The 81,488-nt window shown below is 59.9% G+C and carries 81 protein-coding genes, 4 tRNA genes and 2 pseudogenes (1 of these 87 only partly in view); 32 read left to right on the forward strand and 55 right to left on the reverse strand.

Features of this window, described 5'->3' with window-relative positions; genetic code table 11:
- The 10 genes from ACP7D9_RS23635 to ACP7D9_RS23680 form a co-directional block, all read right to left on the reverse strand.
- Positions 1 to 1,743 carry the 5' portion of a SurA N-terminal domain-containing protein gene (locus tag ACP7D9_RS23635; protein WP_426159766.1) on the reverse strand. It extends 129 nt beyond the left edge of the window, so 1,743 of the gene's 1,872 nt are visible here — the first part of the coding sequence; the start codon lies at positions 1,741 to 1,743; its stop codon lies off the left edge, out of view.
- 227 nt (positions 1,744 to 1,970) lie between these two features.
- On the reverse strand, positions 1,971 to 2,243 hold the full coding sequence (locus ACP7D9_RS23640) for an HU family DNA-binding protein (RefSeq protein WP_003183171.1): 273 nt from the start codon (positions 2,241 to 2,243) through the stop codon (positions 1,971 to 1,973).
- Positions 2,244 to 2,392: 149 nt separating this feature from the next.
- Complete coding sequence (lon, locus tag ACP7D9_RS23645; protein WP_426159767.1) at positions 2,393 to 4,789, reverse strand: endopeptidase La; 2,397 nt, start codon at positions 4,787 to 4,789, stop codon at positions 2,393 to 2,395.
- Positions 4,790 to 4,952: 163 nt separating this feature from the next.
- Positions 4,953 to 6,236 carry an ATP-dependent Clp protease ATP-binding subunit ClpX gene (gene clpX, locus ACP7D9_RS23650; protein ID WP_016775335.1) on the reverse strand — a complete coding sequence of 428 codons (1,284 nt, stop codon included), beginning with the start codon at positions 6,234 to 6,236 and terminating at the stop codon, positions 4,953 to 4,955.
- 112 nt (positions 6,237 to 6,348) lie between these two features.
- Positions 6,349 to 6,984, reverse strand: a complete 636-nt coding sequence (clpP, locus tag ACP7D9_RS23655) for an ATP-dependent Clp endopeptidase proteolytic subunit ClpP (protein WP_016775336.1) — start codon at positions 6,982 to 6,984, stop codon at positions 6,349 to 6,351.
- 92 nt (positions 6,985 to 7,076) lie between these two features.
- Positions 7,077 to 8,387, reverse strand: coding sequence for a trigger factor (tig, locus tag ACP7D9_RS23660; protein ID WP_016775337.1), 1,311 nt, complete (start codon positions 8,385 to 8,387; stop codon positions 7,077 to 7,079).
- A 400-nt stretch (positions 8,388 to 8,787) separates the two neighbouring features.
- A tRNA-His gene (locus tag ACP7D9_RS23665) sits at positions 8,788 to 8,863 on the reverse strand.
- A 77-nt stretch (positions 8,864 to 8,940) separates the two neighbouring features.
- Positions 8,941 to 9,025: transfer RNA gene (locus ACP7D9_RS23670), tRNA-Leu, on the reverse strand.
- 57 nt (positions 9,026 to 9,082) lie between these two features.
- A tRNA-His gene (locus ACP7D9_RS23675) sits at positions 9,083 to 9,158 on the reverse strand.
- A 32-nt stretch (positions 9,159 to 9,190) separates the two neighbouring features.
- A tRNA-Arg gene (locus ACP7D9_RS23680) sits at positions 9,191 to 9,267 on the reverse strand.
- Positions 9,268 to 9,542: 275 nt separating this feature from the next.
- On the opposite strand from ACP7D9_RS23680, the gene folD reads away from it, so the two are divergent.
- Positions 9,543 to 10,397 carry a bifunctional methylenetetrahydrofolate dehydrogenase/methenyltetrahydrofolate cyclohydrolase FolD gene (gene folD / locus ACP7D9_RS23685; RefSeq protein WP_101159166.1) on the forward strand — a complete coding sequence of 285 codons (855 nt, stop codon included), beginning with the start codon at positions 9,543 to 9,545 and terminating at the stop codon, positions 10,395 to 10,397.
- A 230-nt stretch (positions 10,398 to 10,627) separates the two neighbouring features.
- A complete protein-coding gene (gene pbpG / locus ACP7D9_RS23690; RefSeq protein WP_426159768.1) occupies positions 10,628 to 11,566 on the forward strand; it encodes a D-alanyl-D-alanine endopeptidase in 939 nt (312 codons plus the stop codon).
- A 54-nt stretch (positions 11,567 to 11,620) separates the two neighbouring features.
- Here the strand turns inward: pbpG and ACP7D9_RS23695 are convergent, their stop codons facing one another.
- The 3 genes from ACP7D9_RS23695 to ACP7D9_RS23705 form a co-directional block, all read right to left on the reverse strand.
- Positions 11,621 to 11,827 carry a hypothetical protein gene (locus tag ACP7D9_RS23695; protein WP_101159168.1) on the reverse strand — a complete coding sequence of 69 codons (207 nt, stop codon included), beginning with the start codon at positions 11,825 to 11,827 and terminating at the stop codon, positions 11,621 to 11,623.
- Positions 11,828 to 11,839: 12 nt separating this feature from the next.
- Positions 11,840 to 12,046, reverse strand: a complete 207-nt coding sequence (locus ACP7D9_RS23700) for a DUF6021 family protein (protein WP_101159169.1) — start codon at positions 12,044 to 12,046, stop codon at positions 11,840 to 11,842.
- Positions 12,047 to 12,136: 90 nt separating this feature from the next.
- A complete protein-coding gene (locus ACP7D9_RS23705; protein WP_101159170.1) occupies positions 12,137 to 12,808 on the reverse strand; it encodes a hypothetical protein in 672 nt (223 codons plus the stop codon).
- 234 nt (positions 12,809 to 13,042) lie between these two features.
- On the opposite strand from ACP7D9_RS23705, the gene ACP7D9_RS23710 reads away from it, so the two are divergent.
- Positions 13,043 to 13,210, forward strand: a complete 168-nt coding sequence (locus tag ACP7D9_RS23710) for a hypothetical protein (protein ID WP_426159769.1) — start codon at positions 13,043 to 13,045, stop codon at positions 13,208 to 13,210.
- Between the two features lie 118 nt (positions 13,211 to 13,328).
- Here ACP7D9_RS23710 and ACP7D9_RS23715 read toward each other — a convergent pair whose 3' ends face one another.
- Positions 13,329 to 14,078 carry a TerC family protein gene (locus ACP7D9_RS23715; RefSeq protein WP_426159770.1) on the reverse strand — a complete coding sequence of 250 codons (750 nt, stop codon included), beginning with the start codon at positions 14,076 to 14,078 and terminating at the stop codon, positions 13,329 to 13,331.
- A 29-nt stretch (positions 14,079 to 14,107) separates the two neighbouring features.
- Positions 14,108 to 14,350 carry a hypothetical protein gene (locus ACP7D9_RS23720; RefSeq protein ID WP_426159771.1) on the reverse strand — a complete coding sequence of 81 codons (243 nt, stop codon included), beginning with the start codon at positions 14,348 to 14,350 and terminating at the stop codon, positions 14,108 to 14,110.
- 133 nt (positions 14,351 to 14,483) lie between these two features.
- On the opposite strand from ACP7D9_RS23720, the gene nhaR reads away from it, so the two are divergent.
- A complete protein-coding gene (nhaR, locus tag ACP7D9_RS23725) occupies positions 14,484 to 15,383 on the forward strand; it encodes a transcriptional activator NhaR (RefSeq protein ID WP_042609159.1) in 900 nt (299 codons plus the stop codon).
- Here nhaR and ACP7D9_RS23730 read toward each other — a convergent pair.
- Positions 15,378 to 16,535, reverse strand: coding sequence for an MFS transporter (locus tag ACP7D9_RS23730; RefSeq protein ID WP_101159172.1), 1,158 nt, complete (start codon positions 16,533 to 16,535; stop codon positions 15,378 to 15,380). The two genes, nhaR and ACP7D9_RS23730, sit on opposite strands and share 6 nt — an antisense overlap.
- A gap of 306 nt (positions 16,536 to 16,841) precedes the next feature.
- Between ACP7D9_RS23730 and sstT the strand changes: the two genes are divergently transcribed.
- Positions 16,842 to 18,071 (forward strand): serine/threonine transporter SstT, encoded by a 1,230-nt coding sequence (gene sstT / locus ACP7D9_RS23735; protein ID WP_426159772.1) that lies wholly within the window; start codon positions 16,842 to 16,844, stop codon positions 18,069 to 18,071.
- Positions 18,072 to 18,269: 198 nt separating this feature from the next.
- Here the strand turns inward: sstT and ACP7D9_RS23740 are convergent, their stop codons facing one another.
- Entirely contained in the window at positions 18,270 to 18,779 is a 510-nt protein-coding gene (locus ACP7D9_RS23740; RefSeq protein ID WP_101159174.1) for a DUF1993 domain-containing protein, read from the reverse strand.
- Between the two features lie 125 nt (positions 18,780 to 18,904).
- Here ACP7D9_RS23740 and ACP7D9_RS23745 point away from each other — a divergent pair, with 125 nt between their 5' ends.
- On the forward strand, positions 18,905 to 19,549 hold the full coding sequence (locus ACP7D9_RS23745) for a YceH family protein (RefSeq protein ID WP_426159773.1): 645 nt from the start codon (positions 18,905 to 18,907) through the stop codon (positions 19,547 to 19,549).
- 136 nt (positions 19,550 to 19,685) lie between these two features.
- Here the strand turns inward: ACP7D9_RS23745 and ACP7D9_RS23750 are convergent, their stop codons facing one another.
- Both ACP7D9_RS23750 and ACP7D9_RS23755 read right to left on the reverse strand, forming a co-directional pair.
- Positions 19,686 to 20,204 (reverse strand): cupin domain-containing protein, encoded by a 519-nt coding sequence (locus ACP7D9_RS23750; RefSeq protein ID WP_313002054.1) that lies wholly within the window; start codon positions 20,202 to 20,204, stop codon positions 19,686 to 19,688.
- A gap of 133 nt (positions 20,205 to 20,337) precedes the next feature.
- Positions 20,338 to 21,156 carry a shikimate 5-dehydrogenase gene (locus ACP7D9_RS23755; protein WP_426159774.1) on the reverse strand — a complete coding sequence of 273 codons (819 nt, stop codon included), beginning with the start codon at positions 21,154 to 21,156 and terminating at the stop codon, positions 20,338 to 20,340.
- A gap of 243 nt (positions 21,157 to 21,399) precedes the next feature.
- Between ACP7D9_RS23755 and ACP7D9_RS23760 the strand changes: the two genes are divergently transcribed.
- The 3 genes from ACP7D9_RS23760 (at position 21,400) to ACP7D9_RS23770 (ending at position 22,491) form a co-directional block, all read left to right on the forward strand.
- A complete protein-coding gene (locus tag ACP7D9_RS23760) occupies positions 21,400 to 21,780 on the forward strand; it encodes a hypothetical protein (protein ID WP_024013471.1) in 381 nt (126 codons plus the stop codon).
- Between the two features lie 230 nt (positions 21,781 to 22,010).
- Positions 22,011 to 22,205, forward strand: coding sequence for a hypothetical protein (locus ACP7D9_RS23765; protein WP_101159178.1), 195 nt, complete (start codon positions 22,011 to 22,013; stop codon positions 22,203 to 22,205).
- A 103-nt stretch (positions 22,206 to 22,308) separates the two neighbouring features.
- On the forward strand, positions 22,309 to 22,491 hold the full coding sequence (locus ACP7D9_RS23770; RefSeq protein ID WP_101159179.1) for a hypothetical protein: 183 nt from the start codon (positions 22,309 to 22,311) through the stop codon (positions 22,489 to 22,491).
- Here ACP7D9_RS23770 and ACP7D9_RS23775 read toward each other — a convergent pair.
- On the reverse strand, positions 22,488 to 23,549 hold the full coding sequence (locus tag ACP7D9_RS23775) for an AI-2E family transporter (protein WP_426159775.1): 1,062 nt from the start codon (positions 23,547 to 23,549) through the stop codon (positions 22,488 to 22,490). The two genes, ACP7D9_RS23770 and ACP7D9_RS23775, sit on opposite strands and share 4 nt — an antisense overlap.
- A 156-nt stretch (positions 23,550 to 23,705) precedes the next feature.
- Here ACP7D9_RS23775 and yegQ point away from each other — a divergent pair, with 156 nt between their 5' ends.
- Complete coding sequence (yegQ, locus tag ACP7D9_RS23780; RefSeq protein WP_101159181.1) at positions 23,706 to 25,040, forward strand: tRNA 5-hydroxyuridine modification protein YegQ; 1,335 nt, start codon at positions 23,706 to 23,708, stop codon at positions 25,038 to 25,040.
- Between the two features lie 76 nt (positions 25,041 to 25,116).
- Here yegQ and ACP7D9_RS23785 read toward each other — a convergent pair whose 3' ends face one another.
- Entirely contained in the window at positions 25,117 to 25,998 is an 882-nt protein-coding gene (locus ACP7D9_RS23785; RefSeq protein WP_426159776.1) for a LysR family transcriptional regulator, read from the reverse strand.
- Positions 25,999 to 26,099: 101 nt separating this feature from the next.
- Here ACP7D9_RS23785 and ACP7D9_RS23790 point away from each other — a divergent pair, with 101 nt between their 5' ends.
- Complete coding sequence (locus ACP7D9_RS23790; RefSeq protein WP_426159777.1) at positions 26,100 to 27,002, forward strand: DMT family transporter; 903 nt, start codon at positions 26,100 to 26,102, stop codon at positions 27,000 to 27,002.
- Between the two features lie 119 nt (positions 27,003 to 27,121).
- Here the strand turns inward: ACP7D9_RS23790 and ACP7D9_RS23795 are convergent, their stop codons facing one another.
- Entirely contained in the window at positions 27,122 to 27,355 is a 234-nt protein-coding gene (locus ACP7D9_RS23795; RefSeq protein ID WP_101159184.1) for a hypothetical protein, read from the reverse strand.
- Positions 27,356 to 27,446: 91 nt separating this feature from the next.
- Positions 27,447 to 28,160 (reverse strand): FadR/GntR family transcriptional regulator, encoded by a 714-nt coding sequence (locus ACP7D9_RS23800; RefSeq protein WP_101159185.1) that lies wholly within the window; start codon positions 28,158 to 28,160, stop codon positions 27,447 to 27,449.
- 356 nt (positions 28,161 to 28,516) lie between these two features.
- On the opposite strand from ACP7D9_RS23800, the gene ACP7D9_RS23805 reads away from it, so the two are divergent.
- Both ACP7D9_RS23805 and gudD read left to right on the forward strand, forming a co-directional pair.
- Positions 28,517 to 29,863 (forward strand): MFS transporter, encoded by a 1,347-nt coding sequence (locus ACP7D9_RS23805; RefSeq protein ID WP_426159778.1) that lies wholly within the window; start codon positions 28,517 to 28,519, stop codon positions 29,861 to 29,863.
- 25 nt (positions 29,864 to 29,888) lie between these two features.
- The gene (gene gudD / locus ACP7D9_RS23810) at positions 29,889 to 31,232 is read left to right on the forward strand and encodes a glucarate dehydratase (protein WP_101159187.1); all 1,344 of its coding nucleotides are present in this window, start codon (positions 29,889 to 29,891) and stop codon (positions 31,230 to 31,232) included.
- Positions 31,233 to 31,336: 104 nt separating this feature from the next.
- Here the strand turns inward: gudD and ACP7D9_RS23815 are convergent, their stop codons facing one another.
- A complete protein-coding gene (locus ACP7D9_RS23815) occupies positions 31,337 to 32,224 on the reverse strand; it encodes a LysR family transcriptional regulator (protein ID WP_426159779.1) in 888 nt (295 codons plus the stop codon).
- Positions 32,225 to 32,384: 160 nt separating this feature from the next.
- Here ACP7D9_RS23815 and ampC point away from each other — a divergent pair, with 160 nt between their 5' ends.
- Entirely contained in the window at positions 32,385 to 33,551 is a 1,167-nt protein-coding gene (gene ampC / locus ACP7D9_RS23820) for a class C beta-lactamase (RefSeq protein WP_426159780.1), read from the forward strand.
- A gap of 86 nt (positions 33,552 to 33,637) precedes the next feature.
- Here ampC and ACP7D9_RS23825 read toward each other — a convergent pair whose 3' ends face one another.
- Positions 33,638 to 34,207: a DUF4174 domain-containing protein gene (locus tag ACP7D9_RS23825; RefSeq protein WP_313001997.1), complete on the reverse strand. Its 570-nt coding sequence runs from the start codon at positions 34,205 to 34,207 to the stop codon at positions 33,638 to 33,640.
- A 194-nt stretch (positions 34,208 to 34,401) separates the two neighbouring features.
- On the opposite strand from ACP7D9_RS23825, the gene ACP7D9_RS23830 reads away from it, so the two are divergent.
- On the forward strand, positions 34,402 to 34,545 hold the full coding sequence (locus ACP7D9_RS23830; RefSeq protein WP_256589834.1) for a hypothetical protein: 144 nt from the start codon (positions 34,402 to 34,404) through the stop codon (positions 34,543 to 34,545).
- Positions 34,546 to 34,579: 34 nt separating this feature from the next.
- On the opposite strand, the gene ACP7D9_RS23835 is transcribed toward ACP7D9_RS23830, so the two are convergent.
- The 3 genes from ACP7D9_RS23835 to ACP7D9_RS23845 form a co-directional block, all read right to left on the reverse strand.
- A complete protein-coding gene (locus tag ACP7D9_RS23835; protein WP_426159781.1) occupies positions 34,580 to 34,906 on the reverse strand; it encodes a hypothetical protein in 327 nt (108 codons plus the stop codon).
- Between the two features lie 7 nt (positions 34,907 to 34,913).
- Positions 34,914 to 35,699, reverse strand: coding sequence for a sulfite exporter TauE/SafE family protein (locus ACP7D9_RS23840; protein WP_426159782.1), 786 nt, complete (start codon positions 35,697 to 35,699; stop codon positions 34,914 to 34,916).
- A 151-nt stretch (positions 35,700 to 35,850) separates the two neighbouring features.
- A complete protein-coding gene (locus ACP7D9_RS23845; RefSeq protein ID WP_101159193.1) occupies positions 35,851 to 36,600 on the reverse strand; it encodes a hypothetical protein in 750 nt (249 codons plus the stop codon).
- 339 nt (positions 36,601 to 36,939) lie between these two features.
- Between ACP7D9_RS23845 and ACP7D9_RS23850 the strand changes: the two genes are divergently transcribed.
- The 3 genes from ACP7D9_RS23850 to ACP7D9_RS23860 all read left to right on the forward strand — a co-directional run bounded on the left by ACP7D9_RS23850 (position 36,940) and on the right by ACP7D9_RS23860 (position 39,551).
- Positions 36,940 to 38,088 carry an aldose epimerase family protein gene (locus ACP7D9_RS23850; protein WP_426159783.1) on the forward strand — a complete coding sequence of 383 codons (1,149 nt, stop codon included), beginning with the start codon at positions 36,940 to 36,942 and terminating at the stop codon, positions 38,086 to 38,088.
- A gap of 146 nt (positions 38,089 to 38,234) precedes the next feature.
- A complete protein-coding gene (locus tag ACP7D9_RS23855; RefSeq protein ID WP_397480021.1) occupies positions 38,235 to 39,056 on the forward strand; it encodes an aldo/keto reductase in 822 nt (273 codons plus the stop codon).
- A 24-nt stretch (positions 39,057 to 39,080) separates the two neighbouring features.
- Positions 39,081 to 39,551 carry a DUF1810 domain-containing protein gene (locus tag ACP7D9_RS23860; RefSeq protein WP_426159784.1) on the forward strand — a complete coding sequence of 157 codons (471 nt, stop codon included), beginning with the start codon at positions 39,081 to 39,083 and terminating at the stop codon, positions 39,549 to 39,551.
- Here the strand turns inward: ACP7D9_RS23860 and ACP7D9_RS23865 are convergent.
- Positions 39,516 to 41,876 carry a DNA polymerase II gene (locus ACP7D9_RS23865; protein WP_426159785.1) on the reverse strand — a complete coding sequence of 787 codons (2,361 nt, stop codon included), beginning with the start codon at positions 41,874 to 41,876 and terminating at the stop codon, positions 39,516 to 39,518. The genes ACP7D9_RS23860 and ACP7D9_RS23865 overlap by 36 nt on opposite strands.
- A gap of 198 nt (positions 41,877 to 42,074) precedes the next feature.
- On the opposite strand from ACP7D9_RS23865, the gene ACP7D9_RS23870 reads away from it, so the two are divergent.
- Positions 42,075 to 42,515 carry a CBS domain-containing protein gene (locus ACP7D9_RS23870; RefSeq protein ID WP_016775372.1) on the forward strand — a complete coding sequence of 147 codons (441 nt, stop codon included), beginning with the start codon at positions 42,075 to 42,077 and terminating at the stop codon, positions 42,513 to 42,515.
- A gap of 132 nt (positions 42,516 to 42,647) precedes the next feature.
- Here ACP7D9_RS23870 and ACP7D9_RS23875 read toward each other — a convergent pair whose 3' ends face one another.
- Entirely contained in the window at positions 42,648 to 43,271 is a 624-nt protein-coding gene (locus ACP7D9_RS23875; RefSeq protein WP_426159786.1) for a glutathione S-transferase N-terminal domain-containing protein, read from the reverse strand.
- A gap of 290 nt (positions 43,272 to 43,561) precedes the next feature.
- Between ACP7D9_RS23875 and ACP7D9_RS23880 the strand changes: the two genes are divergently transcribed.
- From ACP7D9_RS23880 to ACP7D9_RS23895, 4 genes are all read left to right on the forward strand, one after another.
- Positions 43,562 to 44,083 (forward strand): DUF3455 domain-containing protein, encoded by a 522-nt coding sequence (locus ACP7D9_RS23880; RefSeq protein WP_101159199.1) that lies wholly within the window; start codon positions 43,562 to 43,564, stop codon positions 44,081 to 44,083.
- Between the two features lie 155 nt (positions 44,084 to 44,238).
- Positions 44,239 to 44,766, forward strand: a complete 528-nt coding sequence (locus ACP7D9_RS23885; protein ID WP_313001962.1) for a sigma-70 family RNA polymerase sigma factor — start codon at positions 44,239 to 44,241, stop codon at positions 44,764 to 44,766.
- On the forward strand, positions 44,763 to 45,455 hold the full coding sequence (locus ACP7D9_RS23890; protein WP_426159787.1) for an anti-sigma factor: 693 nt from the start codon (positions 44,763 to 44,765) through the stop codon (positions 45,453 to 45,455). The genes ACP7D9_RS23885 and ACP7D9_RS23890 overlap by 4 nt, the downstream gene beginning before the upstream one ends.
- Before the next feature lie 144 nt (positions 45,456 to 45,599).
- A complete protein-coding gene (locus tag ACP7D9_RS23895) occupies positions 45,600 to 46,001 on the forward strand; it encodes a hypothetical protein (protein WP_426159788.1) in 402 nt (133 codons plus the stop codon).
- Positions 46,002 to 46,071: 70 nt separating this feature from the next.
- On the opposite strand, the gene ACP7D9_RS23900 is transcribed toward ACP7D9_RS23895, so the two are convergent.
- Positions 46,072 to 47,154, reverse strand: coding sequence for a DUF1615 domain-containing protein (locus ACP7D9_RS23900; protein WP_426159789.1), 1,083 nt, complete (start codon positions 47,152 to 47,154; stop codon positions 46,072 to 46,074).
- A gap of 271 nt (positions 47,155 to 47,425) precedes the next feature.
- Here ACP7D9_RS23900 and ACP7D9_RS23905 point away from each other — a divergent pair, with 271 nt between their 5' ends.
- Positions 47,426 to 49,630, forward strand: a complete 2,205-nt coding sequence (locus ACP7D9_RS23905; RefSeq protein WP_426159790.1) for a TonB-dependent receptor — start codon at positions 47,426 to 47,428, stop codon at positions 49,628 to 49,630.
- Between the two features lie 229 nt (positions 49,631 to 49,859).
- On the opposite strand, the gene hemB is transcribed toward ACP7D9_RS23905, so the two are convergent.
- Positions 49,860 to 50,834, reverse strand: a complete 975-nt coding sequence (gene hemB, locus ACP7D9_RS23910; RefSeq protein ID WP_042609118.1) for a porphobilinogen synthase — start codon at positions 50,832 to 50,834, stop codon at positions 49,860 to 49,862.
- Positions 50,835 to 51,074: 240 nt separating this feature from the next.
- Positions 51,075 to 51,773 carry a glutathione binding-like protein gene (locus ACP7D9_RS23915; RefSeq protein WP_426159791.1) on the reverse strand — a complete coding sequence of 233 codons (699 nt, stop codon included), beginning with the start codon at positions 51,771 to 51,773 and terminating at the stop codon, positions 51,075 to 51,077.
- A 283-nt stretch (positions 51,774 to 52,056) separates the two neighbouring features.
- Here ACP7D9_RS23915 and ACP7D9_RS23920 point away from each other — a divergent pair, with 283 nt between their 5' ends.
- A complete protein-coding gene (locus tag ACP7D9_RS23920; protein WP_313001937.1) occupies positions 52,057 to 52,731 on the forward strand; it encodes a histidine phosphatase family protein in 675 nt (224 codons plus the stop codon).
- Positions 52,732 to 52,775: 44 nt separating this feature from the next.
- On the opposite strand, the gene mnmH is transcribed toward ACP7D9_RS23920, so the two are convergent.
- From mnmH to ACP7D9_RS23970, 10 genes are all read right to left on the reverse strand, one after another.
- A complete protein-coding gene (gene mnmH, locus ACP7D9_RS23925) occupies positions 52,776 to 53,879 on the reverse strand; it encodes a tRNA 2-selenouridine(34) synthase MnmH (RefSeq protein ID WP_426159792.1) in 1,104 nt (367 codons plus the stop codon).
- On the reverse strand, positions 53,879 to 54,913 hold the full coding sequence (selD, locus tag ACP7D9_RS23930; protein ID WP_122747043.1) for a selenide, water dikinase SelD: 1,035 nt from the start codon (positions 54,911 to 54,913) through the stop codon (positions 53,879 to 53,881). The genes mnmH and selD overlap by 1 nt, the downstream gene beginning before the upstream one ends.
- Positions 54,914 to 55,085: 172 nt before the next feature.
- A complete protein-coding gene (locus ACP7D9_RS23935) occupies positions 55,086 to 56,225 on the reverse strand; it encodes a hypothetical protein (RefSeq protein WP_426159793.1) in 1,140 nt (379 codons plus the stop codon).
- A 201-nt stretch (positions 56,226 to 56,426) separates the two neighbouring features.
- Positions 56,427 to 57,542 (reverse strand): hypothetical protein, encoded by a 1,116-nt coding sequence (locus ACP7D9_RS23940; RefSeq protein ID WP_426159794.1) that lies wholly within the window; start codon positions 57,540 to 57,542, stop codon positions 56,427 to 56,429.
- Positions 57,532 to 61,116, reverse strand: a complete 3,585-nt coding sequence (locus ACP7D9_RS23945) for a toxin VasX (RefSeq protein ID WP_426159795.1) — start codon at positions 61,114 to 61,116, stop codon at positions 57,532 to 57,534. Before ACP7D9_RS23945 ends, ACP7D9_RS23940 begins: the two co-directional genes overlap by 11 nt.
- The gene (locus ACP7D9_RS23950) at positions 61,113 to 61,979 is read right to left on the reverse strand and encodes a DUF4123 domain-containing protein (protein ID WP_426159796.1); all 867 of its coding nucleotides are present in this window, start codon (positions 61,977 to 61,979) and stop codon (positions 61,113 to 61,115) included. The genes ACP7D9_RS23945 and ACP7D9_RS23950 overlap by 4 nt, the downstream gene beginning before the upstream one ends.
- Positions 61,976 to 63,979: a type VI secretion system tip protein TssI/VgrG gene (gene tssI / locus ACP7D9_RS23955; protein ID WP_426159797.1), complete on the reverse strand. Its 2,004-nt coding sequence runs from the start codon at positions 63,977 to 63,979 to the stop codon at positions 61,976 to 61,978. The genes ACP7D9_RS23950 and tssI overlap by 4 nt, the downstream gene beginning before the upstream one ends.
- 203 nt (positions 63,980 to 64,182) lie before the next feature.
- Complete coding sequence (locus ACP7D9_RS23960) at positions 64,183 to 65,139, reverse strand: quinone oxidoreductase family protein (protein ID WP_426159798.1); 957 nt, start codon at positions 65,137 to 65,139, stop codon at positions 64,183 to 64,185.
- 31 nt (positions 65,140 to 65,170) lie between these two features.
- Positions 65,171 to 65,344: a DUF1427 family protein gene (locus ACP7D9_RS23965; RefSeq protein WP_073471384.1), complete on the reverse strand. Its 174-nt coding sequence runs from the start codon at positions 65,342 to 65,344 to the stop codon at positions 65,171 to 65,173.
- 220 nt (positions 65,345 to 65,564) lie between these two features.
- A complete protein-coding gene (locus ACP7D9_RS23970) occupies positions 65,565 to 66,338 on the reverse strand; it encodes an AraC family transcriptional regulator (protein ID WP_426159799.1) in 774 nt (257 codons plus the stop codon).
- Positions 66,339 to 66,484: 146 nt separating this feature from the next.
- Between ACP7D9_RS23970 and ACP7D9_RS23975 the strand changes: the two genes are divergently transcribed.
- The gene (locus tag ACP7D9_RS23975) at positions 66,485 to 66,712 is read left to right on the forward strand and encodes a DUF6555 family protein (RefSeq protein ID WP_426159800.1); all 228 of its coding nucleotides are present in this window, start codon (positions 66,485 to 66,487) and stop codon (positions 66,710 to 66,712) included.
- Positions 66,713 to 66,761: 49 nt separating this feature from the next.
- Positions 66,762 to 67,034 (forward strand): hypothetical protein, encoded by a 273-nt coding sequence (locus ACP7D9_RS23980; RefSeq protein WP_313006096.1) that lies wholly within the window; start codon positions 66,762 to 66,764, stop codon positions 67,032 to 67,034.
- Positions 67,035 to 67,056: 22 nt separating this feature from the next.
- Here the strand turns inward: ACP7D9_RS23980 and ACP7D9_RS23985 are convergent, their stop codons facing one another.
- From ACP7D9_RS23985 to ACP7D9_RS23995, 3 genes are all read right to left on the reverse strand, one after another.
- Positions 67,057 to 67,224 carry a metallothionein gene (locus tag ACP7D9_RS23985; RefSeq protein WP_101159004.1) on the reverse strand — a complete coding sequence of 56 codons (168 nt, stop codon included), beginning with the start codon at positions 67,222 to 67,224 and terminating at the stop codon, positions 67,057 to 67,059.
- Positions 67,225 to 67,424: 200 nt separating this feature from the next.
- Positions 67,425 to 67,877, reverse strand: coding sequence for a DMT family transporter (locus ACP7D9_RS23990; RefSeq protein ID WP_101159005.1), 453 nt, complete (start codon positions 67,875 to 67,877; stop codon positions 67,425 to 67,427).
- Between the two features lie 3 nt (positions 67,878 to 67,880).
- Entirely contained in the window at positions 67,881 to 68,366 is a 486-nt protein-coding gene (locus ACP7D9_RS23995) for a DMT family transporter (protein ID WP_122508353.1), read from the reverse strand.
- Between the two features lie 113 nt (positions 68,367 to 68,479).
- Between ACP7D9_RS23995 and ACP7D9_RS24000 the strand changes: the two genes are divergently transcribed.
- On the forward strand, positions 68,480 to 69,415 hold the full coding sequence (locus ACP7D9_RS24000) for a LysR family transcriptional regulator (RefSeq protein WP_101159007.1): 936 nt from the start codon (positions 68,480 to 68,482) through the stop codon (positions 69,413 to 69,415).
- A 125-nt stretch (positions 69,416 to 69,540) separates the two neighbouring features.
- On the opposite strand, the gene ACP7D9_RS24005 is transcribed toward ACP7D9_RS24000, so the two are convergent.
- The 3 genes and pseudogenes from ACP7D9_RS24005 to ACP7D9_RS24015 form a co-directional block, all read right to left on the reverse strand.
- Positions 69,541 to 70,362, reverse strand: a complete 822-nt coding sequence (locus ACP7D9_RS24005; protein ID WP_371918382.1) for a methyl-accepting chemotaxis protein — start codon at positions 70,360 to 70,362, stop codon at positions 69,541 to 69,543.
- 36 nt (positions 70,363 to 70,398) lie between these two features.
- A pseudogene (locus ACP7D9_RS24010) lies at positions 70,399 to 71,223 on the reverse strand (cache domain-containing protein); the annotation flags it as partial.
- Positions 71,224 to 71,488: 265 nt separating this feature from the next.
- Entirely contained in the window at positions 71,489 to 72,805 is a 1,317-nt protein-coding gene (locus tag ACP7D9_RS24015; protein WP_101159009.1) for a Na+/H+ antiporter family protein, read from the reverse strand.
- 1,558 nt (positions 72,806 to 74,363) lie between these two features.
- Here ACP7D9_RS24015 and ACP7D9_RS24020 point away from each other — a divergent pair.
- Both ACP7D9_RS24020 and ACP7D9_RS24025 read left to right on the forward strand, forming a co-directional pair.
- Positions 74,364 to 74,510, forward strand: a pseudogene (locus tag ACP7D9_RS24020) (HAMP domain-containing protein); the annotation flags it as partial.
- A 102-nt stretch (positions 74,511 to 74,612) separates the two neighbouring features.
- Positions 74,613 to 75,368, forward strand: coding sequence for a methyl-accepting chemotaxis protein (locus ACP7D9_RS24025; protein WP_371699990.1), 756 nt, complete (start codon positions 74,613 to 74,615; stop codon positions 75,366 to 75,368).
- Between the two features lie 132 nt (positions 75,369 to 75,500).
- Here the strand turns inward: ACP7D9_RS24025 and ACP7D9_RS24030 are convergent, their stop codons facing one another.
- Genes ACP7D9_RS24030 through ACP7D9_RS24045 form a run of 4 tightly spaced genes read right to left on the reverse strand, consistent with a single transcriptional unit; the run spans position 75,501 to position 78,102 of the window.
- Positions 75,501 to 76,814 carry a sensor histidine kinase gene (locus ACP7D9_RS24030; RefSeq protein WP_101159011.1) on the reverse strand — a complete coding sequence of 438 codons (1,314 nt, stop codon included), beginning with the start codon at positions 76,812 to 76,814 and terminating at the stop codon, positions 75,501 to 75,503.
- The gene (locus ACP7D9_RS24035; protein ID WP_016775412.1) at positions 76,811 to 77,479 is read right to left on the reverse strand and encodes a response regulator transcription factor; all 669 of its coding nucleotides are present in this window, start codon (positions 77,477 to 77,479) and stop codon (positions 76,811 to 76,813) included. The genes ACP7D9_RS24030 and ACP7D9_RS24035 overlap by 4 nt, the downstream gene beginning before the upstream one ends.
- 3 nt (positions 77,480 to 77,482) lie before the next feature.
- The gene (locus ACP7D9_RS24040; RefSeq protein WP_101159012.1) at positions 77,483 to 77,794 is read right to left on the reverse strand and encodes a PepSY domain-containing protein; all 312 of its coding nucleotides are present in this window, start codon (positions 77,792 to 77,794) and stop codon (positions 77,483 to 77,485) included.
- A complete protein-coding gene (locus ACP7D9_RS24045; protein ID WP_313006076.1) occupies positions 77,794 to 78,102 on the reverse strand; it encodes a PepSY domain-containing protein in 309 nt (102 codons plus the stop codon). The genes ACP7D9_RS24040 and ACP7D9_RS24045 overlap by 1 nt, the downstream gene beginning before the upstream one ends.
- 280 nt (positions 78,103 to 78,382) lie before the next feature.
- Between ACP7D9_RS24045 and ACP7D9_RS24050 the strand changes: the two genes are divergently transcribed.
- Together ACP7D9_RS24050 and ACP7D9_RS24055 are read left to right on the forward strand one after the other, a co-directional pair.
- A complete protein-coding gene (locus ACP7D9_RS24050) occupies positions 78,383 to 79,462 on the forward strand; it encodes a patatin-like phospholipase family protein (protein WP_313006073.1) in 1,080 nt (359 codons plus the stop codon).
- Positions 79,463 to 79,730: 268 nt separating this feature from the next.
- Positions 79,731 to 80,909, forward strand: a complete 1,179-nt coding sequence (locus tag ACP7D9_RS24055; protein ID WP_426159801.1) for a tyrosine-type recombinase/integrase — start codon at positions 79,731 to 79,733, stop codon at positions 80,907 to 80,909.
- Here the strand turns inward: ACP7D9_RS24055 and ACP7D9_RS24060 are convergent.
- A complete protein-coding gene (locus ACP7D9_RS24060) occupies positions 80,906 to 81,250 on the reverse strand; it encodes a LexA family protein (RefSeq protein WP_426159802.1) in 345 nt (114 codons plus the stop codon). The genes ACP7D9_RS24055 and ACP7D9_RS24060 overlap by 4 nt on opposite strands.
- 79 nt (positions 81,251 to 81,329) lie before the next feature.
- Positions 81,330 to 81,488, reverse strand: a 159-nt coding sequence (locus tag ACP7D9_RS24065; protein ID WP_426159805.1) for a cell wall hydrolase, incomplete at its 5' end; no start/stop codon positions are given.

Genomic DNA, 81,488 nt, shown 5'->3' on the forward strand with positions numbered 1-81,488 from the left:
ATTGACGCCATTCAGACGCACAATCATCAGACTGCCATCCGGCAACGTAACGCTGGAGAACGTCGGCTTGTCCTTGGCAGCCGGCTTCGGCATACGGAACAACGCCTGCAGCACAGCCGGATCAACACCTTCCTGAGCACGCGTGGCCGCTTCGGTGATCTTCCAGTTCTGGCCGTCAATCGCTTTGTCCAGCGGCGCCTTGCCATCGCGCAGATCAGCGATCAGCTTCTCGGCACGGGTCTTGGCCTCGGCACTGGCGTGCTCCTTGGTCAACTGAGCACGGATCGCCGCGCTCACGCTTTCCAGCGGCAGTTGCGCAGGCTTGAGATGCTCCTTGGCGCGCAACACGATCACGGTTTCCGGGTCCAGTTCGATGGCGGTGCTGTTGGCACCTTCATCAATCACTTCCGGGCTGAACGCGGCAGTGACCACCGCACGGTTGGCCGCGACACCTTCACCACCTTCACGGCCGAACGGCTTGGAGGTGTGCACAGTCAGTTTCAGATCCGCTGCTGGCTGCGCCAGGTCAGAGGCTTCGAACGCCGAGTCTTCCAGTTGCTTGGTCGCCTCAACGAAACGCTGCTCGACCTGAGCCGCCTTCAATTCGCGGGTAAGCTTGTCTTTCAGACTAGCCAGGGTCGGCACCTCAGGTGCTTCCACGCCCAACAGTTTGATCAGGTGATAACCAAAATCGGTACGAATCGGCTCAGACACCTGGTCTTTCGACAGCGCGTACAGCGCCTTTTCGAAGGCCGGATCGTAAACGCCAGGACCTGCGTAACCAAGGTCACCGCCATTGTTGGCCGAACCCGGATCCTGTGAAAACTCTTTGGCCAACACCTCGAATTTTTCACCCTTGGCCAGACGCGCCTGGACTTCGTCGATCTTCGCCTTGGCCTGCGCTTCGGTAGTCTTGTCGTTCACTTCGATGAGGATGTGCGCGGCACGACGCTGTTCCGACAGGTTGGCGATCTCTTTCTGGTACGCCGCCTCAAGATCTTCATCCTTGACCGCAACCTGATCAAAGAACGACGACTTCTTCAGCTCAACGTAATCGATGATCACCTGATCTGGCGTCATGAATTCCTTGGCGTGTTCGTCGTAGTAAGCCTTGACCTCGTCATCGGTCAGCTTGACCGCAGCCGGGTCAGCCTTGACGTTGAGCGTGGCGAAATCGCGGGTCTGTTTTTCCAGACGGGCGAATGCCAGGACTTCGGCGTCGGTGACAAAACCGCTGCCGGCAACACCAGCGCGCAGCTGGCCGATCAGCATTTCCTGAGCCAGCATCTGGCGGAACTGCATACGGCTGTAACCCAGCTGGCGGATCACCTGATCGAAACGCTCGGAGCTGAACTTGCCGTCGACCTGAAATTCAGGCGTCTGCAGGATCACCTGATCCAGCGCGGCTTCGGAGAATGAGAACTTCGCCTGTTCGGCGCCTTGCAGCAGCAACTTGCGGTCGATCAGGCCTTTGAGAGCCGATTCGCGCAGCATTTTTTCGTCGAGCAAGGAAGCATCGAAGTCCTTGCCCAGCTGTTGCATCAGCTGACGGCGTTGCATATCAACGGCCTGGCTCAGCTCGTTCTGGCTGATTTCGTCACCGTTGACCTTGGCCGCCTCGTTCTTGTGAGTCGTGGCCTGGAAAATGGCATCGAAACCGGTCAGAGCCATCAGTGCAACGATGACCCCGATAATGGTCTTGGCAATCCAGCCTTGTGAATTGTCCCTGATATTCTGCAGCATGCGTCCCCCAGAAACGGTTGAACTTCAATTTATGCAACCGTGGAGCGTGGGTAGAATCCGGATAGAAGAAAGGCGCATCCGAGGATGCGCCTTCTCGTAACTGGCGGAGCGGACAGGGCTCGAACCCTCGATCCCGGCGTTACAGATGCCTGTTCCAGCCACCTGCTCTACCGCTCCGCTGCCAAGTCAGGCTTGACCCCGACCCGGATGGGTAAAAACCTGAAAACTCAGTTAACAGCTTCTTTCAGTGCTTTACCGGCTTTGAAACCTGGCTTCTTGGCAGCCGGGATTTCCAGAGTCTTGCCGGTTTGCGGGTTGCGGCCGGTACGAGCCGGACGGTCAGTCACGGAGAAAGTACCGAAACCAACCAGAACAACGGAGTCGCCAGCCTTCAGAGCGCCAGTGACGGATTCGATAACAGCGTCCAGCGCACGGCCAGCAGCAGCTTTCGGGATATCAGCGGATGCAGCGATAGCATCAATCAGTTCCGACTTGTTCACTCTAAGTCCCCTTATATCTATTTTGAGATGTTTCTAAGTTTTTTGGTGAAAGCAAAAACGAATGCTGAATGGCCTACAGACACTTAAGAGCCGCTTTATAACAAGGGCTCTAAAATGCTGTCAAGGAAAGCCCCCCAAGCTAAAACGTATTAATGCGTGCTAATTCTTTCCTTGGCATCAGACTCGCGTTTTTCGTCCTTGGCAACTATCTCCGGAGCCACATCCGGCAAGGGCTCCGGCGCGTATTGCAGCGCAATTTGCAGGACCTCGTCAATCCATTTAACCGGTTTGATCTGCAGATCCTGCTTGATATTGTCAGGAATCTCCTTCAGATCGCGGACGTTTTCTTCCGGAATAATCACAATCTTGATTCCACCGCGATGCGCCGCCAGCAGTTTTTCTTTTAAACCGCCGATTGCCAGAACCTGACCACGCAAGGTGATTTCACCGGTCATGGCGACATCGGCACGCACCGGAATGCCGGTCAAAGCCGAGACCAACGCTGTACACATGCCCACGCCAGCACTTGGGCCATCTTTCGGTGTGGCACCTTCCGGCATGTGAATGTGGGTGTCGCGCTTCTCGTGGAAGTCCAGCGGAATGCCCAGGCTCTTGGCGCGGCTGCGTACCACAGTTTGTGCAGCAGTGATCGATTCGACCATCACATCACCGAGCGAACCGGTCTTGATCAATTGCCCTTTGCCCGGAATCACCGCGGCTTCAATCGTCAGCAATTCGCCACCGACCTGAGTCCACGCCAGGCCAGTCACCTGCCCCACCTGATCCTGCTGCTCAGCCAGCCCGTAGCGGAACTTGCGCACGCCGAGGAAATGCTCAAGCAGATCAGCTGTCACTTTCACCGAGAAACGTTTTTCCAGTGCATGCTCCTTGACGGCCTTGCGGCAGACCTTGGCAATCTGTCGCTCAAGACCACGCACGCCCGCTTCCCGGGTGTAGTAACGGATGATGTCGCGGATCGCTTCCTCATCAAATTCCAGCTCGCCCTTCTTCAGACCATTGGCAGCGATCTGTTTTGGCGACAGGTACTTCACGGCGATGTTGATCTTCTCGTCTTCGGTATAGCCCGGCAGACGGATGACTTCCATCCGATCCAGCAGTGCCGGTGGTATGTTCATCGAGTTCGAGGTGCACAGAAACATCACATCGGACAGGTCGTAATCGACTTCCAGGTAGTGATCGTTGAAATTGTGGTTTTGCTCCGGGTCGAGCACTTCCAGCAACGCCGATGCCGGGTCGCCACGCATGTCGCTGCCCATCTTGTCGATTTCATCGAGCAGGAACAGCGGGTTGCGGACACCCACTTTCGTCATCTTTTGAATCAATCTTCCCGGCATCGAACCAATGTAAGTCCGACGGTGACCACGAATTTCTGCTTCATCACGCACGCCGCCCAGGGCCATCCGTACAAATTTTCGGTTGGTGGCGTGAGCAATCGATTCTGCCAGCGAGGTTTTACCTACACCTGGCGGACCGACGAGGCACAACACCGGGCCACGGATCTTCTTCACGCGCTTCTGCACAGCGAGGTATTCAAGGATGCGTTCCTTGACCTCCTCGAGGCCGTAGTGATCAGCGTCGAGAATGTCTTCTGCACGGGCCAGGTCGAGGCGTACTTTGCTCTGCGCCTTCCACGGCACCTGGACCAGCCAGTCGATGTAGGAGCGCACCACGGTGGCTTCAGCCGACATCGGCGACATCTGCTTGAGCTTGTTCAGCTCGGCAGTGGCCTTGGCCATTGCATCTTTAGGCAGGCCGGCAGCATCAATGCGCTTCTTCAGCTCTTCGATTTCGTTGTGGCCTTCGTCGCCATCGCCGAGCTCTTTCTGAATGGCCTTCATCTGCTCATTCAGGTAGTACTCGCGCTGACTGCGCTCCATTTGCTTCTTGACCCGACCACGAATGCGTTTCTCAACCTGCAACAGGTCGATCTCGGCATCCAGCAGCGCCAGCACGTGCTCGACACGCGCCGACAGATCGATGATTTCGAGGATTTCCTGCTTCTGCTCGATTTTCAGCGCCATGTGCGCAGCCATGGTATCGACCAGACGACCCGGCTCATCGATGCTGTTGAGTGACGACAGGACTTCAGCCGGGACCTTTTTGCCCAGCTGGACGTATTGTTCGAACTGCGACAGCAGAGTGCGCACGAAGACTTCCGACTCGCGCTCAGCGGCGTCGACTTCTTCAATCAGAGAGACTTCAGCGCGGCAGTGGCCATCGACTTCGCTGAAGCGTTCGACGGTGCCACGCTGCTCACCCTCGACCAGAACCTTGACGGTGCCATCAGGCAGTTTCAGCAGCTGCAGAACCGTGGCAATCGTACCTACGCGATAGAGAGCGTCTTCACCAGGATCATCGTCAGCCGGGTTTCTCTGGGCCAGCAGAAGAATCTGCTTGTCACCCGTCATCGCTGCCTCAAGGGCTTCGATGGATTTCTCGCGCCCCACGAACAGCGGGATAACCATGTGCGGATAAACCACAACATCACGCAATGGCAGGAGAGGCAATTCGATGGTTGTCTTCATGATTTCGCCTCTACGGCGGCCGTATGGCCGTAATCAGATGGAATTAAGCTTGAAACCAAGATGGGGGCTGCCTTGAAAAAAAACAAGCGTAAAGCGGATGTAAAAAACGACATAAAAAAAAAGAGGCCCGAAGGCCCCTTCTTTGTTGCGGCGCTGCGAACGCTTACGCGTCCGGAGCTGCCTTGGCCGTCGGCTCACTGTTTTCGTAGATATACAGTGGCTTGGACTTGCCCTCGATCACGCTTTCATCGATCACGACTTTGCTCACCTCGGACTGCGAGGGGATTTCATACATCGTGTCGAGCAGCACACCTTCGAGAATCGAGCGCAGGCCACGGGCACCGGTTTTACGTTCCAGGGCTCGCTTGGCGACCGACTTCAACGCGTCGGAACGGAATTCCAGATCCACGCCTTCCATCTCGAACAGCTTGGCATACTGTTTGGTCAGAGCATTTTTCGGCTCGGTGAGGATTTGCATCAGCGCAGCCTCGTCGAGTTCGTCCAGTGTCGCCAGAACCGGCAGACGGCCGACGAACTCCGGGATCAGACCGAACTTGACCAGATCGTCAGGCTCGACTTCACGCAGGGATTCACCGACTTTCTTGCCTTCTTCCTTGCTGCGCACTTCAGCGTTGAAGCCGATGCCGCCTTTGGTGGAACGGTTCTGAATGACCTTTTCCAGGCCGGAGAACGCGCCACCGCAGATGAACAGGATGTTACGGGTGTCGACCTGCAGGAATTCCTGCTGCGGGTGCTTACGGCCACCTTGCGGCGGTACCGAAGCGACCGTGCCTTCGATCAACTTGAGCAAGGCCTGTTGCACGCCTTCACCGGAAACATCGCGGGTGATCGACGGGTTGTCGGACTTGCGGGAGATCTTGTCGATTTCGTCGATGTAGACAATGCCCATCTGGGCTTTCTCTACGTCGTAATCGCACTTCTGCAGCAGCTTCTGAATGATGTTCTCGACGTCTTCACCTACATAACCCGCCTCGGTAAGGGTGGTTGCGTCGGCGATGGTGAAAGGAACGTTCAGCAAGCGGGCCAGTGTTTCGGCCAGCAGGGTTTTACCGGAACCTGTCGGGCCGATCAGCAGAATGTTGCTCTTGCCGAGTTCGACGTCGTCAGCCTTCTTGTCACGCTGGTTCAGGCGCTTGTAGTGGTTGTACACCGCTACGGCCAGAACCTTTTTTGCACGCTCCTGACCAATGACGTACTGGTCAAGGATGCCGCTGATTTCTTTAGGCGAAGGCAATTTATGCGCGCTGCTTTCGGCCTGTGCTTCCTGCACCTCCTCGCGGATGATGTCATTGCACAGGTCGACGCACTCGTCGCAGATAAAGACCGAGGGGCCGGCAATCAATTTGCGCACTTCATGCTGGCTTTTGCCACAGAAGGAGCAATAGAGCAGCTTGCCGTTGTCCTCGCCGTTGCGGGTGTCAGTCATTCGTTCGATCCAAATCCGATAGGCTTGCAACACAAGATGAAGGCTATTGCGGGCTTTTTCAAGCCCGCCGCTGATCGGACATGCCGATCAGGCCTGTTTTGCGATGCTTATATTAAGCTGGACGCTGGTTGATCACTTCGTCGATCAGGCCGTATTCCTTCGCAGCTTCGGCACTCATGAAATTGTCGCGATTGGTGTCGCGCTCGATTTCTTCGAGAGTACGGCCGCTGTGCTTGGCCATCAGCATGTTCAGTCGCTCGCGGATGAAGAGGATTTCCTTGGCGTGGATTTCGATATCCGACGCCTGACCCTGGAAACCACCCAGTGGCTGGTGAATCATCACGCGCGAGTTTGGCAGGCAGAAACGCTTGCCCGGCGCACCTGCGGTGAGCAGGAATGCGCCCATGCTGCAGGCCTGACCGATGCAAGTGGTCGATACGTTCGGCTTGATGAACTGCATGGTGTCGTAGATCGACATGCCTGCAGTCACCGAACCGCCCGGCGAGTTGATGTACAGATGGATGTCCTTGTCCGGGTTTTCCGCTTCAAGGAACAGCAGTTGCGCACAGATCAGGTTGGCCATGTAGTCCTCTACCGGGCCCACCAGAAAGATCACTCGCTCCTTGAGCAGGCGCGAGTAGATGTCGTAGGCGCGTTCGCCACGAGCGGACTGCTCGACAACCATCGGGACCAGGCCGCCGGCGGCCTGGATATCAGAGTTCTGCTGAATATAAGAATTACGGAACATGCTCTGCAGTCGCTCCCAAATAGTTATGTCTTGAATACGCATAAGCCAGCTCGAGAGCTGGCTTATGGTGTGCACTTCTAACGCAAAATCAATCAGTCGGCTGCTGGAGCTTCTACCGGCTTGACTGCTTCTTCGTAGGAGACCGATTTGTCGGTCACACTAGCTTTCTGCAGAACAGTATCCACAACTTGTTCTTCCAGCACAACCGAACGCACTTCGTTCAGTTGCTGCTCGTTTTTGTAGTACCACGAGACGACCTGCTCTGGCTCCTGGTAAGCGGAAGCCATTTCCTGAATCATTTCGCGAACGCGAGCTTCATCAGGCTTGAGATCGAACTGCTTGACCACTTCAGCAACGATCAGGCCCAGCACAACGCGGCGTTTGGCTTGCTCTTCGAACAGCTCGGCCGGCAGTTGGTCTGGTTTGATGTTGCCGCCGAACTGCTGAACAGCCTGCACGCGCAGACGGTCAACTTCATTGGACAGCAGAGCCTTTGGCACTTCGATCGGGTTGGTGGCCAGCAGACCGTCCATGACCTGATTCTTGACCTTGGATTTGATCGCCTGACGCAGTTCACGCTCCATGTTCTTGCGAACTTCGGTGCGGAAACCGTCGATGCCGCTTTCCTTGATGCCGAATTGAGCGAAGAACTCTTCGTTCAGCTCAGGCAGCTTAGGCTCGGACACAGTGTTGACGGTCACGGTGAACTCGGCAGTTTTGCCAGCCAGGTCCAGGTTCTGATAGTCCTCAGGGAAGGTCAGATTCAGAACGCGTTCTTCGCCAGCTTTAGCGCCAACCAGGCCTTCTTCGAAGCCAGGGATCATGCGGCCGGAACCCAGTACCAGCTGAGTGCCCTTGGCGGAGCCGCCAGCGAACACTTCGCCGTCGACCTTGCCAACGAAATCGATGTTCAGTTGATCTTCGTTCTGGGCGGCACGGTCGGCCACTTCGAAACGAGTATTCTGCTTGCGCAGAATGTCGAGCATCTTGTCCAGGTCAGCGTCAGCCACTTCAGCGCTCAGGCGCTCAACGGTGATACCTTCGAAGCCGGCAACGGTGAATTCCGGGAACACTTCGAATACAGCTACGTATTCCAGATCCTTGCCCGCTTCGAGCGACTTAGGCTCGATCGAAGGCGAACCGGCAGGGTTGAGCTTCTGCTCAACCACGGCTTCGTAGAACGAAGACTGGATGACGTCGCCTACCGCTTCCTGACGAGCATCAGCACCGAAACGGCGCTTGATTTCGCTCATTGGCACTTTGCCTGGACGGAAGCCAGCAATTTTGGCCTTTTGGGCAGTCTGCTGCAGACGCTTGTTGACCTGAGTCTCGATGCGCTCTGCCGGCACGGTGACGCTCATGCGGCGCTCGAGAGCAGTAGTATTTTCAACAGAAACTTGCATGGATATTCCTCGTTGCACAGACGTTAGCCGGCCGTTTCCGACCCCAGAATCAAGGGCATGCATTCTAGTGGGTCAAACTCAAGAAGTCACCCTACTGGAAACGGGTAAAAAAACAGCAGGCAATTTATAGGGAGCGCTGCACGAATGCCGTGCACTCCACAGGCGAATACAATTGATCAGGCCAGGGCTCTGCATCGATGCTTCTATATATAGAAGCAACTATCAGATACGCCCCGGCAGCCGTTTCAGCCAAACCGGAGCGACGAGCAGTTCAGCGCCATCCGATCCTTTAAAAGCGATGAAGTGCCCTGCCCCGCGACTCGGAATCGACTCTGGCCGGATTTCGAACCGCTAAAACAAAAAAGGCGCCAGACTGTTAAATCTGGCGCCTTTCGAAATATGGGGTGGACGATGGGGATCGAACCCACGACAACGGGAGTCACAATCCCGTGCTCTACCAACTGAGCTACGCCCACCATATTGCGTAACAAAAAAGCCAAATAACTTCTTTGTCGAAACCTCATCAGGCCCGAGGCACAGATGAAGCTTTATTTGGTGCGGATGAAGAGACTCGAACTCTTACGCCTCGCGGCGCTGGAACCTAAATCCAGTGTGTCTACCAATTCCACCACATCCGCGGATGAAGCTTTTAAAGCAAAGGCGCCAGACCGTTAAATCTGGCGCCTTTCGAAATATGGGGTGGACGATGGGGATCGAACCCACGACAACGGGAGTCACAATCCCGTGCTCTACCAACTGAGCTACGCCCACCATATCGCGTTACTTGTGCCAAAGCTGCCTAATGGCGCACCCGGCAGGACTCGAACCTGCGACCATCCGCTTAGAAGGCGGATGCTCTATCCAGCTGAGCTACGGGCGCCTTATTAATCTGTACTCTTAAAGGACTACAAACTAAGTGCTTTCCAGCGTCACAGAACCTTGATTCCGCTTCGCCTTCTTAACCAGTGCTAGGCTGTGCCCGACAAGTGCGACGAATAGTATAGAGGGCTCCAAAGGTCGTCAAATCCTTTTTGAAAAAAATTCATTTAATTAAAGGAGTTAGAGGAATTTGCTGACCAAGCGCCTTTGCCCTCACCGCTCGACATGCGAGAATGCGTTCTCATTTTTTCCCCTCTCGATGGTTAATCACGCGCAATGACTGCACAACTAATCGACGGCAAATCGATCGCCGCCAGCCTGCGCCAGCAGATCGCCCAACGAGTTGCCGAGCGTCGCCAGCAAGGCCTGCGCACCCCCGGCCTCGCGGTGATCCTGGTCGGCAGCGATCCTGCCTCTCAGGTTTATGTCTCGCACAAGCGTAAAGACTGTGAAGAGGTTGGCTTCCTCTCTCAAGCCTACGATCTGCCCTGCGACACGACTCAGGACGCCCTGACCGATCTGATCGATCGCCTTAATGACGACCCGGCCATCGATGGCGTTTTGCTGCAACTGCCTCTGCCAGAACATCTCGACGCGTCCAAACTGCTGGAACGGATCCGTCCGGACAAGGATGTTGATGGCTTCCATCCGTACAACGTCGGCCGCCTGGCCCAGCGTATCCCGCTACTGCGCCCCTGTACCCCGAAAGGCATCATGACCCTGCTGGAAAGCACCGGGGCTGATCTCTACGGTATGGACGCTGTCGTTGTCGGCGCTTCAAACATCGTCGGTCGCCCCATGGCCATGGAATTGCTGCTGGCCGGCTGTACCGTCACCGTGACCCACCGCTTCACCAAGGATCTGGCCGGCCACGTCGGCCGCGCCGACCTGGTGGTCGTCGCCGCTGGCAAACCAGGCCTGGTCAAGGGCGAATGGATCAAGGAAGGCGCGATCGTGATCGACGTCGGCATCAACCGTCAGGACGACGGCAAACTGGTCGGTGACGTTGTATACGAAACTGCCCTGCCCCGCGCTGGCTGGATCACTCCAGTGCCTGGCGGCGTGGGTCCGATGACCCGCGCCTGCTTGCTGGAAAACACCCTGTATGCGGCAGAAACCCTGCACGTCTGACCGGTCTTTTCCGCTGCAGCAGAACCCCGCCTCGTGCGGGGTTTTTCATGCCTGAGAACAAACTCGAACCGTTCGCCGGAAACCGCTCTTTTTACAGGCATTTTCACGAGATTTTCGGGTCTTTAAAACAACCATCGACAGTTCTTCAGCCATACTCCTAAAATGCGCCGGCTTTAAGAAATAACCCGTTACAAACTAACGGTATATCCAACCTTTCAGAGTTCGCCCGCGTGAAAATTCGTCTCTCGATTCTGAGCCTGTTTTTTGCTGTTACAGGCACATTCATCACGCCAACGATCAACGCTGCGGAAACCACCGCTGCCCCACGCGACGCTTCGACATTGAAGATCGCTTCCGGCAGCGCCCTGCTCATGGATATTCAGACCAACAAAGTCATTTATTCCAGCAACCCTGACGTGATCGTACCGATCGCCTCTGTCAGCAAGCTGATGACTGGCCTGGTGGTGGTGGAAGCTCGACAGAACATGGACGAATGGATCGATGTCGATATCAGGAACACCCCGGAAATGAAGGGTGTGTTCTCCCGGGTCAAACTCAAGAGCGAACTGCCGCGCCGCGATATGCTGCTGATCGCCTTGATGTCTTCGGAAAATCGCGCTGCCGCGAGCCTCGCCCACCATTATCCGGGTGGCTATGCCGCGTTTATCGCGGCGATGAACGCCAAGGCCAAGGCTCTGGGAATGACCAGCACTCACTTCGTCGAGCCGACCGGCCTGTCGGAGCGCAACGTTTCCACCGCCCGCGACCTGAGCAAATTGCTGGTGGCGGCGCACAAGCAGCCGCTACTTGTGCAACTGACCACCACCAAGGAAAAGACCGTGGCCTTCCGCAAGCCCAACTACACCTTGGGCTTTCGCAACACCGACCATTTGGTCAACAAGGCCGACTGGGACATAAAGATCACCAAGACCGGCTTCACCAATCCGGCCGGCCATTGCCTGGTTCTGGTGACGAAAATGGGCAACCGTCCGGTCGCCCTGGTGATTCTCGATGCGTTTGGCAAGTACACGCATTTTGCCGATGCCAGCCGTATCCGCAGCTGGGTCGAGACCGGGCGCAGCGCCGCTGTTCCTGCGGTGGCACAGCAATATAAAGCCGACAAGAATCTCAAAAGCCGTCAGAGCGGCGTAGTCGAAGCGGCGAAGTAGATCCAGCGGCAATGGAAAAGCCCCGAACGTTCGGGGCTTTTTTTCGTCTGCGCATCAGTCGTTGGGCAGCGGCATCTTGTCGTCATCGGGAATGCCATCGCCCGAGCTCGGCTCTGGCGAAACGTCCGGCGTCAGCACGTTTGGTCGCGCCAGCGGGTCGCGCATCGGACTGTCCGGATCCAGCACAGGATCGACCTCCGGCTCCGGCGTGGTCGGCACGCTGTCGGGTTTTTGGTCATCGAAGCTTGAATCGGTACTCATACGCACCTCACATCAAGGTTTCAGATCGGCCATCGGATCGTAGGGCTTGGCCGGTTTCTTCGGATCTTCACCGGGCTCGACATCCAGCGGAGCCTTTGCCGGGCCGACGGGATCGACTTGCGGATCGTCAAGATCCGGCGAATCCGGATCGAATCCCAGATCATCGCCCGAAGAGTGTTCGGATGAATGCGGGCCTTTCGGGGTTGAGGAATCTGCCATGTTGCCTCCTTGATACGCCCGCAACGCACGGGCACTGATCTTCAGAGGCTCGCCGGGCGCAGTCGTGCCCGGCAGATGACGAACGGAGCTCTACTGCGCCGCAAGCGCCTTTCGCGCCTGCGCCGCAGCGTTTTCTTCACCGGCCTGCGCCAGTTCATCGGCGGCTTTCAACCAACGGGCACGGTCGACGGATGCGGGAATCTGCGACGGTTTCTGAAGCAGAATCGCCCAGCCACCGGACTTCTCGAGCGCCGACTCAAAGCTGCCGAAATCCATCAATTGCCGACGATTCATGCCGGCACGCAGCAGGACCTTCTGTTTATTGCGGTCGTAGCCGGACAGGATTGCGTACCGCGGCTCGGCCCAGAATGCCGAACCTTCGCTGAAGCGCACCATGACCGGATAACCCGCAGCCACTTGGGTCAACAAGGCGGGCAGCCTGGCGTCCAACGGATAGACGACCAGGCCGTATTCGCGAGCGAGGTTCTGCATATTCTGCTGCAGTTTGTCCTCGGCACCCGGTAAGTGCAGCGGTTTTTGCAGCAGGCCCGGGGTAATGACGATGCCTTGTTGCGACAGCAAACTGGCCAGCACCTGCGGCCCACTCTGGTTCGCTTCGCCACGATAGAAAGTGCCGCTGAGTTCGACCCGTTCCGGCAAGCGTTTGACTTCCGGCGCCACATTGCCCGCACATCCGCCCAGCGCCGCCACGCAAACGGCGACCAACAGTGCACCGCGCACTCGAGAAAATACCTGCACCATCGTCACTCTCTTCCAGACGCCGGTCATCGTGTTCCGGCAACGCTCGCGATCATAGAGCCGCACCCGCCCCAGGTATAGCCTTAAACGGCAGACGCTGCGATTGCATAGAGCGAACTGATTGGTTGCTAACGACCTTTGGTCAATAGCTTGAAACACCCCATTGACTAGACTGTCACTGAAAGAGAGCGAATTGCGAAAAGCGGGCGCCCGATGCAGGGCGAAGAGGAGGCACCAATGAGCCTGACCATGACCATTGTGATGTTGATAGCCGGCTGGCTGGCCGTGGCGACGGCCATGTTGTGGGGCGTGCTGCGGATTTCACGGCGGCACCATCATCCGGTACAGACGCCGCCAGTCGATAAGACAGACAAGAACTCAGTGCGGCACGTTGCTGCGCACTGAAGATCAGCGAGATTTACCCTCACACCAGCGCCGGGCAGCGCTCTCGGCAATCGAAAAAACGTAAATAAAAAAAACCGCCTGAGCTTAAAAGCCCAGGCGGCTTTGGTGTGGTCAGCGATTAAGCCTGCTGAGCAACCTTTTTCTGCTTCGCCCGCCGCGACATCATGTTCAACACCTCGATGCCGGCCGAGAAGGCCATGGCCGCGTACACATAACCTTTCGGTACATGGGCGCCGAAGCCTTCGGCGATCAGCGTCATACCGATCATGATCAGGAAGCCCAGCGCCAGCATGACCACGGTCGGGTTGTCGTTGATGAACTTGGCCAGCGGATCAGCCGCGAGCAGCATCACCAGCACCGACGCCACCACGGCGATAATCATGATCGGCAAGTGTTCGGTCATGCCGACGGCGGTGATGATGCTGTCGATGGAAAACACCATGTCGAGCATCAGAATCTGACCGATAGCTGCGGCAAACCCGAGGGTCACGGCCGAGGCCGCAGTCTTCGGATCTTCCGGCGCCGGATCCATGCTGTGATGGATCTCGGTCGTGGCTTTCCAGACCAGGAACAGACCACCAGCGATGAGGATCATGTCCTTCCAGGAGAACGCCTGGCCAAGGATTTCGATCACAGGTTCGGTCAACTGCACGATGAAGGCGATGGTGCTCAACAGCGCCAGACGCAGGATCAGGGCCATGCCGATACCGATACGGCGCGCCTTCTGCCGATGCTGTTCAGGCAGTTTGTTGGTCAGGATCGAGATAAAGATCAGGTTATCGATGCCGAGCACGATTTCCATCACCACCAATGTGGCCAAAGCAACCCAGGCGGTGGGGCTGGCGGCGAGTTCTAACAGATATTCCATGGGTCAGTCCTGACTCTGTGTAAGACGGTTCAGATGGTCTTGGAGGAAGATTCGGATTCTTCAGCCTGTTTTTCCGGTGTTTCTTTTTTCTGGATCAAGCCACCGGTGGCATCGCTGAGCGCTTGCTCGGCGGCCCTATGGGTGTCGTCGATCGCTTGTTTGGCGGTTTCAGCCGCCGCACCCATCAATTGTTGAGCGCTTTTTTCGGCCTGATCGCAACCGGCCAGAACCAGTAAAGACGCAAACATCAATGCAGGGAATGTGTATTTCATAAGGTTTCCTTCGAATGAACAGACAGGCGCAGACACCGGCCGTCGATGGCTGGGCATTCTAGGCAGATGGACACTTCAGGAAAATTCGTATTTTTAGCGGCTATACTTCGGTTTTCACGAAGTGGCCATCACTATGCTCAATTACCGGCAACTGCATTACTTCTGGGTTGTAGCCAAAACCGGCAGCATCGTCCGCGCATGCGAGCAGCTGAACCTGACGCCGCAGACCATCAGCGGGCAAATTTCGCTGCTCGAACAAACCTATAACGTGGAATTGTTCCGCCGGGTTGGCCGGCAGCTGGAGCTCACCGAAGCCGGGCGTCAGGCCCTGCCCTACGCCGAGCAGATGTTTCAACTGGGCGGCGAGCTGGAGCTGATGCTGCGAGCGCAGCCCAACGAACAGCAGATCCTGTTCCGGGTCGGCGTTGCCGATGTGGTGCCGAAATCCATCGTCTATCGACTGATCGCGCCGACCATGGAGCTGAGCGAACCGCTGCGTATTACCTGCCGCGAGGACAAACTCGAACGCCTGCTCGCCGACCTGGCGATCCAGCGTCTGGATCTGGTGATTTCCGACAGTCCCATGCCTTCGCATCTGGACATCAAAGGCTACAGCCAGAAGCTCGGCGAATGCGGGATCAGTTTTTTCGCCACCGCTGAACTGGCCGCGCAGTATGGGCAGGATTTCCCGCGCAGCCTGCACGGCGCACCGCTGCTGATTCCCGGCGCGGAAACCGTGGTGCGCAGCCGATTGCAGCGCTGGTTCGCTGAACAGCAGATCCAGCCACAGATCGTCGGCGAGTTCGATGACAGTGCTTTGATGCAGGCCTTCGGCCAATCCGGCAGCGGGATCTTTATCGGCCCGAGCGTGATTGCCGAGGAAGTAAAGCGCCAGTACGGCGTCGAATTGATTGGCCAGACCGATGCGGTGAGCGAGTCGTTCTATGCCATCTCGGTGGAACGCAAGGTCAAGCACCCGGGCATCGTTGCGATTACCGAAGGTGCCCGACGCGAGCTGTTTACCGGGTTATGAAGCGCAGGCCTCACGCGGATTCAGCGTCATCAGCACCATGGCGAGGAACACCGAGAGCAGAATGAAGCCGGCAGCGGCGAAGCCCAGGAAGCCCAGGCCGGCACTGTCGATTACCCGGCCGCCGACAATCGCGCCCAGACCAATGCCGAGATTGGCCCCGGCGATGTTCAGCGACGCGGCAAACGCAGGCGCTTGCGGCGCGGCTTTCATCAGGCGCACATGGCTGACCAGGAACAACGCAGCCTGGGTCACGCCCCAGATGCCCATCGCCACCGCAAGACCCACTGGCGAATGTATGTTCGGCACCAGCGAAACCATGCCGGCGATCATGAACGCGCAGAACAGCACCGACGCTCCCAGCGGATGCCGATCCACCGCACGCCCACCGAGCGAGTTGCCAATCAATCCGACTGCACCAAACGCCATCAGGCACCAGCCGACCACGGTGCCATTGAAACCGGCGAGGCGTTCGAGGATGTCGGCCAGGTAGGTGTAAGCGGTAAACATGCCGCTGAACACCAGAATCGACAGGACGATATGTCCGATCATCAAGGGGCTACGCAGGATTTTGAACTGCGAACGGAAGCTGACCTGATGCTGGTGCAGACTGGTTTTCGGCAGGTAGACAAACAGCAGCAGGGCTTTGGCGAATGCGATCAACGCCAGAATGCCGAATGCGCTGCGCCAGCCGAACGCGTCGGAAATCAGCGTGCCGACCGGAATGCCGAACACCGTCGCGCAGACGATACCGAAGCCGATTTTGGCAATCGCACGACCGGCGAAATCCGGGCCGACGATATCCACCGCCGTTTCACTGGCCAATGCCCAGAACACTGGCAAGCCCAGCGCCGGAATCAAACGCGCAATGGCCATCACCCAGATGTTCGGTGCCAATGCTGCAACGGTATTGGCCAGACCGAACATGATCAGAATGCTGATGAACAGCTTGCGCCGTTCGAAACGGGCGAAATACGCGGTGAGGAACGGGCCGAACAGTGCCACGGTGAAGGCGAACAAGGTCACCAGCAGCCCGGCCTGCGGGATAGTGACTTCGAGGTCTCGGGCGATCGCCGGCAGCAGGCCGACAATGACGAATTCCGTGGTCAGCACCGTGAACCCGGCAGCGGACAACAGAAGAATAGGCAACAGCATGCGCAACTCCAGCAAAACGACGACACCAGCGATGACCCGGAGGTCCGCTGGCAAATTTGAAAATGAGGATGGCGAATCTTAACAGACTGTGTCCGCACTGAGTTGCCCAAAACTGCCGATCTGCCGGGCCGATCCGGTGGCAGATCGTCACAGGCCTGAAGGTTCACGCCTACGCTGTGATAAAGTCCGCGCCCTGAAAATCGTACAGCTGCTCAACGCTGCGTTTAGCCGCGCTGATATCACCTCGACAGGCGTTTCGTGACTGCCCACGACGCTTCGCACCCTATAAAAAACAGAGATGCCGCTATGACCGCTTCATCCCCTTCGTTACTGCAACGCCTGAAACGCCTGAGTCTGGTCAGCCAGATCGTCATTGGTCTGATCGCCGGTATTGCCCTGGCCCTGATTGCACCGGAGCTGGCGAAGTCCACCGCGTTCATCGGCAAAGTGTTTGTCTCGGCGTTGAAAGCCGTGGCGCCGATTCTGGTGTTCGTGCTGGTGATGGCCTCGATCGCCAACCACAAGCACGGTCAGGAAACCCATATCCGGCCGATCCTGTTCCTTTACTTGCTGGGTACATTCAGCGCTGCGGTGGTGGCCGTAGTCGCCAGCATGGCGTTCCCGTCGAATCTGGTGTTGTCCACCGAAAACGTTGCCGTGACCGCACCCGGCGGTATCGGCGAAGTCCTGCAAAGCCTGCTGCTGAGCGTCGTGGATAACCCGGTCAGCGCGCTGATGAATGCCAATTTCATCGGCATTCTGGCCTGGGCGATCGGCATGGGCATCGCCATTCGCCACGCCGGCGACACGACCCGCGAAGTGCTCGGCGACCTGTCCAACGGTGTGACCGTGATCGTACGCGTGGTGATTCGCTTCGCCCCGCTGGGCATCTTCGGGCTGGTGGCTTCGACACTCGCCACCTCCGGTTTCGGCGCGCTGCTCGGTTATGCGCACCTGCTCGCCGTACTGTTGGGCTGCATGCTCTTCGTCGCGTTGGTGATGAACCCGCTGATCGTATTCTGGAAGCTGCGCCGCAACCCGTACCCACTGACGCTGATGTGCCTGCGTGAAAGCGGCATTACTGCATTCTTCACCCGCAGCTCGGCGGCAAACATTCCGGTCAATCTGGAATTGAGCAAACGCTTGGGCCTGCACGAAGACACCTACTCGGTATCGATTCCGCTTGGCGCGACGATCAACATGGCGGGCGCGGCGATCACCATTACCGTGCTGGCCCTGGCGGCCGTACACACCCTGGGCATCGCCGTGGACATTCCGACCGCGATCCTGCTCAGCGTCGTCGCAGCCGTCTGCGCCTGCGGCGCTTCGGGTGTAGCCGGTGGCTCGCTGCTGCTGATTCCGCTGGCGTGCAGCCTGTTCGGCATCCCGAGCGAGATTGCCATGCAGGTCGTGGCGGTGGGCTTCATTATTGGCGTGCTGCAGGATTCGGCGGAGACCGCGTTGAACTCGTCGACTGACGTGCTGTTCACAGCGGCGGCTTGCCTGGGCGAAGAAGAGAAAGCTCAGCGCGCATGATCGTGCTGTAGGAAAAACGGGGGCGTGGGAGTTTTACAGATCGTTCCCACGCTCTGCGTGGGAATGAATCAACGGACGCTCCGCGTTCGGCTCTGGATGCGACGCAGAGCGTCCCGGGCTGCATTCCTTTGCTGCGCGTGGGAACGATCAAAGCCCGCCGAGGTGTTCACCATGGCGGGCTTTTTCGTATCCGGGTGTTTAGAACGCGCCCATGTAATCGCGTTTACCCACTTCAACACCGTTATGACGCAGCAACGCATAAGTGGTGGTGACGTGGAAGAAGAACTGCGGCAAGCCGTAAGTCAGCAGATACGCCTGCCCAGTGAAGCGCTTCTCTTTCGGCGTACCCGGGCGCGTAACGATTTCGATGCCTTCCTTGCCGTCGATCTGCTCTGGCTTGATCTCGCCGATGAAGGCCAGAACCTTGGCAATCAGCGCTTGCAGCTCGGCGAAGGTGGTTTCAGTGTCGTCGTACTTCGGCAGCTCGACTTCGGCCAGCCGCGCCGAAACACCTTTGGCGAAATCCACGGCAATCTGCACCTGACGCACCAGCGGGAACATGTCCGGGTACAGACGCGCTTGCAGGAAGGCGCTCTGGTCGATGTTTTTCGCGCTGGCGTGGGCTTCAGCCTTTTTCAGCACATCGCTCAGGGCATTGAGCATTTGTTGAAAAACCGGGACGGATGCGGCGTAGAGTGAAATGGTCATGGCAGTCTCATGTGATGGCTGGGTAATACGTGGTGGCGATTATAGCCATGCTTGATGACCGCACGACTTGCCTTTTGTTTGGCAAGGATTAGGCTAGGCGGCTTCGACTGCAGAGGGAACGCGCGATGAGCAACGAACAAGAATCCACCTCCGAACAGCTACGGCTCACTGCCACGGAAATCCGCATTCTGGGTGCGCTGATCGAAAAACAGGCCACCAGCCCGGAAACCTATCCGCTGACCCTCAACGCGCTGGTGCTGGCCTGCAATCAGAAAACCAGCCGCGAGCCGGTGATGAACCTCAATCCGGGCCAGGTCGGCCAGAGCCTGCGGGCGCTGGAAGGTCGCGGTTTTACCCGGCTGGTCATGGGCAGCCGCGCCGACCGCTGGGAGCACAAGGTCGACAAGGCGCTGGAGCTGGTGCCGGCGCAGGTGATTCTGACTGGCCTGATGTTTCTGCGCGGCCCGCAGACCGTCAACGAACTGCTGACCCGCAGCGCACGCATGCACGAGTTCGAGGACGCCGAGCAAGTGGTGCATCAGCTTGAACGCCTGATCGCCCGCGGACTGGCGGTACTGATTCCGCGTCAGTCCGGGCAGCGCGAGGATCGCTACACCCACGCGCTGGGCGATCCGGCGGACATCGAGGCGATATTGGCGGCGCGGCAGAATCCCGCAGAGCGTTCGAGCGGCGGCGTCTCGCTGGAGCGTATCGAAGAACTCGAGGCCCGCATCGCGGCACTGGAAGAACGCCTGGCCCGCCTCGAATAACCAACACAGTTCAACTGTGGGAGCGGGCTTGCTCGCGAATGCGGTGTGTCATTCAAAGGTGATTTGACTGATCCACCGCATTCGCGAGCAAGCCCGCTGCCACAGGGGATTATTCATTCAATTCAGGATCTGTGCGCTATTCGCCGTCCCAGTAATCCACGCCATCCACCTGTCGCGCGACGGCGACAAATCCCGTGGGATTGCCCTCTGCATCAACCGCGAAGTTATCCATCACCGCATATTTGTTCGAATCCGGATACTCGCAAATCTCAGGTTGCTGCTGGGTGCTGATCGCCAGATAACGCAATTCGCCGGCGCTGTTATTGATGATCTGATGGGCCTTCTCCGGCCCGCCCGGTGGGCAGGCGACCACATCACCGGCGCGGATCGGAAAACGCTCGCCTCCCAACCGCACTTCGCCCTCCCCGGCCACCACGTAGAACATTTCCTCATTGACCCGATGACTGTGGAATGGACTGCCGCGCATGCCGGGTGGCAGCACATACAGACGATAACCGAGTTTTTGCGCACCCAGTTGCTGACCGATCCGCGCGATACGCTGCTGATAGCGCCCGGCGGTTTCGCCTTCAGGGGCCAGGGCTTCGGGCAAAGCTTGAAGTTCGACCTCGTTGAGATTAATGATCGGCGGATGCATGGGCGGCCTCGGTTATGGTTTTTGTGGTGGGCAGGTGTGTGTTTGCCGGCCTTGAATAATAGACAACCAGATAAACCGAGTTGACCTCATCGCAGGCAAGCCAGCGATGAGCCCCTCGCAGCCACCGCAAGACTCAGCTGCGCGCAAAATCCACCGCCGCCGCAAACTGCGCCTCATTCGGCCGCACGCCGGTATACAGAACAAACTGCTCCAGTGCCTGGATTGCAATCACCTCAAGCCCAGTGATCACGCGCTTGCCCTCGGCCCGCGCGCGCACGATCAGCGGCGTCTGCGAAGGCATCGCCACCACATCGAACACGGTGTCCGCCGCTTTGATCACTTCAGGCTCAAACGCCAGTTGCCCCGCCTCCGGCCCGCCGTCCATGCCTACGGGGGTGACATTGATCAGCATCTGCGGGCGCTCGGCGCCAAGTTCGGCCTGCCAGCGATAGCCCAGCGAATCCGCCAAAGCACGCCCGGCGCGTTCGTTGCGAGCGACAATCAAGCCGTTCTGGTAACCGCCATCGCGCAAGGCACTGGCCACCGCTTTGGCCATGCCCCCGCTGCCACGCAGGGCGAACGTGGAATCCTTGGGCACCGCATGCCCTGCCAGCAACTGCGCGACGGCGATGTAATCGGTGTTGTAGGCCTTGAGGTGGCCGTTGGTATTGACGATGGTATTGATTGACTGGATCGCCGCCGCCGAGGCATCGAGCTCATCGACCAATGCAATGCAAGCCTCTTTGAACGGCATCGACACGCCGCAGCCACGAATGCCCAGGGCACGGATGCCACCGACCGCGCCGGTCAGGTCCCGGCTGCTGAAGGCCTTGTAATAGAAATTCAGGCCCAGCTGTTCATACAAATGGTTGTGAAAACGCAGACCGAAATTCCCCGGCCGCCCGGACAGGGACATGCACAGTTGGGTGTCTTTGTTCGGGTTCATCTGCATGCAACTTCTCCTTCAAACGCACTTTCGGATGGGCAGCATTGGCCGGCCCACCGGGTTCTGAATCATCATCGCGGCTTGTTTGTGGCGCTGCGCAGCCGGGTAAAGAAGCCGCCACAGACCTTACACAAAATTTACCCAGCGGCTGTGCTGAATTTCGCGAATTTGCTGTCTTAGCTGTATCCCCGCGACAACTGTGGGCCTGATTCAGGCCGCGGCGCCGGGTCGAAGAACCGAGGACTTATCATGATTCGTAAACTTCCCATCATGGCTTTGTTGATTGGCGCGCTCGCAGTCACCGGACAGGCTGAAGCGGGTGGTGGCCATGGCTGGCAGGGCCCTGCAGTGTTTGGCGCGATCGTCGGCTCGGCCATCATCGGCTCGGCACTGATCAACCAGGATCGGCCGGTGTACGTGCAGCAACAGCCGGTCTATGTTCAGCCGCAACCGGTCTACGTGCAGCAACCGCCGCCACCGGTCTACTACCAACCGGCGCCGGTGTATGTGCAACAACCGGTTTACGTGCAGCCGGCCCCCGTTTACTACGGCCCGCCGCGCGGTTATTACGGTCGGCCCCACGGCTATTATGGCGGCCCACATGGCTACTACGGCGGTCCACGCTGGTAAGCGCAACACAGAGCCCTGCTTTCGAGCGGGGCTTTTTAATGACCGCTGGTCGGCCAACGTCTGAAAAAATCTCGCCAAGGTCGCTGTGAGGACAGTTTGAGCAGCTAAAGTCGGCATGATGAACTCGATCGTTGGCACTTTTTTCATCAAACGGTCACTGTTTTGTCATGACGGAACCGCAATCTGAATCCGTCCGTAAACAACAGACCGATAACAACAAGGACGACTGTATGCCCACCCAAAATCCGCACCGCATCGTCGGTTTGTGCACCTCGAGCAAGGTGTACGGCGCGCTCACCGAGCTCAAGCACCTGGAAGGCCATCGCTGCGCCAAGCTGCTGTCCCTGCTCGCCGAAAACCTCGTGCACAAGGGCCTGCTCAATGAACGCGAAGTCATGCACATGCTCGATCAAGTGGTCGAATGAAGCCAGACCTCACTGGCGTCAATGACCACTATCGAAAGCGTTGATTGTCCGTCGTGCCGGCAAATCCCTAAGGTAGCCCCATCAGTTTGATGGAGGTTTTCCCATGGCTCAGGTTCAAATCATGTCGGTGATCGGCAGCGCAGTTCCCGCTTCGCTGCGTGCATCCGGTTTGCTCGCCTGCTGGTATCTGGTGCGCGATGGCGAGCCGATCAGCGGCCCGCTCACCTCCTTGCCAGCGGCGCAGGCCTTGTCGCAACAAGTCGCCAGCAGCGCATTTCATGCCTAAGGCAGTTGCACCTTGGGCTTGGTCTCGACAAACAGTGCCCAGCTCGACAGGAACAACGCGGCGATCAGCGGACCGATCACAAAGCCATTGAGGCCAAATACCGCAAGGCCGCCGAGTGTGGAAACCAGAATCAGGTAGTCGGGCATTTTCGTGTCCTTGCCCACCAGAATCGGGCGCAGCACGTTGTCGACCAGGCCGATCACGAATACGCCGAACAAGCCCAGCACCACGCCCTGCCAGATCATGCCGCTGAGCAGGAAGTAGATCGCCACCGGCGCCCAGACAATCCCCGCCCCCACCGCTGGCAACAGCGACAGAAATGCCATCAGCACCGCCCAGAGCAACGCGCTGGGAATGTCGAGAAACCAGAAAATCGCCCCGCCCAGCGCGCCTTGCGTCACGGCCACCACCACGTTGCCCTTGACCGTCGCGCGCACCACGCGGTTGAACTTCAGTTGCAGGCGGCGCTTGTGGTTTTCCTCCAGAGGCACGGCAGTGCGCATCCTGCGCGCCAGCTCGGGACCATCGCGCAGAAAGAAAAACAGCAGATACAGCATGATGAAAAAGCTCACCACGAACTCAAACGTGCCCTGGCCAAAACTGAACGCCTGCGTCGCCAGCACCTGACTGCCCTGCATCGCAGACTTGACGATTTTCTCCCGCAGACTGTCGAGCTCGCCCATGCCAAAGCGGTCGAGCAAATGCTGAAAATATGGCGGCAAGCTGTGCTTGAACTGCGCCAGATACGCGGCGATGTCCAGCTCACCGCTTTCGATGTTCTTGTAAACCGTCGCCCCTTCCTGCACCAGCAGAATGCTGACGATGATCACCGGCAGAATCGCCATCACCAGGCACAGGCTCAAGGTGCACAGCGAGGTGACGTTGCGTGGCCAGCCGAATTTCAACTGCAACTTGCGCTGCACCGGCGCAAACAGAATGCCAAGGATGACGGCCCAGAACACCGCGCCGTAGAACGGCAACAGAATCCAGATAAAGGCCACCGTGACCAGTACCAGCAGCACTGTCAGGGATTTGAATTGCAGACTCTTTTCGTTCATATCCGGTCCATGTCAGTCAGGCGTCACGCACGCCTGCCCCACTTAGTCAGCCGCCGCGCGCGCGAGTGCCATGTTTATTCATGGAGCATAGATCCAGATCAATAAACGCTCGCGACAGCTGCCCTACCCTGCGCGGCTTTTGCGACCGACGCCCAGATGCCAACTCTCATCGCCCCCGAGCTCCTCGCCCCCGCCGGCACCCTGAAAAACATGCGCTACGCCTTTGCCTACGGTGCCGATGCGGTCTACGCCGGTCAGCCGCGCTACAGCCTGCGGGTGCGCAACAACGAATTCGATCACGCCAACCTGGCGCTGGGCATTCGTGAGGCGCAGGCGCAGGGCAAGCGTTTCTATGTGGTGGTCAACATTGCTCCGCACAACGCCAAGTTGAAGACGTTCCTCAAGGATCTGGCGCCGGTGATCGAGATGGCGCCCGATGCGCTGATCATGTCCGACCCTGGCCTGATCATGCTGGTACGCCGGCATTTTGCGCAGATGCCGATTCACCTTTCGGTGCAGGCCAACACGGTGAATTGGGCGAGTGTCGAGTTCTGGCAGCAACAGGGGCTGAGCCGGATCATTCTGTCGCGCGAATTGTCCCTGGAAGAAATTGGTGAAATCCGCGAGCAGGTACCGGCCATGGAGCTCGAAGTGTTCGTGCACGGCGCGTTGTGCATGGCTTATTCCGGGCGCTGCCTGCTTTCCGGCTACATGAACAAGCGCGATGCCAACCAAGGCACTTGCACCAACGCCTGCCGTTGGAAGTACTCGGCGCACGAAGCTACGGAAAATCAGCTCGGCGAGATCGTCCAGACCTTTGAACCCGAGCCGACCCTAGGCCTCGGCGCGCCGACTGATCGGGTATTTCTGCTTCAGGAAGCCAACCGCCCGGATGAATTGATGCCGGCCTTCGAAGACGAACACGGCACCTACATCATGAACGCCAAGGACCTGCGCGCCGTGCAGCATGTCGAGCGGTTGACGCGCATGGGCGTGCATTCGCTAAAGATTGAGGGCCGCACCAAATCGCATTTTTACTGCGCACGCACCACCCAGGTGTATCGCCGAGCGATCGATGATGCCGTGGCCGGGCGCGAGTTCGATCGCAGCCTGATGCTTGATCTGGAATCGCTGGCCCAGCGTGGCTACACCGAGGGTTTTCTGCGCCGGCATGTACATGACGAATACCAGAATTATCAGCACGGCAGTTCGGTGTCGGAGCGCCAGCAGTTTGTTGGAGAACTGACCGGCGAGCGAAGGGATCGCTTGGCGCAGGTGAAAGTGAAGAACCGGTTTGCCTTGGGCGACCACCTGGAGTTGATGACGCCCAAAGGCAATTTTCATTTTGATCTGCATGAGTTGCAGAGTGCCTGCGGGGACGCGATCGAGGTGGCGCCGGGGGATGGGCATACGGTGTACGTGCCGATACCGGACGCGGTGGATTTGCGTTTTGGGTTGTTGATGCGGGATTTGGCCCCGATTGAACGCTGAAAACACGCCTCTGCAGGAGCTGCCGAAGGCTGCGATCTTCTGATTTTGATCGTTCGCAGGCGGAGCGTGGGAACGGTCACTGTCGCAAACTTGCCTCGGCAAACTCCTCGCGCAACATCGCCACAAACGCCTCCCGCGCCGGGTGCACTCCGGCATTCTCATGCCAGTAGAACAAATTCTCGATCGCCGTCAGTTCGGCAAACTCATACCCCACGCAGCCCGCGCCTTTGGCGTACTGCTCGAACACGCCCTTGGGTACCAACGCCACCCCAGCGCCAGCACTGACGCAGCCGACAATAGCCCCGTAACTGGCCAGGCTGACGATCGGCAGCGCCTGCCCCTGGCGCAACAGCCAATGCTCGAGTGCGGCGCGGTAAGGGCACCCCTGCGGCCACATGAACACGGTTTTGTCTTGTAAATCCGATATGTCGCGCACCGCACCGAATGACGTCGAAGCGATCAGCAGCAATTGCTCGCGGTACATCGGCGTACGATTGAGCTGCGCACGTTCGACATCCACCGCCACGATCGCGCCATCCAGGCGATGGTTGACGGTGTCGTCGAGCAGCTGGCCCCAGGTGCCAGTGGTGAGCTCCAGCGCCACTTGCGGATAACGCTTGTGGAATTTCGCCAGCAAACGCGGCAAGCGCCCGGTGGCTGAAGATTCGATGGCGCCGATGCGCAGCGGTCCGGATGGCTCGGCAGCAGGGTCGAGCGCACGTTTAGCTTCAACGGTCAGCGCCAGAATTCTTTCCGCGTAAACCAGAAAGGTACGCCCCGCCGGGCTGATGCGCAGCCCGCGCCCCTCGCGCAAGAACAGCGCTACGCCCAATTCGGCCTCCAGCGCTTTGATCCGCGCAGTGATATTCGACGGCACGCAGAACAGCTTTTCAGCGGCGCGAGCAATGCTGCCAACCTCGGCCACGGTCTTGAACATGCGGATTTGCGCCAACTCCATAATCATCACTCCGAGTGAATAGTCGGCGCAGTATAAGTCAGTTGTGGCGAATGATCGGGCGCCCGGATACTCGGCGCATCCCCTGCTCTGGTGCTTCGATAATGCCTTCTACCCTTGCGTGCAAAATCATCCTGGCCATGGCATTTGTTGTCGGCTGCTGGGGCTATTCGCCCACCGGTATACACGTCGGCTTGCAAGGGTATGGGCCCGGTCATCTGGCCTTGCTGCGTTTTCTGCTGGCATCGCTGCTGATGGCGCTGATCGCAATCTTCAAAGGCATTCGCCTGCCGCAATGCCGCGATGTGCCGTTGCTGTTTGCCTTGGGTTTTTTTGCCGTCAGCCTGCATCACGTCGCCTTGAATATCGGCCAGCAAGGCATCAGCGCCGGCGCTTCCAGCGTGCTGGCGCAATCGAGCCCGTTGTTCAGCACGCTGCTGGCGCAGTGCGTGTTCAAGGATCGCGTCAGCGCCTGGCGCTGGGGTTGTGTGTTGCTTGGGTTTGTCGGCGTAGTGATCGTGGTCAGCGGCGATAAAGGCTTGGGCGCTATCGGTGCACATGGGTTGCTGATCTTGCTGGCGGCGTTTTCCTGGAGCATCTATTTCGCCCTGCAAAAACATCACGCGCGGCGCTACGACGGCTTCAGCCTGGGGTGCTATGCGGTGTGGTCGGGAACGTTGCTGTTGCTGATCTATCTGCCGGGGCTGGCTGAAGCCGTGATGAATGCGCCGACGCCTGCGCAGTGGGCGGTGTTGATGTTGGGGGTGTTTCCCAGCGCATTGGCTTATCTGGCCTGGGGTTTCGTGCTCAAGCATGTGGATTTGAGCCGGGCGACGATGACCTTGTATCTCATACCGCCGGCGGCCATGGGAATAGCGTCGTGGGGTTTGGGGGAACGGCCGACGTTAATGGTGCTGTTGGGCGCGGTGGTGGTGTTGACCAGCGTGTTGGCGTTGAATCTGGAGCGTGGGATTGGGGTAGTTCGGGCAGTTGAGACCAAGGCGTAAATCTGTTGTGAAGCAGATGCCGTCTTCGCGAGCAGGCTCGCTCCCATAGCGGATGTCTGTAGGACACAGATCCGCTGGGGTGGCTTGCCAGCCATGAGGCCGGCAAGCCAGGCAACAATTCAGCGCAAATCATCCGACAACGGCGTCGGCTCATCCGCCGGCGGGACATCTTCTTCGTCATCCGGCGGATCCTTCCAGTCATCCGGCCGGTCGCCATCGCTCAATGGGTCGCGCCCCGGGTGCATGCCCGGCGGTGCGTCATGATCACTCAGCGTCGGCTCGTCGGTGCCGGATACGGGGTGGGTCTGCTCGGTGGGCACCATGCCACCGGGAACAAGCGCGTCATCAGCCATGCTGCACCTCTCATTACTGGCCCGGATTATCCGGGGCGTATGGTTTGGAAGCGCGGCCATCGACGGCGTGCGATAGATCAGACCAGCGGCATCAACTCCGGGCGATAAAGCGATCGCGACTATTGGTCAGGTGCAGCCACATCGCGGCGCGGGCAGCGTCGGCGTCCTGACGTTTGATCGCATTCAGAATCGCCTCGTGTTCCAGATTGGCCAGATGCCCGAGTTTGCTCAGATCCGCCGCGCCGCGCTCGGCGGCATTGAGCCGATTACGCGGGATCATCGCGCTGCCCAGGTGCTGCATGATCTCGCTGAAGCAAGCGTTGCCGGTGGCCTCGGCGATCAGCAGATGAAAGCGCCGATCAGCTTCCACGCAACTGTCGTTGTTGGCCAGCAGCCGCTGATAGTCATCCAGCGCCTGACGCATCTGCTGCAACTGCTGCTCACTGCGCCGCTGCGCCGCCAGCGCCGCCGCTTGCGTCTCCAGGCCCATGCGCAACTCGAGAATGCTGCGCACGCCAAGTGCAGTGTCGACATTCAGGCGCAGGCCCTGCTCCGCTGCGCGCTCGATGACGAAAGTGCCGATGCCATGGCGCGTCTCCACCAGCCCCGAGGCCTGCAACTTGGAAATCGCCTCGCGCACCACCGTGCGGCTCACACCATGCTCCTGAACGATGGCGTTCTCCGACGGCAGTTTGTCACCGGGCAACAGTTGTCCCAGCAGGATGCTCTGGGTGAGCTTTTCCACCAAGTCATGAGCGAGGTTGTGCGTGCGTTTGCGCGCGGGCGCGTCGAGGTCTTCTTGCATGATCGGTTCCGGTGATCGGGGCTGGCCGATCGTAGCACTGCGTCGTGACGGTTGAGATGGATTTTAGCGGTTGATGGTTCAGCAACTTGTATGACAACACTCAATTATCTCGGGTATTTTGAGGCGGGGCTGCCAATGTCCATCATTGGCCACATTCAAAGAAGCGCTCCGCCCACCTAGCGAAACAGCCAGTAAATACGGGCCGCTATCCAGTTATCGCATAAGAAACCGCACGAACAGAAGAATTTAATCGCCCCTCCCCACTTGTAGGACAAAAATACTCAGTTGTATGATGTCTAGCAACAACGCACCACCCGGCCCTACCCGCATAAAAATAATCAGTGGGAGAAACACAAGTGAAAACCTCCGTCTCGGGGATGCAGGAAAGCGTCGATCCGACGCTCGCCTCAGCCATCTCCAAAGTCAAACGCCACGTCCTGCCGCTCTTCGTGATCATGTTCATCGTCAATTACATTGACCGGGTGAACATCGGCTTCGTCCGCACACACATGGAAACCGATCTGGGCATTGGTGCTGCCGCCTATGGCTTCGGCGCCGGGCTGTTCTTCATCGGTTACGCCCTGTTCGAAGTGCCGTCCAACATGCTTCTGCAGAAAGTCGGCGCACGCATCTGGCTGACTCGCATCATGTTCACCTGGGGCGTGGTCGCGGCCTGCATGGCGTTCATTCAGAACGAAACCCACTTTTATATCCTGCGGTTCCTGCTCGGTGTCGCCGAGGCCGGGTTCTTTCCCGGGGTGATTTATTACTTCACCCGCTGGCTGCCCGGCGTCGAACGCGGCAAGGCGATCGCGATCTTCCTCAGCGGCTCGGCCGTGGCCTCGCTGATTTCCGGCCCGCTGTCCGGCCTGCTCCTGCAGATCAACGGCATGGGCATGCACGGCTGGCAGTGGATGTACTTCATCGAAGGGATGTTCTCGGTGTGCCTGTGCGTCTTTGTCTGGTTCTGGCTGGATGCCAAACCCCACGACGCGAAATGGCTGACCCGCGCCGAACAGGATGCGCTGGTCAGCGCCATCGACGACGAGCAAAAGGCCCGCGAAGCCGCAACGCCGATCCGGCCGTCGCTGGGCAAACTGCTCAAGGACCGGCAGATCATTCTGTTCTGCCTGATCTACTTCTTCATTCAGCTGACCATCTACGCCGCGACTTTCTGGCTGCCGAGCATCATCAAGAAGATGGGCGAACTTAGCGACGTGCAGGTCGGCCTGTTCAACTCGATTCCGTGGTTGCTGTCGATCGTCGGCATGTACGCTTTCGCGTCGCTGTCGGCGAAGTGGAAACACCAGCAAGCGTGGGTCGCCACGGCGCTGTTGATTGCCGCAGCGGGGATGTTCATGTCCACCACTGGCGGGCCGATCTTTGCCTTCGTCGCGATCTGCTTTGCGGCACTGGGTTTCAAATCCGCCTCATCGCTGTTCTGGCCGATCCCCCAGGCCTATCTGGATGCGCGCATCGCAGCGGCAGTCATCGCGCTGATCAACTCGGTAGGCAATCTCGGCGGCTTCGTTGCGCCGACCACGTTCGGCCTGCTGGAGCAACACACCGGCTCGATTCAGGGCGGTCTTTATGGTCTGGCCGCAACCTCGATCATCGCCGCAATCATCGTCTTCGCCGCGCGCACCACGCCCAAACCCGCTGCTGAAAAGGCTGTGGCCGACGCCGCGCCGAAACACGCCTGACTTCGTCTCGACAAGGAAAACAACAATGACTGTTCACGACACCGCCAAAGCTCCGATCATCACCGACATGCAGGTCATACCGGTGGCCGGTCACGACGGCATGCTGCTCAACCTGAGCGGCGCCCACGGGCCGTTTTTCACCCGCAACATCGTCATCCTCAAGGACAACGCCGGCCACACCGGCGTCGGCGAAGTGCCCGGTGGCGAGCGCATTCGCCAGACCCTGGAAGATGCACGCAATCTGGTGGTCGGCAGCCCGATCGGCACCTACCAGAAAATCCTCAATCAGGTGCGCCAGACCTTCGCCGACCGCGATGCCGGCGGCCGTGGTCTGCAGACGTTCGACCTGCGCATCACCATCCATGCGGTCACCGGTTTGGAAGCCGCCCTCCTCGACCTGCTCGGCCAGCACCTCGACGTGCCGGTGGCGGCGCTGCTCGGCGAAGGCCAGCAGCGCGATGAAGTGAAAATGCTCGGCTATCTGTTCTACGTCGGCGATCAGCATGAGACCGACTTGGCCTACCGCAGCGAACCGGAGGCCGACAACGACTGGTTCCGTGTGCGTCACGAGAAAGCCATGACTGCCGAAGCGGTGGTGCGTCTGGCCGAGGCGGCGCACGCCAGGTACGGCTTCAAGGATTTCAAACTCAAGGGCGGCGTGCTCAGTGGCGATGCCGAGATCGAAGCGGTGACGGCACTCGCCGAGCGCTTCCCCGACGCGCGGATCACCCTCGACCCGAACGGCGCCTGGTCGCTGAAAGAAGCGATTCGTTTGTGCCGTGATCAACATCACGTGCTCGCCTACGCCGAAGACCCGTGCGGTGCTGAGAACGGCTATTCCGGCCGTGAAGTGATGGCTGAATTCCGCCGCGCCACGGGCCTGAAAACCGCGACCAACATGATCGCCACCGACTGGCGCGAAATGGGCCACGCGATCCAGTTGCAGTCCGTGGATATTCCGCTGGCCGACCCGCACTTCTGGACCATGCAGGGTTCGGTACGCGTGGCGCAGATGTGCCACGAGTGGGGTCTGACCTGGGGCTCGCATTCCAACAACCACTTCGATATTTCCCTGGCCATGTTCACCCACGTCGCCGCTGCCGCACCGGGCGAGATCACGGCCATCGACACTCACTGGATCTGGCAGGACGGCCAGCGCCTGACCAAGGCACCGCTGCAAATTGTCGACGGCTGCGTGCAAGTGCCGCAGAAACCGGGACTTGGCGTGGAGCTGGACATGGATCAAGTGGCCAAGGCCCACGAACTGTACAAAGGCATGGGCCTCGGCGCGCGGGATGACAGCGTCGCGATGCAGTTTCTGATTGCGGGGTGGAAATTCGATAACAAGCGGCCGTGCCTGGTGCGGTGATCTAGCAGGCGCCGCTGATTTCAATTGTGGGAGTAGGAGCTGCCGAAGGCTGCGATCTTTTGATTCTGTTTTGAAGATCAAAAGATCGCAGCCTTCGGCAGCTCTTACAAATCGGTTTTCAGCCTTGAGATCTGCAGCAGCCCGGTTTTGAACGCCTTCATCGCTACCGTTTCCGCTCGCGACTGCAACCGCGTCAGCCAGTAACTGCCCGTGGTGATCTCGAGCGCAAACGGCTGGCAAATCGCATCTGCCGCCAGTTGCCGGGCGAACATCAGCGGTGGCGCCAACGCCACGCCGCCGCCCTGCAATGCCGCTTCCATCATCGCCAGCGATGAGTCGAAAACGATGCTCTGCGGTGGTGCGGCTTGCGTCGCCAGGCCTGCCGCCTGAAACCATTGCGGCCATTCATCGGTGCGATAGGAACGCAACAAAGTCTGTTGCAGCAGATCGCCCGGCGAATGCAATTGCCGAGCGATTTGCGGCACGCACAACACCGACAACGGCGCATCGAGCAAGCGTGTCGCCTCGATGCCATGCCAGGCGCCAGCGCCGAAACGAATCGCGTAATCCAGACCTTCCGCCGCTACGTCCACGCGGTTGTTATGTGTCGAGAGGCGTAAGTCGATCAGCGGATATTTCTCCCGGAAGTCCGCCAGCCTCGGCAACAGCCAGCCCACCGCAAACGTACCCACGGCGCCGACTGTCAGCATGTCGCGATACTGCCCACCGGCCAAACGCTCAAGCATCTGTGCGATGTTGTCGAATGAGGTGCTGAGAATCGGCAGCAAGGTTTCACCTTCACTGGTCAGCATCAGCCCGCGAGGCAGGCGTTTGAACAGGGTCAGGTTGAGTTGCGCTTCCAGGCTTTTGACTTGATGGCTGACCGCCGCTTGCGTCACGCACAGTTCGACGGCAGCGCGGGTGAAACTCAGATGACGTGCAGAAGCTTCAAACGCGCGCAGTGCGTTGAGGGGCAATTGAGGTCGAATCATGCGTTGTCCCGAATTTTTCTAATGGCTCGTGCGAGTTTTCATCGTTTGCCGTGGGTCGGCAAAGTGCCTAAATTGGCCGCGCTGATCAGCCGCCCGATGAAAAAATCACCCGCAGTGTAGCGGGATACAGCCATCGACACTCATGGAGAGTGATTCACTCATGTGTTCCTTCAAAACGAGCAAGGTCTCTTCTTACAGCATTTTCGCCCTGTTCTTCAGCAGCCTCGCCTGCCATGCCGCCACGCCGACGGATGCGCAATTACAGGCACTGGTCACGCAAGCCGTGACCCCGGTGATGCAGCAAAACACCATTCCGGGACTGACTGTCGCGCTGACGCTAAAAGGTCAGACGCATTACTTTAACTACGGAGTCGCCGACAAGGACGCCGGGCAAAAGGTCAGCGAAAACACTCTGTTCGAGGTTGGTTCGGTGAGCAAAACCTTCACCGCCACCCTCGCCGGTTACGCCCAGGCCATCGGCAAACTCGACCTGTCGAGCAAGGCCAGCCAGCTTTGGCCAGAGCTCAAGGGCAGCGCCTTCGACAACATCAGCGTGCTGCAACTGGGCACCTACAGCGCTGGCGGCCTGCCGCTGCAATTTCCCGCCAAAGCGGATTCTTCCGACAAGATGCTTGGCTATTACCAACAATGGAAACCGCAGTTTCCTGCCGGCAGCCATCGCCTGTATTCCAACCCGAGCCTGGGCCTGTTCGGCTACCTGACGGCGAAAAGCCTCGGCCAGCCCTTCGAGCAGGCAATGACCCAGACGCTGCTGCCGAAACTCGGCTTGCAGCACACCTTCCTCAGCGTGCCGCCAGCGCAATCGAAGCTCTACGCCCAAGGCTACGACAGCGCCGATCAACCGGTGCGCGTCAGCCCAGGTGCCCTCGACGCCGAAGCCTACGGCATCAAAACCAGCGCCGCCGACCTGCTGCGTTACGTTCAGGCACAGCTGAAACCAGCGAGCCTCGCGCCTGAACTGCACAACGCCATCGCCAACACCCACATCGGTTATTACCGCGTCGGCGACATGACCCAAGGCCTGGGCTGGGAACGCTACCCATACCCGATCAGCCTGGAGAAACTGCAGAACGGCAACTCGACCCCCATGGCCGTGGAGCCGCACACCGTCGAGTGGCTGACCCCGCCGCAAACTGAGCCGGCCAACGTGCTGTTCAACAAAACCGGTTCCACGCGAGGCTTTGGCGCCTATGTAGCGTTTGTGCCATCGCGGGACATGGGCATTGTGATTCTGGCCAACAAGAATTATCCGAATGCCGAACGGGTGAAGATTGCGCATACGGTATTCGCGGCGTTGGTGGACTAAAAGCAAACGATCGCAGCCAATGTAAAAAGGGGCGAGAGAATGAATTCTCTCGCCCCTTTCGTTTGCAAAGCATTTACGGCCGCCGATCAATCATCCGGCATTTGCGGCGGTTTGCTCGGTTTCGCTGGTTTGCCTGGCTTGGTGCCCTTCGCGCCTTTGGCCGGCTCCGGTTCGGTAGCGACGGGAGTCTGTGCGGCGGCCGCAGCGGCGGCTTCTTTTTCGGCCATGGGCATGGCGTCGATGGTTTCGAAGATTTTCGCCAAGCTCAATGCCTTGGCCTCGTCACCCGAGGCGGAGAGTTTGGTTTCGCCGTCCTTGCCCACCAGGAACACTTTCGGATAAGCCCCTGCGCCCAGTTTCAGCGAACGCAGCAGCGCCATGGTGTCCTGCTGGCCCAAGTCCTTGCCGTCGAGCTGGCCGGACATGCTGAGGATGGTGTAGACCTTGATGTTGCGATCGGTGACGCCCTTTTTGTTGGCCGGGTCTTCTAGGGACTTTTTCAGGCTCAGCCACACCGGGTCGACGGTGCTTTGCGCAATCACGATCAGCGGGCGGGCGCGGCCCACGTCCCCGGCCAGGGGTGAATCGCTGTCCGCGGCGAACAAGGGGCCGGCGATCGCCAGCAAGAGGGTCAGGGTCAGGGACCTGATGAGCATGCGCATCTCCTTTTGATATCCACGCACTACTGATTGCGCATCGTGGTGATTGTTCCGGCGGCGTCTGGCAAAAAGGTATTGCCCTGTCAGAAGCTTAGGTCAGGGAAAGCTTTGCGCAAACGCTACGTCGATTTGATTAACAGCCATGAGCGCACTAGGGTGGCCGTTCTGCCAAAGAAATGGAGTTCACCCGCATGCACATCGATTTTCTGTGCGATCACCCCGAATTTATTGAAGAGCTGGCCACGCTCAATTTCAAGGAATGGGGTGAGTTTCGCCCCGGACAAACTGTCGAGGATCGCATCGAGCGCATGCGCGAATCCGTCATTCAGCGCTAACCCGTGGTGAGGTGGCTCGCTGCAAGGCGCCGTCTCACTCCAGCGCTGAATCGAGTGCCGAGAGCAATTGCGAGGGGTCGACGGGTTGTCCTCCGAGCTTGAGTTCACCGCTATCGAGATCAACCCTCAACCTCACCGACGCCCGATCGCCAGGGTACTTGCGCAGCACCAGCTCGATACCACTGGCGGTCTCGTCGACGGTACTGAGCAAATCCCACAGACTCTCGCTCAGATCCAGCAGCACTTTTTGCTGCTGCAGATCGACTAACTGCGGCGCATAGAGCCAATGGCTCATGCGCATCTCACGCGGCTCGACGGTGATGGCGAGACGGCCCTCGCAGTGGACATAGGTTTCATTCATCGACGGATCAGAACGCCAACTTGTAACCAATCAACACCAGCATCGTCGCCAGGCACGGGCGCAGGACTTCGTCGGAGATGCGCCCGGTCAGGTGGCTGCCGAGCCAGATGCCCGGGAGCGAGCCGACCAGCAGGAAGCCGAGCACGCCCCAGTCCATGTTGCCCATGCTTGCGTGGCCCAGGCCGGCGACGAGGGTCAGCGGTACCGCATGGGCGATTTCGGTGCCGACCAGGCGGCGGGTTGGCAGCAACGGGTAGAGGATGAACAGCGCGACGGTGCCCAGTGCCCCGGCGCCGATCGAGGTCAGAGCAACCATGGTGCCGAGGATCAGACCGGTGATCACCGTCATGACATTCAGGCGCGAACCGCTCGGGTTGTAGTTGCCGCCGGCGCGTCTGTGGGCGAATTCGAGCAAGCGTTTCTTAAAGAAAATTGCCAGGGCAGTGGCGAACAGGACGAAGCCGAGCGCCTGTTTGATAATGGCGTTCATCGCGTCCGGCACGGTGTGCAGGGCACTGAGGAACCACAGGGTCATGGCCACGGCCGGTACGCTGCCGAGAGTCAGCCAGCCGGTGATGGCCCAGTCGATGTTCTTGTTCTTCCTGTGAACGAGGACGCCGCTGGATTTGGTGATCGCGGCGTACAACAGGTCAGTACCCACCGCCGTCGCCGGGTTGATGCCGAACCACAGCAGAATCGGCGTCATCAACGAACCGCCGCCGACACCGGTCATGCCGACGATGAACCCCACCACCAGCCCGGCAATCACCAGGCCGAAATTTGCCAATTCCATTCATACGTCCAGAAAACGACAGGAAAATCTGGCCCGCAGCATAGCGATTTTTCTTATAACCACATATATCGATGCGGTCTATCGTTATGCCATATCGAATTTGCCGCAGACACCACGGTGGATCTTTGTGCTACAGGAAACCTGCGGGGGCTCACTGCACCGGCAGGAAATTCAAGAACAACAGACTCTGCGCGTAATTCAGGCCGATCCTGCGATAGCGCTCATCGAGCATCTGCGTGAGCAGATCCAGGCGCGCGACGATTTTGCTGAATTCAGTGGCGAAGCTGAGGTTGCTGCCCTCCTCCGATATTTCATTGGAGAACAGCAATGGCTGACCATCCTTGTTCTGCCGTTGCGACAAGATCCACATGGCTTTTTCGATGTTGCGCGCAGCGTTGTGCACGAAGGTCGGGTTGATCGCGTCGGTCATGTAGAACTCGGTGCGATTGCCGTGGGCAGTGACCAGCATGCTGCCGATCGCATAAATGAACGCGCCGACGCGATCACCAAGGAACTCCGGACTCATCGCATAGCTCAGCGCCGCCAGGTCCTTGCGCCCGCCCAGCACGGGCAGCGGCTGCTGTTGCTCGACGGCGAGGCGTACCTGTTTCACGGCGGTGTTGATGTTGAGGAAACCGGACTTGCGCAGCTCTTCGGGGTTGCGCAGATAGAGCTTGCCCATCAGCCGGTAGAGGCTGTCAAGGTTGTCGCGCATCGCCAGGGTGGCCATGCGGTCGACGCTGGTCTGCAGAAATTCCTGCGGCTGCCCTTCACGCATCTGGTTGAAGAAGCCGTTGCCATTCTGGTGGCTACAGCCGCTGACCAACAGCGACAACAGGCAGGCCAGCAGCAGGCACAGGCGGCGGTGGGCGGCGGTGGTCAGGGCAAAAACACTCGGCATGAAATCTCGGACGGGCACTTGGCTGTGCGGCGGGAGTCACCGCATCCTGGCCATGCATAGAGCCGCCGATTTCGAAAAAGTGCAGTGCCTGGGCAGTGAGCCGACCTTCGGCGCTTTTCGCCACATTAATTAGTCGGACTTTATATTTGCCAATACCGGTAAATCCGCTATAAATCCTGTTGCTCCCCATAAATAGCATGACTAGTTACGTGTAGGAGCTGCCGAAGGCTGCGATCTTTTGATCTTGCCTTAAAAAATCACAATCAAAAGATCGCAGCCTGCGGCAGCTCCTACAGGGGATTTCGGTGTTTAAAACAACAACAAAAAGGAAGGTCAACCATGCTTCAATCCCGTCACCTGCTCTCCGGCCTCGGACTGTCCCTGATGATCGCTACCCTCTCTGCCAATGCGGCGGGCCTGACCGCCGAACACAAAGCCTTCGGCAAAACCAATGACGGCACGCCCGTCGAGCAGTACATCCTGCGCAACAGCCACGGCATGCAAGCCACCGTCATCACCTACGGCGCGACCCTGCAAGCGCTGAAAGTTGCGGACAAGCACGGCAAGTTCGACGATATCGTGCTGGGTTTCGATGATGTGCAGGGCTATCAGAAAGGCGCTGCGTACTTCGGCGCGACCATCGGCCGCTTCGGCAATCGGCTGGCCGAAGGTGCGTTCGAACTCGATGGCAAACGCTATCAAGTGCCGCAGAACGACAAATCCAATGCCTTGCACGGCGGGCCCGAGGGGTTCGACAAGAAAGTCTGGAAGGCAAAGGAAACCAAAGACAAGGATTCGGTGGGCGTAACCCTGACCTACCTGTCGGCCGATGGTGAAATGGGCTTCCCGGGCAATCTGACCACCGAAGTCACCTATCGCCTGACCGAAAATAACGAGCTGCGCATCGACTACACGGCCAGCACCGACAAACCGACCGTGCTCAACCTGACCAACCACAGCTACTTCAACCTGGCCGGTGCCGGCAATGGCGACATTCTCAAGCAAGTGGCCATGATCAACTCAAGCCATTACACGCCGGTCACCGCCAAACTGATCCCGACCGGCGAGCTGGCGCCCGTGGCCGGCACGCCGATGGACTTCACCAGACCGACGGCAATCGGTACGCACATCAAGGCCGATCATCCGCAGCTGAAATTTGCCGAGCCGAAACAGGGTGGCTTCGATTTCAACTGGGCGCTGGACAGCAAGGGCGATATCAGCAAAGTCGCCACCGAAGTCAGCGACCCGCAATCCGGGCGTGTGCTGCAACTGTTCACCAGCGAGCCGGGCGTGCAGTTCTACACCAGCAACTTCCTCGATGGCACGGTAAAGGGCAAGGGCGGCAAGGTCTATCCACACTGGGGCGCGTTCACCCTCGAGACCCAGCACTATCCGGATTCGCCGAACCAGCCGGACTTCCCGAGCACGCGACTTGATCCGGGGCAGACTTATGCCCACAGCGTAATCCTCAAGTTCTCCGCCAAGTAAGGCCCACGCCGCATGATAGTTCCCACGCTCTGCGTGGGAACTATCTTGTAGGAGCTGCGGACCGCTGCGGTCTTTTTTGCTTTTTGAACCCCAACGCTATTCTGCTGCCCACTAAAGACACCCATTCTTTAAGGGAGGAGGTTTGAATGCGTACCCTTGAGTTGGCCGGCGTGCAGGTTCCCGTGATTGGTCAGGGCACCTGGCGCATGGGCGAGGATCGTTCGACGCACGCGCGTGAAGTGGCGGCGCTGCGCACCGGCATCGAGCTGGGCATGACCCTCATCGACACCGCCGAGATGTACGCCGAGGGCGGTGCCGAAACAGTGGTCGGCGAAGCCATCGCCAGTCTGCGCGATCAAGTCTTTCTGGTCAGCAAGGTCTACCCGCACAACGCCAGCCGCCAGGGCATCCCGCAAGCCTGCGAGCGCAGTTTGCGTCGGCTCGGCACTGATTACATCGATCTCTATTTATTGCACTGGCGCGGTCAGTACCCTCTGGAGGAAACCGTAGAAGCCTTCGAACGCCTGCGTGAGGACGGCAAGATCGGCCGTTGGGGCGTGTCGAATTTCGATGTCGACGACCTCGAAGAACTCTCCAGTTCGGCCTGCGCCACCAACCAGGTGCTGTACAACCTCGAAGAGCGCGGCATCGAGTTCGATCTGCTGCCGTGGTGCCAGCACCAGCGCCTGCCGCTGATGGCGTACTGCCCGATCGGCCAGGGCGGTGCAATGCTCGCCGAGCCGGTGCTGCAAGAGATCGCCAGCCGTCACAACGCCACCCCGGCGCAGGTTTCGCTGGCGTGGCTGCTGCGTCAGGATGGGGTTATTGCGATTCCCAAGGCTGTGCGTCCGGAGCATGTGCAACTCAATGCCGGGGCGGTCCAGCTGCAACTGGAGGCCGGGGATTTGACGGCGCTGGACAAAGTGTTCCCGGCGCCACAACGCAAGCAGCGGCTGGCCATGGTCTGAGCCGCCGACTGCGAGGGCTTCGCGATGAGAAGCACAGATCTGCACGACCCGTACAAACTGCAACGTTTCGTTCAGGCACAGGACCCGGTGTTCGAACGGGTCCAGCGTGAGCTTGAATCGGGCCGCAAGCGCAGCCACTGGATGTGGTTCGTCTTTCCACAATTCGCCGGGCTGGGCGGCAGCGAAATGGCCCGGCGCTATGCCATTGGTTCAGCCGAGGAAGCGCAAGCCTATCTCGCCCACGAACCGCTCGGTGCGCGACTGCGCACCTGCACGCAGTTGGTGCTCAACGTGCCGCAGCGTTCGATTGCCGAGATTTTCGGCCACCCCGATGACTTGAAATTCCACTCTTCGATGACCCTGTTCGCCCAGTTCAGCGTCGAGGACAGCTTGTTCCATCAGGCGCTGGAGCGTTACTTCCACGGCATTCTCGACGAGTGGACGCTGCAACTGCTCGACTCAAAACAGGCCCAGTTGCCCACCGATCAGGGTTGAGAAGTCGTCGTCGACAAACGGCAGAATCGCATCCGCCACCGGTTGCAGTTGGCGGGTGATGTAATGGTCGTAGTCGATGGCGGCGCGGCGCACTTCCAGTGGCTCGGGACCGGCCAGCGTGATGACGTAGCTGATCCAGCCGCCGTTCTGATATTGCCGGGGCCGACCCTGCTCGGCGTTATAGTCGTCGGCCAGCCGCGCCGCGCGAACGTGCGGCGGTACGTTGCGTTCGTAATCGTCGAGGGTACGGCGCAGACGCTTGCGGTAGATCAGCCGATCGTCGAACTCGCCAGCGAGGGTCTTGCGCACGTAGTCACGGACGTAATCCTGATACGGCTTGCGCTGGAAAATCCGCTCGTACAGTTCCTGCTGGAATTGCCTGGCCAGCAGCGACCAGTCGGTGCGCACGGTTTCCAGACCCTTGTAGACCATTTCCTCCGTGCCATCAGCGCGGGTGACGAGGCCGGCGTAGCGCTTCTTGCTGCCCTCCTCCGCGCCGCGAATCGTTGGCATCAGAAAGCGCTTGTAGTGAATCTCGAACTGCAATTCCAGCGCGCTGTCCAGTCCGTATTCCTCACGCACATGCGCGCGCCACCAATCGTTGACGTGTTTGACCAGCGCATGGCCAATCTGCGCCGCTTCTTCCTGGCCGTGCAGCCTGCGCAGCCAGACGAAGGTTGAATCGGTGTCGCCATAAATCACCGCGTAGCCCTGCTCTTCGATCAACTGGCGGGTGCGCAGCATGATTTCGTGGCCGCGCAAGGTGATCGACGAGGCCAGCCGGGTATCGAAAAAACGGCACCCGCTGGAGCCAAGCACGCCATAGAAGGCGTTCATGATAATTTTCAGCGCCTGGGACAGCGGCGCGTTGTGTTCGCGCTTGGCGGTTTCGCGACCTTCGGCCACCCGCGCCACGATCGACGGCAGGCAATGTCGGGTACGCGAAAAGCGTGCGCCACGGAAACCCGGCACCGAGTCGGCGTCGTCCGGGTGACGCAGGCCTTCGATCAAGCCCACCGGGTCGATCAGAAACGTGCGAATGATCGACGGGTAAAGGCTTTTGTAATCAAGCACCAGTACCGATTCGTACAGCCCCGGCCGTGAATCCATGACAAACCCGCCGGGGCTGGCCTGCGGCGGGTTAGTGCCCAGATTCGGCGCAACGAAGCCCTGGCGATGCATCAATGGCATGTACAAATGGGTGAAAGCCGCCACCGAACCGCCGCTGCGATCGGCCGGCAAACCGGTGACGCTGGCGCGTTCGAGCAAAAACGTCAGCAATTGGGTTTTGGCGAAGATCCGCGTGACCAGTTCGCAGTCCTTGAGGTTGTACTTGGCCAGCGCCGGTTTGTCTTCGGCGAACATACGGTTGATCTCGTCCATGCGCTGGTACGGATTGTTGATCGCCTTGCCTTCGCCGAGCAGGGTCTGCGCGACGTTTTCCAGGCTGAACGAGGGGAAGCTCCAGGTCGCCGAACGCAACGACTCGATACCATCGATGATCAGCCGCCCCGCTGCCGAGGCGAAATAATGATTGCGGCTGCCGTGTTCACGCCATTGCATTTCTTCGCCGCCACGGCCGATTTTCAGCGGCACGCCAAGACGCCGGGCATGTTCGTGGAGGATGCGCAGGTCGAACTGCACGACGTTCCAGCCAATGATCGCGTCGGGGTCGTGGCGGGCGAACCAGTCGTTGAGTTTCTTCAGGATGAGTGTGCGCGAGTCGCAGTATTCAAGATCGAAATCGACAATACTCGCGTCGCCGTTCGGCGCGCCGAGCATGTACACCTGCCGCTCGCCACAACCTTGCAGGGCAATCGAATACAACTCGCCGTTCTCGGTGGTCTCGATGTCGAGCGAGACCAGCCGTAGTTTCGGCCGGTAGCCGGGGTCAGGTTTCAACTGGGCATTGATCAGCACGCCATCGGCATCCGGCGTACCGTCGAACAACACCGGCGCGGTGATGAAGCGCTCCATCAGATAGCGTTCCGGTGGGCGCACATCGGCTTCAAACACATCGACACCGGCGCGATTGAGCGCGGTTTCGAGGCGCATCAACTGGCCGTGCTGCTGGCAATAAAGACCGAGCACCGGGCGATGCTGGAAATCCTGCAGTGCGAGCGGGCGCAGTTCGACATTTTTTTCGCCATGTAACAAATGCTCGGCCGCTTCGCGCTGTGCGACGGGTATAAACGCAACCGACGGCTGATGCGCCAGGCGCACACGGCGTGGCCCGGCGTCGGTCGCCAACCAGAACTCCACTTCGGTGCCGGCCGGCGTATCGCGCCAATGCCGGGTCAGGACGAAGCCCTGCTGTAAATCCACCACTGCGACCTCAAACAATCAAACCGACCGACATTCTACGCGGCATTGCTGCGCCTGGCCTTGGCGAAAGACGCTGCTGATCTGCAGAAAAACCCGGCAAATGGCGTTTTTTGCACGCTAACTGCCGCTTTGCCACCTTGCCCTGCGCGGCTGCGTCTACGATGCTTGATGAACAACGACAACACCTGAGTAACCGCCATGAAGACCGTCGCCCAACTGCTCAAGCTCAAAGATCAGAAAAATCAGGAAGTGCACCAGATCAAACCCGATCATATGGTGCTTGAAGCGCTGATGAAGATGGCCGAGAAAAACGTCGGCGCCTTGCTGGTGGTCGAAGACGACAAGGTGGTCGGCATCATCAGCGAACGCGACTACGCCCGCAAACTGGTGCTGCACGGCCGCTCCTCGGTGGGTACACCGGTGCGCGACATCATGGTCAAGGACGTGATCACCGTGGACACCCGCCAGACCGTCGATACCTGCCTGGGCATCATGTCGGACAAACGGCTGCGCCACTTGCCGGTGGTCGAGGACGGCCAGTTGATCGGCCTGCTGTCGATCGGCGACCTGGTCAAAGAAGCGATCGCCGAACAGGCTGAGCTGATCAAACAGCTGGAGCAGTATATTCGCGGGGAATAACTTTCGATCTTCCGACCACCATTTGGCCATGTGGGAGCGGGCTCGCTCGCGAAGGCGGTAGGTCAGTCAATACAACTTTGGCTGACCTACCGCTTTCACGAGCAAGCCCGCTCCCACAGGTTTTTTTGGTGTTCACGCAGGCCAATGCCGCTCGAATACCGGTGCCAGCACCGGGTGCCGGTCAATCCTTTGCAGCCACGCGTAAAAACCCGGTCGCGTCTGGCGCAGATGTTCACGGCTGCCGGCCCAGCGGCTCACCACTGCCGCCAGCACATCCAGTGCGCCGGGCGTTTCGTCATCCAGATACAGCTCGCCGGAAAACTGATCGGCAAACACCTCCCAACTGAAGTGCAGGCGCTGGCGCGTGCCGGCGATCAGGTTCTGCCGCGCGGTTTCGTCGGGCGTGCTCAGCCAGCGCTCGGGGTAATCGATTATGCCGACCGCTGCATAGCAATTGCTGACGATATAGGCGAGGCCGCGAATCGCCTGATCACGATTGGCAGCCTCGCTGGGTAGCAGACCGGACTCAGGAAACGTCAGGCCCAGATGAATCAGGATCGCCGCACTTTCGGTCATCGCGCTGCCGTCCGGCAGTTGCAAGGTCGGTATCTGCTTCAGCGGATCGAGTTTGCCCAGCGCCTCGTCGGCCTCGGCGCTGGCTTCGGTATCAATGAACCGGTAGGCGATCTGGCACAGTTCCAGTGCCGCCTCGATGGCGGCCGCGCCGGAGTTCTTGTGCCCATAGAGTTGGTACATGTGCGTTTCCCCCGATAAGGCCTTTGCACAGGGTAGATGGCTGTGGCTCGGGTGTAAAAGTCTCCGACGCAAGCCCTGCAGGAGCGGACTTGCTCGCGAATGCGGTTTGCCTGTGACGTAAATATCGCCTGACTTGACGCTTTCGCGAGCAAGCCCGCTCCCACAGGGGAAATCGGTGGGGTTTGAAATTTATTTTTCCGGCACTGCATCCAATCGCCTTCGCCACGGGTAGTCCCTGTAACAGCCACTCTTGTGCTGTCAGCGCTCTACCTTTTTCGGAGAATCATCGGATGAACATCACCCAGCTGATTGGCCTCACCGGTTTGCTCGCCTTCACGGCGACCACCTTCGCCCAGAGCAGTTATCCCGACGCGATCAAGGTGCCGGACGGGCACAAGATTGCCCTGGAAACCACCGGCGTTGGCGAGATTACCTATGAATGCCGCGACAAGCCCAATATGGCCGGGCAGACCGAGTGGACTTTTGTCGGCCCCAAAGCAGTGCTTAACGATCGCAGCGGTAAACAGGTCGGCAGCTATTTCGGCCCGCCAGCGACCTGGCAAGCCAAGGACGGTTCGAAAGTCACCGGCACACAATTGGCCGTGGCGCCGTCGAGCCCGGGCAACCTGCCCTATCAACTGGTCAAGGCCAACCCGGCCGAAGGCAAAGGCGCGATGACCGGCGTCAGCTACATCCAGCGTGTTGCGCTCAAGGGCGGCGTGGCGCCGGGCAGTGAATGCACGATGGCGAACAAGGGCAAGCAGGAAGTGGTGAAGTACCAGGCGGATTATATTTTCTGGGCGGCTAACTGACCTGGGCATCATTGGAGATCCAAATGTGGCAGCGGGCTTGCTCGCGAAGGCGTTGCGTCAGCCAGCCTATAAGTGCCTGATGCACCGCATTCGCGAGCAAGCCCGCTCCCACAGGTTCTGTGTGATTTTGGGAAATGTGAGCTAGATTGCACCCCATGCCTTTACCCGATCCCCAGTTCGATTACGAAGCCCGCCTCAAAGCCTGTGCCCGGGGCGAGCGCGCGGCTCTGCGCGATTTGTACGTGCAGGAAGGCCCGCGCCTGCTCGGTGTGGCCAAGCGTCTGGTGCGCGATACGGCGCTGGCGGAGGACATCGTCCATGAGGCGTTCATCAAGATCTGGAACGGCGCCGCCGGGTTCGATCCGGCGCGCGGTTCGGCGCGAGGCTGGATGTTCAGCGTGACCCGGCATCTGGCCTTGAATCAGTTGCGCAAGCAAAGCAGGGAAACGCCGTTCAGTGAGGAACATGAGGCAGCGGCGCCGGATGAGGCGATCGATGTTCACTCGGCGCGCATTCATCGCTGCCTGGAACAACTGGAACCGCAGCGGCGCACCTGCATTCTCCACGCCTACGTCGACGGTTACAGCCACGCGCAGATTTCCGCACGCCTCGACACGCCGCTGGGCACGGTCAAAGCGTGGATCAAGCGCAGCCTCAATGCTTTGCGGGAGTGCATGGGATGACCGGCGAATCAGCGCAGGAACGGGATGAACTGGCTGGCGAATACGTGCTCGGCACTTTGTCGTTCGAGCAGCGCATCGAGGTGCAACGGCGCCTGCCGAACGAGCCTGAACTTCGTGCGGCAGTGGATGCGTGGGAGCGGCGCCTGCTGGAGTTGACTGATCTGGCCGAGCCACAGCAGCCGTCGGTGCAGCTATGGCCGCGTATCGAACGCAGCCTCGAACGGCTGACGGTGAGAAAACCCCTGACGTCGTGGTGGAACCTGCTGCCGCTGTGGCGCGGTTTAAGCGCCGCAGGCCTGGCCGCGACATTGATCCTCGGCACGATCCTGCTGACCCGGACTGCGCCGACACCGAGTTATCTGGTGGTGCTCGTGGCGCCGCAAGACAAAGCGCCGGGCTGGGTGATTCAGGCGAGCAATGCGCGCGAGATCCAGTTGATTCCGCTGGGCGTGGTCGAGGTGCCGGCGGACAAGGCGCTGGAATTCTGGACCAAGGCGGACGGCTGGTCGGGGCCGGTTTCCCTCGGTCTGGTCAAACCGGGGCAGGCGTTGTCGGTGCCGCTGGACAAACTTCCTGCGTTGCAACCCAACCAGCTGTTTGAGCTGACCCTGGAAGGCGCCAACGGCTCGCCGATCGGCAAACCGACAGGGCCGATTCAGGCGATCGGGCGTGCCGTCAAAGTCTTGTAATGTGCTCTGTAGGAGCTGCCGAAGGCTCCTACATTAACCATCATCGCTGTCGATGTTCACCATCACGGCAATGAAGTTCTCATAAAAAATTCCGGGCGTAACATCAGCTCCATACCAACCAACAACACCCCGGAGCACACCATCATGAAACGCCAGACTCTTCTCAGCATCGCTTTCTCGGTTTTCGCAGTTAACGCTTTCGCCGCCACCCCGGCGCACACCATGATCGCCGCAGACGGCTCGGATCACCTGTATCAGAACGCTGTCGCCGCTGATGGCTCTGATCGCCTGCAAGGCAACACCGTCGCCGCTGATGGCTCTGACCGCCTGCAAGGCAACACCGTCGCCGCTGATGGCTCTGATCGCCTGCAAGGCAACACCGTCGCCGCTGATGGTTCTGACCGCCTGCAAGGCAACACCGTCGCCGCTGATGGTTCTGACCGCCTGCAAGGCAACACCGTCGCCGCTGATGGCTCTGATCGCCTGCAAGGCAACACCGTCGCCGAAGGTGGTTCGGATCGCCTGATCGAACGTCGCGTTGCCTGAATGCATCGCTTTACGCGCAACACCGCAGAGAAACCCGGCTTCCGCAGCCGGGTTTTTTATGTCTGTGGCATCAGCCGGCCCTGGCCATGCAGCGTTTGTAACGCTCGTCCACGCGCTTGGCAAACCAGGCTGTAGTGAGTTTGCGGGTGATCTTCGGGCTCTGCAGGACGATTCCCGGCAACACCGCACGCGGCAGTGACTTGCCTTCGGCCCGCTCCGCCAGTTCGAACACGCGCTGATAGAGTTTGGTCTCTTCGAATTCCAGGGTTTTGCCTTTCTCCAATTGATCGCGAATCGTCGGGTTGCGCATGCCCAGCGATTTGCCGAGGGTGCGCACCGCCAGTTCGGTGCTGCCGGGCATGATCGAGTCGTAGCGAATCAGGTCGCCATCCAGCGTCAGGGGAATGCCGGAAGCGCGGCTGACCGCGTTCTGGAATGCAGCATTGCGGCTGGCGTACCAACCGGCGTTGAAATCGGCAAAGCGATACAGCGGCTCGCGGTAATTGACCGGGTAACCGAGCAAATGGGCGATGCCGAAATACATGCCGCCGCGCCGGCTGAACACTTCACGGCGGATCGTGCCGTCCACCGGGTACGGATAATCCTTGGCGTGCGCCTCGGCAAATTCGATGCTGACCTGCATCGGCCCGCCGGTGTGCACCGGGTTGAAACCGCCGAACAGCGTGCGCCCCATCGGCACCATGCCGATGAAGTCGTCGAAAATCGCGCTCAGCTCTTTCTCACTGCGCGCCGCACTCAGGCGTTCGCTGTAGCTCTTGCCATTGGGCGAGCGCACTTGCAGAGCGCCGCTGACCAGCAGGCCGGGGATGTGCACCTTGGCAGCGCGGCGATCGATCTCATCGCGAGCAATCTTGCCCAGACCGGGCACCGTCGGGTCGGCCTGGAAAGTGGATTCCTGCTCGGCCACGGCCAGTACCGAACACAGATTTTGCGTCGTGGTGTTGATGCCTTGCGCGGCGAACGCGGCGTAAATGTCCGTGGCCCAGCCCTGACGATCGGCAGTTTTGGCCGGCAACAGGCGAACGATTTCCGCCTTCACTTCGGCCGGCGGACGCGGCGCCGGTTCGTTGCTGCGCTGGCTGGCGCAACCGGCGAGCAGCAGCACGGCGCCAACAGTAATGAGTAATCGCATGTTGCTCCATCCAGTCAAATCAACCACGACACCATACACAACCCCTGTAGGAGCTGCCGCAGGCTGCGATCTTTTGATCTTGATGTTGACCTTGATCTGCAAAAAGCAAGATCAAAAGATCGCAGCCTTCGGCAGCTCCTACGACGGATGACAAACTGATTGCAAAACGTTACTGCGAAACTCTATCATTTGCACCTGGAGTCGCATTAGCGCAAGGAGTTCCGCGCCGCCCTTTATTTATTCATTGGCCGCTCGCCTCCAGGTATTCGACATGCCCGCTTCAGCTCGACTCGGCGCTCCGTTCCGCCCGACTTTGCTCGCCCTGCTGTGCTCCCTGACCGTCACCGCCCACGCCGCTGAAAACAACAGCAAAGAGCTGGTGCTCGACGACGTCAACATCAATGCCCAGGCCCCTGCTCCCAACGCCCTGCCCCCGGTCTACGCGGGCGGTCAGGTCGCGCGCGGTGGACAGTTGGGCGTGCTCGGCAACCAGGACATGATGGACGTACCGTTCAGCGCGGCGTCGTACACCGAGCAGCTGATCCAGGACCAGCAGGCGGAAAATGTCGCCGACGTGCTGCTCAACGATTCCTCGGTGCGCCAGGCCTCGGGCTTCTCCAACCAGGCGCAGGTCTTCATGATTCGCGGCCTGCCACTCAATGGCGACGACATTTCCTATAACGGCCTGTACGGCGTGTTGCCCCGGCAGATCATTTCCACCGATGCGCTGGAGCGCGTGGAAGTGTTCAAAGGCCCCAACGCTTTCATCAACGGCGTGACCCCGACCGGTTCGGGCATTGGCGGCGGCGTCAACCTGCAACCCAAACGCGCGGGCGACGTGCCGCTGCGCCGCTACACCACCGACATCAACAGCGAAGGCCGGATCGGCCACCACTTCGATATCGGCCAGCGTTTCGGTGAAGACAACCGCTTCGGCGCGCGGGTCAACCTGTCGCAGCGCGAGGGCGACACCGGCATCGATCACGAGAACCAGCGCTCGAAACTGTTCGCCATCGGCCTCGACTATCGCGGCGACGCGCTACGGATTTCCGGCGACTTTGCCTATCAGAAGGAACGCGTCAACGGTGGCCGCAGCTCGGTCAACCTCGGCACCGCCACGCACATTCCGGACGCGCCATCGGCGGACACCAACTACGCGCCGAAGTGGGGCTACACCGATATCGAAGACACCTTCGGCATGCTCCGCGCCGAGTACGACCTCAACGACAACTGGACCGCTTACGCCGCTGGCGGCGCCAAGCACACCCGCGAGGTCGGTCGCTACAACTCGACCACACTGGTTGGCAACAGCGGCGCGTCGTTCACCACCGGCTCGTTCGTCCCGCATGACGAGGACAACACCAGCGTCATGGCCGGTCTGAACGGCAAATTCAACACCGGGCCAGTCAGCCACAAGCTGAATTTCGGCCTGACCGGGATCTGGGCCGAGCAGCGCAGTGCTTATGACTTCGACCTGACCCGCTATTCGAACAACATCTACCACCCGATCACCACCCCGGCACCGGTCGGCAACTTCTCTGGTGGCGATCTCAACGATCCGGGCATCGTCGGCAAGACCTTCAACCGCAGCGTGGCGATTTCCGACACCCTCGGGTTCTTCGACGATCGCCTGCTGGTCACCGCCGGTCTGCGTCGCCAGCAACTGGTCGTGCAGGGTTACAGCTACGCCAGCTACGGGAGCGGCCCGCGCTCGTCGAGCTACGACGAATCGATCACCACGCCGGTGTACGGCATCGTATTCAAGCCGTGGGAACATGTGTCGCTCTACGCCAACCACATCGAAGGCCTGGCCCAAGGGCCGACCTCGCCGACCAGCAGCGGCGGTTTTCGCGTGACCAACGGCAACGAAGTCTATGCACCGAAACGCTCCAAACAGACCGAACTGGGCGTAAAAGTCGACATGGGCACCTACGGCGCGAGCCTCGGGGTTTATCGCATCGAACAGCCAAGCGACGGCTACTGCGAAATCAACAGCGCCACCACTTGCACCTACGTACGCGAAGGCGAGCAGATCAACAAAGGCGTGGAGATGAACGTGTTCGGCGAGCCACTCGACGGCCTGCGCCTGATCAGCGGCCTGACCTTGATGGACACCGAGCTGAAAAACACCCTCAACGGCACCAACGACGGCAACCACGCCATCGGCGTACCGACCTTCCAGTTCAACGCTGGCGTCGACTGGGACGTACCGGGCCTGCAAGGCGTCGCGCTGAACGCGCGGATGCTGCGCACCGGCGGACAATACGCCGATGCGGCGAATAACCTCAGCCTGCCAACCTGGAACCGCTTCGACGCAGGCGCGCGCTATGCATTCAAGGTCTCGGAGAAGGACGTGACGCTGCGGTTCGGCGTTGAGAACGTGGCAAACAAAAAGTACTGGGAATCGGCTCAGGGTGGCTACCTGACCCAAGGTGAACCGCGAGTGGCGAAGTTGTCGGGGACTATCGACTTCTAAGCGTTATCGCATTGTAAAAAAGGCCCCGCAGCTTCACGGTTGCGGGGCCTTTTTGGGTTTTGCGGTGCATGACCCGGCCTCTTGGCGAGCAAGCCCGCTTTCACAGGAGAAATACAGTCCAGTGTGGGAGCGGGCTTGCTCGCGAAGGCGGTGTATCAGAGCCAGAAACGTTGCCTGACACTCGCAATTCGCGAGCAAGCCCGCTCCCACAGGGGATGTGCAGTGTTGATTAAATTCCTGCCAACGCCAGATCCATCGCAAAGTAAGTAAAGATCAGATCCGCCCCGGCGCGCTTGATTGCGCCGAGGCTTTCGCGAACCACGCGATCTTCATCGATCGCACCCGCCTGGGCGCCGAACTTGATCATCGCGTATTCGCCGCTGACCTGATACGCCGCCAGTGGCAGGTTCGAGGCCTGCCGAATGTCGCGGATGATGTCGAGGTAGGCACCGGCCGGTTTGACCATCAGCGCATCAGCGCCCTCTTGCTCGTCGAGCAGCGATTCGCGCAGTGCTTCGCGGCGGTTCATCGGGTTCATCTGATAGCTTTTGCGATCGCCCTTGAGCGCACTGCCCCCGGCCTCGCGGAACGGGCCGTACAGCGCCGAAGCGAATTTGGTCGAATAAGCCATGATCGGAATCTGCGTGAAGCCGGCCGCGTCGAGCGCTTGGCGAATCGCCCGCACCTGGCCGTCCATCGCCGCCGACGGTGCGATCACGTCAGCCCCAGCGCGAGCGGCGGCCACGGCTTGTTTGCCGAGATTGATCAGAGTCTGGTCGTTGTCGACCTCGTGGTTGTGCATCACGCCGCAATGGCCGTGATCGGTGTACTCGCAAAAACAAGTGTCGGACATCACGATCATTTCCGGCACGGCGTCCTTGGCGATGCGCGACATGCGCGAGACCAGACCGTCTTCGCGCCAGGTGTCGCTGCCGTTGGCATCCAGATGATGGGACACGCCAAATGTCATCACCGACTTGATACCGGCGCGGGCGTAGCGCTCGATTTCGCTGGCCAGCTTGCGCTCGGGAATACGTTGTACGCCGGGCATGCTGGTGATCGGCACGAAGTCGTCGATCTCCTCCTCGACGAAGATCGGCAGGACCAGATCGTTCAGGCTGAATTCGGTTTCCTGGAACAGACTGCGCAGGCTCGCATTGCGGCGCAGACGGCGGGGACGTGCTTCGGGGAACTGACTGGACATGGGGCCTTTCCTGAAAACAGCGAATGAGACGAAAGTCGTAGGGGGCGAAGCTTATGCCTTGCGGCGGGTGCGGGACAAACCTGGATCAATCAAGAGAGCGTTACCGGGCTTGCAATAATCCTGCTGATCGCGTGACTCCCTGTGGGAGCGGGCTCGCGAAGGCGGTGGGTCAGACGCGTTAATGTTGACTGACGCGACGCTTTCGCGAGCAAGCCCGCTCCCACAATTAGAGTATGCCGTTCAAGAAGGAATGGTCAGCCCGCGAATAACCGCCGGGCGAGCGAGGAACCGCTCCAGCACCCGCGTGACGTTCGGGAAATTCTGAATCCCGACCAGATCGCCTGCCTCATAGAAGCCGAGCAGATTGCGTACCCACGGGAACGTCGCGATGTCGGCGATGGTGTAGCGCTCGCCCATGATCCAGTCGCGGCCTTCGAGGCGGGTGTTGAGTACGTTCAGCAGGCGTTTGCTCTCCTCGACGTAGCGATCACGCGGACGCTTGTCTTCGTAGTCCTTGCCAGCGAATTTGTTGAAGAAACCGAGCTGGCCGAACATTGGGCCAATGCCGCCCATTTGCCACATCAGCCATTGAATGGTCTCGTAGCGCAGCGCGCCTTCCTGAGCGAGCAACTGGCCGCTCTTGTCGGCCAGATAAATCAGGATCGCGCCAGATTCGAACAGCGGCAGCGGCTGACCTTTCGGGCCATGCGGGTCGAGAATCGCCGGGATCTTGTTGTTCGGGTTCAGCGAGAGAAACTCTGCCGACGTCTGATCATTGGTGTCGAAACCGACGCGGTGCGGCTCGTACGGTAAGCCGATCTCTTCGAGCATGATCGACACTTTCACGCCGTTGGGGGTCGGCAGGGAGTAGAGCTGAATCCAGTCCGGGTACTGCGCCGGCCATTTCTGAGTAATCGGGAATGCAGACAGATCGGTCATTGGAAGCATCCAGTCACAAATTGAAAGCCGATCATAAAGTAGGCCCGGGTTGACGCCTACACGAACCGTAACATCCTGTCGCTATCCTGCCTGCATGCCCGCAAAGGTTGCCGTTAGAGTGCTGCGCACTGGCCCGAATCGAACCAAACGGGCATTACAGGACTCTGAGCTATGCCTTTCTCGCAGAGGAAGCTGTTCACGACAGGGAAACACCCGGTGCTGGGAGCCCGCGGTGCCAAGGTTTGTCAGCCTTAACCGATTTTGCTGAAGAACTTTCGAATTGATGACGAACCTGATGAGTTTCGCCAAACGCTTCAAACATCGCGCGTATGTGGCTCTGCCCTCCCTGCTGGCAGTCAGTGCGCTTTTTCTCTCGCTTGAATCCAGTGAAAGCCGCGCGCAACCGGCGGACGGCACGCAGACGCTGGTGTTCCTGCGCCACGCGGAAAAACCCGAAGGCGGCCTCGGTCAGCTCAACTGCCAGGGCCTGAACCGCGCCATCGACTTGTCGACACTGCTGCCGGAAAAATTCGGCAAGGCCGATTACGTGTTCGCCGCCAACCCGACGCGCAATGTCGAGGAAGGCGAACTGGACAACTCCTACAGCTATATTCGCCCGCTGATGACCATCAGCCCTGCCGCGATCAAGCTTGGCCTGCCGGTGAACATCGAGTTCTCCGCCAACGACACCAGTGACCTGGCCCGCGAGCTGCTGAGCGAGAAGTACCACAACTCGACGATCTACACCGCCTGGTCCCATGGCTACCTGCCGGATCTGATCAACAAGGTTGCCGGCAACGCAGTGGGCGAGCGGCAGAAGATCACCGATGACTGGGCCGGCGATGATTTCGACTCGTTGTATGTACTGACCCTGAAATGGCACAACGGCAAGGCCAGTTTGCAGAGCCGTAGCTACAAGCAGGGGCTGGATAACGGCAAGGACACCTGCCCGACCTGAGTTTTGTAGCGCCTGACCTCGCGAAGAGGTCAGTCGCTTGCGCCTCAAGCCTTCTGACTCACCCGCCCGCGCAAATACTCGATCACCGCCTCCTGCTCCCCAGCGAACTCGATCCGCCCGCCCTTCTTCTCGCGCTGGAACACATACATCGGGTCGTAATACTCACGCAGCAACCCCTCGATCCAGCCGCGATGCAGGTCCACCGCGCCGCTGCGTCCCTGCTCGGCCAGCGCCTGCTCCATCAACACCAGCATCCGCGAATGGCGTTCACCGCCAAGGCGTTTCTGCACATTGTTGAGGCTTTCCAGCAGGCGTTCGGAGAACAAGGCAAAACCGTTTTCGCCGTGCAGCGAAGCAAACTCCGCCGACAGATCGATGACGTAATCGCGCAGGATCCGTTCGACACGATACTCGAAACGATCTTCCAGCCAGACCATCGGGTACTGCTGCATGCCCTGATACAGCGGCAGCGGCAAGGCACAACTGCCAACGACGCGGCTCTCGTCTTCGAGCACAAACTGCTCGATACCGGCAGCGCGCTTCTTCAGGAAGTCGATGGCCAGGCGATTCTCGAAATCGATGTTCGACGGCTGCCCGGTGGCGCGTTTGCCAAAACTGGAGCCGCGATGGTTGGCGTGGCCTTCCAGATCCACACCGTTGCGCAATTGCACCAGCACTTCGGTCTTGCCGGTCCCGGTCATGCCGCCGAGCAAAACGAAATCACACTGCGCGATGGCCTGCTCAAGCGTGTCGATCAAAAAGCTGCGCATCGCCTTGTAGCCGCCACCGACGCGCGGATAGTCGATACCGGCCTCATCGCGCAGCCACTGCTGGGTGATTTGCGAGCGCAGACCGCCGCGAAAACAGTACAAGTAACCATCGGGATGAGCCCGGGCGAAGTCGGCCCAGGCCTGGATGCGCTCGGCCTTGACTGCGCCGGACACCAGTTGATGGCCCAGCTCGATCGCCGCCTGTTGGCCATGCTGCTTGTAGCAAGTGCCGATCTTCTGCCGTTCCAGATCATTCATCAGCGGCAGGTTGACCACGCCGGGGAACGCGCCTTTGTGAAACTCGACCGGCGCGCGGGCATCCATCATTGGCCGGTCGTTGAGGAAGATATCGCGGTAGTCGGTGCAGTCGCGGAGCATCAAATCACCTCGACTGCGTTCGTCTGTCGCTCAACCAGTTCGCCGATCGGCGCAAGGCTCAGACCCAGTTCGGCGGCGACACCGAGGAACTCGTCATTGCCTTCAGGCGTGACCGCAATCAGCAGACCGCCGCTGGTCTGCGGATCGCACAGCACGCGTTTGTGCAACTCCTGCACGCGGCCAACCTTGCTCGAATAGCTGTCGAAGTTGCGCAGCGTACCGCCCGGCACGCAGCCCTGATCGAGGTAGTACTCGACGCTGTCCAGACGCGGCACGCGGTCATAGGCGATGCGCGCAGTCAACTGGCTGCCGTCGGCCATTTCCACCAGATGCCCGAGCAGGCCGAAACCGGTGACGTCAGTCATCGCCGTAACGCCGGCGAGTTTGCCGAAACGGCTGCCGGGCTTGTTAAGGGTGCACATCCAGTCACGTGCGACACCGACATCGGCAGCGCGCAATTTGCCCTTCTTTTCGGCGGTGGTGAGGATGCCGATGCCCAGCGGTTTGGTCAGGTACAACAGGCAACCGGCGGTAGCGGTGTCGTTGCGCTTCATGTGGCGCTTTTCCACAAGGCCGGTGACGGCGAGGCCGAAGATCGGCTCCGGCGCATCGATCGAATGCCCGCCCGCCAATGGAATACCCGCCGCGTCGCACACCGAGCGACCGCCACGAATCACTTCCCGCGCCACTTCCGGCGCCAGCACATTCACCGGCCAGCCGAGAATCGCGATCGCCATCAACGGATCGCCACCCATCGCGTAGATATCGCTGATCGCGTTGGTCGCGGCGATGCGGCCGAAGTCGAACGGGTCATCGACAATCGGCATGAAAAAATCGGTGGTCGACACCACACCGCGCTCGGCATCGATCTCGTAAACCGCCGCGTCGTCGCGCGATGCGTTGCCGACCCAGAGTTTTGGATCAAGGTTTTGTGCGCCGCTGCCGGCGAGGATCACTTCCAGCACCTGCGGGGAAATCTTGCAGCCACAGCCGGCGCCATGGCTGTATTGGGTCAGACGAATCGGCTCGCTCATGGGAGAGTCTCTGGCAATGAATGGGGCGGATTCTAGCAGAGCGCGAGCGCGCAGATTCTTGTGCTGACCGAGCGACGCCTTGGCGGGCAGGCTCGCTCCCACATTTATAGCGCGATGCCCTGTGGGAGCGCGCCTGCGCGCGAAAGCAATCGAAACTGCCTGCATCACTCCGTCAGCCCCGCCTGCAAACCTCAGCAAAAATCTGCGTAATCGGCCGATGCGGCTGGCGCTTGTGCATCTGCCGCACTTGCTCGCTTAGTCGCAACAGCTCTTCACTGGGCTTGGCCCATTGCTCTTCGGGCAGCGGCTCGGACCAGGCGCGCATGACTTCCGGCAGCGCCTGCTTGCCGATTCTTTCCAGACGGCGCACTTCCCATTCGACCAAACGGTTTGGAATCGTCCATAAAGTCATGACGTGATACAGGTACCAAAAGAATCCCGACAGCCGCGAGCGGCGGCCTTCACGGATCTGCTGATGCATCCGCGCGCGGGCATTGCGAAAAGTGTGCAGGCCTTCGTGGGGTGGGTCGTCCGGGCCTTGCAGATCCTGCAAATCCTGAATCGATTTGAGGTCGTTGACTTCGTACTCCATGTAACCGCGAATTGCTTCCCAATGGCTGATCGCGAGCTCCAGGCCGGCGCATTGGAATTCGAGGCTGGTGAGGGTTTCGCCGTGATGAAAACCGATGCCCATGCCGTATTGGCGATGGATGCCGAACTGGGTGGCGCCTTTGGCTTCGATGATCCATGCGCTGAGTGATTCCCATGGAATAAAGACTGATTCGGTGGCGCCCTCGGGCATGAAGCAGACTTCGCGGCGTTGGCGGTTGAAGCGGGTTGGGATGAGGGAGAGGCGTTTTTTGTGAGCGTGGTGCCAGACGCCGAGGCCAATAAGAAGGATCAAGGGGCCGCAAATTGATTGGTTCTCGTAACCCGCTTCGAACACACCAACCATTGACTCCCAAATGGCCCCGTTCCCATAGCCAAAAATAATGCCTAGTAACCCTGTAACTAAAGGAAATAAAACGATGATCATAAAGGCGCCTGCGGTTGGCCCACCGAAAATTAGCTGCCACGTAAATACCTCTGGCAATCCAAGCCCAAAGTCCATGTATCCGTCGTTTAACTCTCCAATATGCGGCCCATAAGGCGGCATTGCTGTAGGTAATGGCAACGGTGCGAGATAGGTAATTCTTCCGCTTGGGAACGGCTCTACATCGCCCGGTCTTCTAATCACCTCACTTTGCGCATCAACAAGAGGCTCATTGTGATTATTCAGCATGGTCGGCCCATTCGAGATATTGAATTTCAACCAGCATAACCATCGGGTTTTGCTTGACCGACCCGGTAGCAACAACTGAGAAATGGCCGCCACCTCGAGGGTCTCCCACCTCGGCCAAGTTCAACCGAAACATCCGCATCCAGCGCGGTGCCCTGTGGGAGTGAGCCTGCTCGCGAAGGCGCTCAAACAGGCAAAAAACTTCCCACCCTCTGGTCACAAAACTGCTCTGCATCAGCCCACAGCCCGCCTGCAAACCTCAGCAAAAATCTGCGTAATCGGCCGATGCGGCTGGCGCTTGTGCATCTGCCGCACTTGCTCGCTCAGTCGCAACAGCTCTTCACTGGGCTTGGCCCATTGCTCTTTCGGCAGCGGCTCGGACCAGGCACGCATTACCTCCGGCAGCGCCTGCTTGCCGATTCTTTCCAGACGGCGCACTTCCCATTCGACCAGACGGTTGGGAATCGTCCATAAAGTCATGACGTGATACAGGTACCAAAAGAACCCCGACAGCCGCGAGCGGCGGCCTTCACGGATCTGCTGATGCATCCGCGCGCGGGCGTTACGAAAAGTGTGCAGGCCTTCGTGGGGTGGGTCGTCCGGGCCTTGCAGATCCTGCAAATCCTGAATCGATTTGAGGTCGTTGACTTCGTACTCCATGTAACCGCGAATCGCTTCCCAATGACTGATCGCGAGTTCCAGGCCGGCGCATTGGAATTCCTGGCTTATGAGATTTTCACCTTGATAGAAACCGATGCCCATGCCGTATTGGCGATGGATGCCAAACTGGGTGGCGCCTTTGGCTTCGATGATCCAGGCGCTGAGCGATTCCCATGGAACGAAGACTGGTTCGGTGGCGCCTTCGGGCATGAAGCAGACTTCGCGGCGTTGGCGGTTGAAGCGGGTTGGGATGAGGGAGAGACGTTTTTTGTGGACGTGGTGCCAGACGCCTAGGCCGATGAACAGCGTAAAAGGCCCGGTAAATACAGTGTTCTCGCAAGCCTCTTCGAAGATGGCAAGCATTGACGCCCAAATGGCTTCTTGACCAAAGCCGAAAATAATTCCCAAAAACCCAGTAACAACTGGGAATAAAAAAAGCACCGAGAACGACGTAGCAAATGGCCCACCCAGAGTCATTTGCCACATGAAAACTTCCGGCTGGCCTAATCCGAAGTCCATGTAAACATCATTGAGTTCACCGATATGTGGGCCATAAGGGGGCATCGGTGTGGGCAGTGGCAACGGTGCGAGATAGGTAGTTTTTCCGCTTGGGAACGGCGCCACATCCCCCGCTCTTCTAATCACCTCACATTGCGCAGTAGCAAGAGGCTCATCGTGATTATTTAGCATGGTCAACCCATTCGAGGTATTGAGTTTCTACCAGCAGTACCGGAGGGTTTTCCTTGACCGAGCCGGGAACAACAACGGCAAAATGGCCGGTATCCCGAGGGTCGATATGTATGACACGGGTTCGGGATGCCCACTCGCCATTGCCATTAACAGCTTGAATACATACGGCAAGTTCGAGCGTTTCCTTTGCAGGCACGTACTCAGAGTCGGGACGGACGGGGTATTGAAGGCAAAGTACCAAACCATCTGGCGATGACTTTGCGATTCGCAGACTGCTCAATATCTCCTCACTGATGACTTCCCTGCGCACTTGCGGCACACCGCGACCATGCAGCGGTAGAACAAGTCGATGGGCGCCGATTCCCAAGCGATGGGTCGGTTTACCGTTCAACGGCGGCAGAAGATCATTTAGCGCCAGCCTCGGCAAAACCAAATGAATATCGCTGGGCTTGGCGCCAAATAGTAAGGTCTTCAGCCAAGTGTCACCGGGATCAGGTCCCGATTGGGCATAAGGAGCGTGTATTAAAAAAGCGAGATAACTTTGATAGTCATCCAGGGAGTGGTCACCGCGCATCTCTTCATCACGGCTCCAGGGCGTGATTTTCAACCACTTGTCGTGGGCAGAGAGGTTGTAACGATTGAACAGCCACGTTCCGACGAACTCCAGCACGGTGAACAACGCACCGGCCAAATTGAAGCGAAAGAACACTAAAGAAAGACGTGTACCAGCGGCAGCCCAGGCGACTGTCCGTGCCGCATTGTTTTGGGCATTAATTATTTTATAGCCAGCAAACAGCGTTTCACTTAAACCGTATGTGTTGGCGGACGCCATGCCGCCAGCGCCCAGCGTCGCAAGTGCAGCCCCGGTTTGCGCCGAGTGATCTCCGCTACGAACAGCTTCCTGCCAATTGCGTCTGTGATTGTTAAAACTGTTAACAGATGACAGTAGACCGAAGGTGTAAGTGAATCCCCCCAACCCCACATGCAACTTCCCCACTTGCACACGAACCTGTTGCAACGCTTCAAGCTGCAAACTCCCGACAAGACTCGTGCTGCGAGCCTTCAAAGCTGTATCAGCAAGCCCCTGCGCAGCGGTAAAACCCGCAGCGCCTGTAGCGGCAAGAGCCGCAACAAAATCCGCCCGTTTCTTCCTGTCCCTCGTCTGCTTCATCACCTCCCGATAAGCCCCCAGCAAATTCACCACCTGCACCAACACCACCAACAACCCCATCCCCTCCGTCCGCACCAGACTCGCTTTCGAAACCCCCGCCACCCCCGCGCGAATATTCTCCAGCAACCCACGTAACTCCCCCTGCTGCGCCGGCGGAAACACCACCGTCACGCCTGCTTTCGCCGGCGTGGCGCCATACAGCCGGGCCGAGCGATCCGGCAGTTCGTCAATCGGGCTTAACGCTGCCGCGAGGCGGCCTTCGAACAAGGCCAGTTGCGTGCGCACGCGGACGATTTCTTCCTGCAATTTCACCGCACGGGCGGTTTTGTGGCCCTGGCGATTTTTGTTGTGGGTGAGCTGGTTGCGTTCGCGGTTGAGGGTTTTCAGGTAGTCGCGTTCGCGCAGCACTTCCTTGATGCTGGTTTGCAGCGCCGATTGTTCCGCCGGGGTGGACACGGTGAAGGTCACGCCGCTGGTTCGCGCGGCGTCGAGCACGCGTAGGCGCAGCGCTTTGGGCAGGCGCTGGAACAGTTCGTCCAGTTCGGGGATTTTCTCGCCGGCAAGATCAAAGCCTTCCAGCGCCCGGCTCAGGCCGAGGTTCAGCGCCGGGCTGTAGGTGTCTTGCACCGCGTCCGCCAAGACGCGACTGTGTGCGGGCAGGTCGTCCAGTGCTGGCAGCTGCGGCTGCTCGATGCTCTGCAACTTGGCCAGCCAGTCCGGCAGGTTGTTGAACATCGCCATGCCGGCGTTGAACAGCGTTGAATATTGCCCGGCGTGTTCGGTCTGCAGGCGCAGCGGCAAGGTGTAGAACAGCGGGCGGGTCAGTTGCGGGTGTTGTTCGAGGTAACCGAGCATTTGCTCATTGGCCGCGTCGCTGCGGCCGATGTCCTTGAGGCAGGCGTATTCGCTGGCGAGCGCCTGATCGATCTGCACTTGCCCATCGAAATACCACGCCGAGCGATGGAAACGCCCGGCGCACAGCAGTTGCGCGCGATCGGCGGTGATGCGTTCGAGCAGGCGATTCCAGCGTCCGAGGTTGTCGCGATGACTGTTGAGCACCTCGTCCATGGCCGGGCGGTCGATCAGGTCGTTGACGCCGCGCTTGCCGCTGAGCAGCGGGCCGTCGAGCACGTCGTTCATCCGCCGGTTCTGATCCTTGCCCAGATCGACCAAGGTACTCAGGTGGCGCTCGACGAAATCGGCCGGGGCCACTTCAGCAAAATATTCGCGGGTGTAAAAGCGTCGATCCGCCTCGGCGGTGACGCGAGCGTGTGCGGTGAAATCAGGCGCGACGCCGTCGAAACGGTTCAGCGCCAGCGACTGGTCCAGTGCCTTTTCGCGCTGTTGCTGCAGTTCAGGTCGAGCCTGGGTATCGGTCGGGACAACCTCACCACCCTTGTTCAAATAGTCGAGCAGCGCCTGCCGGGTATTTTCCCGATCCGGCTCGGGCAACTGCTCAAGCTCAGCAAACAATGCCTGAGCGCGCGGATCCTCGCTGGCCTTGGCCAGGGTGTCGAAATCCTGAGCGCCCAACTGGCTCAGCGACTCGATGTAACTGGCCAGCAGATAGTCGCGCTCGTTGTTGTCGGTGTTGCTCCACTGCTCGATCCAGCCGACCACCAGGTCCTGATAATCAGCCAGATCGCGCATCACCCCGAGGTCGTCGTTGACCAGCAGAAACAGCGTGTCGTCCTGATAAGGCCCGCGCACCCGGCCGAGGAATTCGCCGATATGCGCCTCGCGAAAACGTCGCGGATTCTCCCACAGATAAGGTTCACGCTCGTGCTCCGGCGCGTCGCTGACCTGCACCACCGGCATCCGCGTGGCGTCCGCTTCGACCACCGGTTTCGCCGTGCAGGCCACTTCCGCCAGCCACTGTTTGGCCTGGGCCACGGTGAGCAGATGTTCGCCGCCGATCAGACAATGCACCGGGCCGAGATCGACCGCCTGCATGAAGTGCTCAAGTTCCTCCGCGCTGTCCAGCACCTGTTGGCATTTCGCCGCGCTCAACTGCACGTCGGCGAAGGTCACGTAGAGGGTGCTTTTGCGCGAAAAGATCAACGCCGGACGTTCTTCAATGGCGCTGCGCTGATCCTCGCTGACGCTTTTGCCGCGATGCAGCAATGCGCTGACGACGCCTTCAAGCACGCGGTATTCGTAGAGCTCGCCGCTGAGGCTGTCGACGATGTACAGCCAGCCATCGCGCAGGCGGCGGATGCCCATCGGGCGCGCGGTCAGGGTGTACGGCAGCGTGAGTTCGGTGCTGGGGTCGAAGGGTTTTTCCACCAGGCCGTACGCGAGGGGCAGCAGTTGCACGTGGGTGTTGCGCAAGGGGCAGGCGGCGGGGCCGATGATCGGGGCTTTGGACGCGGCGGCTGCCGCAAGGTCGGCGGGATGGTTCATGGTCGGACTCTTTCAGACGCCCATTGGCGGGCCATTGAAACGGCCAGCGTCAAGCGCTCACCGATCGGTTGTAGGGAGGGCTCGTGTAGCAAGTGCTGGATCTGCGGATGCTGATCCGGATCAGCACCATTGAGAGACGCGACAAGGTTGGCGAAGTAAAGCCATTCCGATTGGCTGCTCAGGCCGAGCGCGCTGGCTTTTGCCTCGATTTGTTCCAGAAGCATCCAACGTTCAGCGATGGTTTCCCCGGTGTGAAACCGGGGAAAATATTCAAGCAAATACGCATCGACTTGTAGCAACATCCGCCGCCGATCCACCCCATCCAGCGCGGCATCCTGCTCGGCGCTCAACCGATACGGCGCCACCAGCGCCCCACCCTGCCCTTGACGAGGTCGCTGACAGTGCCAGACTCCCCGCGCGCCATCCGCCGTGACCACACACCCCAGCGGCCCGAACAGACTCGCATCGCCGCGGGCAAACAGCGCCTGCGCCACGGCGGCATCCGCCAGCCGCAACAGCACCGGCGAGCCGACCGGTAACTCGACCATCAGCAACTGGCGCAAGTGCGCCACGATTTCATGCACTGGCGCAGCGCTGAACAGCAGCACGCCCCATTCCTGTCGGGCATGCTGCAGATGAAACCGCCCCACCGGATCCTCAGCGTCAGTGAGCGTCACCAGCAAAGGCGAGACGTCACGCAGGGCCGAAAACGGTGGTTGGTCGTACAGCGCGAAGGCATTGGCAGCAGGATCGAGCCGTTGCACTTGCGCCGGCAAATCGGTGATCGTCGCACCGTCGAGCAGCACAAACGCCTGCTGCTCATCCCACGGCAAACCTTCAGGCCAATCCGTCAGAAGCTTCATGCCTGGGCCGCCTCGCAGATCAGGCAACGCGAGGTCCGCGTGGTCAGCAACGCATGACGTTGCTGCACGGCATCGAACGTCGCCTTGAGCAACGGCGCGGCACCCGGCAGCAACGGCTCGGCTGGCAGGGACACCGCTGGCACCCCTCCCTGGACAATCGGCGTACTGCTGAAAATTCCTGCCGCCCCCACCGTCAACCAGTGCCCGCCGGCCGCCAGGGTTATCTGCATGCCGCTGTTGAGAACCACCTGCTCGCCCGCGCCGAAATGCAGCTGCTGCGCGGCACTGACGCGCTGGCTGGCCACCCGCACATGCCGCTCGCCCTGCACCCACAGATGATCGTCCTGCTTGAGTTCAGTCAGGCGATTGCCGTGCGTGAGGTGATGTTCCTCATCGCGCAACTCAACGCTTGAGACGCCGCCGATGACCTGACTGTGGAGGTTGTCGATCTGGATACGCAGGTCATTGAGCACGTGCTGAACGAAGTCGCGCTGCGCCCTGATGGAAATTTCTTCGGCGCCTTGCCTGTCCTCGATGCGCAATTCATTGTAACCACCGCCGCCGGGGCTGCTCTGGCTGCGCCAGATACTGCGCGTCTGTTGCGCCGGCAGGTCCAGTGGCACCGGGGTCTCGGCGTTGGGCAGGCAGGCCAGCAAATGCGGTTTGTCCGGATCACCATCGGTGAATCCCACCAGCACTTCCATGCCGACCCGCGGAATCTGCACGCTGCCGTAGCGGTCATGTGCCCAGGCGGTGGCCACGCGCAGCCAGCAACTTGATTGTTCATCGCGCTGGCCGTCTCGATCCCAGAGCATTTGCACTTTAACGCGACCGTACGGATCGCTGTAGATCTCCCTCCCAGGCGGGCCGGTCACCACCGCCAACTGGCTGCCACTCACGCGCGGTTTGCCATGCTTGAGCTTGGGGCGAAACACCACATCCCACGGTGTCGCGACGAAATGGTTGCGGTAGCCCTGACTGAACCCATCAGCGTCGGCCTGCTCGGTGAACGCTTCCTCAAGCACTTGTGGCTGTCGGCCGATGTGCTCAACCTCGGTCAGCAGCCATAAATCGTTGCAGTCGGCGCGCGAATAATCCGCCATGGTCATGAAGCTACCGCCGCGCATCAGCGCCTGGTTGCTTCGCCCGCTGGCCAGACGATAGTCGGCACCATGGCGCTCCAGCGCACGCTGGCTGAGGTGCTTGCCGCGATCGCGATGGGTGAACTGGCCGGGAAACTCATAATCCTCAAGCAGCGGAGCCCGCGCTGCACTGGCCTTGGCGTCCAATTGCACTGCGGGCTTTTCGAAGTGATAGTCGCGGCGCTCGACGAGATTGGAGCGCGGCTCCAGGCGCACAGTGAACTGGTCGATAACGGGCGTGTCGGCAACCAGGCCGTTGCCCTGCACATAGCGCGTCGCCACGTCGTGTTTGAGAAATGCCGTTTGATCATCGCCGAACACCAACAGGTGCGCCTCACGGAGGTGGCGGAAGTGAAAGTGCAAGCCCTCCTCTTCGCACAGCCTCTGGATAAAGTGCAGATCCGATTCCTGGTATTGCACGCAATACACCCGCTCCGGGTACTCGGCGCTGAGCTGAAAATGCCAGGCATCGGCCTGCATGCCGTGATCGCCCAACACATTGGCGATGATCTGCGGCACGCTCAGGTTCTGGAAGATCCGCTGATTGCGCCGATGCGCGAGGTAGGCAAGATGCGGCGCCAGCGTGATCTGGTAACGGCTCAGCCGAGCACCGCAATCACTTTGACCGACCCGATAGACCAGCCCGTGCATGCCGCTGCCGTCGGCACCAAAACAGAGGAAGGCCGGCCGATGCAGCAGGTCTTGCAGATCGAGATCGGGGCGTTCGCTGACCAGCTCGAGATTGAGTTCGTAGGTCTGGTTGAGCGCTTCCCGGGTTCGGAAGCTGAACACTTGAAGATCATGGGAAACGCCCTCGATATCGAGGGTAAAAACAACGGGCCTTCCAGCGATGCGCATCCACCTGTCCCTGTGTCTGATTGAAAGACAGGACTGTGCAACGGCGCGATGCAACGGGTGAAATCAGACCTTTCCCTTTTTTGCCGGCTCGCGAGCGAACCGGAGGCGGCTGACAAGGGATCGACCGGGATCCTACGGAAATGATCCCGTATCGCATGCCCTTTCAATGTGGAAGCGAGCTGCTCGCCCAGGGCGTGGGCGGGTCAGGGCAGCAAAATGATCTTGTCGCCACCGCCCTGATTGACCTCGGCATAGCGCGCCACTCCTTCAGCCAGCGGCACTTGCACCAAGCCCTGCGGCAGCGGCAAGCAATCCTCATCGAAGAACCGCCCGAACTGCTCGAGCATCGCGGCGCACGCCTCAACGCCGTACAACAAAGAGTTAATGCCGACCACCGAGCCGCCCTTGCGATACAGCGCCAGCGCCGGCAGTTGCACATGGCCGTCGACCGGCGCGGCGATAATGGCGATGCGACCGAAAGTGGCCAGTGCCGCGACCGAGGCCGGCAGCCAGAAACCTGTGGTGTCGACGATCACATCAGCGCCGCCGCGATACACGGCATTGACCTGCGCACCGAGGTCTTCAGGCTTGTCCAGTTGAATCGTCTGATAGCCCTGCTTCTGCAAATCTGCTACCTGCCCGGGCCGGCGCGCCGCCGCCAGCAATTGCGCGCCGCGCACTTTTGCCAGCGCCAAAGCCGCTGTGGCCACTGCCCCGCCGCCGATCACCAATAACCGCGTGTCGGCGCTGACCAGGCTACGTTCCAGCGCGTCCCACGCCGTGGTGTACGGCACGCCGAGGCTGGCCGCCTGGGCGAAACTCAGGTGCGCCGGTTTGTGCGCCACACCGCTGGCCGGCAGTTTGACGAATTGCGCATGAGCACCGTCGGCGAAGAAGCCCAGCTCGCGCCCGGTGCCCCAGACTTCCTGACCGATCACTGCTTGCGGCCCCTCGACCACCACCCCGGCAAAATCCCGCCCCGGAATCCGTGGCAAAGTGGTGTAAGGAAAACGGCCGAGGACGTTTTTCACATCGCTGGGATTGAGGCCGGCAGCCTTGATCTGCACCAGCACTTCATCGGCACCGGGCACCGGGGTCGGGACGTCGACGAAACGCAGGGCAGACAGGTCGCCGGTCTGATCGAATTGCAACGCTTTCATGGGCACATCCACCGAAAGGAAAAAAGGAAATTCAGGACAACCAGCCCGCGACCAGCTGCCGGCCCAGCGGCCACAACTGCTCACCGGCCAACATGCCGAGCAGACCGACCAGCGCGATCGCCGGGGGTGCGGGAGAACGAAAATCGAGCGCGCCGTAGAGCAGGCCGACGCCCAGGCCAATGGCCAGAGAAATGAGGTAGTTCATGGGGGAACTCCGCCGCAACAAGTGATGGGCAGAGTCTAGGGAAACGGGCGGAGCGCTATCGGCCAAGGACTTCTGAATTTCGGACAAATGACTGGCGCACCGCAAAAACCCTGTGGGAGCAGGCTTGCTCGCGAAAACGGTGTGTCAGGCGGTGAGGGAATGGCTGACACACCGCTTTCGCGAACAATCCCGCTCCCACAATGCAACCATGCAGGCTTGGTTAATCGTGTTCTACAGCAAATTGCGAAGGCGCCACGCCCAGCTCCCGGCGAAACATGTCGCTGAAGCTGCTCGGCGAGTAGCCCAAATCGCGAGCGATGACGCTCACCGCCACGCCCTGAATCAACGCTGCCACCGCTGTGGCCAACTGCACCTGCCGCCGCCATTCGGCGAAGCCCATGCCGAGGCTGTCCTTGAACAGCCGCGCCAACGTACGCACGCTGGCCCCGGCATTTTCCGCATGCTGCTCGAACGGAATCTCCAGCGACGGCGCGGCCATCACCGCCTGGCAAAGATTCATCAGACGCCGGTCGGACTCATCCGGCAGCGGAATCTTCAGTTGCGAACGCCTTGCCCGCCGCAACTCCAGCAACGCCAGACCGACCAGTGCCTCGTAATACTCAACCTCGCCGTCATCGCCCTGCGCCACCAGCCCGACGATCAACTCGCGCAGCAAACCGCCGACTTCGATCACCTGCACCGTCGCATCCAGCGTCGCCGCCAGCGCCGGGCGCAGGTAGATATTGCGCATCTGCAAATCCGACACCACGCGAATCCCGTGCGGCACCCCGGGCGGCAACCACACCGCCCGCTGCGGCGGTACCACCAGCGCTTCGTGCGGGGTTTCCACCCACATCACTCCGCTCATCGCATACAGCAACTGGCCCCAGACATGCTCGTGCGGCTCGATGAACAGGCCTCGCGGATACGTCCGCGCCAGCGGTTGCACGGGCACATCGGTGTCGGTCAGATCAGGGGGCGCGGCGAGGGCCATGGCGAGTGTTCACAGGGGGCTGGCGAAGCCGCCATGGTAACCAGCGCGCCCCGCCCTCGCCAACGGGAGATACCGTCGGACAATCCGAATGAATTTTCCCGGCACAGCGCGATCCGTTTAATACCACAGGGAGGAATTCGGGCTTTATGAACAACGCAAAACTTTACGTCATCGACTACACACTGCATGGCACCCCCAAGACGTTCATTATCCGCTCGGACAAAATGGACAACGCCGAAGCCTGGCATTGGGCAAGCTGCGACGCGGGCGTGGGTCGCATCCCGCGCTTTGGCCGCGAGAAAGTGCAAAAGACCAGCAAACCGACGGCAGAAAAATTCGGCCTGCAAAACGTCACCTGGCGCCAGACCAACTGACCCCACCGCCTTCACCGCAGGCTTGGCAAATCGACAGGGAGAATCGACGATGACCGACACTTATCACCCGGCCCGACTGGATTACGGCCTGACCACGTTTTTCGGCCAGATCACCAAAACGGTGGATTGCGAGGTCGCGCTGGAAACGGTCGCTGATGATCCTTACCGCTTCACCTTGTGCGTGCAGGCACCGGTGCCGGAAGACCTCGACCAGGCGAAGATTGTGGTGATCAAGGTTCAGGGACGAACATTGCAGGGTACGGTGAGACACTTTGAACGACGGGACGACAACAGTCTGAAAATGGAAGTGGAGCCTGATTAGGCTCCACTTTTTTTGGCCGTGCCTATTTCGGATGAGCGCAGCCGCAGCCCTTCATCGCACACTCTTCGCCGTCCTTGTGATGGTGAGCGCAAGCCTCGCAGCAATAGTGTTTACCGTGTACAGCGTAGGAATGATCGCCCTCTTTGAGGGTGCAGTTGCAGCCGGGGCAGTCGCATTTTTTATCGGACATGGGGCAGACTCCTTCAGTGGTGGTTGTCTGGGGCTTGCGAGCAAGCCGTAGGGGACAGTGTAGAAGGTGGTTTTGCAGGAGTGTTCAGGGTCTGGGCGACGCAGAGAGATGGCAATAGCAAAAGATCGCAGCCTTCGGCAGCCCTACACACAATGAGCGTTAGCTTCAGCAGATATACACACGTATCCGAATTCATCCGATCACTGCGCCTGCCGCGAACTCCGATACATAAACACCAGAGCCGCCGCCAAACACACCATCGCCAGGATCCTGCTCGAAGACAATTCGATCGCCGGGTTCCCCAACCAGCCAAAATTGTCGATCAACATCCCCATCCCCAACTGCCCGACAATCACCGCCACCGTCGCCACAGCTGTCCCGACCACAGGCACCGCGCCGACCATCACCATCATGTACACCACGCCAAACAGCGCCCCGGTCAACTGCCACTTCGGCACCTCAAGCAGACTCACCGCCTGCGCCGGCTCGAAAAACAGAATCAACAACCCGGTCACCACCGCGCCCACCGCAAAGGTCAGCAAACTGGAACGCAGCACGCCAACCGTCTCACCCAAACGCCCATTGATCGCGGCCTGCACACTCAGCACCGCACCGGCCAATACCACCACTGCCAACAAAATCACCAGACCCATCACTCACCCCCGCGCAATCAGAACCAAAGCCACCACAATCAAGCCCAACGCCAGCCAGCGCTCGCCGTTGACCTTCTTGCGCGTCGCGCCGAACCAGCCGAAATGATCGATCAATACGCTCTTGCCGACCTGACCGGACAAAATCGCAATCATCGTCATGGCAATGCCGATGTGCGGGGTCGCCAGCGTCAGGACCACCACGTAGATCGGCCCGAGGAATCCGCCGATCAACTGCCAGCGCGGCAGCTCGGTCAACGCAGGACCTTTCTGTGGGCCGGCGAACAGCAACAGCAAAAACAGAATCGCCGAACCCACGCCGAAGATGCTCAACGTCGCCCACAAATGCCCGACCTGCTCACCCAGCGGCCCAAGCAGCCCGGCCTCAACCGACAAACCCATGCCGGCGAGAATGACCAGCGGCAGCAACAGCAGACGCAACACCGATCGCTTGACCGGCGCCGCCACTACCCCTTCATTCAACGTCTGCATACACAACCTTCCACACTCATAAACAATGGCGCGGATTATCGGCTGGTGTCGCTGTGCGATAAATGGGAGCATCCGGACAACACTTTTGCGCAACACGCACAGCGAGACACAGCATGCACGGGCTCAACGAACTCGGATTCAAAGCGTTAAGGCTGTTCGTGGCGGTCCTCGACCACGGCAGTTTTTCCGAAGTCGCCCGCCGCGAAGGCGTCGCGCCCTCTTCCATTTCGCGGCAGATCCAGTTGATGGAACAGGCGCTGAACCAGCAATTGCTCTACCGCCACACCCGCGCGGTCACACCGACCGAAGCCGGACGCACGCTCGGCCACCATGCACGCTTGCTACTGGTGCAACTGGAAGAAGCCGAACAGGCGTTGCAGGAGCAGCAAAGCGAACCCACCGGACTGGTGCGCATCAACGCGCCGGTGGTGTTCGGCCAGCGCCATCTGACACCGTGGCTGGGCGAGCTCTGCGCGCGCTATCCGAAACTGCAACTGGACATCCAGCAAACCGACCATTATGTCGACCCGCTACAGGAAGGCGCCGACCTGCTGTTTCGCATCGGCGCGCTGCATGATTCGAGCATGCAGGCACGCATTCTGGCACCGCACCGCTTCCAGGTCGCCGCCAGCCCTGCCTATCTGCAACGCCACGGCACGCCGCAGCATCCCGACGAACTCGCGCAACACCAGTGCCTGGCCTACAAAGGTGCGGCGGGTCAGCAGCGCTGGTTTTTCCGCCGTGACAGCGAGGACTGGACGCCGTACACGGTCAGAGGCCCGATCACCGGCAACCACGCCGACACCCTCACCCAGGCCGCTCAGCAAGGGCTCGGGCTGGTGATGTTTCCGTCGTGGCTGATTGGCGAAGCGGTGCGCGCAGGCACGCTGGTGCCGGTGCTGGGGGAGTATCAGGTGTCGAACAGTCTGGAGCCGCAGCAGATCGCCGTGCTGTGGCCGGGGAGCCGACGGCTGTCGGTGAAGGTAAGGACGGTGATTGATTTTTTTGTCGAGTGCTTTGGCGAAGTGCCCTATTGGGACAGACCTTAAGCCCACTCGATCCCATTGTAGGAGCTGCCGAAGGCTGCGATCTTTTGATCTGCCTGTGAAAGATCAACAGACCAAGATCAAAAGATCGCAGCCTTCGGCAGCTCCTACAGGGGATTGCGGACGCGTCAGATACGGAACTGCCCGACCAGCTTGCCCAACCGCTGCCCCAAGTCCGCCAGACTGCGCGAGGTCTGCGCACCCAGTTGCGTTTCATCGGCGACGCTGTCCACCGCCACGGCAATCTGGTGCACGCTGCGGTTGATCTCTTCAGCCACTGCCGTCTGCTCTTCCGCGGCGCTGGCGATCTGCGCGTTCATCGAGTTGATCGTCGCAATCAATTGCGCCATCGCGTCCAGCGACGCGCCGGCCTGATTGGCTTGCTGTGACGTGCCGTCGCCGGCTTCGCTGGAGCGGCGCATCGCCTCCACAGCCTGCTGCGTGCCCGCTTGCAAGCGGTCGATCATGCCCTGAATTTCCTGGGTGCTGATCTGCGTGCGGCTGGCCAGCGCGCGAACTTCGTCGGCCACCACCGCAAAGCCGCGCCCGGCCTCACCGGCCCGCGCCGCTTCGATCGCGGCGTTGAGCGCCAGCAGATTGGTCTGCTCGGCGATCGAACGGATCACCCCAAGCACGCCGACAATCGAACTGACGTCCTGCTGCAGGCTGTCCAGCGACACGCCGCTGTTGCGGATGTCATCGACCAGCGCATGAATCTGTTTGATGCTGCCTGCCACCACGCGCTTGGCGCTCTGGCCTTCTTCATCAGTCTGCTGGGCGGCGACGGCGGCGTTTTGCGCGCTCTTCGCCACTTCCTGAGCCGCAGCCGACATTTCGTTGATCGCGGTGGCAACCTGATCGGTTTCGTGGCGCTGACGCTCCATGGCTTGATCAGAACGCTGCGCCTGTTCCGAGACCTGGGTGACCAGCCCGGTCAGTTGCGTGGTCATCTCGGTGATCTGCCGCACCAGGCCGTGGATCTTGTCGACGAAACGGTTGAACGAGCCGGCCAGTTCGCCGAGCTCGTCCTGGCTGGTGATGTTCAGGCGCCGGGTCAGGTCGCCCTCGCCCGCCGCGATGTCATCGAGGCTGGCTTTCATTTGCGTCAGCGGACGCAGAATGGTGTTGGCCAGCAGCATGCCCGCCGCCGCAATCACCAACAGCACCAGCACCGCGACGCCGACGATGCTCAGCACCACGCCTTGCACCCGCTCCTGCACTTGCGCCTCGACCTGCGCCACTTGCGCTTCGATGCCGTCGAGATTGACCGAGGTGCCGACCGCCATGTCCCACTTCGGCAGGTATTCGGTGTAACCGAGTTTCGGCACCAGCACCTTGGCGTTGCCCGGCAGCGGCGAGCTGTATTGCAGATAGTGAGTGCCGTCCTTGGCCACTTTGACCAGGCCGAGGTTGACGTAGACGCCGTTCGGATCGCGGTTGTCCTTGAAGCTTTTGCCCACGCCGTCGGGGTCGTTGGCCTTGAACAGGCGCACGGTCTCGGAGTCGTAGCCGAAGAAGTAGCCGTCCTTGCCGTAGCGGATGCCCGAGAGCAATTTGATTGCCTGGGCGCGCGCCGCGTCGTCGCCCGGTGCGGCGGCGTCGTACAGCGGTTTGATCGTGGTCATGGCCACGGCGACGTAACTTTGCAGGGTGGCCTTGGCATCGCTGAGCAGCCGCTCGCGGGTCTGTTCGACTTCCTTGCGCGCCTGTTCCTGAAGGATGAACAGCGTGGTCACGCTGATGACCAGCGCAAAGAGCAGCACCGGCAGAACGGCAAGGGACAGGACTTTAGCCTTGAGACTCAGGCGCATCGGGGGACTCACTCTTTTGGTTTTGTTGGCGTGGTTAAAGGCTTTAACGGCACGCCGGAGCAAAAGTTGAGCGAAGGGATTACCCCACTCCCCTGTGGGAGCCAGCCTGCTGGCGATAGCGGCGTTTCAGTTGATCGTTCCCACGCTCTGCGTGGGAATGCCTCATCGGACGCTCCGCGTTCGGCTTCTGGAAGGGACGCAGAGCGTCCCGGACTGCATTCCCACGCAGAGCGTGGGAACGATCACAGGGTGATCGGTGACAGGGTCAGAGGACCATCGCGGCCACCCAGCCGAATGCCAGCAGCGGCAGGTTGTAGTGCAGGAAAGTCGGCACCACGGTGTCCCAGATGTGGTGATGCTGGCCGTCGATGTTCAGGCCGGAGGTCGGGCCGAGGGTCGAATCCGAGGCCGGCGAACCGGCGTCGCCCAATGCACCGGCGGTGCCGACGATGCACACGATGGCCATCGGGCTGAAGCCCAGTTGTACGCACAGCGGCACGAAAATCGCGGCCAGAATCGGCACGGTGGAGAACGACGAGCCGATGCCCATGGTCACCAGCAATCCCACCAGCAGCATCAACAGTGCGCCGACGCCTTTGCTGTGGTTGATCCACGCAGCCGACGATTCAACCAGTGTCTGCACTTGCCCGGTGGCCTTCATCACTTCGGCGAAGCCTGAGGCCGCGATCATGATGAAGCCGATCATCGCCATCATTTTCATGCCTTCGGTAAACAGGTCATCGGTCTCGCGCCACTTGACGATGCCGGACACCGAAAAGATCAAAAAGCCCACCAGCGCCCCGATAATCATCGAATCCAACAGCAGTTGCACCACGAACGCCGAAGCAATGGCCACGCCTGCAATCATCAGGCTCAGCGGGTTGTATTGCACCGCCGCCTGCTCGACCTGTTCGATTTTGGCAAGGTCATAAACGCGCTTCTTGCGATAGCTGATGAACGCCATCGCCAGACCGAAGACCATGCCCAGCGCCGGAATGCCCATGGCGTGGGTGATATTGATGCCGCTGATGTCGACGCCGCTGCGCGCGACGTTGGCCAGCAGAATTTCATTGAGGAAAATGTTGCCGAACCCCACCGGCAGGAACATGTACGGGGTGATCAGGCCGAAGGTCATGACGCAAGCGATCAGGCGGCGATCGAGTTGCAGCTTGGTCAGCACATAGAGAAGCGGCGGCACCAGCAGCGGAATGAACGCGATGTGGATGGGCAGAATATTCTGCGAAGCAATCGCCACTACCCACAGCAGGCCGATCAACAGCCATTTGACGTTACCGCCGCTGGTCGCATGTTGCCGATCGACCATGGCCAGAGCCTTGTCGGCCAATGCATGGGCCAGCCCGGACTTGGCGATCGCCACGGCGAAAGCGCCGAGCAAGGCGTAGGACAACGCCACGGTCGCGCCGCCGCCCAGGCCGCTGTTGAACGCCTTGAGTGTGGCATCGATGCCCAGACCACCGGTCAGGCCACCGACCAGCGCTCCGACGATCAGCGCGATCACCACATGCACGCGCGACAGGCTGAGGATCAGCATGACGCCGACGGCTGCTATGACTGCATTCATTTTACTACCTCGAAAAACACTGCGGTGGACAACCGACCGCCAGACAGGATGAGTCCGCCAGAACTGCTCGGCGGAGCCAAAAGGGTCTTGTTAAAAGGGCGCGCACTGTGCCCCAAGCAGCCTCAAGCTGCAAGTTTCGAGCGGCAAGCGAAAAGCAAATCCTTGCGCCCACGCCTCGCTTTTCGCTTGCCGCTTGATCGTTCCCACGCGCAGCAAAGGAATGTCTCAATGGACGCTCTGCGTCCGCTTTGGGACGCGGAGCGTGCCGGGCTGCATTCCCATGCAGAGCGTGGGAACGATCATCAAGGTCCGGCTCTAGCTGCGGCTTGCGGTTTGCAGCTTGCCGCTCAAGAAAGCTGTTTTTCAGCCGTTACAGTGCAAAGTCTCAGATATTTATCGAATAAGGATGTTTTCCATGTCGCTCAGACACCTTTCCATCCAATGGAAAATCACCCTGCTCGCCGGCCTCTGCCTCGCCGGTATCGTGACCCTGCTCGTCGGTCTTTCGCTCTACCGCATGGAGCACAGTTCCGCGTTGGTCAAGGCGTCAAGCATGGAAATGCTCACCGAGTCGGCACAGGCGCGCATCGAGTCGCAGGGTGAGGTGCAGGCGGCGGGCATTCGTCAGCAATTCATGGACGCCTATCAGTACGGTCACGGTTTCTCGCGCCAGGTGCTGTTTTTGCGCGAGCAGGCCGAGAAGCGTTTTCTCGACGCCTTCGACCTGCGCGAGGACATGACCCGTCAGGTCAAATCCGCGCTGCAGGCCAACCCTGACCTGCTCGGCCTGTCGCTGGTGTTCGAAGCCAATGCGCTGGACGGCAAGGACGAACTGTTCGCCGATCAGGCTGAGCTGGGCAGCAACGACAAGGGCCGTTTCGCCCTGTACTGGTCGCAGCCGACCCCGGGCAAAGTCACCTCGATGGCGCTGCCGGAAAGCGACATGAGCGACACCCGCACCGGCCCCAGCGGTCAGGCGGCCAACGCGTGGTTCACCTGCCCGCGCAGCACGCTCAAACCCTGCGTGATCGAGCCGTACTTCTATGTCATCGACGGGCAGAAAGTGCTGATGACCAGCATCGTCTTCCCGCTGTTGCTCAACGGTAAAGTCATCGCCTCGCTGTCGGTCGACATCAATCTCAACAGCCTGCAAGCGGTCAGCCAAAACGCGAGCAAAAAACTCTACGACGGTCAGACCGCCGTCAGCATCGTCAGCCCTGCAGGCCTGCTCGCCGGCTACAGCGCCGACGCCAGCAAACTCAGTCAGCGTCTGGATGCGGTGGATCAAGCCAGCGGCAGCGAGTTGCTGCGCCTGCTCGCCTCGAGCACTGGCGTGAGCAGTCTGCACAGCAATGGCCAATTGAAAGTGCTCTCGCCGTTCCAGCCGATTCCCGGCGGGCCGGCCTGGGGCGTGCTGCTGGATGTGCCGGAAAAAGTCCTGGTCAGCCGCGCCGAAGCGCTCAAGCAGCAACTGGATGCGAGCAATACTTCGGGCACGCTGATCGAACTGAGCCTCGGTCTGCTCGCGGCGCTGATCGGTCTGCTGCTGGTGTGGCTGATGGCGCGCAGCGTGACCAAACCGATTCTCGGCGTGGCACACATGCTTGAAGACATCGCCAGCGGCGAAGGCGACCTGACCCGGCGTCTGGCCTATGACAAGCAGGATGAGCTCGGGCAACTGGCCGGCTGGTTCAATCGCTTCCTCGACAAGTTGCAGCCGATCATTGCCGAAGTGAAACGCTCGGTGCAGGACGCGCGCAACACCGCCGACCAGTCTTCGGCCATCGCCACTCAGACCAGCGCCGGCATGGAGCAGCAATATCGCCAGGTCGATCAGGTCGCCACCGCGTCCCACGAAATGAGCGCCACCGCGCAAGACGTGGCCCGCAGTGCCGCGCAGGCCGCCGAAGCCGCAAAGGACGCCGACCGCGCCACCCGTCAGGGCCTGACCGTGATCGACCGCACCACCGCGAGCATCGACACCCTCGCCGCCGACATGAGCGCGGCGATGGTTCAGGTTGAGGGCCTGGCCGCCAACAGCGAGAAAATCGGCACGGTGCTGGAAACCATCCGCGCCATCGCCGAGCAAACCAATCTCTTGGCACTCAACGCCGCCATCGAAGCTGCCCGTGCCGGTGAAGCCGGACGCGGTTTCGCCGTGGTCGCCGATGAGGTGCGCAACCTGGCGCGCCGCACGCAGGAGTCGGTGGAGGAAACCCGTCAGGTCATCGAGCAATTGCAGAACGGCACGCAGGAAGTGGTCGGTTCGATGGGCAACAGCCACCGTCAGGCGCAGGGCAGTGTCGAGCAGGTGGGCCAGGCGGTAACGGCGCTGCGGCAGATCGGCGATGCGGTGACGGTGATCAGCGACATGAATCTGCAGATCGCCAGCGCCGCCGAAGAGCAGAGCGCAGTGGCCGAAGAGATCAATAACAACGTGGCGACGATTCGCGATGTGACCGAATCATTGTCCGGGCAGGCGAATGAGTCCGCGCGAGTGAGCCAGTCGCTCAACAGCCTGGCGAATCAGCAGCAGCGGTTGATGGATCAGTTCCGGGTCTGAAATCCACCGTCTATCGAATGTGGGAGCGGGCTTGCTCGCGAAGGCGGTGTGTCAGGCGAGACAATGATCGACTGACACGCCACTTTCGCGAGCAAGCCCGCTCCAACAGGTCAATCTTTGGCAGTTTCAGAGTCACCGCTTAGGCAGTTCAATCACCACTTTCAACCCGCCCCACTCGCTCTCGCCCAGCACCAGCAAGCCACCCCACGTATCGACAATGTCCCGCACAATTCCCAATCCCAGCCCATGCCCATGGGTCTGCTCATCCAGCCGCGTGCCGCGGCTGAACACCTGAGTGCGCTGCTCTTCGGGGATCCCCGGGCCGTCGTCTTCCACGCTCAGCGCAAAACCGTCAGTGCGCTCGATGACGCTCAGGCGCACTTCGGCATCGGCCCATTTGCAAGCGTTGTCGAGCAGGTTACCGAGCAGTTCAAGCAAATCCTCACGATCCCACGGCAATTGCAGCCCGGGCGGTGCGACGTAATTCAAGGCCAGATGTTCGCCGTGGATCATGTTCAGCGTCGCCAGCAGCCCCGGCAGTTCGGCATCGCAGTCGAACAACGCGCCGGGCAGCGCATCCCCCGATAACCGCGCGCGATTGAGTTCGCGATTGAGGCGCTGCTGCACCTGTTCCAGTTGTTCCTTGAGAATCCTGCGCAGCTCGGGATGGTCATCGAGCTTTTCGCTGGAAGCCAGGCTCAGCAGCACTGCCAGCGGGGTTTTCAGCGCGTGGCCGAGATTTCCCAAGGCATTGCGCGAGCGCTTGAGGCTGTCTTCGGTGTGGGCGAGCAAATGGTTGATCTGCGCCACCAGTGGCTCCAGCTCCACCGGTACCTGATCGTCGAGTTGCGAGCGCTGGCCCTGTTGCAGTTGAGCAATCTGCTCGCGCGCGCGTTCCAGTGGTTTCAGCGCGCGGCGTACGGTCAGACGTTGCAGGAACAGGATCAGCAGCAACGCCGCCAGCCCCAGACCCAGGCCGATCTGGCGCATGCGCTGGAAACTGTCGCTGACCGGCGTGTAATCCTGAGCGACGCTGATCGAGATTGATTGGCCCAGGCGCCGATAGTCCGAGCGCAGTATCAGCAAGCGCTGCCCGCCCGGGCCCAATTGCAGGTTGCTGTGCAGCCCCGGTTGTTGCAGCAGCGGCAGCTCCTGATCCCACAGCGAGCGCGAACGCCAATGGCTGTCAGAGAAGTCGATGCGAAAGTAATGCCCGGAAAAGGGCCGCTGATAGGCCGGCGACAGATGCCGCTCATCCAGTTGCAGGCCTTGCGGGCCGCGCACCAACGCCACCAGCAGGCTTTCGCTGTCGTTGCGCAGGCCGGCTTCGAGGTAGCGCTGCAAACCGACTTCGAACAACCACAGACTGGTCTGCGCCAGCACCAGACCGACGATCACCATCACACTGATCAAACCCAGGCTCAAACGGCGCTGGATTGACCTCATGAAGCTTGCCCGCCAAACAGATAGCCCTGACCGCGACGGGTTTCAATCACGCTTTTACCGAGCTTGCGCCGCAGGTGATTGACATGCACTTCTAGGACGTTGGAGTCACGCTCGGTTTCGCCATCGTAGAGGTGTTCGGCGAGGTGGCTTTTCGAGAGGATCTGTTCGGGGTGCAGCATGAAATAGCGCAGCAGGCGAAATTCTGCGGCGGTCAACTGGATGTCGGCGCCGTCGCGAACCACGCACTGACGGCCTTCGTCAAGATGCAGACCGGCGGCTTGCAGGGTCGGCTGATTGGCCTGGCCCTTGGAGCGGCGCAACAGCGATTGAATGCGCAGGTACAGCTCTTCGGGGTGGAACGGTTTGGTCAGGTAATCATCCGCGCCCGCCTTCAGACCTTCGATGCGCTCGGCCCAGGAATCGCGCGCGGTGAGGATCAGCACCGGAATCGCCAGCCCGGCCGCGCGCCACTGCGCCAGCACGTCCAGCCCCGGCACGCCGGGCAGGCCAAGATCGAGGATGATCAGGTCATAGGGCTCGCTGCTGCCCTGATACACCGCATCGCGGCCGTCTGCGAGCCAATCCACCGCGTAGCCTTGGCGTTGCAGGCCAGCGAGCAATTCGTCGGCCAGCGGTACGTGGTCTTCCACCAGAAGCAAACGCATCGATCAATCTTCCTTGTCTTTGACTAACTCGCCGGTATCGGCCTTCAAGTGCAGCTCGCGCGCTACGCCTTCGACCGTCAGCAATTCGACTTCGTAAATGTACACGTCGTGTTTTTCTTCCAGCTCGACCTCCAGCAGTTTGGCGCCGGGGTAGCGGTCCATGGCCTGCTGCAGCACTTGCTCCAGTGGCAGAATCACGCCCTGGCGACGCAGTTCCAGCGCCTCGTCCTGGTCAAGATCCCGGGCCATGACAGTGCTGCAGAGCAACACCAGCGCCAGCGCTGTCAGGCGGGTGGCGCGAATATTCAGCTTCATTACGTATCCTGATGATCCCTGAGCACTTCACCATCGACGGCATTCAACTCCAGATCCCACTTCAGCCCTTTGGGGTCGCGCAGTTCGATCTGGTAAATGAACTTGCCGTACTCTTCCTCCAGCTCGGTTTCGGTGATTTCCGAACCGGGGTGTTTTTCCAGCGCGATGGCGTTGAGCTTCTCGAAGGAGACGATAGTACCAGCGTCGCGCAAACGAAGCGCTTCGTCAGGCCCGAGATCGCGCGCGCAAGCGGTGCTGGCGGTGAGGCCGATGATCGAGGCAGTGGTCAGGGCAGTCAGGGTATTCATGGGTGTCTCCGAATTCTTGTATGTTGCTTACGGTGGGCACCTTAGCGGGGTCAACTTAACTGAAACTGAATGGCCATCATTGTGCCCCTCAGTCTGATCGTTCCCACGCGCAGCAAAGGAATGCCTCAAGGGACGCTCCGCGTTCCAATGGGACGCAGAGCGTCCCCGGCTGCATTCCCACGCAGAGCGTGGGAACGATCTGTACGCCGTCGTCGCGGGCCCTCCCACAGGATTCGGCGGTGTGCTTATAATTCGCAGCTTGCTAACGATCGAGACCGGTATGACCGCCATCCACATCAAGTTTCCCGCCCTCATCCTCAAGGCCGGCCCGCGGGCCATGGCGAGGATTCGTGCGCAGGGGCTGCACGCCGCTGACGTCGGCACCCTGCCCGGCGCGGCCGGTGGGCCGAAGGCGCTGGGGATTCAGGGGCTCGATCTGGCGTTGTTCGGCGAGTGGCTGCCGAGTGCGCCGCGCGAGCGTTCGCTGATCGGTGCATCGGTGGGTTCCTGGCGCTTCGCCAGTGCCTGCCTGCCGGACGCCGCCGAGGGCATTCGCCGCCTCGGTCAGCTGTACGCCGAGCAGAATTTCAACAAAGGCGTGACCATGGCCGAGATCAGTCAGAGCTCGCAGCGCATGCTCAACGACCTGCTCGACGGCCGCGATGCGAGCATCCTGGACAACCCCGATTACCGTCTGAACATCATGGTGGTGAAAAGCCAGGGACGCCTCGCCGAAGACCATCGCGGGCGCCTTGGTCTGGCGCTGGGTTCAGTGATCGCCGACAACCTGCGCGGTCGTGCACGGTTGTCGCGGCACTTCGAACGGCTGATCATCCACGATCCGCGCCTGGCCCCGCCGCTCGATGCCTTGACCGATTTCCCCTCGCGCTTCGTTGCACTCAATACCGGCAATCTGCGTCAGGCCCTGCTCGCTTCCGGGTCGATTCCGATGGTCATGGAAGGCGTGCGCGACTTGCCCGGCGCCGGCGCGGGGACGTTCCGCGACGGCGGCCTGCTCGACTATCACCTTGACCTGCCCTACAGCGGCGACGGCATCGTGCTCTATCCGCACTTCACCGATCGGGTGATTCCCGGCTGGTTTGACAAGACCCTGCCATGGCGCCGCGCTTCGGTGCAGCGTTTGCAGGACGTGGTGCTGGTCGCGCCGTCGAAGGAATATCTGGCGCGTCTGCCCTACGGCAAACTGCCCGATCGGAACGACTTCAAACGCTTCATGGGCGATGCGCCGAACCGGCAGAAATACTGGCACGCGGCGATGGACGAAAGCCGCCGACTGGGCGACGAATTTCTCGAACTGACGGCCAACGGTCGCCTCGCCGACCGGTTGCTGACCCTTTAGTCAGCACGGTCAAAGACAAGCTGATAAACTCGCCGCCTGCCCGAATCGCTGCGGCGAACGCCATCTGAACAGAGCCGAAATTACCGTGGAAATCTTCAAAGATTCCACGGTAGCCTCCCGCCTAAAACCCCTCCGTTTCATAAACCCCCGCGTAACCGCTGATACATAAGCCGATCGAGTACCAAGCTGTACCGTGCGATACCTTCCCAGTGACAAAGACTTAGTACATCATCCAGTACATTGAGATCAGAAAGCAGAGGATGTACTAGTGGCAATCTCGGACACTGCGGCCAGGCAGGCCAAGCCGAAGGACAAGGCATACACGATCGCCGACTCCCTTGGGCTTTCCCTCTATATAGCCACCAGCGGCATAAAAAGCTGGCACTTTCGATTCACTTGGCTTGGTAAACAGGCGCGGATTTCATTCGGGACTTACCCGGATACAGGCCTAAAGGAAGCGCGCGCGCGTCGAGACGCCGCACGGGAAGACATTGCCAGCGGGATTGACCCGCGCAATTCGAGAAGGGAGAAAAAGGCTGAGATGATCGAGGCCGGGGGCCGTACCTTTCGTCGTGTTTACGACGAGTGGCTGGCATTCAGGAAGGGGAGCATTTCGCCTGGAACATACCGAATCATCAGCAACTTGATGGAACTGGATGTACTGCCAGCTTTTGGCACGCGGCAAATCGACTCTATCAAGCGAGCCGATGTCATCAGCTTGATTCGGAAGATTGAGAAACGCGGCTCGGTAGCCACCGCCGTCAAGGTGCGTCAGCGAACAGGCCAGGTTTTCAGCTATGCCATTGCAATTGGCTTGATCGACGTAAACCCTACCGCAGAGATGCACGCAGTCACTGAGCGCATGGGCCAGCACAAGCCTCACCCCTTCCTGCCTTTCAGCGAAATGCCGAAAACGATAGCGGCTGTTCAAGAATCATCTTCAGGCCAGCAGCTTCGAGCGGCATTCATGTTGATGATCTACACCGCGTCCCGCCCGGGAGAGGTACGTCGCGCTGAATGGTCGGAGATCGATCTCGATACTGCCGTATGGGCAACCCCCGCCGCCAAGATGAAAATGCGCAGAGACCACTCGGTGCCTCTGCCTACTCAAGCGGTTGATCTTTTAAAAGCAATGCTGCCGATCACGGGCCACCTTCGTTACGTTTTCGTCAATCGCAGTGACTCGACGATGCCGATCGGCACCAACTATGCAAACAACGTTCTGGACGCCTGCGGCCTGACCGGAAAGCAGTCTCCACACGGTTTCCGCCATCTCTTTTCAACCGAGATGAACGGGAGGGGCTATAACCGAGACTGGATCGAGCGTCAGCTTGCACACGCAGACAGCAGCTTCATCCGCGACGTTTACAACCACGCTTCCTATCTCGAGCAGCGACGGGCAATGATGCAGGAGTGGGCTGATCTGGTGACGACCGAGCGAGCTTAAGCGGATTGCCCGTGGTCGCGAATACTGTGAGTGACCACGCCCCACACTTCAAACGTGTCGCCTTCGAGAATGTGTCGATCCGGGTAGCCACTGCTGGCCGACCTCAGGACAGGCCGGCCATGCACGTAGACGAGGAACTTCACTGCTGGTTCCTGGTTGATTACGCCTATGACCATGTTACCGGCAACTGCCTCTCGTCCTTTGTCCACCACCAGCAAATCGCCGCTGAAAACGCCGGCGCCTTTCATGCTGTCGCCCTCGCACATCACCAGGTAAGTACCGGGGGCTCGAATGTTCAGTAATTGATCGAGGGAAATTTCGAGATGGTCGGGGGCGTTCATGGTCGGCTCAGGGCTGTATGGGCAGACAGTATTCTATGCTGATACGCCTTCTATGTAAGAGCTGCTCGTCCGCATTTGATCAAGGAACATCCTTGAAGAAGATGTGGTGACCGAGCCGGAGTGTCTGCTTGGCCTTTGCCGCCCATGCCGGCGCCTTGATGCTGGTAGCGTAGTAGTGGGTGGCGCCGCCGGTGGGATCCGGCACCTTGCCGTCGATCACTTGGTCAGCCGCTACCCG

This window comes from Pseudomonas sp. TSRC2-2, assembly GCF_049897785.1.
In the GTDB taxonomy this organism is placed as follows: Bacteria; Pseudomonadota; Gammaproteobacteria; order Pseudomonadales; family Pseudomonadaceae; genus Aquipseudomonas.

Bases quoted from the DNA above. Each gene is read 5' to 3' on its own strand.
- lon (WP_426159767.1), bottom strand. From the start codon at position 4,789: ATGAAGACAACCATCGAATTGCCTCTCCTGCCATTGCGTGATGTTGTG.
- clpX (WP_016775335.1), bottom strand. From the start codon at position 6,236: ATGACTGACACCCGCAACGGCGAGGACAACGGCAAGCTGCTCTATTGC.
- clpP (WP_016775336.1), bottom strand. From the start codon at position 6,984: ATGTTCCGTAATTCTTATATTCAGCAGAACTCTGATATCCAGGCCGCC.
- tig (WP_016775337.1), bottom strand. From the start codon at position 8,387: ATGCAAGTTTCTGTTGAAAATACTACTGCTCTCGAGCGCCGCATGAGC.
- folD (WP_101159166.1), top strand. From the start codon at position 9,543: ATGACTGCACAACTAATCGACGGCAAATCGATCGCCGCCAGCCTGCGC.
- ACP7D9_RS23695 (WP_101159168.1), bottom strand. From the start codon at position 11,827: ATGAGTACCGATTCAAGCTTCGATGACCAAAAACCCGACAGCGTGCCG.
- ACP7D9_RS23700 (WP_101159169.1), bottom strand. From the start codon at position 12,046: ATGGCAGATTCCTCAACCCCGAAAGGCCCGCATTCATCCGAACACTCT.
- ACP7D9_RS23705 (WP_101159170.1), bottom strand. From the start codon at position 12,808: ATGGTGCAGGTATTTTCTCGAGTGCGCGGTGCACTGTTGGTCGCCGTT.
- ACP7D9_RS23710 (WP_426159769.1), top strand. From the start codon at position 13,043: ATGAGCCTGACCATGACCATTGTGATGTTGATAGCCGGCTGGCTGGCC.
- ACP7D9_RS23715 (WP_426159770.1), bottom strand. From the start codon at position 14,078: ATGGAATATCTGTTAGAACTCGCCGCCAGCCCCACCGCCTGGGTTGCT.
- ACP7D9_RS23720 (WP_426159771.1), bottom strand. From the start codon at position 14,350: ATGAAATACACATTCCCTGCATTGATGTTTGCGTCTTTACTGGTTCTG.
- nhaR (WP_042609159.1), top strand. From the start codon at position 14,484: ATGCTCAATTACCGGCAACTGCATTACTTCTGGGTTGTAGCCAAAACC.
- ACP7D9_RS23730 (WP_101159172.1), bottom strand. From the start codon at position 16,535: ATGCTGTTGCCTATTCTTCTGTTGTCCGCTGCCGGGTTCACGGTGCTG.
- sstT (WP_426159772.1), top strand. From the start codon at position 16,842: ATGACCGCTTCATCCCCTTCGTTACTGCAACGCCTGAAACGCCTGAGT.
- ACP7D9_RS23740 (WP_101159174.1), bottom strand. From the start codon at position 18,779: ATGACCATTTCACTCTACGCCGCATCCGTCCCGGTTTTTCAACAAATG.
- ACP7D9_RS23745 (WP_426159773.1), top strand. From the start codon at position 18,905: ATGAGCAACGAACAAGAATCCACCTCCGAACAGCTACGGCTCACTGCC.
- ACP7D9_RS23750 (WP_313002054.1), bottom strand. From the start codon at position 20,204: ATGCATCCGCCGATCATTAATCTCAACGAGGTCGAACTTCAAGCTTTG.
- ACP7D9_RS23755 (WP_426159774.1), bottom strand. From the start codon at position 21,156: ATGCAGATGAACCCGAACAAAGACACCCAACTGTGCATGTCCCTGTCC.
- ACP7D9_RS23760 (WP_024013471.1), top strand. From the start codon at position 21,400: ATGATTCGTAAACTTCCCATCATGGCTTTGTTGATTGGCGCGCTCGCA.
- ACP7D9_RS23765 (WP_101159178.1), top strand. From the start codon at position 22,011: ATGCCCACCCAAAATCCGCACCGCATCGTCGGTTTGTGCACCTCGAGC.
- ACP7D9_RS23770 (WP_101159179.1), top strand. From the start codon at position 22,309: ATGGCTCAGGTTCAAATCATGTCGGTGATCGGCAGCGCAGTTCCCGCT.
- ACP7D9_RS23775 (WP_426159775.1), bottom strand. From the start codon at position 23,549: ATGAACGAAAAGAGTCTGCAATTCAAATCCCTGACAGTGCTGCTGGTA.
- yegQ (WP_101159181.1), top strand. From the start codon at position 23,706: ATGCCAACTCTCATCGCCCCCGAGCTCCTCGCCCCCGCCGGCACCCTG.
- ACP7D9_RS23785 (WP_426159776.1), bottom strand. From the start codon at position 25,998: ATGGAGTTGGCGCAAATCCGCATGTTCAAGACCGTGGCCGAGGTTGGC.
- ACP7D9_RS23790 (WP_426159777.1), top strand. From the start codon at position 26,100: ATGCCTTCTACCCTTGCGTGCAAAATCATCCTGGCCATGGCATTTGTT.
- ACP7D9_RS23795 (WP_101159184.1), bottom strand. From the start codon at position 27,355: ATGGCTGATGACGCGCTTGTTCCCGGTGGCATGGTGCCCACCGAGCAG.
- ACP7D9_RS23800 (WP_101159185.1), bottom strand. From the start codon at position 28,160: ATGCAAGAAGACCTCGACGCGCCCGCGCGCAAACGCACGCACAACCTC.
- gudD (WP_101159187.1), top strand. From the start codon at position 29,889: ATGACTGTTCACGACACCGCCAAAGCTCCGATCATCACCGACATGCAG.
- ACP7D9_RS23815 (WP_426159779.1), bottom strand. From the start codon at position 32,224: ATGATTCGACCTCAATTGCCCCTCAACGCACTGCGCGCGTTTGAAGCT.
- ampC (WP_426159780.1), top strand. From the start codon at position 32,385: ATGTGTTCCTTCAAAACGAGCAAGGTCTCTTCTTACAGCATTTTCGCC.
- ACP7D9_RS23825 (WP_313001997.1), bottom strand. From the start codon at position 34,207: ATGCTCATCAGGTCCCTGACCCTGACCCTCTTGCTGGCGATCGCCGGC.
- ACP7D9_RS23830 (WP_256589834.1), top strand. From the start codon at position 34,402: ATGCACATCGATTTTCTGTGCGATCACCCCGAATTTATTGAAGAGCTG.
- ACP7D9_RS23835 (WP_426159781.1), bottom strand. From the start codon at position 34,906: ATGAATGAAACCTATGTCCACTGCGAGGGCCGTCTCGCCATCACCGTC.
- ACP7D9_RS23840 (WP_426159782.1), bottom strand. From the start codon at position 35,699: ATGGAATTGGCAAATTTCGGCCTGGTGATTGCCGGGCTGGTGGTGGGG.
- ACP7D9_RS23845 (WP_101159193.1), bottom strand. From the start codon at position 36,600: ATGCCGAGTGTTTTTGCCCTGACCACCGCCGCCCACCGCCGCCTGTGC.
- ACP7D9_RS23850 (WP_426159783.1), top strand. From the start codon at position 36,940: ATGCTTCAATCCCGTCACCTGCTCTCCGGCCTCGGACTGTCCCTGATG.
- ACP7D9_RS23855 (WP_397480021.1), top strand. From the start codon at position 38,235: ATGCGTACCCTTGAGTTGGCCGGCGTGCAGGTTCCCGTGATTGGTCAG.
- ACP7D9_RS23860 (WP_426159784.1), top strand. From the start codon at position 39,081: ATGAGAAGCACAGATCTGCACGACCCGTACAAACTGCAACGTTTCGTT.
- ACP7D9_RS23870 (WP_016775372.1), top strand. From the start codon at position 42,075: ATGAAGACCGTCGCCCAACTGCTCAAGCTCAAAGATCAGAAAAATCAG.
- ACP7D9_RS23875 (WP_426159786.1), bottom strand. From the start codon at position 43,271: ATGTACCAACTCTATGGGCACAAGAACTCCGGCGCGGCCGCCATCGAG.
- ACP7D9_RS23880 (WP_101159199.1), top strand. From the start codon at position 43,562: ATGAACATCACCCAGCTGATTGGCCTCACCGGTTTGCTCGCCTTCACG.
- ACP7D9_RS23885 (WP_313001962.1), top strand. From the start codon at position 44,239: ATGCCTTTACCCGATCCCCAGTTCGATTACGAAGCCCGCCTCAAAGCC.
- ACP7D9_RS23890 (WP_426159787.1), top strand. From the start codon at position 44,763: ATGACCGGCGAATCAGCGCAGGAACGGGATGAACTGGCTGGCGAATAC.
- ACP7D9_RS23895 (WP_426159788.1), top strand. From the start codon at position 45,600: ATGAAACGCCAGACTCTTCTCAGCATCGCTTTCTCGGTTTTCGCAGTT.
- ACP7D9_RS23900 (WP_426159789.1), bottom strand. From the start codon at position 47,154: ATGCGATTACTCATTACTGTTGGCGCCGTGCTGCTGCTCGCCGGTTGC.
- ACP7D9_RS23905 (WP_426159790.1), top strand. From the start codon at position 47,426: ATGCCCGCTTCAGCTCGACTCGGCGCTCCGTTCCGCCCGACTTTGCTC.
- hemB (WP_042609118.1), bottom strand. From the start codon at position 50,834: ATGTCCAGTCAGTTCCCCGAAGCACGTCCCCGCCGTCTGCGCCGCAAT.
- ACP7D9_RS23915 (WP_426159791.1), bottom strand. From the start codon at position 51,773: ATGACCGATCTGTCTGCATTCCCGATTACTCAGAAATGGCCGGCGCAG.
- ACP7D9_RS23920 (WP_313001937.1), top strand. From the start codon at position 52,057: ATGACGAACCTGATGAGTTTCGCCAAACGCTTCAAACATCGCGCGTAT.
- mnmH (WP_426159792.1), bottom strand. From the start codon at position 53,879: ATGCTCCGCGACTGCACCGACTACCGCGATATCTTCCTCAACGACCGG.
- selD (WP_122747043.1), bottom strand. From the start codon at position 54,913: ATGAGCGAGCCGATTCGTCTGACCCAATACAGCCATGGCGCCGGCTGT.
- ACP7D9_RS23940 (WP_426159794.1), bottom strand. From the start codon at position 57,542: ATGCTAAATAATCACGATGAGCCTCTTGCTACTGCGCAATGTGAGGTG.
- ACP7D9_RS23945 (WP_426159795.1), bottom strand. From the start codon at position 61,116: ATGAACCATCCCGCCGACCTTGCGGCAGCCGCCGCGTCCAAAGCCCCG.
- ACP7D9_RS23950 (WP_426159796.1), bottom strand. From the start codon at position 61,979: ATGAAGCTTCTGACGGATTGGCCTGAAGGTTTGCCGTGGGATGAGCAG.
- tssI (WP_426159797.1), bottom strand. From the start codon at position 63,979: ATGCGCATCGCTGGAAGGCCCGTTGTTTTTACCCTCGATATCGAGGGC.
- ACP7D9_RS23960 (WP_426159798.1), bottom strand. From the start codon at position 65,139: ATGAAAGCGTTGCAATTCGATCAGACCGGCGACCTGTCTGCCCTGCGT.
- ACP7D9_RS23965 (WP_073471384.1), bottom strand. From the start codon at position 65,344: ATGAACTACCTCATTTCTCTGGCCATTGGCCTGGGCGTCGGCCTGCTC.
- ACP7D9_RS23970 (WP_426159799.1), bottom strand. From the start codon at position 66,338: ATGGCCCTCGCCGCGCCCCCTGATCTGACCGACACCGATGTGCCCGTG.
- ACP7D9_RS23975 (WP_426159800.1), top strand. From the start codon at position 66,485: ATGAACAACGCAAAACTTTACGTCATCGACTACACACTGCATGGCACC.
- ACP7D9_RS23980 (WP_313006096.1), top strand. From the start codon at position 66,762: ATGACCGACACTTATCACCCGGCCCGACTGGATTACGGCCTGACCACG.
- ACP7D9_RS23985 (WP_101159004.1), bottom strand. From the start codon at position 67,224: ATGTCCGATAAAAAATGCGACTGCCCCGGCTGCAACTGCACCCTCAAA.
- ACP7D9_RS23990 (WP_101159005.1), bottom strand. From the start codon at position 67,877: ATGGGTCTGGTGATTTTGTTGGCAGTGGTGGTATTGGCCGGTGCGGTG.
- ACP7D9_RS23995 (WP_122508353.1), bottom strand. From the start codon at position 68,366: ATGCAGACGTTGAATGAAGGGGTAGTGGCGGCGCCGGTCAAGCGATCG.
- ACP7D9_RS24000 (WP_101159007.1), top strand. From the start codon at position 68,480: ATGCACGGGCTCAACGAACTCGGATTCAAAGCGTTAAGGCTGTTCGTG.
- ACP7D9_RS24005 (WP_371918382.1), bottom strand. From the start codon at position 70,362: ATGACCACGCAACTGACCGGGCTGGTCACCCAGGTCTCGGAACAGGCG.
- ACP7D9_RS24015 (WP_101159009.1), bottom strand. From the start codon at position 72,805: ATGAATGCAGTCATAGCAGCCGTCGGCGTCATGCTGATCCTCAGCCTG.
- ACP7D9_RS24025 (WP_371699990.1), top strand. From the start codon at position 74,613: ATGGAGCAGCAATATCGCCAGGTCGATCAGGTCGCCACCGCGTCCCAC.
- ACP7D9_RS24030 (WP_101159011.1), bottom strand. From the start codon at position 76,814: ATGAGGTCAATCCAGCGCCGTTTGAGCCTGGGTTTGATCAGTGTGATG.
- ACP7D9_RS24035 (WP_016775412.1), bottom strand. From the start codon at position 77,479: ATGCGTTTGCTTCTGGTGGAAGACCACGTACCGCTGGCCGACGAATTG.
- ACP7D9_RS24040 (WP_101159012.1), bottom strand. From the start codon at position 77,794: ATGAAGCTGAATATTCGCGCCACCCGCCTGACAGCGCTGGCGCTGGTG.
- ACP7D9_RS24045 (WP_313006076.1), bottom strand. From the start codon at position 78,102: ATGAATACCCTGACTGCCCTGACCACTGCCTCGATCATCGGCCTCACC.
- ACP7D9_RS24050 (WP_313006073.1), top strand. From the start codon at position 78,383: ATGACCGCCATCCACATCAAGTTTCCCGCCCTCATCCTCAAGGCCGGC.
- ACP7D9_RS24060 (WP_426159802.1), bottom strand. From the start codon at position 81,250: ATGAACGCCCCCGACCATCTCGAAATTTCCCTCGATCAATTACTGAAC.